Below are 115,343 nucleotides of genomic sequence, written 5' to 3' on the forward strand. Positions count from 1 at the left end.
AGGGCTGACTTGTTTCATTCGTAATCTGCAGATCCAAGTAATTGTATGCACAGGTAGCCCCGCTTCCAAATGGTTGACTGCGATTAGAATCGGGGAATACATCATAACTATGGCGATATCGCTCCGTTACCTTAAGCGGTGTATGCAATGTAATCCAATAGATCAGGTTTGATAATTGGCACAGGCCACCTCCGACTCCTACCGTTACCTTTCCATAGTGTAAAATCATGCCTTCGACGTAACCCTTTCTCTTACTCGTGTTTCCGATTAATCGCCAATATGAGAGCGTTTCTCCAGGTTGAACGATGACACCACTTATTTGCTTAGCTGCAATTTTAAGATTCCTAATCTTGTTATGCTGTAGCCACATTTCTACATCTTGTAATTCGCGGAGTAGAAGCGTTTGATGAGAGGCAATAACCTTTGGCTTTCTATTCTCTACCTTCTCTAAAGCATATTTTTTCTTTCCAGCATACCAATCAACATAACGCTTCATACGAAAATACTTTTTTCCAAAGTAAATGCGTAATTGACTTCTATCTATCGGCTTCAGTGATTCCACTACTTGTCCCTCCTGTTCTGAATTAGACATATAGCTCAATAATAGACCAACTTTTCAGAAATAAGAAGCATTACTTTGATAATATTGACAAAATAGGAGTTAACTCCCTTGTAATAGAGGAGCATAAATTAGACAAGTTATTTGACATAAAAAAACACTACCCATACAGGTAGTGGCTTAGTTCATCTTATTCGTTAATAAATAAATCAAATACATCCTTGAAGTCTTTTTTCAAGTATTTGTCTTTTTGCTCTAGCATCCAATTCGAAGAGAATTGAGTAATTGCTTCGAATGAAGACAATGGAGTAGTATCTTTACTTTCCATTTTGCCGACGGACTGAGCCGCATAGCCTAAGCTGTTTTGAGCAATTTCATATTTCTTTTTGTTGTCTATCGTTTGAATTGAAATGGTATGGATTGCCTTATACAAATCTTTAATTTCTGTCGCAAACTTTTTGTGAATATCAATGCTTAATGGAACATTACCAATCGTGAATTTAATCTCCATATCAAGATCAATGGTGCCTGCAGTTTCGAGCGCTACATCAGTAATCGGATTGTACGCATAGTCATAGCGGCGTAATGTTCTTTTCTTGCTAATAGCATTTTCCCCGTCTACATGAATCAGAGCTTTGTTGGTAAAGCAATATTCATCAGATTTTGTTTTAATGAGAAAATAAACTATCTCACCTGCTTCGTGCATGACAAAGTCATCCGATTCTGTCTTATCAAAATCTGCTTTAGACACAACAACTCCGATATCTGAAATTCCTAAAGCATCTGACGCAAGCTTTTTAAACATATAATTGACCTCCTTAAGTTTCCTTCATCTTATAATATTCCCTATTTCCCGTAAAGAAAAGTGGTAATAATTATTATTTTTTGATAATATTAATTTCTACATAGTATGAAAGGAATGTGATACATGAAAAGAATCACAAAGGCGCTAACTCTATCCCTTCTGGTAGGACTTGCTCTTGCAGGCTGTACTGACAAAGAGGTAAAAGAGGACGCTGATAAAGTAAAAGATGGTTTAATCGATAATATTTCAGATGAGTATTTATCATCAGTTGATGTAAATTATGCCTACGAATTTACTAAAAGCTTAGAAGAATTTAAAACAAATGAAAAGCTTGGATACCGAACTGCTGGTTCTGTGGCTGAACTAAAAACTGGTGAAAAAATTGGACAAGAGATGGAGAAAATAGGTCTTACCGAAGTAACGAAGGATGAGTTTTCTTTAGATACTTGGACATTTGAAAAAGCCGATTTAACGTTCACCGATGAAAACGGGAAGGAACATTTAGCTGTTCTTGGTGGGTATCAGGTTAATTTCAATACAAATGGTATGAAGGAATATGATATTGTTTACGGTGGAAAAGCAACTGCAGAGGATTTAGAAGGCCTCGACATCGAAGGCAAGCTCGTTTTAATAGATATTAATCAGCGTGAGGAATGGTGGATAAATTATCCTGCTTACCAAGCCCATGTAAAAGGTGCTGCAGGTGTTATAGCCGTACAAGAAGCTGGTTATGGCGAAGCATCCCCAGATGCACTTAATGCTCAGGATATTTGTGGACCAGATGATGCCCCTGCATTTTCAATGTCCCAAACTGATGGAAATAATCTTAAAAAAGCATTGGAAGCTAGTGAGACTGGCTCCATTAAAGTAAAATTTGATGCAAAATCTACTGTTGAAATGGATGGTAAATCCTATAACTACTACGGAAAAATAGTAGGAAAGGATCCCGAGTCCTATATTATCCTATCTGCCCATTATGACTCCTACTTCACAGGTTTTCAGGATGACAATGCAGCAATTGGATTGATGATGGGTGTTGCAAAAGGGTTAGTCGACAGTGGCTATCAGCCGGAAAAAACAATTATCTTTAATGCCTTGGCAGCTGAGGAATGGGGAGTTTCTAACTCTCGTTATGACTGGTCAACTGGAGCATACAATCAAATCTTTAAAATCCATCCAGAATGGGTTGGAAAAGCATTTGCCAATATGAATTTTGAATTACCTGCTTATGAGCATACTACACAGGATGAAATTCGAGCTACTTACGAATTGAATAATTATCTTACAGAGTTCTCTAAAGATGTTCCTACTGTAGAAGGAGTTTATAAAGACGGAATTTCTGTTGTATCTCCATTACGTACTTGGTCAGATGATTTTTCCTTTAATATTGCTGGCGTCCCTGCCCTACGTAATGATTTCCAAGATAGCAATTATATGCGTACTCATTACCATTCTCAGTTCGATACAGAGGAGCAGTATAATGAGGATGCATTTAAATTCCACTTAAACTTGTATGGACTTTTAACCATGCATTATGACAAAACTGCTGTTGTACCTTTAGATTTTACAACCCGTCTAAACGCTATGAAAGAAACATTAGATGAAAATATCTTTGAACAAGCTGAGGTATCTTCGGACAAGCTAATAGAAGAAATTGATCATGTACTTAAAGTGGCAAAAGACGTAAATAAGAAGGTGGCAAAGATTAATGAAGATTACTTAAATGCCCTTTCTAAGGATGATCATGCCACTGCTAAAAAGCTTTATAATCAAAGCCGTCAGCTCAACAGTGACTTGCTATCTGCATTTAAGCATACAGAGGACAGCTTCACTCGCCTTACTTGGGAGGATGCAGTTATATTCCCATTTGAGCATCCGCAAAACAACATTAATAACTTAACTCTATCAATTGAAGCATTAAAGGATGGAGATATCGCTACACCATTAGATGAATACCTTTGGAATATTGATAATAATTGGTATGCCTATGACTTCGACCAAGAAGTATTTGATTACTTCACAGCCTACGTCCTAGATGCGCCAGCCGATAAGCTAATGTGGGGAGAGGGACGAATCGTTGGACACGAAAATCTGTACACATTAATCCACTCTCTTAAAGAAAAAAGGGATACAGAAAATCCAGACCTATCAGAAGAAATTGCAGTTCTGGATCGAGTATTAAAATCTCAAAAAGCATTATTGAAAACAACTACTTCTGAGCAAATTGCTGACTTGCGAGAGCTTGGCAGACAGCTTGAACAATTGAAATAAGGTAAGTAAAAGGGGCACAAGACTACAATTAGTCTTGTGCCCCTTCTTTTTTGACCCTGTGAGTCAGCTCAGCACAAATCAGTCGGTTCTACTCCTGGTGTCTCATCTAGCTTTAATTTATTTTACGGATAGCTTCTCCTTTTAGAAAAGCTGCAATGTCCTCAACTGCTTCTTTAAAGTAGGTACTGTAGTTAATCTCACTCACATAGCCTAAATGCGGAGTTGCTAGCACATTATTTAGTGTGCGGTATGAGTGATTTTCTGGTAGTGGCTCTTCATCGAATACATCTAAGCCTGCTCCTGCAATCCACTTTTCACGTAAGGCTTTTATTAACATTTCCTGGTCTACAATAGCAGCGCGAGAAGTATTGATCAGATAGGCGGTACTTTTCATCTGCTGTAATTCCTGTTTTCCTATTAGCCCTCTTGTTCGGTCGCTTAATACTAAATGAACAGAGACAAAATCACTTGTTACTAGAAGCTCTTCCTTTGAATTTGCAAGACGAACACCATATTGGTCGGTTTGCTCCTTCGTTAAGTTTTGGCTCCATGCGATAACATTCATCCCAAATGCCTTTGCAATTATAGCCATACGACTACCGATTTTACCTAATCCAAGCAATCCTAAAGTTCTACCGTGTAGATCTGTTCCTACGGTGCTCTGCCATGCACCATTTTCTCTTAATGCTATATTCTCCTCTGTAACTTTTCTGGCAAGGTTTAAGATTAGAGCCCATGTCAGCTCAGTCGGTGGCTCTGAAGAGCTCGCTGTTCCACATACAGTTACTCCATGTGCAGCTGCAGCTGCTAAATCTATAGAAGCGTTCCTCATTCCTGAGGTTATTAAGAGCTTTAGCTTGGGTAACTTTTCAAAAAGTGATGCTGTAAAGGGGGTCCGCTCTCGCATGATAACAATAATTTCACAATGGTTAATTGCTTTTAATAGTTCCTCTTCCTTTTCAAAATGCTGAGAGAAGGATTGTACATCTACCTGCTCCTTCACAGTTGACCAGTCGGCCATTTCCATAGCTACATGCTGGTAGTCATCTAAAATTGCACAATGTAATTTCATATAACCTCTCCTTTCCTATTATTTTATATAATCAATTACTATTTGCACTATCAACAAAACTGTTACTACCCGTAGAAGTGGCGTTATGTGCTTAGATTTTAATTTGCGCGCTAGCCTTACTCCTAGCTGCGCTCCAATAATTGCTCCTAACATAAGCGCTAGAGTAACTGGCCACAAAATTTTCCCAGTGGATATATACGTAATAGAGGCTCCAAAACAGCTAGCAAATACACCGATTCTAGCTAGCCCTACCGCTCGGATATAGGCAATTTTCTCACTAGCATACAAGTATAATGCCAGTGTACTACTTCCGGGTCCGAACATTCCATCATATATTCCAATCCCCACTAAGGAAGGAATCGTTTTTTTATTCAGCTGGAAGGTTGAAGTTCCATCAAAATTACCTTTTCCCATAAAGGAGTTAATAAATGCAAAGCTTAATAACACAATCGCAAGGATCATCAACGTCTCTCCGCTTAGGAACGACGCAGTGAGTCCCCCTAATATTCCTCCCCCTAAACAAAATATTAATACAGAAAGTGCTTCCTTCGCTGACACTTCCTTTTTAGAAAAAATGACCAGAAAACTTGATAAAGAGCTAACTGTATTTGATACCTTGTTCGCACCGATTGCTGAATGTATCGGTAAGCCCATAAGCAGCATCAATGGCAGACTGATAAGTCCTCCGCCCCCTACTAGCGTTCCTACCGTATTCCCTGCTATTCCAATTATAAAAAAAATTAGAAATTCCATTGTCTAGCCTTCTTTCTTAACTCTTCTGTAAATTCAGCATACCCTCCCTCTTATGATAAGTAAATTCGATAGAATCTATCGATTATCATTTATAAAACTTATTGTCTTAGGCAGGATTATGCTTTTCTTTAATAGAAGTACTAACTGGAGGAGGTTTTTATATGAAAAGACTCATACTATTATCACTTATTTTATTCGGATGCTCTCAGGAGGCAATTGAACCTGAAAAAGAAATTGCAGAAAAAGTTGCGACCAATTTAGATATTCCATGGTCAATCAACCAGCAGGATGGCATCTTTTATATATCTGAGAGAGTTGGTACCATAGCTGTTATTGATGGAGCAACTGTTACTCACGAGGAGGTCTTGCTTTCGGATAAGCTATCCTCCGCTTCCGAGGCAGGGCTACTTGGCTTTGTACTTAAACCAGACTTTCAAGAAACTAAGGAGGCTTTTGCCTACTATACGTACGACCTAAATGGTGAATCTTTTAATCGTGTAGTTACTTTAAAGCGAGAAAACAAGAAATGGAATGAAATAGAAATACACATCGATAAAATAAAGACTGGTAATATCCATCATGGCGGAAGACTAGAAATAGGACCTGATGGAAAACTCTATGTAACTATTGGTGATGCAGGTGACCCTAATAATTCTCAGGATGACACATCAATGAACGGAAAAATTGTACGAATGGAGGACAATGGCTCTTTCAAAATTTTCTCCACTGGTCATCGCAATCCTCAGGGACTTGCATGGCATGAAAATGGTACACTTTTCGAGGCAGAGCATGGCCAATCAGCTAACGATGAGATTAATATAATTGAACAGGGCAAGAATTATGGCTATCCCATTATTGAAGGGAATGAGACAAAGGATGGCTTTGTGACCCCAATCATTACTTCGGGCAGTAGTGAGACATGGGCACCTTCCGGCATCACCTTTCACAAGGGCAAGCTATATGTAGCCTCTCTTCGCGGAGAAGCAGTAAAGGTGATGAATGTAGAAACGGGCAATGTAGAACAGTCCATCACTGGCTTTGGACGTGTACGTGATGTCTTTTCAGATGGTGAAGCACTCTATTTTGTCACTAATAATACAGATGGTCGTGGTAATCCAAGCGAGGACGATGATATTTTATATAAGCTAAAATAGGAAAACAAAGCATATATTTTTAAAACATAAAAAAGCATCTGGTCCAGATGCTTTTCTTCTATTTATATATTTCGTTTATATCTTAAGGAAATGGCTTGATCCTCTGGCTTGCTCTCATAGGATTGCTGCTCATGCTGAAATTTAAATCCTCGTGCCTCATAAAAAGGAATTCCAAGCATATTGTCTTTCGTTACCGACACCCATTGTTCATGTGCACCGTATTTACTTCGCTGAACATCTGTTAGATAGCTCAGCAGCCTTGTTCCAATTCCTTTGTTCCTTTTCTCTGGATCCAAGTAAAGGACATATACCTCTGAAATTCCTTTATCATCTACTCCACCGCCAATTGCACCAACGATTTCATTGTTGAGAAGCGCTACAAAGTATCCATTCCAATCACGATTAGTTTCCCCAATTTCCTTTTGGATTCTCTCTACCGTGTAAAACTTTTGAATAACACCTTCTATGTACTCCTTAGAATATAAATCATTATATGTGTTCCATTGTGCAGCTACACATACATCAACTATCCCCTGCTCATCCCCTTGCTGAGCTTTACGTACTAGTAATTCATTTACCTTAAGACACATAGCTATTTGAAATCCTGAACGCCCTAAGTATCTGCGCCCCTCATCTATAAATCCATTCTTTAAATAGACAGCCTGGGCAGCCTTATTGGCTTCGTTGACCCCGAGCACAATTTGCTTTATATCTGGGAAATGCTCTTTTACAAATGAAGGCAGAAGCTTAATAGAGGCTTTAGCTATTCCTCTCCCTTGATAATTGGGATGAATGGAATATCCTCTTAGTAAAATACTTTCTGGTATATCGGTGTAATGTAGCTTGTCATCTCCTATGTCTAATACAAAAAAGCCCGCTACTTGTTCCCCTTCTAATATAACTATTGGAGTGTAGGTAGGATTTGTTTCACTTTTTTTCAACATTTCTATTGGATGACCTGTGAAGGCTAGGTGTTCCTCAGACAATGTGTAATTGTCCAATGCCTCTCGATAGTTTGGTTCATATTTTGCTAATGCAATCATGTTTCTCCCTCCCCTTTTTATTAGCATAACATAAATTTTCTGCTAGACTAGATGTTATTAAGGAGGATGGTTAACGTGAAAATTTCCATAATTGGTGGCGGTATTGGAGGACTTTGTGCAGCAGTGACTCTCCAAAATCAAGGTCAAGAAGTACAAGTTTTTGAGTCTGCTAAAGCCTTTCAACCGGTTGGAGCAGGAATAGGAATCGGCTCCAATGCTTTGCAGGCTCTAATGGGAATCGGTGTAGGAGAAGAAATTTTCAATAACGGCTACGTGCTGCATACACAAGTTTTTCAAGATGTGCATGGAAAAACGTTAAACACCATCGACTTCTCCGTCCTAAAAAAAATGTATGGACAAGAGAATATCACCATACACCGTGCTGACCTCCACCGAACCTTTTTAGAGGCTCTCAAACCAAATACCATTCAGTATAATAAAAAATGCATTCACATTCGACAAGATGAAAATGGGATTACAGCTTTTTTCGAAGACGGATCTACAGCTGAAGCAGAGCTTCTAATAGCAGCTGATGGTATTAATTCTCCTATCCGCCAACAGCTTTTACCTAATACCACACCCAGATATTCTGGCTATACTTGTTGGAGAGGTATAACAGAGAACAAAGGAAGGGTAGAAGAATACACTTCCAAAGAGCTTTGGTCCACAAGAGGCAGGTTCGGCATGGCACCAATGAGAGGCGGGCTTATTTATTGGTTTGCTTGTATTAACACCACTCCTAGAAATCCTGCTTATCAACAGCTAAAGCCTCAAGAAGTGGCAACTATCTTCACTCATTTTCCTAGCGTAGCATCCGATATTATTGCTACTACTCCTGCGGAAAATCTTCTCCATCATGACATTTACGATATTAAGCCTCTTCAAAATTTTGTGTTTGATCGAGTTGTCTTATTAGGAGATGCTGCCCACGCAACCACACCGAATATGGGACAAGGCGCTGGACAGGCAATCGAAGACTCAATTGTACTAGGAAACGGATTTAAACAATTCAAAGATGTAAATAAAGTATTGGCACATTATGAGAAGAAGCGAGTAGCCCGTACAGCTAAAGTAATTCGCCTCTCTAGACAAATTGGGGAAACTGCTCAAATTTCCTCACGTCCTATCGCCGCTGCTCGAGACTTTCTATTCCCTCTTCTCCCATCTAAAGCATTACTATGGCGTCTCAAGTTTTTATTTGATGTGAGGCTATAAAAAAAAGCGCCTGCATTAAGCAGGCACTTATTATTTATTACTTATTTTTTCTAAAATTTCAATGAGGCGATCGTTTTGTCTCTCTATATTTTTTAATCTCTTTTCAATTGTACTAGAAGAGATTAAAACGATTAATAATAGTGCAATGCCTATAAATAAACCCAAATTATTCCACTCCTAATTAATAAATTTGCAAACCTAATGGATCATCTATTTCTATATGTTTCGGAACCTTTAAGTGAATATATGTGACGCCTCTTACATTTTCATACGAAAACACTTCATTACTATCATCCGGGAGAATCGTTAAACTGTTAGAAAACTTATTAAATTCTACTTTTTGTCCCGTTATCTCCTTCGAAACTAGGTGGTTCCCAGACCAATATATCATATGAAGAGGTATTTTTTCTTCCATAGGTATGCCAAATATAAGGGTGTTAGTTCTATAAACTTTACCTTCTACGACTTGATCGCTAGAGTCCGTCCATTCCACCACAAACCTAGTCGAGTAAGTGTCAATTCCTTCATATCCAATAGATAGATTCGTTCCACTTAATTCCTGTGTCCACTCTTCAATCAGAAATTTTTCAGTAAGACTATTTGTCTCAGAGTTTTTTAAAGCTTCTTCTAATGCTTTATTTTCTGCTTCTAGATCTTGAACCTCTTCCTTTTTTAGAAGATTTGAATGATTACTTGGGATAAGCTCAAAAACAAGCGTTGCCATTAAGAGAATCACAATATAAGTAAAAATAATATACTTCTTAAGCTTAAAGGAGCCATTGAAGGACCTTTTACGCTTTTTAAACAGTTGTATTAAAATTAAAGCTACTACTATTATTAAAACAATTGGGAGAAAGGCTACTAGGAATACAAACATGCTACTCATGCTCTTACCTCCCATCTATTTGCGGCTACAAGTGAAATGATAAAGAAGATTACAGTTACACCAAGTACTTTTAGCATAAAGCTCCACAAGTCTCCATTTACTATAAAGAAATATTGTATAATATTTTGCCCCAAGGAGGTAATCACTAGCCCTACAAAGAGTAAAGGAAGTAATATTATAAATCCCTTATGCTTTTGGACTAATGCTCCAAGCAAGTACCCAAAAGAGGTCAACATCCAAATAAGGATGAACAATAAAAGAAGAGTCATGACTGTTTCCCCTGGCTCGTTCAATATTCCTGGGCTTTTTATAAACTCTACTTTACTAAACACTACTTGGTATAAACGCAACAGGTAGGTCGATAAAAAGGTAGTGACCGCTGCAATTATACTTACAATCATCAGTACAATTATATTGGCTATATTACTGCTTAGTCGAGTAGAGACAAACGAAAAATCATCATAACGATACGCCTTAGTAGTGATTAAATTCCCGACAAATACGGCCCATATTGCTACAAATACAAAGACACCATCAAGTGTAAAAATGTTAAAAGTGATTTCTGTGCCATTAAAGCTGGTTCCGCTCGTTCCAGTACTACTAGTAAGTAGCAGTGCTAACACTTGGATGAATATTAATGAAAGAAAAGATCCAATAAAAGCCTGTAGCTTAAATTTCACCTGTGCTTTCACTACGCTTGCTAAACTGACATTACTTAAAAACATCATCAATACCCTCCTTAGTATCACTAGTCACGTACATGCACACATCGCTTGCCGACAATGACTGAATACTAGCACCTTCTGCACAAGCCTTTTCAATGGTAGAAGTGTTTTTCACTACTACGTATTTTCTCTCACTATCAATCTGCTTTGAGTAATAAATTTCTTCCCCTGCTGTCCATTTATCTAAATCAGCTGTCGTCCATTGAAGTCCCACAGCATAATCTCTTATTTCATCAAGTGATTGATGTAATATTACCTTCCCTTGATGAACCAATAAAATATCCTCTAACAAGTGCTCTATTTCCGCTAAGTGGTGACTAGAGATCAAGATGGAACGTGGATGTGCTATATAATCCTTCAGTAATGCTCGGTAGAAATCAGTCCTCACTGCTTCATCCATCCCATTCATCGGTTCATCCAGCATAGTTAGCTCACAGTGCGTAGAAAGTCCAAAAATCAGATTAAATGTAGCAGATGCCCCTTTGGACAAATTAGAATACTTAAGCTTTGGATTTATTTTAAAATAATTTAGTAAGCGTTTGGCAAGCTCAGCATCCCATTTTTTATAAAAGGTTGGTGCTAGGTTTAAAATTTCTTCTAGATTCAGAGAGTCTGGAAAAGTCATCTGATCATCTACTAATATACTGTTCGCAGATACTAATAAGTCATTATAGGGATTTCTCCCAAAGACACATACTTCCCCTGAGCTAGGCATGATAAAACCAGTTAATATTTTCAATAATGTTGTTTTACCTGCCCCATTGCGACCGATAAGGCCTGTAATTTTCTGATCACTTAGCTCGAAGGTTATATCCTCTAAAGCATTCATATTACTATATTTTTTTTTGACTTCTCGACATTCAATTGTCTTCATCAATTTTCCCCCCCGCATTTATGAATCAGTTGAATTAACTCCTCTTTTGTCACTGACAACCTTTTAGCTTCTAATACCAGATCTGTTACCATTTTTGTAAGTGTCTCATTTCTTCGTTTATCTAGAATCATCGTCTTGGCTTCTGTCGCAACAAACATCCCAAGTCCCCTTTTCTTATATAACGTATTTTCCTCTACTAATATTGTAAGTCCCTTAGCTGCAGTCGCAGGATTAATATTAAATAGTTCTGCCAGCTGATATTGGGAATATACCTTTTCGTCACTTTTAAACCGCTCGGCTATTATTTCATTCTCTAGCCATTCCGCAATTTGTACATAGATGGGCTTTGCACTATCCGTATTTAAAATCATTGCGGTAAATCCCCTCTCAATTGAAGTTAGTACATTAGTGTTGTAATGTAGTATATAATAATTAAACGAAATTGTCTATAAAATTTAGGCAATAAAAAACCACACCTTTAAGATGTGGTTTTTAATTTGATTTGAAAGAATGTATTTCCGAAAAAAACATAAAGGTTATAATGAGTAGAAAAACGACCTTATAAAAAGGTACCCCTGATATTCATTTGTCTACTCTAACTCCAGATCAAAATTTAAATTAACTGGTTCAGCCGGCATACTATCAGGAGTATTTAAGTTTGTTGTAGGAGTTTTATCATCCACTTCTTCAAAAGCAAACTCGTCCATCCATATACTCCCTGAGCCTTGCAATAAAACACCGAAGTAAATCACTCCTGCATTTGGAGGTACATCTAGTACAACGCTATAATGATTCCATCCAGTGGTCCCTTTAATAGGACGATTGCTCATATTATCAAATTGAAGTGTGTCGCCGTCCTTGGCGTCAATCCGCATCCAAAGACCAGCAAACCCATCTATATTCATAGACTTTATAAAACAAGATAGCTTTAATCGTTTACCGCAGTATTTACTTGCCTGAAACTGTTGCATGACAGTGCCGAATTCTTCATCTTTTGTAGCCATTACAGAACGCAAATAGCCTGAAGCATTTCCCTTATGCACCTCTTGAAAATCTCTACCCATTTCATAGCTCTGTGGGTTCGTACCACTTATAAACCAACCTTTCATAACCTCTACCTCCTTTGAATTTTCTAGTAAGGTACGCATGAGCATTCTATACTTCCCTGGCGGCAACCCATGGGCCTTACGAAAGGCTCTCGTAAATGCTTCCTGCGACTCAAATTGGTAAGTAAACGCAATGTCTAGAATACGTTCATTTGTATAAATCAATCGCTGTGCTGCTATCGTAAGTCTTCTGTTACGAACATATTCATGTAACGACATTCCAACCTTTTGCTGAAACAATCGATGAAAATGATAAAAAGAATAGCCAGTAACTTGTACTACTTCCTCGTTACGAACTGGTTCCTCTAATTTATTTTCCAACCAGTTAATTGTTTGTTGAATTATATTCATTCGCTCATGCACCTCCTATTAATTACAGTTTATATGGTAGAAGTTAGGATGTTTTGATATTTTTTGCGGATTTTTCGTTGGAAAGGTAAATTATAGACATAAAATAACGGCAGTTAGGAAGAATCTCTGGATTTATGACCGTTCGTGGAGATTTATGACCGGATAGAAAAATTTATGACCGGATAGAGTCATTTTATAACCGGATAGATTTTTTTCTGACCGGATAAATTATTTTATGACCGTTCAATATTTCCTCTTCTTATCAGTTACTCTATCCTCGTCAAATCCTTTCAATTTGATTTTTTGCAAACATATTATTCCAATTAAATTTATGCCTAAAATAATACTAAATCAGATACGCTTTTACTTAAAGGATTAAATTATTTTCTTTCTGTCATATTTCGTTCCTATTTCCCGGGAAATGTCATTTCAAGGAAATAATCGATAATTTTGTTCGACATAATAAATACCCCTCTTAAAATGATGACGAAAGATGCGCTTATAAAGATTTCATTTAATTTAGCATTGGAGAAACAATAGCATCATGGACATTCCTTCTTTGGAAGAGAAGCTTACTTTCGACTTTACTTCTTTAATAATAACAAACAAAAAAGCCGTCACCGATTTCTCGGTAACGACTTCCTATAGTGCCCAGCGACGTCCTACTCTTGCAGGGGTAACCTCCAACTACCATCGGCTCGGCTGCGAAACCAGATGGACGGCAGATTTCTTCGTCAGCCGCAGTCGATCGGTTCTCGCGTATGCTATACGCTCCGAGCCTCTCTTCCTTGCTTCCTCGAACTCTTTGCCCCTCTGCTTTCTCGCACACTTGCTTAGTTAGAAATGGTTAGGTGCCTTCGGTATTTCTAATTTCTTTATAGAACAAACAAAAAAGCCGTCACCGATTTCTCGGTAACGACTTCCTATAGTGCCCAGCGACGTCCTACTCTTGCAGGGGGAGACCCCCAACTACCATCGGCGCTGAAGAGCTTAACTTCCGTGTTCGGTATGGGAACGGGTGTGACCTCTTCGCCATCATCACTAGACTTGTCGGCTTTCAATCCACTGCGCATTGCGTTGTCAACTTCGCTCGTTCAGTCAGTCACGTACGTAAGTACGTTCCTTCCTTCGCTCACTCGTTTCCTAGCACTACTTGTGTTTTGAAACCCTACTGAGTTGTTCACTCAAAACTGGATAAAAGACATCATTAATGGAAACAAACAATTTGGTTAAGTCCTCGATCGATTAGTATTCGTCAGCTGCACGTGTCGCCACGCTTCCACCCCGAACCTATCTACCTCATCGTCTTTGAGGGATCTTACTTACTTGCGTAATGGGAAATCTCATCTTGAGGGGGGCTTCGTGCTTAGATGCTTTCAGCACTTATCCCGTCCACACATAGCTACCCAGCGATGCCCTTGGCAGAACAACTGGTACACCAGCGGTGTGTCCATCCCGGTCCTCTCGTACTAAGGACAGCTCCTCTCAAATTTCCTACGCCCACGACGGATAGGGACCGAACTGTCTCACGACGTTCTGAACCCAGCTCGCGTACCGCTTTAATGGGCGAACAGCCCAACCCTTGGGACCGACTACAGCCCCAGGATGCGATGAGCCGACATCGAGGTGCCAAACCTCCCCGTCGATGTGGACTCTTGGGGGAGATAAGCCTGTTATCCCCGGGGTAGCTTTTATCCGTTGAGCGATGGCCCTTCCATGCGGAACCACCGGATCACTAAGCCCGTCTTTCGACCCTGCTCGACTTGTAGGTCTCGCAGTCAAGCTCCCTTCTGCCTTTACACTCTTCGAATGATTTCCAACCATTCTGAGGGAACCTTTGGGCGCCTCCGTTACACTTTAGGAGGCGACCGCCCCAGTCAAACTGCCCGCCTGACACTGTCTCCTACCCGGGTTACGGGTATGGGTTAGAATTTCAATACAACCAGGGTAGTATCCCACCGACGCCTCCTCCGAAGCTGGCGCTCCGGGCTCTAAGGCTCCTACCTATCCTGTACAAGTTGCACCAAAATTCAATATCAAGCTACAGTAAAGCTCCACGGGGTCTTTCCGTCCTGTCGCGGGTAACCTGCATCTTCACAGGTACTATAATTTCACCGAGTCTCTCGTTGAGACAGTGCCCAGATCGTTACGCCTTTCGTGCGGGTCGGAACTTACCCGACAAGGAATTTCGCTACCTTAGGACCGTTATAGTTACGGCCGCCGTTTACTGGGGCTTCAATTCGCACCTTCGCTTGCGCTAAGCACTCCTCTTAACCTTCCAGCACCGGGCAGGCGTCAGCCCCTATACTTCACCTTACGGTTTTGCAGAGACCTGTGTTTTTGCTAAACAGTCGCCTGGGCCTATTCACTGCGGCTCTTCTAGGCTATACACCCAAAAGAGCACCCCTTCTCCCGAAGTTACGGGGTCATTTTGCCGAGTTCCTTAACGAGAGTTCTCTCGCTCACCTTAGGATTCTCTCCTCGACTACCTGTGTCGGTTTGCGGTACGGGCACCTCCCACCTCGTTAGAGGCTTTTCTTGGCAGTGTGAAATCAGGAACTTCGGACTAAGTCCTCGCCATCACAGCTCAATGTTACAGAGTGCGGATTTGCCTACACTCACACCTCACTGCTTGGACGTGCATAACCAACAGCACGCTTACCCTATCCTACTGCGTCCCCCCATCACTCAAACGGTGGGGTGGTGGTACAGGAATATCAACCTGTTGTCCATCGTCTACGCCTATCGGCCTCGACTTAGGTCCCGACTAACCCTGAGCGGACGAGCCTTCCTCAGGAAACCTTAGTCATACGGTGGATGGGATTCTCACCCATCTTTCGCTACTCATACCGGCATTCTCACTTCTAAGCGCTCCACCAGTCCTTCCGGTCTGACTTCAACGCCCTTAGAACGCTCTCCTACCACTGATACCAAAGGTATCAATCCACAGCTTCGGTGATTTGTTTAGCCCCGATACATTTTCGGCGCAGCGTCACTCGACCAGTGAGCTATTACGCACTCTTTAAATGATGGCTGCTTCTAAGCCAACATCCTGGTTGTCTAAGCAACGCCACATCCTTTTCCACTTAACAAATACTTTGGGACCTTAGCTGGTGGTCTGGGCTGTTTCCCTCTTGACTACGGATCTTATCACTCGCAGTCTGACTCCCAAACATAAATCATTGGCATTCGGAGTTTGTCTGAATTCGGTAACCCGGGATGGGCCCCTAGTCCAAACAGTGCTCTACCTCCAAGATTCTAACGTTTGAGGCTAGCCCTAAAGCTATTTCGGAGAGAACCAGCTATCTCCAGGTTCGATTGGAATTTCTCCGCTACCCACACCTCATCCCCGCACTTTTCAACGTGCGTGGGTTCGGACCTCCAGTAAGTGTTACCTTACCTTCATCCTGGACATGGGTAGATCACCTGGTTTCGGGTCTACGACCACATACTCATTCGCCCTATTCAGACTCGCTTTCGCTGCGGCTCCGTCTTCTCAACTTAACCTCGCATGTAATCGTAACTCGCCGGTTCATTCTACAAAAGGCACGCCATCACCCGTTAACGGGCTTTGACTATTTGTAGGCACACGGTTTCAGGGTCTATTTCACTCCCCTTCCGGGGTGCTTTTCACCTTTCCCTCACGGTACTGGTTCACTATCGGTCACTAGGTAGTATTTAGCCTTGGGAGATGGTCCTCCCGGATTCCGACGGAATTTCACGTGTTCCGCCGTACTCAGGATACACTCTGGAGGGAATGAATTTTGGACTACGGGGCTTTTACCCTATCCTGCGGACCTTTCCAGGTCGCTTCATCTAACTCATTCTTTTGTAACTCCGTATAGAGTGTCCTACAACCCCAAGAGGCAAGCCTCTTGGTTTGGGCTCTTCCCGTTTCGCTCGCCGCTACTCAGGGAATCGAATTTTCTTTCTCTTCCTCCAGGTACTTAGATGTTTCAGTTCCCTGGGTGTGTCTCAGATGCGCTATGTATTCACGCAAATGTACTGCCCCATTACGGGCAGTGGGTTTCCCCATTCGGAAATCTCCGGATCGAAGCTCACTTACAGCTCCCCGAAGCATATCGGTGTTAGTGCCGTCCTTCGTCGACTCCTAGTGCCAAGGCATCCACCGTGCGCCCTTATTAACTTAACCTAAAAGTTAAAAGTACTACACTTGCAATCACGTAAGTGATCACAATTTGAATATCTTGCGTTTGTTTCTTTTTTGATGTCGTTTTATCCAGTTTTCAAAGAACAATTTAAATGCTCATCATAAAAATGAACACTCAAAACTGAACTGCAAAACGTTAAGATACAGATAAAGATCTGTATTCCGAATATATCCTTAGAAAGGAGGTGATCCAGCCGCACCTTCCGATACGGCTACCTTGTTACGACTTCACCCCAATCATCTGTCCCACCTTCGGCGGCTGGCTCCCAAAAGGGTTACCCCACCGACTTCGGGTGTTACAAACTCTCGTGGTGTGACGGGCGGTGTGTACAAGGCCCGGGAACGTATTCACCGTGGCATGCTGATCCACGATTACTAGCGATTCCGGCTTCATGTAGGCGAGTTGCAGCCTACAATCCGAACTGAGAACGGTTTTATGGGATTAGCTCACCCTCGCGGGGTTGCGACCCTCTGTACCGTCCATTGTAGCACGTGTGTAGCCCAGGTCATAAGGGGCATGATGATTTGACGTCATCCCCACCTTCCTCCGGTTTATCACCGGCAGTCACCTTAGAGTGCCCAACTGAATGCTGGCAACTAAGATCAAGGGTTGCGCTCGTTGCGGGACTTAACCCAACATCTCACGACACGAGCTGACGACAACCATGCACCACCTGTCACCGCTGTCCCCGAAGGGAAAAGCCTATCTCTAGGCCGGTCAGCGGGATGTCAAGACCTGGTAAGGTTCTTCGCGTTGCTTCGAATTAAACCACATGCTCCACCGCTTGTGCGGGCCCCCGTCAATTCCTTTGAGTTTCAGTCTTGCGACCGTACTCCCCAGGCGGAGTGCTTAATGCGTTAGCTGCAGCACTAAGGGGCGGAAACCCCCTAACACTTAGCACTCATCGTTTACGGCGTGGACTACCAGGGTATCTAATCCTGTTTGCTCCCCACGCTTTCGCGCCTCAGCGTCAGTTACAGACCAGAAAGCCGCCTTCGCCACTGGTGTTCCTCCAAATCTCTACGCATTTCACCGCTACACTTGGAATTCCGCTTTCCTCTTCTGCACTCAAGTCCCCCAGTTTCCAATGACCCTCCACGGTTGAGCCGTGGGCTTTCACATCAGACTTAAAGGACCGCCTGCGCGCGCTTTACGCCCAATAATTCCGGACAACGCTTGCCACCTACGTATTACCGCGGCTGCTGGCACGTAGTTAGCCGTGGCTTTCTAATGAGGTACCGTCAAGGTACGAGCAGTTACTCTCGTACTTGTTCTTCCCTCACAACAGAGTTTTACGATCCGAAAACCTTCTTCACTCACGCGGCGTTGCTCCATCAGACTTTCGTCCATTGTGGAAGATTCCCTACTGCTGCCTCCCGTAGGAGTCTGGGCCGTGTCTCAGTCCCAGTGTGGCCGATCACCCTCTCAGGTCGGCTACGCATCGTCGCCTTGGTGAGCCGTTACCTCACCAACTAGCTAATGCGCCGCGGGCCCATCCTGTAGTGACAGCCGAGACCGTCTTTTAACATTTCCTCATGTGAGGTAATGGATTATTCGGTATTAGCCCCGGTTTCCCGGAGTTATCCCAATCTACAGGGCAGGTTGCCCACGTGTTACTCACCCGTCCGCCGCTAAATCAGAAGAAGCAAGCTTCTTCATCATTCGCTCGACTTGCATGTATTAGGCACGCCGCCAGCGTTCGTCCTGAGCCAGGATCAAACTCTCCATAATAGAGAACTTAAAAAGCTCATTTTGTTTTGCTGGCATCATCATTAAATGATGTCAAAAATTGTTTTGCGTCAATACAACTTAAGTTGTTTGATGCTATATGTCTTAACGTTTTGCATGTTCAGTTTTCAATGTTCATGTTTTGCTATAGTTAAATTGGAGCGGGTGAAGAGAATCGAACTCTCATCATCAGCTTGGAAGGCTGAGGTTTTACCACTAAACTACACCCGCATATATAATTTATTAAATAATTGTTTTATTGGCGCGCCCGGCAGGAGTCGAACCCACAACCTTCTGATCCGTAGTCAGACGCTCTATCCAATTGAGCTACGGGCGCTTAGTAAGAGACATTGCTTGGTGCGGCCGAGAGGACTTGAACCTCCACGGGGTTATCCCCCACTAGGCCCTCAACCTAGCGCGTCTGCCGTTCCGCCACGACCGCTTAGTTATAAAATGGGACGAACTCTATTATAACTCACTCGCAAGAGTCTGTCAACAATTATTGTAATAATGATGAGCCATGAAGGACTCGAACCTTCGACCCTCTGATTAAAAGTCAGATGCTCTACCAACTGAGCTAATGGCTCACGAAACTAAATGGCTGGGGTACCTGGATTCGAACCAGGGCATGACGGAATCAAAATCCGTTGCCTTACCGCTTGGCTATACCCCAACATGGCGGTCCCGACCGGGATCGAACCGGCGATCTCCTGCGTGACAGGCAGGCATGTTAACCGCTACACCACGGGACCTATGTATGTTTTATTAAATTTAAATGGTGACCCCTACGGGATTCGAACCCGTGTTACCGCCGTGAAAGGGCGGTGTCTTAACCGCTTGACCAAGGGGCCTATGTAAGTTATATGGCTCCGAAGGTAGGACTCGAACCTACGACCGATCGGTTAACAGCCGATTGCTCTACCACTGAGCTACTTCGGAATAATTTTTGTCGTTTTGTTTTACTCGACTTTTTCTATTATAGAGAGGGTTTGGACAAACGTCAACACTTTTCATCAAATTTCTTATATTTTTTTTGAAGAGCTTAAAACTAAGTCGCCAAAACACTTGCCACACTTGAATTTGTGAGTATTTACTCGAATTTTCCGTCTATATAACAACCCACATTTTGAGCATTTATACATGTAAACTTTAGTACGTGGTTGCCTTTTAGGCTCTACTAAAGTGGAACAAAATCTGGGGGAATCTGTTTGTTTTAGAAGCTGGCGAAAATCTGCATCTCGATGTTTGTAGCCTTTTCCTTCTATATGTAAATGATAATGACATAACTCATGCTTGATCACTCCTATCAATTCTTTCATTCCATGCTTTTCTAGAACAAGAGGGTTTATTTCAATTATATGAGTTCTTAACATATACCTGCCTCCAGTACTGCGGAGTCTTTTATTAAAACAGGCTTTATGTCGAAATTCTTTCCCAAAAATCTCTTTTGAGATTTTACTTACTAATTCACTCAATTGTTCATCTGTCATATTACCTCTCCTAAATAAAAGAGTTTGTCCAATGATTCTCATCATTGGACACTCTTATTATTACACTTGTTGTTCCGGCGGAAGCATAGTTAATGCGATTCTACCTTTGTTAGCATCGAACTGTTCTACCCAAACTGTAACGATATCTCCAAGGGAAACTACATCTAGGGGATGTTTTACAAATCCTTTTTTAAGCTTGGATATATGTACAAGTCCGTCCTGTTTAACACCAATATCTACAAAGGCTCCAAAGTCTACTACGTTACGAACAGTTCCTTGAAGCTCCATTCCAGCCTTTAAATCCTCTAACTTCAAGACATCTTTCTTTAGTATAGGCTGTGGGAAAGCTTCGCGTGGATCACGTGCAGGCTTAATAAGTGCATCTAAAATATCCTTCAAAGTAATTTCGCCGATTCCTAATTCCTTACTAGTTTCTTCTATAGAAATGTTATTTAATGCTTCTTCTGCTACCTTAGAACCTATTTGGCCTTTCTTCAATCCTACAATTTCTAGGACCTGTTCAGCTGCCTTATAGCTTTCTGGGTGAATTCCTGTTGCATCAAAAGGATTTTTTGCATCTGGTACACGCAGGAAACCAATTGCCTGCTCATATGTTTTGGCTCCAAGACGCGGAATTTTTTTAAGCTGAGCTCTTGAAGTAAAGCGCCCTTGTTCATTGCGCATATTCACCACATTTTCAGCAACCGTTTTAGAAAGACCAGAAACATATTGCAGTAAGGAGGCTGACGCTGTGTTTACATTGACCCCTACCTGGTTAACAGCAGTTTCTACTATAAAAGAAAGTGATTCCGAGAGTTTTTTTTGTGAAACATCATGCTGGTATTGCCCTACCCCTACTGCCTTTGGATCTATTTTTACTAACTCCGCTAAAGGATCTTGAAGTCTTCTGGCAATAGAGACTGCACTTCGTTGCTCCACTTGAAGGTCTGGAAACTCATTTCGCGCTGTTTCGGAAGCTGAATAAACAGAAGCACCTGCTTCGTTGACAATAACATATGCTACTTCACCCTCTACTTCTTTCAGGCAATCTACTATAAATTGCTCTGTTTCACGAGAAGCTGTACCATTTCCTATTGCAATTAAAGTAATTGGATATTTTTTAAGATAAGAAAGTACCTTTCTTTTCGAGCCTTCCACATCCATTTTTGGTGCATGTGGATAAATAGCCGATACCTCTAGTAATTTACCTGTATCGTCTACAACTGCTAGTTTGCAACCTGTCCGGTATGCAGGATCCACTCCTAGAACAACTTTCCCCTTTAACGGAGGCTGAAGCAATAAGTTTCGTAGATTCTCAGAGAAAATATGAATAGCTTGTGTTTCTGCTTTTTCAGTCAGCTCTGCTCTGATTTCTCTTTCTACTGAAGGCTGTATTAACCGTTTATAGGAATCCTCGATTGCTTGCTTTACCTGCTCTGTAGCACTGCTAGATATATTATTAGGAATCCATTGAGTTTCCATTACTCTTAAAATCTTTTCAAGTGGTACCTGGAGACCAACTTTTAATACATCCTCTTTTTCTCCACGATTCAATGCAAGAATACGGTGAGGCACAATTTTCTTCACTGGTTCATCATATTCATAGTACATTTCATAGACATTTTTTTCATCAAGCTCTGCTTTCTTTAGCGCAGTAACAATTTTCCCGTCCATACGGGATAGATTTCGAATCTGTTCGCGTATTTTCGCATCATCAGCAAATTGTTCTGCGAGAATGTCACGAGCCCCTTGGAGTGCATCCTCCGTCGTCAATACTTCTAGCTCTTCATTAATATAGGCTTGTGCTAAATCATAGATAGATGCTTTAGGGAAGGTTAATAGTTCATCTGCTAAAGGTTCAAGCCCTTTCTCCTTCGCTATTGTCGCCTTTGTTCTTCGCTTTTGTTTATAAGGTCGATATAAATCCTCTACTCGCTGAAGCACCGTAGCATTTTGTATGGAAGTAGTAAGCTCTTCCGTCAGCTTTCCTTGTTCATCTATTAAACGCAGTACTTCCTCTTTGCGTTGTTCAAGCTGTTGTATATATTGATACCGATCTTCTACTGCTTTTATTTGGACCTCATCTAAAGATCCTGTTTGTTCTTTACGATAACGAGCTATAAAAGGAACGGTGTTTCCTTCTTCTAAAAGCTTTATTACTTGTTCGGCTTGCGTAGTTTTTATGCCAGTTTCTTTAGAAACAAGCTGAAGCATTTTCTTTAGTTCCAACACAAATTCACCCTTTCCATATACCCTTTATTTTAACATATTTAGCGCTTACCCCTAAATGAAGACAGTAAAAAAACTTACCCTTCTATTATGAGAGTAAGCTTCCTACAATAAACGTGGCATCATCACCATGCTCTATTTCCTTATATACAGTTTCGTACAAACATTTTGCAGAGCCAGATTCCTTAATAGTAGATTTCGGGCTATTCATCACTACTCCATCTGAGTGAAGAAGAAATAGGTCATCTTTTGCGCAGGCATACGTTTGGGTATTAATTTTTTGCTTTCTTCCAGATAGGTAGCCCATCACTGGCAAAGGATATATCATCTTTCCTGTTGCTCTCTGGTACATGTAAAATTTGATATTGCCAACACAGCTATATGAGATAGTTTGTGTTTTGTAATCTACTTTCACAAGAGCAACCGCTGCTCCTCGTTTTTGAACCATCAACTCATTGCATTTCAACAATAAATTATCCAGCGTCTCCTCAGGGTATTGTTCTAAAATTGCAGGTATAACATCTGCAGATTCCTTTGCTACAGGACCGTTACCTAGTCCATCAGCAATGGCACAGAGCATAAAGTCCTCATGCTTTGATACATAGTATGTATCTCCAGATTCTGCATTTCCTGATTTTGCTTCCTGAAATACTAGCAACTCAACTTTTTCATCTGAGTAATTTATCAATTTACTAAACCACCTGACGATAATATTGCCTCTTGCAATTTTTTTATTGCCTTACGTTGTATTCTTGATACATGCATTTGAGAGATGCCAAGACGATCTCCAGCTTCCTTCTGACTCAGTTGCTCCATGTATGTAAGTTTAATAATTTCTTTTTCTCTTTCAGATAAAACATTGAAAGCTTCGGCTACAAGTAAGCGCTGGTCTGTTTTTTCAAATTCTCCATCGGTTTGGCCAATCACATCAAATAATGTAATAGTACTTCCATCTGCATCCGATTCTAAAGAATGGTCCATAGATAAGGCTTGATAACTTTTCCCCATCTCCATCGCCTCTAATACATCCTCTACCTCTACATCAAGATAATCCGCGATTTCTGGCACAAGTGGAGATCTTTGAAATTCTGTTGTTAACACTTCAACAGCTGATCTTATACGCGGACCTAATTCTTTAATTCTTCTTGGTACATGTACTGCCCATGTTTTGTCTCTTAGAAACCGCTTAATCTCCCCAATTATAGTTGGGATAGCAAAAGCCTCAAAGTTCTTACCGAATGAAGGATCATATCTTCTAATAGCTCCTAGAAGGCCAAGCATACCTACTTGTACTATATCCTCATGATGAGATTTACCATTAGAATATTTACGGGCAATAGACTCAACCAAACGCTCGTAGTTTAATACTAGATTGGTTTGAGCCTCTTCGCTTTCTGTGCTTTGATATTCTTTTATCCATTCTAGAATCTGTTCTTTTGACTCCTTAGGAAGAGATGTGTTCGACATTTTCATCCACCTGCTTTACTCCGACATGCTTCGTCATAAATACAGTTACACCCTCTTGGTGATGGACCTTCACCTCATCCATTAAAGTTTCAATTAGATATAGGCCAAGGCCACCTTCACGTAAGAACGATCCCTCCTCCAAATCATGGTAAGGTCCCACTTGCGCTTTTGTTTCCTCAAAATTAAAACTTTTCCCATGGTCAGCAATCATAATTTCTATCTTGTCATTATATAAAGCGCAGCCAATTACTACTTCGCCATCCTCATCCTCTGCGTAAGCATGTTGAACTGCGTTAGTAATTGCTTCACTTGTTGCAATTTTTAAATCTTCAATATCATCATAAGAAAAGCCCATACGATTCGCTAATCCAGAAATTGTAAGACGTGCTACACTAACATATTGAGGCTTTGCTGGTAAACGAATCTCAACATAATCAAACGGTTTCATCTATTTTCACCTCTTCGCTCGCTTGGATGTCCATGATATCTCCTAAACCGGTTATGTCGAACAATCGTTTTAGTCGAGATGATAGCCCTGTTAATTCCATGTGAACGTTGGACTCTTTAGCACTTTTATAAAATCCTACGAATACGCCTAAACCAGTACTATCCATGTAAGTTACGTCTGTTAAGTCTAACTCTACACGTAAGTTTTCCTTTAAATTAATTTCTGATAGCTTTTCTCTTAAAAGAGGTGCTGTAAAAGCATCAATTTCACCTTTTATAATTCCTTTGACGCGTTTATCTTCTTCGTATAATTCTACTGATATATTCATTATCAATTATCCCCCGTTTTCGCTATATATAGTGTATCTATACCACGTTTGAGCCAACGCTAAACATGTTCACAGTGATTTTTTGAAAATGACAAGAGTAAAATCATCACGCTGTTCAAATTCCTGCAATTCTTCTAGCTTATGGAATACATACTCAACCATTTCTTGAGCTGGTTTATCCTTAACGCTTTCTATAATACTCAGGATTATTTTTTGGTCGATAAAGCCTTCCTTTGAACGACATTCGGTTACTCCGTCAGTCATCATCACGATAAAGTCATCTTTTTCAAGAACTATTGAATGTTGCTCATATCTTACATTAGGAATAACCCCTAGCAACAGACCTTTTGCCTGAAGTTCTTTAAACTCGCCTGATTTAGCACAATAAAAAAGAGGTGGCTCGTGCCCAGCTGAAGCATAAGTGAATTCACTTAAAGCTGAATCATATGTGCCATAAAACATGGATATAAACATTGAATCACTAACACTTTTCTCAACAATTCGGTTAATAATATCCAATACTACGACGGGATCTGTTTCTGGACCATCTAAACTATCCATCCCATATTTAATCATGGACATGCATAGAGCCGCTGGTATCCCTTTTCCTATAACATCAGCAACAGCTATTCCTATTGCATTCTCGTTGCTCAAAAAGTGAGTGTAATCGCCGTTCATCTCTTTAGCAGGAACAGAAATAATCCCAATGTCTAAGCCATTCATATTTGGAATTTTAGTTTTTAGCAATGTTTGTTGGACATTTGTAGCCAAATCCATTTCCATTTTAAAATTTTGTTGTTTCTCAATTAGGGTTTGGTGCTCTTTTAAAGCTAAGCCATATCTAATCATCACTTCAATTAAAAAATCAAACGAGTGTAAAACTTCCTCCGGTAAGCCTGGTATAATCTCTTCAAGAGAGGCTTTATGTATACTGATAACTTCCTCCGGAGAGATGCTTTTTTGAATAAGCTGTCTACTAACGTTTTGACCTTCATATAAATTATGCTCTGTTTGACTTAATGTATACTGTTTTAAAATTTCCTTATACTGCTTTTTAAACTCTTGAGGCACTTATTTTACCCCCTATCTCAACCACTTTGTGGCAATGATTGTTGTACCATCTCCGACTACAGTCTCAATTTTAAAGTCGTCCATTAGACGCTTTACCCCTGGCAATCCTGCTCCTAGGCCTCCAGATGTAGTATATCCGTCTTCCATTACTTTACGGACATCAGAAATACCTGGCCCTTCGTCAGAAGCTATAACCAAAATGCCTTTGAGATTTCCTTCTACAATCTGTTTTATTTCTATATTACCTTTTCCTGCATATAAATATATATTTCTAGCGAGCTCGCTAATAGCAGTTGTAATTCTAGCTTGGTCTACTGTGCCAAAACCAGCATCTTTTGCTTCGTTTCTTCCAAGCTGCCTAGCAGCAACTATATCCCACTCACTTATTATGTCAACAGAAGACTTCATATTCATAATGGATTAGTCCTCCAATTCTCGTTCAAGTTTTTCCAATCCATTTTCTAAGTCTAAAGCTGTTGCTACATTTTCAAGTCTTATTCCTAGCTCAATTAATGTTATAGCAACAGCTGGCTGTATTCCTGTTATTACTACCTTAGCTCCCATTAAGCCTGACATATTGATAACGTCTCCTAAAACTTTAGCGATAAACGAATCAATAAAGTCTATTGGCGTTAAATCCAAAACTACTCCTCTAGCAGCAGTGGTATGAAGCTTGTCCAATAAATCCTCTTGAAATGCTAATGCTGTCTGATCGTCCAGTTCCCATTGAATAGATACAATTAAACAATCTCTTAACTTTAAGATTGGAATTCTCGTCATCATTATGAGTTCACCTCTACTATCGCTCGATTTGTTAGTGCTAACGCCTGTTCAACTCCACGTTGTAACGTACTAGTTGTCGTAAAGTCATTAAGATTAATGCCAAGTGTAACGATTGTTTGTGCAATTTCTGGACGAATACCTACTAAGAAACATTTAGCTCCAACAAGGCGAACTGCATCAGCTGCTTGAATAATATGATGAGCGACCATTGTATCAACTACAGGAACTCCAGTTATATCTAACAATACAACCTCTGCACGGTGTTTCACTACACCTTGCAGTAAGTTTTCCATTATAAGCTTTGCACGTTCCGTGTCAATTGTTCCGACTAAAGGCATTACAGATATTTTCTCAAAAACAGGGATAAGGGATGCTGAAAGCTCTTGTAAAGCAATTTTTTGTAGATTCACTGTCTTTTCCCATACTTTCGCGTAGGCTTCAACGATCGTATGAGTAACAGGTGTTAACCAGTTATTTAAAATAGTACGGTAAGATTTGTAATTACTTTCATTTAAGTGTCCTGCAATTTCCATATTTTCGTAAATAACCTCTGTAAAGTTATTTAATGCTTTTAACACAAAGGATATGGACCAGCCGTAACGAACAATTTGAACAGAAAAGTCATTTAGCTTTCCAGTATAAGTTTCATGATCCTCTGTAAGACTTGAAATCATTAACTCCCCAAATTCACGAGCAGTATGATCAATTACTTGTTCTGACATTATTTGAAAAAAACGATCGTCTTTTTCATCTTCCATTTTCTCTTTCCATTTTTCTAATATTTCATCGATGTCATCGTGAATGTACGTAGCTATTTGTTTGTTCATTTGGGTATACCCAACTCCTCACAAAATTAATGGTAATTATATTGTAACGAATCTTAAAGAAATTTACATCTTTTATAATTTCCGAAAGATTCTTTTTCACATTTAGTTGATAGAGAAACACTATTATATCTTCAACAATGATTCTACCCGTTATGCAGAATACAGTAACATATATTTTGGGGAAATCCATTTAACATTAAATGGATTAAAATATTTAGATGAAGAATAAATGGAATAAATCTAGAAACAAAAAAACACAATGCGTATTTGTCGGCTACACATTGCGTTTTGTCTATGTATTTAAAATTTTACGATTCCTAAGCTGATGCCTAGTGCATGATCGACTTCTTCCATCACATCTTCATCTAAGTGTGTGATTTTATCCGTAAGCCTTGACTTATCAATAGTTCGTAACTGTTCTAATAATATAACTGAATCACGTTCAAAATCATACTCTTTTGCATCGATTTCTACATGTGTCGGCAATTTCGCTTTTTGTATCTGAGCGGTAATCGCTGCCACAATTACAGTCGGACTAAACCGATTTCCGATATCATTTTGTATCACCAGTACGGGCCTAGTTCCACCTTGTTCAGACCCGACTACTGGTGATAAATCTGCAAAAAAAACGTCCCCACGTTTTACGATCAAGTTTTCATCCTCCACTTACGAGTCGCTCTGTCGTATGTTGGGCTTCATATTCCGCATGTAGACATTCCATACATATGGATAAGTTAATATGAGACATCTCAACATAACCTTTCATCATCGCTTCTCTTATAAGATTTGCCTGGCCTTTCTTCATATATTCATTTGCATGTACACGAGCAACGCTTTCCCTACCAGTTAATGATTTAGAAGTTTGCACTCCCTCACTAACCATTTGCATTGGAATCTCTATAAGCGCTTCTTTTTTCTTTTTATCACTTACCACAGCAAACACCTCCGACAAAACATTTCCCTATCTGACAATATACTTCATCTTACCATTACTAGAGGTGAAATAAAAGACATAATAAGAAATGGTTAGACAAATTATGCATGAAGAACTACGTTTTGTCGACATTTTACTTGTGATAAATTCTAGGTATTCTAGTAGATAGAGTACAGCATACCTCATATGGAATTGTTTGAAGCGTAGTTGCCCATTCTTCAACCTTAATTTCCTCATTTCCTTGTCTTCCCAGTAAAACAACTTTCTCTCCTATATCCACCGGTCCATTTAAACGAATCATACATTGATCCATACAAATTTTCCCTACAATAGGCACCCTTTTTCCTTCTACTAATACTTTTTGTGTGTGGAGTTTTCGAAGCAAGCCATCGGCATACCCGATTGGCAATGTGCCAATCCATTCTTCTGTTTCCGCTGTATAGGCAGCCCCGTAACCAATAGAGTCTCCCTTATTAACCTTTTTGATGTGCACAATTTCTGTATGCAAGGAAAGAGATTTCTCCAAAGAGAAAGGTAGATGATCATTTAAATAGGGAGAAGGGGCTATTCCATACATTGAAATCCCAAAGCGAACGGCATCCCAACTTTGACTTAGATGCTGTAGAGCAGCGGCGCTATTGGAAGTATGAATCATTTTAGGCTTTTCTTTAAATACTTCTAAAAAGCTTTCAAACCTACTCACTTGTTTTTCAAAATACTCCGTATTCACATCATCTGCAGTTGCAAAATGTGTGTAAACTCCCGTTATTTCTAGAGAATTTGGCTCCTCATTTAAAAACTTTAAAGCTGTCAGGAGGTCCTGGGTGCTTGAAAAACCAATCCTCCCCATACCACTATCAATTTTTATATGCACTTTAACTGGTTTTTCGTTTCCCTTAGTGGCAAAAAACCAGTCAAGTGAATATGCTGTTAAAGTAATATTTTGGGCACTTGCTTCAGGTAAAAAGGAAACTGGTACGGCCCCTAAGACGAGAATCTCTTCTTTTATATCAAAATCTCTTAAATGCAAAGCTTCCTCTGGAGTTGCTACAGCTAGCATGGATGCACCTGCTTGAATGGCAGCACGAGCAACCTCAATATCGCCATGTCCATAAGCGTTTGCTTTTACTACTGCAATTACCTCTGTTGAAGAAGGCAGCATCTCTTTGAGTCGAGCAATATTTGTTTGTATTGACTGTAAATTAACTTCTACAAAAGTCGGTCTATATAATTTTTGTGACATTGCTGAACCTCTTCTTCCAATTCTTTATCATAATTATGCTCCTCGGAAGAAGAGGTCGTCAACTAATAATCATTTTAATTCAGAAACTGTCATAGATGCCGCAACCTCGATCATTTCCTCTTTCGTTAAGCTAGATGAAGCAATGAAGAAGGACATACCATCTTGTTCCCAACTGATGGAATGATCAGTTACTGCTCCAATAGCAACACCTAAATCTACTGGATCTCCAGGTGCAAACACAGGGATAGAGGAAGATACATTTGGATCGCTTAATTCTTGAATCACAGTGAAGCCTTTATCTCCACCAAAAGTTAAAACTACACGTTTTTGGTCTTCTAATTTAATCACTTTTTCCTCTACTAGAGGGGTGTTTTCCCATTTAACTACTGGATAATGTGTTTCGAACTCCTTGCTTTCTAACTCAGCAGACGTTTCAACCTTTTCTCCCTCTTCCATTGCAGCTGGTGTTTGTTCAATTTTATAATCTCCAGCAGCACGAGTCTTACCTAGAGAGACTTTGTTAAACTTAATATGAATCTGCTCTTCTTTGTTCTCATTTAATATAGAAACGTCTGTTGGTAACAACGTCTTTTTATCTATATAGATTTTTTGAGAAGGAAGCATATTTTTGTGATTATTAGTTGTTTTTGCTTCAAATACATATTTGTCTCCTTCTTCTTTAAAAGTAGCAGATTTATCTTTTTTAATATCCTCTGCCAACGAACCAATTAGATAAGCTTGGCTATTTTCTGAAGGCCACTTACTTTGGAATTTATAAGTTTTGTTAAGGGCTGGTGTTACGACGAAAACTCCCTCAGCGTTACGAACGATCATTTGAGTATTTTCTGCGTTAGCATCGGAGACCTTTACACGATAAAACTCAGGTTTAGTATGCCAAACTTCTACATCATAAACTCTTGGTTCTGCACCCGTTAGAATACTCATTTCTGCGGTCAGCTCATATCCTTTTGCGTCACTCCATTTGTTACTTAGTTTTTTCACTACGTCTTCCTTCGATTCAGCTCCACATGCAGATAGTACCAGGATCATTGCAAATAAAACTACCAGTTTAGCCACTAGGCTCTTCAATTTTGTCCACCCTTTCTATTATCACTGCCTTCGTTCATTGTATGTAGGTGGACGACCGGTTATGATTGAAGAATTACTTGTGCGGCAGCATAATCTTTTGTGTGAGTGATTGAAACAAAGCCATTTAGAGGCTTTTCCTTAAAATATAGTACAGGTTTACCATTACTTTCTTTTAAAATTTCTATATCCTGAAAGCTACAACTTTTTCCTATTCCAGTGCCTAAAGCCTTGGAAAATGCTTCTTTTGCTGCAAATCTCCCTGCTACAAATTCTAATTGCCTTGAGGATGATAAAGTCTCCATTATTTCTATTTCTTTTTTCGTTAAAACTCGTGGAATAAATTTAGAGGTTTTTAATAAAATGGACTCTATTTTTTTTATTTCTGTTATATCTAACCCTATACCGATAATCATAATTGTTCTTCCTTTCAAATATGGCCTTTTCAAGATATACTATATAGTAAGAAATCCGAGGTGACAGTATGTTTTCAAGAAGAGAAAGTTTTAAAGAATACATAAAATTATATCCTGTTGTATCTACATTATTGGCTATAAATATTATTATTTTCCTGTTAACTATTATACCGGTTTATGGAATATATTTGCGTTATTTTGGAATGGGTGTCAACCTCCTCATTGCAGAAGGAGAGTATTGGAGACTGATCACTCCAATGTTCCTGCATTCAGGTTTTGCTCACCTACTATTTAATATGTTCTCTTTATATATATTTGGCCCGGAATTAGAGCAGCTTTCAGGAAAGGCAAGATTTTTAACAATTTACTTCCTTTCTGGTTTTATCGGAAATGTGGCCACTTATTTGATTCATGACTGGAACTACGCAAGTCTTGGTGCCAGTGGGGCAATCTATGGAATTTTAGGCGCGTTTGCGGCATTAGTCCATTACACGAAGCACTTGTTACCACAGCTTAGACAAATCATTATTCCAATCATCGTTATCGGTGTCATACTCTCGTTCCTACAGCCGAATGTAGGTGTGACCGCACATATTGGTGGATTAATCACTGGTTTTGTCCTAGGAATGGTTTTCTTTCATCCTAAGCGAATTGGCTCTTGGAAGAAGAAAAAGAAAAATCCGTATACAGTAGTATAGTAAATCATAAAAAATCTCATAAGATGAAATGAAAAGAACAGCCCTTATTCGGACTGTTCTTTTTCTATGATTGTTTTAGATTTTCGTGTTGGTTCATACCAGCTTAATAGTTTTTCCGAATCCACTTTTTCTATGTGGGGAATCACTGTTTCTGCCCCTCCAACTCCAGATTTAATGGTCACCACTATAGATGCAACATCTGATTTCTTTTGAAAATATGTTGTTCGAGCAGTCATAGACTGAATTCGTCTCTTTTCCATCCAAACGGTCACTCTACTAAATAATCGATATTGAGCGACTAACTGTGTTTCCTCTATATAAAAGCCGGCAGTTTTCTTTTGCCAAACTCCTAAGCCAAAACTAGCAGGTATTAATAGAAGAGATAATAATCCATATGGATAAAAGAAGTAAATGACTGCAGCGGCTATAGGTATAATCCACAGCAAGTCTAAGCGATAGAAAAACTTTCTAGATTTGTTTGGAACTCTTTGAAAGCTAGGCTGTAGCTGAAATTCCGGAAAAATCTCTTCTAAAATAGGATTTATTTCTGTTTTTTTTATTAATGGAAGCAGACGAATCGTTTCGTCTTTTTCTGCCATTGATCCTCCCGCGCTATCTACAGTTACCGTGGCATATCCAGTGAGCTGACGAAGGGGATTTTCTACTAATCGTATTCCTTGTATGCGCGTTAAAGGAATGGTGATTTTCTTTTTCTCTAGAAGCCCTCTAGTAATAATAATCTCCTCATCCTCTATTCTAATTGTAAAATCATAATAGTTGATGAAAGTTAGCAAGACAGAAACTGCCCATGCAACGAGTAAAACAGAGAAAACAACTAACGCTACCATGAGTACACCAAATTTAATGAAGATCATAATCTCATTATAAATTCTCTCGTAAGGTATCAATTCAGAGAACTGGGATGCAAATACTGCAAGACCAGAAAAGAATACACCTACTCCACCTGAGGTACTTGCTAGAACCAACAGTTCCTTTGTAGACATACGAAAGATTGGCTTTTTTTCTTCCTTCATGGTTTCTGTAATCTCTATTCCCTCTTCTAGAATTGGAGTATCTTGACTTTTAGCCAGCATTATCTCTTTTTTTATTTGTTCTGCAGCTTCCTTACTAATCGCAGTGAGCTCAGCGTCGGCCTCCTTTGTTGGCCCTCCTCCTGCAGTTTCTACTTTTACCTTAACCAATCCAAAAGGTCTATGGAAAATACCTTCTGTATAGTTGAGGCTTTGAATACGGTCAAAAGGGATATAACGCTTTTTCTTTACAAAAAGTCCATATTCTATTCTGAGTTCTCCATCTTCAAACCAATAGCGGAATCTCTTCCACTTGATAATTCCACTCACTAACATGAATAAAAGTACTATTGCATAAATTCCATATGTGAAAAGTCCAGACCAAAAGTTTGAATCGTCTCCAAAACCATTCACCACCAATAAAACGATTAATGGAAGAATCATTTCCTTTAACACTTTTACAAAATTAATCAAGGCTGAAATCGGATGAAGCTTATACTTTTCTTTAGACATCTTCTTCCGCCACCCTTGCAAGCACTGATATTCTTCCGCGCAATTCATCTGCTTCCTCCGTTATTAACGCGGGGATAGTGTGACTTGTTGCTGCTGTAGAAATTGTGATAGAAGCTAAATCATACTTTCGTAAAATTGGTCCTTGCTCAGTATCTACATGTTGCACCCTAACCATTGGTACCAGTGTTCTCTTTACTACAAACAATCCGTGCTGCAGCTCGATTTCCTGATCCCTTACTTCGTATCTCCATCTACTCCATCTTACCTTTGGAAATAAGTAAATTAATAAATATCCGACAAGCAATACTACTGCTCCTGCCACTATGTATAACCATATATAATTTCCGGTAAAGTAGTTGATAACTCCTGTCCCTATCCCTAATAACAAAACAATTAGGGTCTGGATTATGCCATAAATTCTCCAAACTCTTAAACCTTTTACGGAAATTCGGTTAATCGGTTCTCTTCTCATTCTTATGCACCTCTTCTCTTGTCATTGTATACGAAAGTGAAAGGGAAATGTTTCATTTTATCATACATTGAGTTCATAATTTTTCTTTATTTATAAATACAAGATAAAGCATTAATGAATTCTGCTTTTATCAAATGACGCGTTTCGTGGTATTAGGCCGTTGCAATACTGCTTATGTATAAAAAAGGTGAATCCAATAAATTGGATTCACCTTTATATTTTTTAGAATTAGCCTTCGTTACGTGGTGAACGAGTTCTTGTGCTACGTTGAGTAGAACCGTCACGTGGTCCGCTGCTACGACGGCCGCTTGGACGTGAACTGCCACCGGTACGAGAAGATCCGCGATCACTTCCACGACTTGATGAACTACGTCCTCCGCCGCTACGGTTACCTTTGTATCCGCCGCCACCGCTGCGTCCGCCACCACTGCGCTCTCTACGAGCAGGTAATGGGCGTTCTTCAGAAAGTGAGATTGGTGTATCGTCTGGCTCTTTTGTCATTGATTTAATTGCTGCTGCAACTACATCAATAGCTTCGTGCTTTTCAAGCATTTCTGCTGCAAGTGTACGATAGTCACCTAAGTCATTTTTGTTAATAATTTCAGTAAGAGCTTCAATTGCTACACGTTGCTGTCCAACTAATGCTTCATCTGAGCTTGGTGGACGAAGAGCTGTCATACGTTTTTTCGTAGTGTCTTCTACAATGCGCAGGTAGCCCATTTCTCTTGGAGTAACAAATGTTACCGCAATCCCACTTTTACCAGCTCGTCCTGTACGACCGATACGGTGAACATAGCTTTCTGGATCTTGTGGAATATCAAAGTTATAAACGTGAGTAACACCTGAGATATCTAATCCACGAGCAGCCACATCTGTTGCAACAAGAATGTCAATTTTGTTTGATTTGAACTGCTTCAAGACAGACATACGCTTCGCTTGGCTTAAATCTCCGTGAATTCCTTCAGCTAAGTAGCCACGAATACTTAAGGCATTTGCAAGCTCGTCTACACGACGTTTAGTGCGTCCAAAAATAATTGCAAGCTCTGGTTGGTGAACGTTCAAGATTCTTGAAAGGAAATCAAATTTTTCACGCTCTGTAGCTTTTACATAGAACTGCTCAATATTTTCAACAGTCATTTCTTTTGATTTAATCTTTACTTCAACTGGATCTTTCATGAATTTATCAGCAATTTTACGAATTGGTCCCGGCATAGTTGCTGAGAACAATAAAGTTTGACGATTGTCTGGAACACTTTCTAAAATTGTATTGATATCATCAATGAAGCCCATGTTTAACATTTCATCAGCTTCGTCCAAGATTAATGTTTCTACTTGATCAAGCTTTAAAGTACGACGGTTAATATGGTCAAGGATACGACCAGGTGTACCAACGATTACTTGTGGCTTGTTTTTAAGTGCACGGATTTGACGGCCAATTTCTTGTCCTCCGTATACAGAAAGTAAACGAACTTTTTTATCATAGCCCAATTTATATAGCTCTTCAGAAACTTGAATTGCAAGTTCACGTGTTGGAGCAATGATTAAAGATTGGATATTAGGGTTTTTAGGGTCAATTTTTTCAATCATCGGAATACCGAAAGCGGCAGTTTTACCAGTACCTGTTTGTGCTTGGCCAATAATATCGCGGCCTTCCATAGCATGAGTAATAGTACCTTCTTGGATTGGTGTAGCTTCTTCAAATCCCATTCGTTGTACGGATTTTAGTGTAGAAGCGCTAATATTTAATTCTGAAAAATTTGTCAAAATTTTAATCTCCTTTTTGTTCTGTTTTGACAAATGGTTACATTTTCAGATGAAATTGGCAAATTCGAGCCTATACGAGGAACGTTTCCGTTACTTAAAATTCTCTGTGGTTTTAGATCAGAGGGGTCTTATATAAAGGGAAAGCCCGGTCTTTTGCCGAGCGGTTCGTTAATTCTTGCGTAAACAAACCGTTATGTTCAAAAAAAAGTACTCTTCAATAAACGCTGAAGAGTCTTCACACAAAATGTATCCATTGTTCTAAACGTAGTATAGCATGCAATTTTGCTAGTTGCAATGAATTCGAATTTATATCCAGTAGTTAACAAATCTTTTCCTGCACTTCTTCCCTTAAAAATGCAAGAGCTTTTGGAAACCAATTCTGACAATCATCGCTATAGCAAATATGATGCTTTCCGCTATCCGAAAAGATTAGCTGCTTGTTTGTAGATTTAATGTGGTCAAATAAGAAGGGCGCTGCCGTATAAGGAACTATACCATCCTTTTTCCCTTGGACTAGACATACAGGGATAGTAATTTGCTCATAATAGGGTTCTACCATCTTAACCAGGCGTACAAATTCTAAAGCTGCTGGAATAGGGGTTGCACGTAGCTTTTTACTATAGATTTGGAAAAGTGTATTTTCTTCAGACTTACCTTCCACTATTTTTTTTGCTACGTCCCCTATATCATGTAACAGCTGTGCTGGATTTATGTATTTTGCGGCAGCACTTAATAAAACCATTTTATCAATTTTATAGCGCAGAGCTAAATAAATGGCAATAATTCCGCCCATAGAAAAGCCAACTACATACACACGATCTACTTCCTTTTGAAGCATACGCAGTGCCTGTTCGGCAGCCATCATCCACGATTCGGCGGTTAAGCTTTTTAATTCTAAAATTTCTCCATGACCAGGAAGAGTAGGAACTACAATTTGCCAGTCTGTATTTGCTTCCAAGTAGTCCACGAAAGGCTGCACCTCGTATGGACCTCCAGTAAAACCATGTATGCAAAGTATTCCTGTTTTCATGTAAGACCTACTCTCCTATAGCTACTATTTTTGAAAGGGTTCAATAACCTTTTCTAATCTCATTCCCCTTGAACCCTTCACTAAAACAATAGAATCCTTCTTAATGTTTGAATTTAAAAAAGATATAAGCGATTCATAATCATCTTCCACCCATTTTAGCTGTTGTTCACTGAATTTATCTGCCAGCTGGTCATATAACCATTTCATACGTGGACCAAATAAACAAATACCAGAGAATACCTCATTGGAAATCGAATGACTAATTTCTTCATGGAATGATTTTTCATTTGGACCAAGCTCTAGCATATCCCCTAGCACTAACCACTTATCTGGTTTAATAGTCGATTTTTCTAGAAAGTGAATGGCAGCTTTCATAGAAGTTGGCGCCGCATTATAGGCATCGTTTATAAAGATACTGCCATTCTTTGCTTCGATGACCTGCATTCGCATATCTGTTAGTACGATTTGCTTTAATGCCTCACGCATTTGCTGGGCAGACAGTCCAATTTCCTTCCCAATCAGTATAGCTGCCAAGGTGTTTTTCACCTGATGCTCCCCAAGAACAGGTATAGTCATTTCTTCGTTTAGCTCACCACTTACCATAAAACTACTTCCCTGTTCTGTAAAAGTCACCTGTTCAATACGTAAATCATTTAACTCATCAGTGCCAAAGGATTTAGTGTTTAGCTCGGGAACATTTGATATGAATGGTTTCAAAAGCGGTTCATCACCATCATAAACAAGTAGTCCGTCCTTGGCTAAACCAGAAATAATTTCAAATTTTGCTTTTGCAATACCTTCACGAGAACCTAGATCTTGCATATGTGCCTCTCCGATGTTAGTTATAACTGCGTATGTCGGTTTTGCCATATTAGAAAGGAACTCTATTTCTCCGAAAGAGCTCATACCCATCTCAAGTACTGCATACTCGGTATCTTCCTCTAAAGAAAGAATAGTAAGAGGAAGACCTAGCTCATTGTTAAAATTTCCTTCTGTTTTCTTCACTCGGAAGTAAGGGGTAAGCATACCTGCTAGCAAGTCCTTTGTGGAAGTTTTACCGTTAGAGCCCGTGATTCCTATAAATACCGTAGAAAGCTCAGACCGATAAGCTCGAGCCATCTGCTGAAGTGCCTCTTCACTACTTTCTACAAAGAGTAAGGGAACATCCTTCGGAGGATTCGGCTCATCCTTTAACCAAAATGCTGCAGCTGCTCCATTTTCAAATGCAGCCTCTACAAATTTATGACCATTCACATTCTCACCACGAAAGGGAATAAATAAATCTCCTGGTCTTAATGTGCGTGTATTAATAGATACCCCTGTAACTACAGGGTTACTAGTTGGCTGTTCTAATCCTAACCACTTTGCAATTTGTGCTAATGTCTTTTTCAACTTAGTCACTCTCCGTCCTTTGAATGCTCAAGCTGCTGTTTTTCCTCATAGCGTTCGATAGCTAGTGATATTAACTCCTCGATTAGGTCTGAGTATGATAAGCCAGAAGCCATCCAAAGCTTTGGATACATGCTAATTGGTGTGAAGCCAGGCATCGTGTTCACTTCATTGATTAATACCTCTTCTGTATCCGTAACAAAGAAATCTGCGCGAACCAATCCAGAGCAGTCTAACACTTTGAATGCACGAATTGCAGCATCCTCTAATGATTTTTGCAATCTATCCGATACTTTTGCTGGAATAGCATAGTTTGTAGTGCCATCTATATATTTTGCAGAGTAATCATAGAAGTCTTTCGTTGGTAATACTTCTCCAGCAACCGAACATCTTGGCGTGTCATTTCCTAAAACACTCATTTCTATTTCACGAGCTACAATACCTTGTTCTACTAGGATTTTACGATCATATTTAAAAGCAAGGTCGATTGCCTTTATTAGTTCCTCACGATTATTTGCTTTCGTTATCCCAACACTAGAGCCTAGATTAGCTGGCTTGACAAATAATGGCCACTTCAAGCTGCTCTCAATCTTTTCAAGTAATAACGCTTGATTGTTTTTCCACTCTTTACGGATGAAATGTACAAAAGGAACCTGCTTTAAACCTGCTTGTGCAAAAAGTTGCTTCATAACTACTTTATCCATTCCAGCAGCTGAAGCTAATACTCCATTTCCCACATATGGCAAGTTCAATACTTCTAGTAATCCCTGAACGGTACCATCCTCTCCATTTGGGCCGTGAAGCAACGGGAATATCACATCTAATCCTTCATTACCAGTCGATGCATCAAGCTCTTGTGCAGAGTTCTCCGCCGGCAGGAAGCTAGTTATGTCATTCGCTTTCCCTGTATCATCCCCAAATTGAAGTGTTTCTACTGTTTCCACAGGACCTAATAGCTTTTGACCCTTTCTCCATTCTCCTTCCTTTGAGATAAAGACGGGGTATACTTCATATTTATCAAAATCAATTGCTTGAGAAACTGCTCTTGCTGTTAATAAAGAAACCTCATGTTCTGCAGATTTCCCACCATATAATAATCCTAATTTCAATTTCATCACTTGTTACCTCCACGTTTTGGATATTTCTATTTTATCACTTCTAATATTAATACATGAACCATTAGCCAAAAAGTTTAAGACCTACGACTCCAAATATAATACAGCTTAAAAAGAATAATTTCAGACGGCTCTTCTTTTCGTTAAAGAAGTACATACCGACTAACACACTTCCTGCTGCTCCTATTCCAGTCCACACTGCATATCCTGTACCCACAGAAATATCCCTTAAAGCCAACGATAGTAAAAAGAAACTTAAAGAAGCAGAAATAATGGTAAGGGCTGTAAATTTTTTGTTTGTAAAGCCATTGGAGAGCTTCATGCAAATAACAAAGGCCACCTCAAATAATCCCGCAGCAATTAGTGTAATCCATTCCATTATTCCACCTCCTCGGTATCACTTAGCTTCAGACCTATAATGCCGAAGAGTAATATACATAAAAACACAATTTTCCCTATACTAACTGGTTCATTAAACCAAAGAATTCCGACAATCGCCGTGCCGGCAGCTCCTATTCCGGTAAATATAGCATATGCAGTTCCTATTGGAATCGTCTTCATCGCCCTCGCGAATAAAAAAAAGCTTATTATAAGAAATAATATTGTGATGATGGACGGGACTAGCTCTGTGAAGCCATGCGCTTCCTTTAAACCGATCGCCCATATGATTTCAGTTAATCCTGCAATTACTAGTAGAATCCAAGCCAATCTCAATCACCTCATATACATAATAAACGCTTTTGCAACGAAATGTAGCAAAAGCGTTCCCTTATACTTCTATTATGAAATCATATGGTCTTTTTATATGGTGCTTAATATCCTCTAGCACCTCATCCGGGAAAATATTTTCCGGTAAGCAACGTATCTCAATCCCATAATTTGTTTTATCACTTCGGAATAAAGACATAATTACTCCGTCCTCATAAAAGTCTGTATACCTCTCCACTGTGGTAGAGGAAAGCTCTGGCAATATAACGTTATTCTTTTTTCTCCAAAATGCAGTAGATTTTGTTTTATCTTTAATCTGTTGGTTAAACCAGTCAGCAATTAAATAATAAAAATCTTCATGATCTCTAAAATATATTTTAGTAATATGCTGATCCTCATCAGTCATATAAACAAATCGATTTTGAAGATGATGATAGAATGGTGAGCGAAAAGCTTCCTTCTTGTGAGCTATATATAAAAGTTCAGCTTGTTCCTGTGGCGTTAGCATATTTAATTTTCGTTCATCCGAGAAATCTAATAAGCACAGCGAAAAGGACTTTTCAGCCATTTCCTTTAAAAAGTGTGCATATTGATTTTTTCCTATGAACTCCATTTGCGTATGCATATTAAAAGAAGAATCTTCATATCGATGCTTTAACAATAATAGGAAGGGCAAATCAGTAAACTTCAAAAATTGTTGAACTGAAATCCCACTAAATAATGCAAAATGCTCTATCTCATTTGTATGAACATATAGATGAGCTAAATAATCATCTATATCTCTCTCTTTTTTAGCCACTGAATTCACTCCTCATATAAGATATATATTAGCATAATTTCATTTAAACGAAACAACTGTTTTTGTAATATCGTCTATATTACTCACAAGCAAAAAGCGAGTATTTAGGCTATAATAGAAAAAGTGTGTTTCCCTCGATTTAAGAGAGGGAAAATGTAACAAAAATTTGTAATTAGAAAGAAATCTAGGTGATTTTTATGGAAAATAAAAAAGGCTTCGCTGATCGCTTCGATTGGACATTAGCTTTTATAATATTATTATTTTTAATTGTTAGCTTGTTAGCTATTTCTTCAGCTCAGACTACAGGTCAATATGCAAGCTATAACTTTGTATCGAAGCAGCTTTTTTGGTATTTAGTTGGTTGCGTTATTATTGGATTAGTTATGTTTTTTGAGCCTGAGCAATATAAAAAGATGGCTTGGTATATATTCGGAATAGGAGTTTTCCTATTAGCCCTTCTCGCTATACTTCCAGACAGCTTGTCATTAGTAGAACCGCGGAATGGAGCAAAAAGCTGGTTTCATTTACCGATAGGAGACATTCAGCCAGCCGAATTTATGAAGACCTTTTATATTTTAGGATTAGCTCGCCTTATAACCTATCATCATGAACAGTATGCGATGAAAACAATTAAAACAGACTTTATTCTGTTAGGAAAAATAGGAATAACCTTAATAATACCTTTAGCTTTTATCATGCTTCAGCCCGATTTAGGTACATCCTTAGTTTTCTTAGCCATTACCGCTGCGTTAATCGTCGTAGCAGGAATCTCATGGAAAATTATTTTACCTTTATTTTTAGGTGGAGCTAGCATTGGCGGATTTTTGTTGTGGATGGCCTTGTATGCGCAGGATTTCCTTGCCAAGCATTTCAACTTCGAACCTTACCAATTTGCTCGTATCTATTCCTGGATAGATCCATATTCATATGCTTCTAATGAAGGAATGCATCTAATAAGCGCATTGAATGCTATTGGATCAGGAGAAGTTTTCGGTAAAGGATATGGTGGTCGGGTAGTATATGTACCTGAAAATCATACAGACTTTATCTTTGCCGTTATCGGAGAAGAATATGGCTTTGTCGGTGCCAGTGTCGTAATCAGTCTTTACTTTTTACTTATCTATCATCTAACGAAAATTACTTTACAGCTTAAGGATATGTACAGCACGTATGTGTGTGCAGGAATTATTGCGATGATTACTTTCCATGTGTTCGAGAATATCGGCATGACAATTCAACTGCTACCTATAACTGGGATACCTTTACCATTTATAAGCTATGGTGGTAGTTCGCTTATGGGTAATATGCTCGCCATTGGTTTAGTATTTAGTATGAAGTTCCATCATAAAACTTATATGTTCGCTAAAAACGAGGATGAATAAATTACAGAGGAGGCTCGCTGCATACTGCGGTGTTAGCCTCCTCTTTCCACATAAAAAAAGAGACTTGAGCGTTCGTTTTAAACGAATTTACAAGTCTCTCTTTTTTTAGGAGTGCACATGTGGACTTTGTGCTGGTGGTGATAAAGCCTTAAGCATTTCAAGTCTAGATTTTGTCATTGTAACAGTCACACCAAGTTTCGATAGATTACTTACAATTTTCTTTAAATCAACTTCCTTAGCCAATCCACCTCAGTCCCTTCCAATTATTATTACGAATTTATATTTAAAAAGTTTCTTTTATTTTTATTTATTCTTACCTTATCATACCACTTTTTACATAGTCTAAACCTTTCATTTTTATTACATATTTTACGCAATTGTAAACCATCATAACCTTTAAAGGAGTGATATCGATGATTGTACAAGATGTAATGAGCAAGCAAGTGGTTACGTGTAGTCCCCAAGATTACGTGAACGAAGTTGCCGAGCAAATGCGTTCATTGGATATCGGTTGTTTACCTGTAGTAAGCAAAAACAAACTCGTTGGGATGATAACTGACCGCGATATTGTAACCCGAGCTGTTGCTAAAGACGTTAAATGTAAAGTGGAAGAAGTCATGACTAAATCAGTCATTTCTGTTTCACCACAGGATACTACAGTAGATGCTTCTAATGTGATGGGTGAAAATCAGGTTCGTCGACTCCCCGTTGTGGAGGATGGGACTTTAGTAGGCTTTGTATCCCTTGCAGATTTAGCCTTTCCTTTTCCTCATATTCAAGAAGTTTCCGAAGCTATACAAAGTATATCCGAACCAAGAAGTTATTAAACAGGTGGAGCTATCCTTGTAAAAATAGGGTAGCTTTTTTGATAATACCTCATTTTCTCTGCACCATTTCGAGATGAAAAATCCTGAAGAAAGATGTAATATAAAGGATATGGTTTGAGAAAGCAGGTTTTACAATGAAAAAATCTCTCTTTATATTAATGTCAGTCCAATTTTTGGTCTATCTTGGTTTCGGGCTTATTATCCCCGTATTACCTGAGGTTATACTCCAAGAAAACTACAACGAGGTGCATGTAGGAGGATTACTGACAGTCTACGCTTTGGCGTCCTTTTTCACAGCTCCTTTATGGGGAATGCTATCTGACCGAATTGGACGTAAAATGCTCATTTTAATAGGTTTAGTTGGTTTTAGTTTAAGCTTTTGGTTATTTTCCTTATTTTTTGATTCATTGTTCATGCTCTACCTCTCTCGTGTAGTAGGTGGATTATTTTCAGGGGCGCTTTATACAGCAGTAACTGGTTTTATAGCAGATTTATCGGATGAAGAAAATCGTAATAAGTATATGGGATTCATGGGGATGTCTATTGGATTAGGGTTTATCTTTGGACCAGCAATTGGAGGAGTTTTAGGACATATAAGCTTAGAAACTCCGTTTATCGTCTCCGCTATTCTATTGTTAGTTATTTTTGTTTATGCTTTGATAATTTTAAAAGAACCTACACGTACTGGTGAAGCTAACAAACGCGCGTTACTTCCTAAGGGAGCTTTAAGTTTGTGGTCCTATCGCATTAAATACTTATTCCTATTCTCCTTCATGGTTACTTTCCTGCTAGCAGGTTTAGAGGCAACCTTTCAGTTATTTCAAATTGAAAGAGTCTCTATAACACCTTTACAAATTGGCTATCTATTCATGTTCAGTGGATTTGTCGATGCTGCAATTCAAGGAGGAGTCGTTCGACGGATCAAGAATGGAACGGAAACAACCTGGTTGATATATGCACAAATCGTTACGGCTATCGGATTAATCATGACAGTGTTTACAACTAATATTTTTTGGGCAGGGTTTTCCCTTTGCGTATTCACCGCAGGTAACGCCCTTGCAAGAACTACTATTGTATCACTCACCTCTAAGGAATCTGGTGGTCGATATGGAACAGCAGCTGGCATGACTTACTCAATGGATAACTTGGGACGCATAATCGGCCCGCTTTTATTCGCATGGTTATTCACTAAACAGCCGGATAATATTTATGTTTTATCTGGTATTCTTGCGATTCTAGCAATTGGTTTAATTTTTGGTTATCGCAAATCAACTAAAACATTAAAAAGAACAGCATAAGAAAATGCCAAGGAGTTATTTCCCTTGGCATTTTCATTTTAAAAGAAGCTGATTCTATTTATGTGAGAAAACACTACTAATGAAGAGCAAATAATGATTTCCGGCGAGCGATAAGCCATCATCTAAACTTGTGCCCAATTAATAATGGCTTATCTGCCTCAATCATCTCACGGGAATCGCCGCCTGCCGTTCCAATCAACAGAATAACAAATATTCGTGTTTCCCAGCTTCGCACTTTTCCCAAATCTCGGCTGGCAATTTCTTATTCTGGCTGAGGTTCTGGAGAAGCGTCTTCTCTACCTTTCGAAAGCTCAGGATGTGCCAATTTAATGACGGATGGTCTTGCAAGCACTAATACAATCACTATTAGGAGGATGCTTGACACGATTAAGATAAGCTCTGCCGCCAGCACATCATACAGGAACCCAAAGATAACCATCCCAAGCGGCATTAACGCCATGGATCCTGTTTCTAAAATAGAAAATACTCTACCTTTGTAATCATCATCAATCGTTTTTTGCATCATGACCATTATTGGCGTATTGGTGACAATCATAGAAACCCCGAAAGCAAATAGAACTATGATGTAAAATAGAGTGGTCACAAAATATGACATATTAACCAATAGTGGCGTAGCAATGGCCCCTAATAAAATTCCAGTTGCAACTATACTCCACTTCGATACAAGAAATGGATATTTTAACTCCTTTGTGCTGGAGAAGTAAATAGACATTAGCAGCATTCCAATGGCAAAGGCCATTTCTGTATAACCAAAATGGACAGGGTCAAGCTTTAATTTTTCGATTAGAATAAACGAATATCCCACTTGAAATGCTCCAAACAAAAAGTTAACGATCAATGAGATGAAAATCATAATTTTTAATATAGGCTGCTTCATAAGATAAGAAAATCCTTCTTTGATGCTTTGTAACATGGATTCCTTTGGTGCCCCTTCTACTACTTCTTTTCTTGTAGCAAATAATTTAAAGTTCATCGTGGATTCTAAAATCACAGCTATAATAGACGCAGCTAAATAAATTTGTAGAAAAACCGGCATAGACACTGTACCGTATAATATACCTCCTACCGCTGGACTTCCGATTGCTGCAAAGGAAATCGACATTTGGTTTAGAGACATTGCTTTTTGAATTCTTGATTCATCTACTAACCCTGTCATAGAAGAACTAAATGTTACTCCAGAAAACGTGGATGTTATGGATAAAATAACCGTTGTCGTGTAAATTGCAAACAATGATAACTCAGTTGTTAAACTGACGATTAATAATCCACCTATTGCAAGTGATGCAGCGATTTGAGCACCAATTATAATGGCCTTTCTAGAATATTTATCGGCTGCATAGCCTGCAAATGGAGCCAACAGAGTTCTTGGTAAAATACTACAGATTAGATTGGCTGCAAAGCTAGTTGCAGATCCGGTTAACTGCAGAATGTAAAAACTGATAGCAAATGCATATACTTGTGCACCAAAAGTCGATAGGAGCTTGCTAATGGTAAATGTCCACAAATGATACGTCGCTTTTTTTAACTTTAATACCTCTTCCATAACTATTTCCCCTTTGTTTAGCCTTTTCAATTTCACCCTAAATAGTTCTGAAAAAACTAAAAGTTTAATTTTATTAAACAAATAATATCATATTCATTCTTCCATTACAACAAAAAGTTTAATATAATTAAACTAACGATAAATGAGGTGAAGCTATGCAGACGCTTGGAGAGCGAATACGTACATTAAGAAAACAACAAAAGATGACTCTAGAGGCTCTTGCAGGTACTGAGTTAACAAAAGGAATGCTCAGTCTAATTGAAAATAATAAGGCAAAGCCTTCCATGGAAAGCCTACAATACATTGCGAATCAATTGAATGTGGAAGTATCTGAGTTATTAGAAGAAGTAAGTGGTCATGAATTACGAGAAGTTTTAGAGAAGGCTGAAATACTTTTCAATACAAACTATGATGTTCTATCCGATGAATATGAGCAATTAATACATTTAGTCGAGCCTTATTTGCCCAAGCTAGGTCAGGGATATGAATCTGCTCGTTTACTAGAAATGTATAGCCGCTGTAAACACCAAGCACACAAAAAAGACTGGGAAGAACCGTTGAACCAGGCTGCAGAAATATATGAAAAGTTAAATATCACTGCTAGGAGAGCTAAAATTGGAATCGTACGAACGGCAGTTAAATTCCAAGAACATAAATATCAGGAAGCCTTAAACATCCTTCAAGAAGAACGTGCTGATTTAGAGAAAAAAGGAATTTGGATGGACCCCGTCTCTCGACTTGACTTTGACTATGTAGAAACAGCGCTTTACTACGCAATAGGCGACCATGAATCCGCATTAAAGCTTATGGATCAAGCAATTGAGTATTCTAAAGAAAATAAAACATTTTACCACTTAGATGACCTTTATAGAATCGCGGCAGCCCATGCCATGATGAGCAGGGATGAGGAAAAAATAGAATACTATTTAAAAAAAATAGAAGCTTATGGAGTTTTTGCAGACGACATAGATGCAGAACGTTTCTCCTTTTTTGTAAAAACCCATTACCTGAATTCTTATAAGAAGCAATATGAAGAAGCAGACAAATTATTTAAAACGTATAATTTAGAAAAAGACAAGTTGTTTACTCACTACTTTCTATTAGAAAGAGGAAAAACCTTTTACGGTTTAAAACAATTTGAAGAAGCAATCGAACAACTGGAGCAGGTAGTAATACAGGATGTTATTAACCATCCTATTGATTTATCAATTTTTTATGAAAAGGATGCTTATCTAGCCTTATGCTATACAGCAATTGGTCAAACAGAGAAAGCAAAAGCATTTGCCCAAAAAGCACTCGATCTTATAAAAGAAATGCCTGACACTCCTTACAAAACTTTCATACAGGAAACTTACAAACAAATCGTAACAGATTAAAAAATTACTCCTATCCTCCTGTTGTGCTATGCGACAAATAAAGAAAAAGGCCGGCTTTCATAGAGAAGAGCCGGCCTTTTCATTGAACGGTCATAATTTTTTTTATGCAATCATAACTCCACTCTATCCGACAATAAATTTTTCTACCCGGTCATAACTCCGTGCTATCCGGTCATAAATTTTTCTATCCGGTCATAACCCACGCTATCCGGTCATAAATTTTGCTATCCGGTCATAACTCCCCGCTATCCGGTCATACACACCTAAAAGAGTCATATCTGAATAAAACATCTCAATTCAGGCTGCTTTGTTGTTCACTATCATGATATAAACGATAATTAGCAAACCATTTTACAAACTTAGTCCAAGCAAGCTCGAAATCAGGCTGGATACAAGAGATTTGTATAAGTCCCTTTTCCTTTAGATAATCACTTCTGTAGTGCAGGTCGAAGCCGGACATTCTAGCATCCTCGGCAAGGTATGGGAATTCCTTTTCCTGGATAGTGAAAATCATTGGATAGTTATGATTTGTAAAAAGTTCTATGTCGAGCCTTTCTATTTCTTCCTCGATAAACATCCAGCGTTTATGTAATAGCTTATATCTTTGTCCATTATCATAGGCCATTAATGCATTTTCTAGGCTAAGGATGAATTGAGATGGCATTGTAAAAGGAATAGCAGAATTTGTTGTTAAACCTATGTCCAAGTAAGTTGGAATTCGCTCACAGGATACTATTTCTGAGTTAGCAAATACAAATGACAAGCCACTCATAGAACCTATCGCTTTTCCACTAACTCCAGTTGCCAAATATACCCCTTCCATTGAAAACGGTAGAGAACCAAATGAACTCACACAATCTGCACACAGCAACACGTTATAGCGTTTACAGATTACTTGTAGTTCATCTAAATTATTTAGCATTCCTGTGGAAGTTTCACCATGAGCCATGAGTAACCAACTATAATTGCCGGAAGATAGTTTTCTTTCAATTGTTTCTAGATGATAGGTCTGTCCCCATTCATAGCTCAACACATTATATTCTAGTCCCCATCGCATCGCCTGCTTTTCAAGACGCTCTCCAAAAGCTCCGTTCGTCAAAATCAAGCCTTTTTCATCTAATACCTTCAATTGAGCTATCATCGCTTCATTCGCTAATGTACCACTGCCCACTAGTAGATGAGCATGTTTAGTGCCACTCATTTGACAAAGTCTGCTTTTCACACGTTCGAGCATAACTTCAAATTCATGAGAACGGTGAGTAATTGGTTCTTCTTGAAAAGCCATTTGGATTGGTGCAGTTAGATGAACTGGGCCAGGATAAAAGGAATGCCTTTTCTGCTTAAAGCGCGCAGCTACCGAATTATCAAAACGCTCTCTTGTCAACACCATTGGTACATAGAGAGCACCCTCCGCTCCTACTGGGGCAGCAAACGGTTCGAAGCCTAATTGGTTGTAAAGCTTTTGCTCCCTTACCGTACCAGATATAACAGCCGCACCATACCCATTCTCATATGCATAGTCAGATAACGCCCTAGCTAAATAATAAAACACACGCCCATTGCGATGTTTTTTATCTACTGCCAGTAAACGAACCTCACAAAGCATTCCTTGAAGCGCATCTTCCGGCAGAATATTCTCCACCGGTCCTAGCTTCTTGTCTAAAGAAAATGGTCGCTCCGCTCTAAAGGCGACCATTCCAGCAAGCTCTTGATCTTTTAACACAATCACGTAGACATTTTCATGATGAAATGGATCAACTCTCATCCCACTTGGATTTGGTTCATGCTGTGGAATCTCTTCTACAAATGTTTCATAATTTAATCTAGCTATAGCTTCAAATTCTTTTTCAGATCTTGCTATTTTACACCAGTACATACCCATCCTCCTTTTTACTCAATTGAATGGCCACGTTCTGATTTCTTCTCTAAAAGATATATTGCTCCCGATATTAACGTAGCCGCAAATAGTAGCATCATCCATAAGTACGTCGAAACAGCACCTAAGGTTTCCCCATATATGGTAATCCTTTTTAATGCTTCCATTGCATAGTAGATTGGAGAGAGCCATTTCATGGCCAAAAGACCTTCCGATTGTACTATTTCAAGAGGCCAATAAGCACCTCCTATCATGGCAAAGGCAACTGCCAGTAACGAGATAATTACTCCGCTTTGGCTAACTGTTTTGACAAGAGAAATGATTAGCAATGATACAGCTAAAACTAATAATACATAAATACTCGTTATTAAAATTACTTCCAAAAGTGCTCCGTACATATTGGTTCCTACTACAAATCGAAAAACCAAAATAACTAAAAGCATTTGCAGAAGCCCAATTATAAAGCTAAAGGATAAATGGCCAAAATACAATTGGAATCTACTAATAGATGCTAGCTTTAAGCGATTCCATACGCCAGTTCGCTTATCCTCCAATATAAATTGAACATTAGTGGAAATCGTGTAAAACACAAAAAAGAGCATATATCCGAATAGACTTTGAAGTGCTCCGTCATATCGAAAAGCCTGCGCTTCATCCATCGCACTTGTGTTCATCTGAAAGGCTTCTTGATTACTTAGATTCTCTTTTACCTCGAGCCATTTAAGTTCTCCACCCATCTCTATTATTTTTTGCTGGAAGGCATTTTCGCTATATGCAGTTTCGATAGCAAGCGAGATTTCCCTTACAGAGTCTGTCTCAGTACCCGTCAGAACTGTATAGGCTGTTTGAGTCAGATGGACGCCGATTAAGTCTGGATCCTGTTCCACTTTTTCATAAAGAACATCCTTTGTTACCTCTTTTATAGAATACTCCTCAAATGTATTTAACTCGTCTAAAACTTCCTTACTTGTAGATGTATCATCTAAAGCAATTAAGATCGGTGTTTGGCTCCCTACTCCTCCACTAAGAACGTAGGCAAGCACTAAGGTCATGAGTGTCATCATTATAAGTACTAATGGTTTTCTTTTTAAATTCTGAAGCCTTGCAATCCAAATTCCCTTCACGAATTAGCACCTCTTCTCGGAAATAGAATTATGGAAAGTAATACACATATAAAAATTCCAATATAAAGTACATTCAGATGAAGCCATATTCCGCTAAGCTTTTCCCCAGATTGAATAGAGAGTATTGCTTTCATCGTTGCACCATTGGGTGTATAACTCCCTATGTTCGCTAGTGTTTCCGATATATCGCTTATTTTGAAAAAGGAACCGCCTAAGAAGGAGAAAATAGTAATGACCAATCCATTAAATACATTAGCAACTCCTTCTGTTCCAGTCTTAAATTGAAGGGTAGTGAGTAGAGCGGAAAGTCCCCCAATAAACAAACTAAAGCTTAGAACAATAACGGCCATCGATGGCCAGCCAATCCAATCAATACCTAATGCCAAACTGCCATACAGTAAGACTAAAGCTTGCTGTATAAGCGCCACAATTGTTCCAGTGATTAAAATAGATAGTACATATAAGGTGCGAGATACTCCTGCCAAAATAATTCGATCATACACCTTCCACTGTACTTCCTGTAAAGCAAAGCCCGCCAGAAAAGATGGTATATAAAGTGCAAACATCACAAGCATTCCGATTGAATAATATATAGAGGACGGAACTGTTCGCTCGCCCTTTGGCAATACGTGTTCTATTTTTATTACTTGCTCCGTTGCTCCCATAACTTTATTTGGAGGTATTCCAGCTTTCGTAAGGGCTAAGGACTGGCTATATCCTCTTTGCCACTCCTCAATAATTGATTGGACAATGGAGGCTCTGATTTCACTGTTTTGATTTAAAAACAATTCAAATTTCGGTTCTTCACCCGTGTTGAAATAAGCATATTTTATATACTCTAATCGAAAATTTGCAGGAAAAGATAAAATGCCATCGATTTCTTCATCCTTTCGAAGGCTTCCTAGGTCTTCAGCTTTTCCGTTTTCTACCTTTAGATATTTTTCTATTTCTATGGAAGAAAGAATCGAGTTTTGTAAAACAAAAATAGGATCATTTTCTTTCAATGTTTGAAGAAGAGAATCTTGCGCCGATCCTGCTAATCCCTCATTCTCTAAAAATAATTTTATTTCCTCACTTTCCTGCTCCCAGCTGGATGAATCAACTATTACTAAATCTGCTTGAATAGCCACCTCTGCTGTACGGTTCATAACGCCTGCCAGAGCAGAGGATAAAATAGTGATGAGAACAATCGGCATTACCAATAAAATAATAAGTGGTTGCTTATTTCGAACAAGCATTTTTAGCTGCTTACTAATTAGGCTCAATAACATTCCTATCTTCCTCCTAATCTCTCAATGCTCTGCCTGTTAAATGTAAAAAGACATCCTCGAGAGAAGGCACCTTAACTATAGCTGAAGTAATGGTCACCCCATTCTCAGCAGCAATTGCAAAAATACGCGGTAGTGGTTCTTCCTCTTTGGCTAAGGCAAGTAAGAGAGATTCCTCCTCGCGGTATACGGTAGCTGCAGGAAAATGCTTCTGAAGTGACTCTTCAAATAAAACTGGCAATGTATGACCCTTTAGTTCAATTGTTTGGTTTCCGGAGACAAGAGATTTTAGTTCTTCCTTTGTTCCAAATGCAATAATTTCTCCTTCATCCATGATGTAAATTCGATCACAAAGTAACTCAACCTCTTCGATATAGTGACTTGTGTAAAGCAAAGTCATACCTTCCTCTACTAGTCGTTTGACTGTATTTAAGATATAGGCTCTAGATTGAGGATCAATTCCAACGGTAGGTTCATCCATGATTAACAACGATGGGAGGTGTAGCAGAGCAGCCCCGATATTGAGTCTACGTTTCATCCCTCCTGAAAAAGTCTTGACTTGATCCTTCTCCCTCTCCTTCAACCCTATTTTAACTAGAACATCTTCTACTCTGTGCTCTAGAATTTGACCTTTAAGACCATATATCCGTCCAAAAAATTTTAGGTTTTCCCTCGCAGTGAGCTCTGGATATAAAGAAATTTCCTGAGGAACTACTCCTAATGTTTTACGAAGTGCTTCTGGATTATCCTTAATGGAAACATTATTCCACAGTACATCTCCACTAGTTGGTTGAACTAAAGAAGACAACATAGATATAGTTGTAGATTTCCCTGCTCCATTTGGACCTAATAACCCTACTGATTCTCCTGCACCGAGCTCCAAATTTATCTTTTTAACAACTTCCTTTGTTTTAAATTTCTTTTGAAGGTTTCTCGCCTGTAGCATAATCCCATCTCCTTAAGTCAAAATCCCTATTTAATTATATCAAATAATTCAAACTTCTTTTCCTGGAAATTCACTAATATTAATCACTTATGCTTATGGGTTTACTAAATATGTTACATTTCTTCTTTCTTTTAACTAAATCGGATATACTAGAGAAGAAAGACATGTATGATTTGGGGGTGCAATTTTGGCTGCAAGTATTTATGGGTTTATCGTTTCTGGAATACTAATTTTGAATATCTCGCTAGCGATTGCCTTAATATTTTTAGAGAGACGAGATGCTTCCTCCACCTGGGCTTGGATATTAGTTCTCTTCTTTATCCCCATTCTAGGATTTGGAATATATTTATTGTTCGGGAGAAAGCTGCGACGTAAAACACTTTTCCGTTGGGAAGGAAAAAATAAAATCGGCATTGACAAACTAATTGATTTTCAAATGGAAGCCATTGAGGATGAATCATTTGATTTTCGTTTAGATGACGCCAGCCATTACAAGGAATTAATCGTTATGCATCTGCATAACAATCATGCTGTTCTGACACAAGACAACAAATTGGAGATTTACTCGGATGGGCGTGAAAAATTTGATGCACTTTTAGAGGACATGAACAATGCGAAAGATCATATTCATATCCAATATTATATTTTCCGTTTGGATAATTTAGGACGAGAAATATATAATGTTTTATTAGCAAAAGCTAAGCAAGGTGTAAAAGTACGTATACTATATGATGACACTGGATCTCGATCATTAAGAAAGAGGCATTTTAAAGAATTAGTTGAGCTAGGCGGTCGTGTCGAGTCCTTCTTCCCTTCTATTCTTCCTCTGATTAATCCACGAATGAACTATCGTAATCACCGTAAAATCGTTGTAATTGATGGGCGTATTGGGTATATCGGGGGCTTCAATGTGGGAGATGAATATTTAGGAAAGAAAAAGAAATTTGGTTACTGGAGAGACACTCATCTTCGGATAGAAGGAAGCGCAGTACATCCTTTGCAAACTCGCTTTATATTGGACTGGAACCAAGCCTCTGCAGATCATGATATTGAATACTCAGATCATTTTTTCCCTGCTATTCCTATGAAGGGCTCTGTTGGACTTCAAATTGTATCCAGTGGACCAGACTCGGAATGGGAACAAATTAAAAATGGATATCTTAAACTAATAATGATGGCTAAAAAGTATATATATATTCAAACTCCTTATTTCATTCCGGATGCAAGCTTTATGGACACTCTTCGTATTGCCTGTCTATCAGGAATTGACGTACGGATTATGATCCCTAATAAGCCTGACCATATGTTTGTATATTGGGCAACTTATTCATATGTAGGAGAGCTTATCAGAGCTGGCGCTAAGATATACATTTATGAAAATGGCTTCTTGCATACAAAAATGATTGTCATTGATGACGAAGCCTCTACTGTAGGTACCGCCAATATTGATGTTAGAAGTTTTAAGTTAAATTTCGAGGTGAATGCATTTATCTATGATCGAGAAACTTCCCATCAGTTAGCAGAGCTATTCGAAGAAGACATGAAGCTCTCTACCGAATTGACTTGGGAGCTTTATGAACAACGCACATCTCTAATTAAGTTTAAGGAATCACTTTCTCGATTGATTTCTCCTATTTTATAGGAGGAACAAATAGCTACCAACATAAAATACGAGATTCCAATGAATAACTGGAATCTCGTATTTTTATATACCTAAATATTCTTCTAAAGTAGTGTTAGCTTCGTATATTTTTGTTGCATGATCTACACCAACATATCGGAAATGCCATGGCTCAAACATATAGCCAGTAATTTTCTCTTTTCCATTAGGATAACGCATGATAAAACCATATTTGTGAGCATTCGCTGCCAACCATTGGCCTGCTGGTGTCTCTCCAAAACTTTCTCTGGCAAAATGTTGCTCAAAATGTAGTTCACCTATATCAAACGCAAGACCGGTTTGGTGCTCAGAATATCCAGGACGGGCACTATATCGGTCCGCTGCATCTACTCCGTCATTGCTCACATATCTATCATAAAGCTGCTGTTGATAGTCAAATGATCGATATGTACTAAATGCTACTAATTCGTAATCAGACAGTTTTGCTTCTGCTGCCAATGCCTCAAAGGCTTCTCTCGCTTCTTCACTTTCTCCTGGTGCAAAAGTAGAAGGTAAAGGGTACCTCTTACTTGCTATTAATATTCCGTCCACATAAGTAGGCTCTGCCGGTAGAATTTCATTGCCCACGTAGCCTTTTGCGCCCGAACGATCCACTTCTTCTGCAGGTTCCTCAACTACGGGCTCTTCCATTGGTGGTTCTTCCACTTCATCTATTGACTCTGTTGGTTCCTCTACTATTTCTACCTCTTCATCTTCCTTAGTTGGAATTCCTAATGATTCTAAGCTCTTATTTATATTCCAATCATTTATACCAATCCATGCAACGACACTAACAACTATTAAACCCGCGACTATACCCGAAACAATTTTCGGCCATTTTTTCTTTTTCTTTTGCTTCATAAAGCTAAATCTAGATTGCATCCCTTGCTCTTCCTTCTTTCCAATTTACGATACTATTAGTTTAACATTTTTTAATGAACTAATCCCTAATCAATTCAAAATGCATTATAATATATTAGATAAATATACGAAAGCAATGAGGTCGGCTATGAAATCCCAAAAATGGTTATCTATCAACTTCTTTACTTTTTTCTTTACGTGGGGCGTGTTTATGCCGTATTGGACAGGCTATCTAACAAATGCAAAAGGTTTAAGTGTTACCTCTGCAAGTATTGTAATGGGAGCAGGGATGCTAGCAAGAGCCTTCTCCACCTTTGTTTTATTTCCCAAAGCAACGGGTCGTTTTAGCATGCAGAGAGTTCTACGATTGCTTGCACTGTTCTCTTTTGCAGCTATAGTTTTATACATACCTTTTAATTCTTTTTATTCTCTCTTAGCCATTACTGTTACTTTTAGCTTAATATATCCAAATCTTTTACCTGCCATGGAGAGCAGTGCCTCCATACTTATGCAGAAGGACAAAATCCACTACGGGAAGAGTCGTTCCTTTGGATCTGTGGGATTCATGGTCGCCTTATTATTTATAGGTGGAGTAACCGCTATTTGGGACGAGCAAGCGATACTATGGACGATGTTAGGAGCACTTGCCGTCATTATGATAACTTATTCCAAGCCAATGCCTGCTTCTTTGAGCGAATTACCTCACCAGGTAACTAAAGACAACACAGGCAATTGGAAAAACCTATTTACCTCTAAGCAATTTATCGTTATTTTAATCTTAACTATTCTTATTCAAGGCTCACATGCCTCTTATAATAATTATGGATTTATCTATCTGCAGGATATTGGAGTAAACAGCCTTTATATTGGGATTGTTTTAAACGTTGCAGTAATCTTTGAAATTGTATTCTTTCTATTTGCAGACAAGCTATTTTCCAATAAAAAAGTATCCTGGATGCTATTGTTAGCCGGAATTGGCGCAACGGTCAGATGGATTAGTATTTACCTATTTCCTTCCGTCTGGATATTCATCCTAACTCAAGTTCTACATTCCGTTTCATTTGGTATTGCCCATTACGCTTTTATCCAATATATTTCTCGAACGCTGGACAAAAGCCTTATACCTGCAGCCCAAGGAATTTATGCCGCATTATCTATGAGTCTAAGCAGTGCATTCCTAACTTTCGTTGGCGGTTACTTATATGATGTTGAGCCAAGACTTGCATTTTTAGGAATGGCCTTCTGTACAATTCCAGCTATCGTAATACTTCTCCTATCTAGAAAAAAATATGCCTACTAACTACGTATAATTCCATAAAAAAACATTACCTACGAAAGGTAATGTTTTTTAATTTATTATTAAAACTAAGACTAGTACAAAAAGGATGGTGAAAACTATTGCCATCGTTCTCATCCACTTTGCTTCACGGATATGCCCTTTTTCCTTAAAAACAATTGCCCGATAGCCATTACTTAAAATAAAAATAACTGTCATGAATAAAACAGCGAGATTAATGTTCCCTTTAATAATAAATACTAAAGATGCGATACTCGCAGCAACAATCAAAATACCAAATATCCAATTTCGTTTCATTTTATCACCTCATAACTTAGTAAAACGCAAACGCCTATGTCTGCCCCGACTAGCAAATGGAGAAAAGCGAGGAGGCAGTTTCTAGCCAAAAAAAAGAAGCTCTTTTTGCAAAAAGCTTCTCCTTGTTTTATACAGACTTTTCTGCTTTTTCAGGATGATTTGAGTAGAATTTACGTCCTAAATATGTTTGGAATATCAACAAAATCCCACCAACAGCCCAATATAACGGTAGCGCTGCCATAGAACTAAATGAGATAAACATAATCATAATAGGTGAAATATAAACCATCATTTTCATTTGCTGCTGTTGTTGCTCTGGAACTGTCCATAGAGACACTTTTGCTTGTGCAAAGTACACCGCTCCTGCAATAAGTGTCATAGCAATATCAGGAGATCCCAGGTTATACCATAAGAATTCATGAGACTTAATATCTGCAGAATACAATATTGCAAAATAGAGTCCCATAACGATTGGCATTTGAATAATCATTGGCAAGCAACCCATATTTAAAGGATTAACGCCATGTTTACGATATAAGCCCATCATTTCTTGTTGTAGAGCCATTTGCTCTTCTTTTGACTTAGTTTCTTTTAGTTTCTTTTGGATTGAATCCATTTCTGGTTTTAGCTTGTCCATTTTTTCTTTCATACCTTGTTGATTCTTATAATTTTTAAGCATTAAAGGCATGAGAGCTAAACGAATAATAATGGTAATAGCAATAATTGCTAACCCATAGCTACCGTTAAAAATGTCCCCAAAAAATTCTATTAAAAATTCAAAAGGTCGAACAAATATATTGTAAAAAGTTCCTTCTTTGTTTTCTACTCCTGAACAACCACTCAGTAAAACTGCTGCAAAAACAAGAATAGAGAGTAAACTAATTTTCTTCTTCATCGTTTCACCTACAATTTTCAAACTATAAAGAGTATACCCTCTATGAAGCTATTTTTCAAATATTACTTAGATGAAAAATCAATAAGTTTTGGGCTCTTTTGGAAAATTATACTTAAAGTTCGGGTGTTCCTGATGATCCCTAAATTGTTTCGGAGTAAGCCCTGTATACTTTTTAAAGATACGAGTAAAATAGCTTTGATTACAAAAGTGAAAAGAATTCGAAATTTCCGAGATAGCTTTGTTTGTATGGCGCAAAAAGTATTGGCATTCTTCTACTTTACGAATATTTAAATATTCTACTAATGTTACCCCAGTATGTTCTCTAAAAATTCTGGATAGATGGCTAGTGCTAATATTAAATTGCTTTGCAATGTCTTCTACAGTTAAGTTTGTTTCTATTTCGTCATTAATATAGAGAATGACCTTGTTTACCGTTTGGTGACCAAAAGAAGGCTTCTTTCTTTCTGTTATAACCATTACAAAGAACTCAACGAGTTCATCGGCACATTGTAAAAATTGTGCATCACTCATTTTGTTATCAATAATTTCCACACTCGCATTATTAAACGCCATAACTTTATCTAATGGAACCTGGCTTTCATACAACTTTCTAGCCATGACAGCTGATAATTGTATGTAGTAGTATTTTACATTTTGAATCATTTGTTTATTATTAGTCGCTATAATTAAATCAATAATCTCTCTCAGCACTGTTTTTGCTCGTTCAATCTCGAAAGAATACATATCTAAGAATAACTTTTTTTCTAATTCAAAAAATTGATCGAGACCTTTAACTCTATTAGTAATACCCATTTCCTTGGCATAGGCTTTTGTGAAGTAATCTAAGAATATTTTTTCTGTATTATCCATAAGAACCTCATCTTTCTAATCAGTTTTATAGTTCTTTAGTAACCTTATGTTTATAGGGATGTAGAATCATTTTATAACATTTAATTGTAAAAAACTAGCCTTTTTAATTTATTTAGATTTTTTTAGGCAAAAGCATATTTAAATGCTTTGGAAGAACCTGGATATTAAGAGGTGTACAGTCTCCCTGATCGCCATCTACATTGCAAAATAACGTTCGATTCGAGTCAATGTGTAATCTTTCTGTTTTAAAAGTTTCTACACCTTCGTCTTCACCTAATGTGCCTAGCATTACTTTAGCACCCATACGCGCAATTGAAGTAAAGCCTGCCTGTTTAATAATAAAAACATGTAGCTTCCCATCATTAATTTTAGCAGAATTAACCAGATCCTCAAATCCACCTACAGAATTGGTTAGAGCAACTAAAACTAATATAGAAGTCCCCTTCCAAGTACCCTGATCATGCTCTATAGTCATTTCCACTTCTTCATTGGAGAGTAAGGCTTTTGCGCCAGCTACTAAGTAGGCCATAGAACCATATCTGGTTTTTTGCTCAACTGGAGTATCTGCAACCTTACTTGCAATATCTCCTATTGCTACCACGTTCACAAAATATTTATCCCCGATACGCCCTACGTCTACTTGTTCTGTATTAGTCATTTTTAACGCTTCAATTGCTATATCTGGCTCAAGAGGAATACCTAAAGCTCTAGCAAAATCATTTACAGTTCCAAGCGGAACAAAAGAAAACAATGGTCGATTTTCTTGTTCTGCGAGACCGTTCACTACCTCGCTAATAGTCCCGTCCCCGCCCATAGCCAAAAGAAAATCCATCTTTCTTTCACAGGCTAATTTAGCGAAATGGGTAGCATCATCTTGCTTCTGAGTTTCCTTTTCCATAACCTCATATCCTAAATTAGTTAAAACCTCTATTGCTCTATCCTTAAATTGACTAGCTTCTTCTCTTCCGGAAGAAGGATTATAAATTAACATGGCCTTTTTCACTTTTGCATCCTCCTTTAGAATATAATCGTCTCTTTTTCGTACCCTAAATATCCTACCTTGAAACTGCGTAATTATTAAAAAAATGCTAAATCAATAATGTAGACGATATAGAAATGAGATTAGTTTTATTTGAGTAAATAATGGAAATGCCTGCTCCCCTTATTACTCTCTAACTTAACAGGTATTTTTTAGAAATTATACAGTAATATCTATATATGTAAAATAAAAAAGGTGCCCGAAGGCACCTTTTTAGAAAAGTTTATTTTTCTCCCACTTTAGTATCATTGTCGATATCATCTTTTACTTGTTCTTCCTCATTATAATACTGAACGCTTGTCATCGCACCCTCATCCACCATTCTGTTATCTTCTTCATGATATGGATTTGGGTTACCTGTATTTTCATTACTAGTATCTTGCTGCTTTTGAGCTTCCATAAAGGAATTTACTTTATTTTTCGTATTATTAAATGCTTCCATTGCTTTATCACGATTTTCCTTTTTCCTAAAGTAAGCATAAGCCCCTGCTGCAAGCCCTGCTAACAAAAGAGATTTATTTTTTGCCATCTCTATTACCTCCAATATTCTTATTGATAAACTATATATACCCTAATACATACAATATAACCCTTTTTTAATTTGTAGACCTCATCATATACACATGTGGTATACCGTCTTCCTCGAACTCATTCGAGATAGTATGAAATCCTACTGAATAATAGAATTTTTGCAAATGACTCTGTGCACAGATTCTAATGCTTGGAACATTCCAAGTCCTCTCTGCTTTCTCAATAGCTTCTAACATAAGAATACGAGCTAAGCCTCTTCCTCTAGCATGCTCCTTCACAATAACTCTTCCAATAGAGCATTCTTCATATTTATGTCCACCAGGGATAATACGGCAATAAGCAATAATTTCATTGTTCTCTTTATAACTTAGATGAAGGGCATGCTGATCATAGTTATCTAGCTCTGGATATGGACAATTTTGTTCGACGACAAAAACTTCTACACGAAGCTTTAGTATTTCATATAAATAATTAATATCTAATTCACTAAATTTCTTCAAATCCCAGGACATGTTTGCCTCCTATGTAAAAATGTTTATTTTCAATATTTTTCTATTTAATTATAGAAGATTGACAGAAATTTTGTTATGATTACAAAAAGCTGAAGAGGTGATTTCAAATGATAAGGGCGACTACGTTAAAAGATATTACTACTATTCAACAGATCGCTAGGATCAGTTGGAATGATACTTATAAAGATATAATACCAGAAAATGTTCAGGAAATATTTTTGGAAAAAGCTTACTCTCCTATGATGCTAGCCAAACGAATAGAAAAAACAATTTTTTTAGTTGCGGAATATAAAGGTGAAACTATCGGCTTTGCTAACTTCACTTATGTTGATGAAGATGGTGATGCTGAGCTCACCGCAATTTATGTGCTTCCCGAGTTCCAAAAAATGGGATACGGTAGAAAGCTGTTAGAAGCAGGTGTGAATCATATGTCTGTGGGAAAACAATTATTTGTTTATGTAGAGAGCAAAAATGAAAGCGCTCGTATTTTTTATGAACGGTATGGATTTGAATGTCTAGAAGAATTTGATGAGTATTTCGAGGGTCACCCTCTATCTACCGCAAAATATTTATATCCATTAAAAACACCGGCCTATTAGGCCGGTGTTTTTTTAATAAGTTTGTTCAGTTGAATATTCTTCTTCAAATTTAACTGGTGTTTTGCGTACGAAGCACATAATTGCAGCAACATATAAAACGATGGATGTTAATGAGATAATTCCTGCAAAAACTCCCCCTACAATAAACATGATTCCTGCTAATTTTGGCTTTTTGTTTTTCGAAACGAATACAATTCCTAAAATATTAAATACTAAGCTAATAACAAACGTTATAACAGCCGCCCAGCCAAAAACGCCAAACAAGTCTACAAATACTTCCATAAATTCCGTAGCTGCAGCAGCTTCTTCAGCAGTTAGTGCTGGATCGCTATAAATGTCTTCTTCAAAGACTTGTGTGAACCCTTCCTCCTGCATTACCGAACTACCATTAATGACAATCAATGAAACTAGTATAATTGCTATTACATTAAAAACAGCTCCAACTACGCCTAAAACAACTTCTCCTGTACGTGAAATCATTTTTTTACCCCCTATTATTAATTGATATAGCTATTTTACGAAAACATAGCCAAAAGGTTTCATCAATCTCTGATTTCCCTGCAATATTTTTTATAAACCTGTTTGAGTCTACTAATAACAGGGTAATTTAATAGTAAGACCAAAATAGAAAGGAAGATTTACATGGAAAAGAAACTTATCTTTAATCAAACCGACTTCTTATATACACTGGCAGGTGCATCAGCATTAACTGGAATTCTAGTTCTGTTTACTTCTATTTAATCATTAAAACGTAAAAGGCAATCCACTTTATATTAAAGAGGATTGCCTTTTATTATGCCTTTATATCATCATATTCGTTAGATTTAGCAAATGCATCTACTACGTATGAGCAAACTGGCTCCATTTTCAATTCATTTTCTCTTGCATAGGAAGCGGCGCTGTCTAATAACTTTTTCGCAATCCCCTGGCCTCTTAGCTTACTCGAAACATAGGTATGGTCCATAACCATTACATCACCTAGTAATGTCCATGTAATTTCTCCAAGTCTTTCCCCATCTTCTATTACTTGATAGGCAAATACATCATTGCCAAGTTCTTTATATTGAAAATCCATTAACACACACTCCTTTTTTAGAATCTTAACATAACAATCATTTAATTGACAACGGACGGAGCTTCGCTTCAATTTCTTTTCGCTTCGGCTCTAAAAATGGTGGTAGGGCTAACTTTTCACCAAGCTTTGCTAAATCCTCATCTGTATCAAATCCCGGCTCGTCAGTAGAAAGCTCAAACAACACTCCATTTGGTTCTCTAAAATAAATAGCTTTGAAGTAGTGACGATCGACGAGACCAGACGTTGTAAATCCGTTTGCTCTTAACATTTCCTCCCATTTAGGATAATCCTCCATGTTTGGAATACGGAAAGCCACATGATGTACACTACCTCTACCAGGTCTTTCCCTCGGTAAGTCTTTTCGAGTTTCAATATGCACCTCGCCAGCTGGTCCTCCATCCCCAGTTGAATAAACCTTAATATCTGGAGCATCTGTAACAACTGAAGGATAGGAGCCGATAAAAACAAAGCCTAATATATGCTCTAAAACCTGTTCAGTAGCACTTGGATCCTTTAACGTTAAAGTAACAGGACCTAAACCAACGATAGCATTTTCTGCAGAAATCTCTTCTTTTATCCAAGGCTTTCCAAAAGGAATACCCTTACCATCATCTACAACTAACATCATTCTAGACCCTTCAAAGTCTTCAAAATAGAGTGTTTTTCTGCCAAACCTTTCGACTATCTTATCATGAGGAACTCCGAAATCATGCAATCTTCTTTCCCAAAATTGTAGAGCTTCTTCACTCTTCACTCTAAAACCCGTATTACTAATACTCGACACTCCAGGATATGTTCTGCCAGCCATTGGTATGTCAAAGTAGGTCATGTCTGTACCAGGAGTACCTTCTGCATCTGCATAAAATAGATGGTATGTGGATGGGCTATCCTGATTTACACTCTTTTTCACTAACCGCATTCCCAATATTCTCGTAAAGAAATCATGATTCTTATTTATATCTGCAGTAATAGCGGATACATGATGAATTCCTGCTAATTTCATTTGATTTTCCTCCACTCATTTATCTCGAATTCGAGATAAATTATTTTATTTTATCTTATCAAATAATCTTCTCCACTTCAAATAATTTATCCTCGCTATTAACAAAAGAAAATCTACCTGAATTTACAGGTAGATTTATCATTTAACTAAAGATAGATCGAATGGAATCGATTAGATTGTTAAAGAAATCTTTGACACTTTGCCAAAATCCTTCGTTATCTTTTATTTGGTTAAATTTATCTTCGATTGTTTTACTAAAATCATTTAACTGATCAGACCATTTACTAAAATCTATATCTAGTTGACGAATTCGATCCATCAAATCAATCAGTAGTTGACGATCCTTATCGGAAAGTTCAATTTTAAGCTTAGATAGCTGTTCTGAAACAATTTTTTCAACTTCCTCGCGGGATGCTGGGTTTTGCTCAGCAATTTGCTTTTTAATTTCTGTTAAGAGCTCTGTTACCTTTTCTTCATCTACCCCACCTTGTTTAGACAGGATAGTTGCGACAGATAGCTCATCGTTTGCTACATCTGTACGTTCCGGGTCTAGTTCTCCTCCCGTAACCTCATATGCTTTATAAATACCTACCAGGGCGGAGTGTCCTGTTACAGGCTTAGGAGCTGCAATATCTACTACCGCGTCTTCTATTCCAGCAGTAAGCATAGCGTTAGCATACATATCTGCCGTAACTTCAGTAATGTTATCTGGAGTTACGATGTTAATAATTAGACCAGATCCAGCATCTTTTCGGGTAATTTTAGCAGAAGAGAACATTCTAGCCGAAGCGTCTCCATCATTTAGATAGGTTGCTAGGTCCTTACCTGTAACTACAATTTCTTGTACCTCTGATTTATCTGTAACTTTTAAACTCTCTTTTACACTATTTTTTTGATCGTCAGTTAGGTTACCTCCATAAACAACAATAGGCGCCCCAAACTTTTCATTTACAACTTCAGTTTCAGCTTCTCCATTTGTATCAGCTAAAGCTACAATAGGACTTACTAGTACTCCAATGACAAGTAAAAATGCCAAGTACACTTGTACCATTTTTTTCATTCCATTAAAACCCCTTTCTATTGGTTGGTACTATCATTAGTACGTGAAAAGGAGTAAAAAGTTCCGATGGTCATCGATGCTTCTTACTCCTTTTTATCTAATCTTATTGCTTTAACTCAGTCCATCCGTCCTGTTGGTTAATTTTTTTCTCTTTCATCAGCTTCCCTAAAGCACGCTTGAAGGCAGCCTTACTCATCGAAAACATTTCTTGAATTTCCTCAGGTGTAGATTTGTCTGTGAATGGCATTTTCCCACCGACATCATTTAAATAGCGATAAATTGATTCGGCGTCGTCGCCCATACGTTCATGCTTTCTAGGGAGAAGAGAGCCATTGAGAGACCCATCATCCTTCGTATCAATAATACGCACGGTTAAGTCTTGTCCTAATCTAGGTTCCTCAACTCGCTCTGATTCATGAACGAAAATACGATAATTTTCGGGAACGCTAAGCAAGAAGGTTCCTACAGGAAGTAGTCTGTATGGTCTTGCTTGTAAATTTTTGTTTAAAAGTGTGGTTGGCGCATCTATATATAATTCCTCTACACGATCCTCCGTAGCAAGACGGCCAAATAATTCACCCTCACGATCTGTTCGAAGTGTCATATATAAATGGTCCCCTTGAGTTGGCCACAACTCTTTGATCTTTGGCAAATCCTCGGCTTTCACTTGCACTTCTTTAGAAGTACCAATGTCTACAAAGGCTCCTTCTTTATCTGAAACTTTTATAACTCTTGCCCATCCGTAAGTTCCCTTTTGTATGGTAGGGAGCTGTGTAGTAGCAGAAAGATTACCTCTTCTATCTACGAACAAAAATACTTCTAGTGTATCGTCGACTTGTAATTCTTCTGGAGCCTCGGAAGCATTTAAAGATATCTCCATATCCTTGTGCTGAAGAATCCATTTCGATCCTTCCCTCATTTTCACTTGTAATTTTACTATTTCTCCTGATGCTAATTCTGTCAAAGTTACCGCTCTCCTTCTGACCATATATGAAATTGGTCGTTACCTTTTGTTTTAGTATATCTAGTGCACTATCTACTCGTTCTAATAAAAAATATTTGAACTTTTAGGCGTCAATTAGTATACTTTTCGATTCATTGTGCTTCCGAATCATTTGCTACTTCCCTTATAACCGATTCATCCTCATTATAAACAACTAGGCATATCCTTCTTATAGTCATCACTTGTTGGGATATTCTGTACTTTAGAATTTTTTTATTTAATTATAGTTACCATTATTATGCCCATTTTTTTTTGCATACTTGCTTAAAATTTTCGCCAAGTGACCTATGTACAATAGAAGTTTGACTCAGCTAATAATATGTATTTATACATTGGGGAAAAATTTCTGAGAGATTCTTTTCACAATTTCCCTAGTCTCATCCATTTGATTAGTCATAGCATTGTCAACCTTAAGAATATCAACGTATTTCTAGCAACTCCTGCCAAAAACTATATAGCAAGACTTTGCATGACATTCTATTCTATTCCATTCCTACAAATACTTACTCACTTAAGTCTTTTCTTAACTCTAAAAGTTGTGTCTGTATAGAGGCATTATCTTCTAAGAGTAAGACCAAATCTGCAATTCGATCAATGGAGTTCCAGCTAAGATGATGTTCGATTCCTTCCACATCCGCATAGATATTTTCTTCCTCCACTCCTATAAGGCGTAAAAATTCCTCTAACAGTTCGTGTCGTTTCACTAGCTTCTTTCCTAGCTTCATTCCTTTAGTCGTTAAAGTAAGCCCACGATATTTTTCATATATTAAAAAGCCATCCTTATCCAATTTTTGCACCATTTTGGTTACGGAAGATGGCAGTACAGATAATGCTTCTGCAATGTCAGACACACGTGCATAGCCTTTCTGCTCGATTAGTATATAAATTTGTTCGATATGGTCTTCCATGCTTGGTGTTGGCATATTTATCTTCCTTTCATCACTTCTTATATTTTACTACAACAGACCTACCATCTCAATTCATGTTAGTATTGCCCTAGCTTTTACAATAGTTTCACTTTATGAACATTATAATAGCAGCAAAAATTGGATAATAGCATCATGCAAGCGTAGATATAAATTCTAAGTTCTTTTTTAGAATTCTCCGAGCAATAAAGTATAAAAGAACCTTATCGAATGACAAGGCTCCTTTTCTATCTATGAGGATATTTTCCAACGACATGAATGGAATGGATGATTCTTTTATTAATCCACTCTAAATTTTCTAAAGTATTCATACGTTCAAAAACAGCCTTTCTTCCTTTTTCGGTTGTAACATAGTGGGTTGGAAGAGTATTTAAGCTTAGGGCAATTATATCTAATTCACATTGAGGACACTTACAGAAAGTTTGATACTCTGTTCCTCTCATCAGCACTCTCACAAGGCTTTGAACGATTTCTTCCATTACATTTGTTAACAATTCTATCCTTCTTTCATTATTCAAAAATATCAAAAATGTTTAACCCTTAGTATATAGGGGTAACTTTCTAATAATAACACGTATCAACAATTTTAAGAAGAAAGGATGACTAATAATGGGTAAAATTTTATGGGGTATAGTAGTAGTTCTTATCGTACTATGGTTGTTAGGACTACTTCTTGACTTTGGCGGAGGATTAATCCACACGCTATTAATTATTGCAGGTATTATTTTCGTTATTCAACTTGTCACTGGTAGACGAGCTGTCTGACAAAAGGGGTTGCCATTAGGCAACCCCTTTACTTTTGGTTTTAGCATAAATACACGTATCTCTTAAACTCTTACCATCAGCAGACAAAGAATCATGATGGAGAGTCCCCTCTAGAGTATAGCCAAGTCTTTCAGCAACAGATCGACTTCGGACATTCTCACTATCACAGCGAATTTCAACTCGATTAGCTTTTAGCTCCTCAAAGGCAAAGGTTGTAATGCGTTCGACTGCCTCTGTCATCAAGCCTTTACCCTCAAATTTACTATCAATCCAATAGCCAATTTCAAATTTTCGGACATCCCAGTCTATACGATGGAGTCCAGAACATCCTACGAATTCTCCTGTTTCCTTTAAAAATAAATGAAGTCGTAGATCCTTTCGCGTGATGAAATCTGCTACTGCTTGACGAAGATTTCGCACTCTTTGTTCAATGGATTCCTTTTCTTGTGCCCAAGGCATCCAGTCTTTTAAAGCATCTTGAGAAGCAACTACCGCTCTTTGCACTGCTTCTGCATCCTCAACTTTAGGAGCCCGGATGATTAATCGATCCGTATAAAATTCCTCTGGAAAAACTAATTCCTCTTTTACTTTTTCAATTATATGAAAGTCATCATCCCACTTAACCGGGGTTGAGGTACCTTTCATAAAGTCGTCTCTCGTCATTCCATATGTAACAGCATCGTAGTATGAACTTTCTTTTGGAGAAAACCATGCTTGTCGGAGCTGTGCCTCTTTGACAAAGCCTGCACGCTCAAACGTTTTTCGCATTGCAAAATTATCTTGGCGGGTATGACCTTCTAAGCGAATTTTACCCTCCGGTAGATTAAAAACATATTCCGTAATCTTTTTTAGTGCAAGTGGGCCATACCCTCTACCTCGGGCCTCGTCTGCAATACGCAAATCGAAAAGAGGAATATCATCCTGCAGATCATAAATCTTCACAATGCCCACTTTTTCATCTTCGTCATTCTCAACCCAGAAGGTTTTCACTTCATCTGATTGATAACCGCCCTCTTCAATTGTTTTTTCAATCAACTCTCGTACAGGGTGCGAATTTCCGTGATATGGCCATGTATTCGTTGTCATGAAATGGATCAGCTGCTCCTGCTCCTCCATTGTCCATTCTGTAAGCTTCATTGATAACCCTCCGAACCTAATGAATAAATATATTCTGTTCTAAATATTCTCTCCCTGTCCTTTAGTCTGGACAGGGACTTATCAAACAATATGTTGAAAGTGTTATTTCCAAGGGCTGTTATCTTGACTGAATGTAGTTAATAACCGTAAGGAATTTAGAACTACCAGTAATGTAGCACCCATATCAGCAAAGATGGCAATCCATAATGTTAACCATCCCGGAATGATAAGAAGTAGCGCAATAATCTTTAACCCTAATGCAAACATAATATTTTCTTTAATAATATGCAATGCTTTTCTGCTTAAACGTATTGTATATGGTAATTTTTCTAAGTCGTCAGCCATCAAAGCTATGTCAGCAGTCTCTAAAGCTGCATCTGTACCAGCCCCACCCATAGCTATTCCGACATTTGCTGCAGCTAAGGCCGGAGAATCATTGACACCATCTCCTACCATGGCCACTGCTCCGTATTTTTCTTTTAAGCTTTGAATGGCAGTTAGCTTTTGCTCTGGCATTAGACCTGCATTTACATCAGTCATTCCCAATCTACTAGCAATGGCATTAGCTGTTTTTGGGTCATCACCCGTTAGCATAACAGTATGCTTAATCCCATTATTTTTTAAGCTTTGTAACACTTTTTTGCTATTGGATCGTATTGGATCTGCTATGGCAATAAAGCCTCTATAATTCCCTTCTTCTGTTGCAAGAATTACTGTATTTCCTTCCGTTTGTAGCTTTTCAACTGCTTGCAGAACCTCCTCTGAAATAGAACTAATGGTTTTTATCCAGGTAACGCTCCCTACAGACCATTTTATACCATTAATAACTGCTTCGGCACCTTTTCCAGTTATTGATTGAAACTCTTCTACTTCTATCGGATGAATATGCTCCTTAGCCCCATACTGAACAATAGCTTGAGCAAGCGGGTGCTGTGAATAGGCCTCTATAGACATTATATTTCGTATAAAATCTTTCTCAGAAGCTGCCTCTACATAGGTTACTTCTGGATAGCCTTTTGTAAGAGTGCCGGTTTTATCAAATGCAATTGCCCCGATACGACCAATCTCCTCCAAATGAATACCACCCTTTATCAAAACTCCCTGCTTTGCTGCGTTTCCAATAGCTGTCACGATAGCAACTGGAGTAGATACGACCAAAGCACAAGGACATCCTACAACTAAAACAGCTAGCCCCTGGTAAATCCAAGTCTGCCAGTCTGCACCTAAAAGTGGCGGTATAATTGCTACTAAAAAAGCAATACCAATAATGGCTGGTGTGTAATACTTCGCAAACTTGTCTACAAAACGTTGAGAAGGAGCTTTTTCTGCCTGTGCCTCTTCCACTAAATGAATGATTTTAGCAATTGTAGTATCCTCTACACGCTTGGTCACTTGTATTTCCAGGGAGCCCTCTTCGTTTAGCGTCCCGGCGAAAACCTCCTCGCCTTTCTTTTTGACTACGGGTACAGATTCTCCAGTAATGGATGCTTGGTTAACTGTCGAGCTTCCTTTTAAAACAATGCCGTCCATTGCAATTTTTTGTCCCGGCTTCACGACAAGTACGTCTCCAATTTGAATAAACTCCGTATCTAATTCAATCAACTCATTGCTACGTCTTACGGTTGCTGTAGGCGGGGCAATGTCCATCAATTCACTAATAGATTGTCTAGCCTTGTTCATGGAATATGCCTCTAATGCCTCACTCACTGCAAACAAGAATACTACAACTGCTCCTTCTCTCCATTCCCCAATTATAGCCGCACCTATAATAGCAATCGTCATAAGTGTCTTCATATCGAAATAGAAGCGAGAAAGGTTAATAAGACCACCCTTAAACAACTCAAATCCACCAATTAAGATAGATAAAACAAATAAGGAGAGAGCTGCTGGATGAGACTCCTCATAAACAAAGGAAGCAATGATTCCTCCTATTAGAAAAACAAATGAAATCATTGTCACAACGTTTTCATGCCGTTTAAAAAAAGGAGTCTTTTCTATTTTTCTTTGCTTAACGGGCACGACTTTAATTCCATCAAAGGCACCTGCTTTTTCTATGTCACCAACGGATACATCTCCTATGATAGAAACTTTAGAAGCTCCAAAGTTAACAGTCGCTTCCTGCACAGTTGGAAGACTCTTAATATTTTTTTCGAATTTCATAGCACAGTTGGCGCATGATAGGTTTTCTAAGCGGTACTCTTTTTTATCTAAGTTGTTCATTTGAACCCAGCTCCTCTTCATCCGAATGCTCATATGCAATCTTAACTAATTCATTCACGTGATGATCAGCTAAAGAATAATAAACTAATTTTCCCTTGCGACGAGATTTTGCTAGAGATAGATCTCTGAGAAAACGAAGATGATGGGAAGCTGTTGCCACTGATGATCCAATTATTTCACTCACATCACATACACATAGTTCTTCTTCAATTGTTAATGCGTATGCAATCTTAAGCCTTGTTTCGTCAGCTAATGCTTTAAAGAGAGTTACAACCTTTGTTAAATCCGGAAGCTGTTGCTTCACCTCTCCTACTATTTTTTCATTTACTTTTGTTACATCACATATATCCTTTGATTGCATATGGACACCTCATTCAAATGGTCGTTTGATTATTACCCTCATTATATGTTCAGATAATTCGAAAAGCAACTATATTCAAATACAAATTTTAATGTAATCTAACAAATCGGGAAGAAAGTATATTTTATATAAAGCACACTTATAGATGGCTGATTTCCGCTTTAGACGAACGCTTTCCTCGGGGGGAGCGTTAAGCCATCACCGTCGCATTCGCTCCGTTTGTGATGTCTTAGCTGTCTCCCTAATCCCGCCGGAGTCGTCGCCTGCCGCTACAATCATAGGTTGTGTCTGGATGGTATGTTTCATATAAATGCAAGTGCTCTGAATATTTTTCACTAAAAAAGGAACCGAGAGAAAAATTCTCGGTTCCCTAGCTGTCTTTCAATCTTCTAATTAGCTTTTAATATCAATTCAAAACCTTCATCTATATCTCCATCAATTACCGTGGTGTGATAATTACCATCTGCCCAGTCTCTTACCTGGCTGTGATACCAATCAGATTTAACATGACCAACTTGGCCCGGGCCTACAATATGGTACGCCTCTGAAAGGTCAGACAAATCGGCAACAAACCTCCAAGAGGCACCGTGATCTACACTACCATCTTCACCATAGCCTGCAGCTTGAACGGTAATATTAGACCCTCCAATAGGCACCGGCTTAGGATTTAAGAAATAGGCAAGTATTGGAGAGGCACTTGAGATTGGGTGATCGAAGGTTAATTGGTGGAAATCTCCCCATCTCCATTTGTCTTCATTTTCACCAAAATCCTCTTCTATCTCTTTAACAGCAATCACAAATGAATCGTAGACCCATTTATCAATTCCACCATACTCTTCTAACCAAGCACTGGCTTCGTTTTGATAACCCTTTCTTAATAATTGATCAGAAATATTACCCTTGCCCGGTAACATAGCATAGACGTCCTCGGGCATTTGCCCCTCAAATAAAGTTTTTGGAAGCTGTTTCATCCATTTGTGGAAAACTAATGGGGCAGACTGATCTTTATCGTCCACTTGGTCCCAATTCTTTAATATGACTAATACATCCTTGTATTGCTCATTGCTATCTTGTTTTTCCACCGACTCTACCATCGAAGCTAAAAATTCCCTTGCATATAAGTTTTCTTGGTCCATCTGAAGGTCCATCATATCTTCTTTAGTAAGGTCATCCTTGCCCTCAAGCACTTCGGCAATTCTTTCGTAGCGATAGGATTGAGCCCAAAAATCAGTTATATGATATGGATAAGAGTCATTTACTACCTCATTATTCGCTGTTGCGATAAAACCTTTCTCCGGGTTTACAACCGAGGGTAACTCATTGTAAGGCACATATCCAGTCCATCCGAATTCATTTGAATCTCCTGGAACCGGTAGCTGTCCATCCCCTGTTTTACGTAATGGAATTCTACCATTTGCTTTATAAGCAATTGTTCCGTCCTTCGCTGCAAATACAAAGTTTTGTGCAGGGGCATGAAAATCTTCTAGTGCATTCTCAAACTCATCCCAATTAGATGACTTATTCATCTTCAATATTGCCTGTAATTCTAAAGTAGGCTCTAGCGCTGTCCACTGCATAGAGAATAGACCTGATGCTTCCTCCTCTTTGAACAGCACATCAGAGATGATTGGCCCATGCCGAGTCACTACAACCTCAAATGGCACATCCTCTTCTCCCTTTACTTTTATGTTCGTTTTCCGTATATCTGCTTTCTCCCATTTACCTTCATACATAAATTCCGTACGATTGTCAGGGTTCGGTGTTTCTATATATAAGTCCTGTACATCTGGCCCTACATTCGTAACTCCCCATGCAACCTCTTCGTTATGGCCCAATATAATACCAGGGATTCCTGCAAAAATTACTCCGCTCACATTTTGGTCTGGTGATTCTAAATGCATTTGGTACCATATGGATGGTGTGCTAAGCCCTAAATGTGGGTCATCCGCTAATAGCGGCATTCCGCTAGCAGTTTTCTCACCACTTACTACCCAGTTATTACTGCCATTAAATTCATTCGGCAGTACAGTAGTATCAAAACGGCCACTAACAGTAACTGGGTTCTTCAGATTTGCTTCAATAATAGATGGTGAATCCTCAGGATAAGTTATAAAAAGCTCTTCTGCTTTCTCTTGCTCGAACTCATTGATTGCCCAATGCCTGATTGCTAAGCTTGACCAGTTACCACCTAAATCATAAGCCATAAACTTTCCAATTGTTAAGGAATCAACCGGAGACCATTCTCTCGGCTCATAGCCTAGTAATTTAAATTCATAACTAAGCTTGCCCTCTTTTATCGCATAATCAATGAATTCATTTACTCCTTCTGAATACCAATCCAGCACTTGCTTTGCCTCATCACTATAGCCTGCATAGGATTTTTCTGCTGCATCTCGTAGGCTAAAAGTTAAAAAGAATTTATCTGTATCCAACGCGCCTTTGCCCACTACCTCAGCAAGCTGACCACTTGCCTGTCGTCTAGCTAAATCCATTTGAAACAAACGATCTTGCGCCTGAACAAATCCTTGAGCGCGATAAAGATCTGCATCGCTCTGCGCTTTAAGATGAGGAACCCCATCCTGATCCCTTGTTACCTTCACTTCTTCATCCAACACATCTACAGCCAGCTCACCACGAATAATAGGTTTAGTGTTAGACAAAAAAACATTTAAACCAACCACCCCCACAATTACAATAGCTACTAGAATCCCAATTATCCAGACAGCTACCTTCCAACCCTTTTTCAAATAATTACCCCCTTTATCTATCTATGACATAATTCGACGAAATGCATTTAACCCCTGCTCATCCGTTCAATTTCTTATAAAATAATCTAATGTAAGTCTCTAAATGAAAATAAAACAGGTTCTATGAATTATGTATATTCATAGAACCTGTTTTATATTATTTACTGTTCTCACCAACGATTTTAACTTCTAGTTCTAGTTCCACCCCGAAGTTGTCACGCACCGCTTTTTGAACCATTTCGATTGTATTAATATAATCTGTTGCTGTTGCATTGTTTTTGTTGACGATAAAACCTGCATGCTTGGTAGATACTTCTGCTCCACCAAACCCTTTACCCTGCATCCCGCTATCTTGAATTAGCTTACCTGCAAAATATCCTGGTGGTCTTTTGAAGACACTTCCTGCAGAAGGATACTCTAATGGTTGTTTAGATTCGCGTTGAAAGGTTAAATCAGCGATTTTTGCATTTACTTCCTCTGGATTTCCTTGTTTCAGCTCAAATTCCGCCGATAACACATAGTAGCCCTCTTTCGTAATGATGCTTTTACGATACTCTAACTCCAGCTCATCTTTTGAAAGAATAAGTTTTTCTCCGCTAGGTGTAAGAACGGTACATTGCAAGATTATATCCTTGATTTCTCCGCCATAAGCTCCAGCATTCATAGCCATTGCTCCACCAACTGTTCCCGGAATACCGCACGCAAATTCTAATCCTGCTAATGATTCCTTCGCAGCTGCTTTAGAAACATCAATAATAGCAGCACCACTTTCAGCATATACATGATTAGCTTCAATAATGATTTTATTCAGCTTTTCTAAGGAAAGAACAATGCCACGTACTCCCCCATCTCTTACAACCATATTAGAACCATTGCCTAACAATAACAGAGGAATTTTATTTTTATGAGTGTAATCAACTATGAAAGCTGCTTCATCCTCATTTTCAGGTGTAACAAATAAGTCAGCCATGCCACCCATACGTGTCATCGTGTGTACATGAAGTGATTCATCTATTTTTACATTATTTGGGTCTAGCTTTGTAATTAAGTCTTGGTACCATACTTGTTTGTTCAAAAAAGACAATCCTTTCTTCTTTAACCTGTCACCTTACATAGTATGCGTTTTCCTATATAAATTTTCAAGTTTATTATTATAACCAATCCTTGGACCAATTTTCAATCCCAGTTATAACATTTTTAAGGGCCATTCCTTTGTCAGTTAGGTTATATTCTACTCGAACTGGCACCTCAGAAAAAAGAGTTCTCTGAACAATACCTTCTCTCTCAAGCTCTTTTAATCGTTCAGACAACAAACGTCCACTAATAGGAAGAGAAGACTCTATTTCATTAAATCTTTTAGAGCCATCTAATAATTGATAAATAATTAAAGTTGTCCATCTTTTACCTAACAACTCCATAGCCTTGGAAAGTCGCGGACACAATGATAATTCTTTCATATAATTCACCTCTATCACTACGCATTATACGCCTTTTCATATTTTTTGTAAAACCAAAGTAATTAAATTACTTGACGTAATCATATTATTAAATTATAGTTACTTACATAAAGTAACTTGTAGCAAGTTGCTCACGACTCTCAAATATAAAATATTTGAGTCCACATCCATCTTTTAGATGATGGAGCCATAAAAATAGATTTATAGGAGGAAATGAAAATGACAAAATTTAACTTGGACGCAGCACATTCTAGTATCGATTTTTCTGTAAAACACATGATGGTTTCTAAGGTAAAAGGAAGCTTTACTAACTTCACTGCTGATTTAGAAGGAACTGCTGAAGACTTAACAGGTGCAGAAATTAATTTTAATATTGACGTTAATTCCATTAATACTAATCATGAGGATCGTGATAATCATTTACGATCAGAAGATTTCTTCGATGCTGAAAAGTATCCAAATATTAAATTTGTAGCAACAGATATTAAAACTACTGACGTAGGCGAATACGATGTAACAGGTGACATTACGATTAAAGACGTAACTAAGCCAGTTACATTCGAGGTTGAGTATGGTGGTAAAGGCAAAAATCCTTGGGGGCAAGAAGTAGTTGCTTTCTCGGCAGAGACTAAGATAAACCGCAAAGACTTTGGCTTAGTTTGGAACCAAGCACTTGAAACAGGCGGCGTATTAGTTGGAGAAGATATTAAAATTACAGTAGAGTTAGAACTGAATCCTGCTGAATAAAAAAATTTATGAAAAAGGGCATTCCATAAGAAATGGAAATGCCTTTTTTTATATTTCTCAATGAAAACACTTACATAATTTTATTAATAAATTAATTATTCTGAAATATATTATATACTTTATTCCGATAAAGTTTTATGTTAATGTATTGATTATTCTTTATTGTCAGAAAGGACGGAAAATTATGCCGCAAATGCTTGCTTTAGTTATAGTTATTGCTATTTTATTTATTGGAGAATTGGTCTCCACTCGAACAAAGGCCTGGATCCCCTCTGTTTTTGTTTCAGCCGTCCTTTTCATCATTGGCTATTGGACCTTTTTCCCTAAGGAAATCGTATCTATAGCAGGAGTACCACCTGTAGTTGCAACTATGATGATTTACCTGCTAATCACTAATATGGGAACACTTCTTTCTCTTCAACAGCTAAAGGAACAATGGAAAACTATTTTAATATCATTAGCTGGTATTTTAGGTATAATTGTCGCTCTATTCACGATTGGAATTCTATTGTTTGATTTTGAAACTGTTGTGGTAGCTATCCCTCCATTAGTTGGTGGCGTTGTATCTGCATTAATCATGTCAGAAGGTGCGGCAAATGCAGGACTTACAACTTTGTCTGTATTTGCAATCGTTATCTACGTTATGCAGGGATTTGCAGGGTATCCCCTCACCTCAATTGTTCTCAAAAAAGAAGGAAAGGATCTACTTAACAAGTTCCGTCAAGGAAAATTAACTATTGCTGGGCAACTAGAAAATTCAACTGAGGATTCAAAAGAAGAACTTAAAATGTTTAAAAATTTACCTACCAAATACAATTCAGATTACTTCAAGCTATTTAGATTAGCGTTTGTCGGGTTCCTTGCATATGGAGTTTCTACTCTTTTAAATCCTATTGTAGAAATTAGTCCCTTTGTTCTCTGCTTATTATTTGGCATTATTGCTGGAAGTGTCGGATTCTTAGAACGTAACGTACTTCAAAAGGCAAATAGCTTTGGTATTTGTATTCTTGTTTTAATGCTATTTGTTTTCGATGCTTTAAAAAATGCTACACCTTCCATGATCATGGAAATTCTTTATCCTTTGGTGGGGACAATCGTTCTAGGTGTAATTGGAATGTACATATTCTCCTTTATCATCGGGAAAATTTTAAAGGTAAGCAAAAACATGGCATTTGCTGTTTCTTTAACTGCTTTATACGGTTTCCCTGCTGATTACATCATTACAAATGAAGTTATAAAGGCTTTAACAGAGGACGAGAAGGAAAGGGAAGTTTTAACTAGTCACATGCTTCCTCCAATGCTAGTAGGAGGATTCATCAGTGTAACTGTTGTATCTGTTATTCTAGCTGGTATTTTCGTAGGATTTTTATAAGGAGTGATAGAATGATAGCCAATCAGCAAAGAATTGAACAGCATATTAACCTATTAAGTGAATATACAGCAACTCCAGGAGCTGGAGTGACTAGACTTACATATTCAAAGGATGACTTAGATGCTAGAAACTATATTAAAGATAAAATGAAAGAATATAACCTCTCTGTATCGGAGGATGGCTTAGGTAACATATTTGGTAAATTAGTAGGCTCTAACCCTGAAGCCCCCTCTGTTTTAGTTGGCTCTCATTTCGACTCCGTGCCAAACGGAGGGGCTTATGACGGAGCTGCTGGTGTAATAGTAGGATTAGAGGTCGCAGCTCTTTATCAGGAACAGCAAATCCAACCAGTTAACTCGCTTGAGATTATTGCCATGGTTGAGGAGGAAGGAACTCGCTATGGTGGAGGATTAATGGGCTCGAGGGGAATGATGGGATTATTGTCAGAGGAAGATTTTCAAGCCCTCGTTGATAAAGACGGTATTTCTATAAAAGAAGCTATGACTAGTATTGGCTTGGATTGTACAAAGGAAAAATACCGTGACCCAAAATCAATTAAAGCCTTCTTGGAACTACATATTGAGCAAGGCCCTATTCTGGAGGAAAAAAATATATCCATTGGAGTAGTTGATGCAGTCGTGGGGCTGACCCAGCTAGAAGTCACTGTCCAAGGCATGGCCGGCCATGCAGGTACTACCCCTATGGACAGAAGGGCAGATGCATTAGTAATAGCAGCCGAAATAATATCAACATTTCCAAAGCTAGCTGAGGAAATTGGACATGGAACAGTTATTACAACAGGTCAGCTAGAAGTTTTCCCTAACGGTTCCAATGTGATTCCAAACAAAGTGATTTTTTCAGTAGACATTCGTTCTGGAGATGAAAAAAATGTTCAGTACTCGATTAGTAAAGTGAGGCAACTGATTGAATCTAAGACCACCCCAACCATACGAACTACTATAGAGCAGTTGCTTTATACTACTCCAAAAATGATGGACGAAAATATTGGTACTATTTTAACTGAAACCTGCGAGAAACTTGACATTCCCTATTGTCATATCAACAGTGGTGCAGGACATGATGCTATGATTTTCTCCGATTACACAGCTTGTGGAATGATTTTCATCCCTAGCAGAGATGGATTAAGCCATTGCCCAGAGGAATGGTCCGATGTAAACGATCTTGCTAAAGGGGCAACTATTTTATATGAAACAGCATTACGACTAACGGAGGGACAGCATGATAAACAATCAAATTAAAGAATCTATAAAAAACAATAGTAAGGAACTAGTCCAATTACGCAGAACATTGCATAGTGAGCCTGAATTATCTTTTGAAGAGTTTAAAACGACGGAATTTGTTTGTGATTATTTAGAAAAACTAGGAATCTCCTATCGAAAAACCAATCCGACTGGTGTTATAGCAGAGATTAAAGGAAATCCCGCTGGAAAGACAGTGGCTCTTCGAGGTGACATGGATGCATTATCCATCCAGCAGCTAAATGATGTCCCTTACGCTTCTAAGACAGATGGAAAAATGCATGCTTGTGGACACGATGCTCATACGTCCATGCTATTAATCGCTGCCAAGGCTTTATCAGAGGTGAAGGATCAGCTGCCAGGAAATGTTCGGTTATTTTTTCAACCTGCCGAAGAGGTCGCTCAGGGTGCTAAAGCTATGGTAGCACAGGGTGCTATGGAAGGCGTGGACAATGTTTTCGGTATACATATCTGGTCACAAATGCCGACGAACAAAGTATCCTGCACACCTGGCCCTTCGTTTGCAGCAGCAGATCTTTTCACAGTTAAATTTAAAGGACGCGGTGGACATGGGGCGATACCTGAGGCATGTATTGATGCTGCTCTTGTAGCTTCTTCCTTTGTGATGAATGTTCAGACAGTCGTATCGCGGACAATCGACCCGCAAAGCCCGGCAGTACTAACAATTGGAAAGATGGTGGTTGGTACGAGGTTCAATGTAATTGCAGAAAATGCAGAGATTGAGGGAACTGTTCGTACCTTCCATCCCGAAACTCGTGATTTTATTGAAAAATCCCTTACCCAGTATGCTGAAAACGTGGCGGCTATTTACGGAGCGACAGCAGAGGTAGAATACACACGTGGAACTGATGCGGTAGATAACGAGGAAGAAAGCGCAAAACTTGTTCAACAGGTTGCGGCTGAAGCATTTGGCCCTGATTCAGTTTATAACGAAAAGCCTACTATGGGCGGAGAGGATTTCTCAGCATTTTTAACTAAGGCACCTGGAAGCTTTGCCCTTGTAGGAAGTGGAAATCCAGAAAAGGATACAGAATGGGCCCACCACCACGGAAACTTTAATATCGATGAGGATGCACTTGCAACAGGAGCAGAGCTTTATGCTCAATACGCTTGGGCCTACCTAAATAAATAGAAAATCTTGAAAAGCTATTCTAATGGTCGATACACACCTAATAGAATAGCTTTTCCTTTTTTTGAAATTACTTTACTAATTGGAAACTATTTTCTTTATTTTTCGTATATACTAGGGAAAAAGAAATAGGAGGAAATAACATGGAAGACTTTTTTGGACTTTTTATTGGATTCGTTGCTGTAGTGATGGTTTTTTCAATCCCTTTAACCGCAATTTGGACAACCCATTTACGCAAAATGCAATCTATGAAATCTAAAGTAATCAAGGACGAAATTGAATTAGAAAAATTAAGATATGACAATTTCCTATTAGAAACGGAAAAAATGCGATTAGAATTGCAAAACAAACAAGCTAGTCTATTAGAAATGTCTGCAGATCCGCTAGTTGTAGAACTACAAAAGAGACCTAAAGCAGAGACTAAGGCATTATAAGTATCGTGCAACTCACTGTTTGCACGATTTTTTTCTTTAAAAATTTACAAAGAAGAAAGGAGTGTTTAGGATGTCCTCATCCACTAAAAACTTTTTTCAATTACTGAAGAGTTTAAAATGGCCAATCAAAATGGCTATTTTAGCAATAGTCCTTTCCTTATTGAGCACTGTCATTAGTCTAGTTGTACCTTTAGTAACTAAAACCTTGGTTGATTCTTTGACCTCTGCTTCCTTCAACTGGACACTTATTCTCATATTATTGGGTGTATTTATATTGCAGGCGGTATTCGGAGGGTTCTCCTATTATCTCTTAGCTTACATTGGTGAGTTTGTAGTTGCTGATTTAAGAAGGAAACTGTGGAGTAAGGTTCTCCATCTACCCGTCCCCTATTATGATCGCCATGAAAGCGGCGAGACAATGAGTCGTATCACACAGGACACGACCACATTAAAATCATTGGTTACCGACCATTTAGTAAATTTTGTGTCAGGCATAATAACGATAATTGGTTCAGTTATTATTTTATTTTTCATCGATTGGAAAATGACACTGATTATGCTGATTAGCGTACCATTAAGCATGGCAATTATGATTCCTCTTGGCTCCAAGATGCATAAGGTAGCTAAGGCTACTCAAAAAGAAATGGCCTCTTTTTCTGGATTGCTTGGCAGAGTACTTTCTGAGATAAGACTCGTCAAATCATATCGTGCAGAACGTACCGAAACAACTAGTGGCGGAGAAGCCATTCATAGCTTATATCGATTCGGTTTAAAGGAAGCAAAAATCCAGGCATTCATATCCCCTTTAATGACACTTATAATGATGGGAATTTTAGTAGTCATATTAGGCTATGGAGGCTTACAGGTCTCTAATGGCAATCTCTCCGCTGGAGATCTTGTTGCTATTATCTTCTATCTTGTACAAATTATATTTCCTTTTGCTCAAATGGCCACTTTCTTTACCTCCTTTCAGAAGGCGGTTGGAGCAACAGAACGTATTCAAGAGATATTTAAGATGGACAGTGAGCCTATTGAACAAGAGGCAAACAAACCATTGGAGGATGGTGTTATAACATTCCTAGATGTTCATTTTTCGTATGGAGAAGACAAAAAAGTCATTAACGGAGTTTCGTTTGAAGCTAAACCAGGTACAGTTACCGCCTTTGTAGGTCCAAGTGGTGGAGGTAAAACAACTATATTTTCTTTACTTGAAAGGTTTTATGAGCCAAACGATGGTGTTATCTATTTTAACAACTCTCCTATCCAAGAACTTTCTTTAAGAGATTGGCGTTCGAAGATGGCTTACGTATCACAGGAGAGTCCTTTAATGAGTGGAACGATTTTGTCCAATATGACTTATGGAATGACCGATATTCCCTCCATGGAAAAAATTAAAGCTGCAGCAGAATCGGCAAATGCCTCTTCCTTTATCGAAGAGTTACCAGACAAATACGATACATTGGTAGGCGAACGAGGTATGAAGCTTTCAGGAGGACAAAGACAACGAATTGCTATTGCGAGAGCCCTTTTACATGATCCTAAGATACTACTGTTGGATGAGGCTACCTCAAACTTAGATAGTGGATCAGAAACTTTTGTTCAAGAAGCTTTAGAACGGCTGATGAAAGGTCGCACCACTCTAATCATCGCTCACCGTTTAGCTACTATTATCCATGCAGATCAAATATTCTTCTTAGAACAAGGGAAAATTACAGGCAAAGGTACACACGAGGAATTAATAAATCACCATGAATTGTATAGAGAATTCACTCAAGGGCAAGGGTTGTCTTGATAATCATATAAACACATTATTCACCATCAGTAATATTTTTAGTAGATTGTGAATAAGATTACTTAACCCTCAAAATTCACCTAAAAAAACACAATCACAATGTAAATATTTTACTTTGAAGTTTCTAAACTACTATCTTAGTCAATAAACACTGTAGTAAAATTAATTCAATTTAAATCCAATTAATAACAAAATTTAAAAGAAACATAACTATTTTAAGAAAGTGAACGAAGAAAACCTCACTTTTTTGACCTATTTCGCTGTTCACTTTCATAATAATTCAATTCTATACTTTTTTCAGTTTTTTTATGCTATCTTTATTATAGTATCTGATTTTGTTTCCTATTAAGATCCTACTCGAGGGGGGTTGAATTAGGTGAATATAGGGCAGCTAATCAAATTAGAACGCCAAAGACAAAATATGAAGCAGGAGTATTTAGCTTCAGGTATTTGCGTTCCTTCTTACTTAAGTAGAATAGAAAATGGGTTAGTTATCCCTAGTGAGGATATACAGCAACACTTATTAAAACGATTAAACGTGCCTTTAGATGCATTAAATAATGATGGTGATGAAGCAAAATTATCGTACTTCAAAGCCTTTTTCAAAACCGTTATTAACTCTCGAAATAAATTAAAAGCCAATAGTCTGTTTCAAGATATTCGGACATACATAGAGGAACATCCCTTTGAACCCAAAAGGCTAACACTTCTATTAATGGAAACAAGACTAATGCTTATGCTTCCAAACTACTTGAATCAAGTACAAGCTAATGTAATAATACTTGAAGAATTTAAAAAAGAAATGGATACTGAACAGCTTTTTTACTTTTTCTCTATTCAAGGAATAATAGCATATCAAAATAATCAATTTCGAGAAGCGTCGGAACTATTAACACAAATTTTCACGCTTATTAAAAGTTATCGGATGGAAGATTGGGAAATGGCTGAATTATACTATATATCTAGTTTAGCCGTATTATCAGAATCAAGGTATATTTTAGCTATCGATTACGTTAAATCTGCATTATCCTATTTTAATCAAGAAATATTAATTGAACGTTCAATTGAATGTCTGATAATTTTAGGAATTGCTCAAAAACATACAGGTGTTATAAATGAATCGGTTTTAACCTTTGAAAAAGCTAAGGACATTAGCTCTAAAATTGAGTCTTCAAAATTTAAAAGAAAAATAGAACATAATTTGGGAGCTTGTCACTCACTTCTTAAAAATCACGAGCAAGCTTTATTACATTTTCAAAATAGCTTAAGTGAAAATACTAATCCTGAGGAAAATTTATTAACTATCCTAAATATTCTCAAGGAATACCATAAAATTTCTGATATAGAGAATGCCATAGTGTGGCTTAATAGAGGCTTTAAACTATTAAATCTACTTCCAGAAAAAACCAGAACATTTTATTCAAGCCATTTGGAAGTATATCAAGCAATACTTTTAGATAAACATGATTTACTTAGCACTTTCAAAAAAATATTGAAGTATTTCGAATTAAAACAAGAGTATAAGTATTGCTCCGTTTATTCTTATGTTTTAGCTCAAAAGCTAGCAGAAGAGAAACAGTATAAACAAGCGACTATTTATTTCGATTTAGGTTTTAAATATTATTTAAAACAGTTAAATATTACAAGCTGGGAGGAATTATTATGAAAAAATTATTAGTTGGGGTACTTTTTTTAGCCGGATTATTTTTAGCAGTGGATCAAACAATTGAATATGCATATGATGCAAAACCAGAAATCACTTCAATCAAACCTGGATTTAAGGCACTATAATATAACTTAAAGGACCCCAGTTCTCTGAACTGGGGTCCTTTTTTGATAATCTATTCAATATGTTCTATCTAATTGTACTGCTTCGTCTAAAATAATATGGTGGCTGTAGACTTCCGCAAATTCTAATGATTCTTCGATTTTATCAACCATTTCGAAAACATCAAGAATCATCACTAATTTTATTACTGTCTTTTCTCCAAAGGCATTGGTATAAGTGACGTCTTTAAAATGTTCCTTTACTAAACGATCTACATCTTCGAATCGAGGTGCTCGAACGATGTTTATCGTTTCTTCAAATGTTTTATTAGGCATAGATTCAGGCGAGGAAATATGTTCAAATAATAGTTTGACTGAAAACGTTCTCTCCATTTTTTTCACCTCTATTCCTTTTTTTTTCTTATCTTAATTATTGTATATTTTTATGTTAAAAGCCATATCTTTAAGTTGTGAAAGTACCTTCTGAAAATAGCACTTAAACGTGAAAAATTATCACTACTTTCATACTAATATTCTTTTATTTTTTTATATAATTCGACTTATATTTTACTTTACCACCCTAAAGTTGCTAGTACTAAATTACTTTTATTTAAAAAAAGTCCCCTGAGGCCATTGACAATCCCCAGAGAACTTTTCCTTTTATATATTAAATTGACTTTCATATAGCTCAAAATAAAAGCCTTTTTTCAGCAATAATTCCTGGTGAGTCCCTGATTCAATAAGCTCACCTTGATGAATTACTAAGATTCTGTCTGCATATTCAATTGTTTTTAGCCTATGCGCAATGACAAAGCTAGTTCGTCCTTCTGATAATCTATTTAGTCCACGTTGTATTTCAATCTCTGTTTTCGTATCTATACTAGAAGTAGCCTCATCTAATATTAGTATATCGGAATCAGCCAAAATCACTCGAGCGATAGCCAGTAGCTGTCTTTGGCCTTGGCTTAAGCTCGATCCACCTGATGTAATGAGTGTTTCATACTGATCCGGCAAATGCTTGATAAACCCATGTGCTGATGCTAGCTTAGCAGCCTCAACTACTTCGTCATCAGAAGCATCTAATCGCCCATATCGGATATTCTCCATAATCGTACCTGAAAACAAGAATGTATCCTGAAGCACAATTCCGATTTTTTCACGTAGCTTGTTAACTTTATAGTCTTGTATATCAATTCCATCTATCTCAATTTTTCCAGAATCAATATCGTAAAAGCGCATTAGTAAATTTATAATGGTTGTTTTACCAGAACCAGTCGGACCAACTAGCGCAATCTTCTCTCCTGCTTTTGCTTGGAAGCTAATGTTCCTTAAGATAGTTTCTCCCTTTTCATAGGAGAAATTCACATGAGAAAATTCTACAGTACCTTTCAAAGATTCTATTTCTATGGCATTTGTCTTATCCACCATGTCTGGGGATTCATCCATGATCTCAAATACCCTCTCTGCCCCAGCAATTGCGGATTGAAAAGTATTTAGTAAGTTAGATAATTGGTTAATCGGACGGAAGAACTGTCGGGAATAGGTAACAAAAGCTGCAATGATCCCAACGGTAGCCATTTCCTGAACAGTCATAAGCGCACCAACCCCAATAATAAGGGCCAACCCAAGATTATTTATAAAGTTATTAATAGGCCCAAGAAAACCTGATACTGTATCCGCAGCCATTGCTGATCCTCTCAAACGCTCATTCACTAAGGAAAATTTATTAAATGTATTTTCTTCTTGACCAAACAGGGTAATTACCTCATTACCTGAAATTGACTCCTCGATGAAACCATTTAACTCTCCTAAATCACGCTGTCTCTTAATGAAGTTACTACTGCTATATTTTATTATTTTCTTCGTTGTAAATATGATAAGCGGTATGATTAGTAGTGCTACTATAGCTAATAACCAGTTCAAAGCAAACATAGCAATCGTAACGCCGGCTACCATCAGAACAGATGAAAATATTTGAATAACGCTTTGACTCAATGCATTATTAAGACTCTCTATATCATTCGTGACTCGACTCATGAGATCTCCATGTGTCCGTTTATCAAAAAAGCGCAATGATAACGTTTGGAACTTGTTAAACAAATCTTGTCGAAGTGTTTGAATAGTTTTTAGCGATACACGTACCATTAAAAATGTTTGGAGCCATGTGAAAACGGAAGAAGCAATGTATACTATTCCTAAAAATATTAAGAATCGAATAGTGCCATCTAAATCCTTTGGAATAATATAATCATCGATAATTACCCCTATCAAATATGGGGCCAGCAAATTCAGCAAGGTCGAAATAATGACAAGGCCACTGGCTGCTATCAATGCTATTTTTTGCTTTTCCATATAGCGCCATATTCGTTTGATCGTACCCTTGCTATCCTTTGCTTTAACAACTGGTCCTCCGAATCCTCTCGGCCCTCTCGCTCGGCCCATGGCATTTGGTGGTGGAGTAGATGCTTTATTCATCTGATAGAACCCCCTTCCCACTTTGTGTCTCATAAATATCTCTATACACCTGGCTCGTTTGAAGAAGCTCTTCATGCGTACCAGCTGCTTCAATCATTCCATCATCTATCACTAGTATTTGGTCGGCATCCATAATGGAAGATACCTTTGAAGAAATGATAAAAACTGTTGTTTCTCCATAGTGATCTCTTAACGTTTTTTGAATAGCAGCTTCCGATAATGCATCTACAGCTGAAGTTGAATCATCAAAAACAAGTATTTTAGGATGGCGGATGAATGCTCGAGCCATAGAAAGACGCTGTTTTTGCCCACCAGATAGATTGGTTGCACCCTGCATGAGTTCATGATTGAATCCTTTATCCAATCTCTCGATAAACTCATATGCTGCCGCTGAACGAGCAGCTAACTCCATTTCATCTGGATTTGCATTTTCTTTCCCATAGCTTAAATTTTCCTCAATCGTACCAGAGAACAAGGTTGCCTTTTGAGGAACAAAACCTATTAAAGTTCGCAATTCCTCCAACGAGTAATCCTTTAAATCTTTTCCACTTATTCGAATGGTACCCGTGTCTGGATCATATAACCGGGATATAAGTTTTACTAATGTAGACTTACCACTTCCTGTTGAACCAATAATACCGATTGTATCTCCAGCGCCAGCATAGAAGGAAATGTTTTTTAAGACATACTCTCCATTTTTACTATAGCTAAAGTTAACTTGGTCAAATTCTACCGAACCCTTTATGTCGCTAGTATGTATTGGATTTACTGGTTCTTGAATATCTACTACCGTTTCTAACACTTGTTGAATACGATTAGCAGAAGTAAAGGAACGGGTGATTTGCATTAATACATGGCTACTAGATATAAGGCCATTCATAATAATGTTAAGGTAATTGATAAAAGCAAGTATGACCCCAACCTGCATAGTCCCTTCATCGACTTTTATAGCACCCATCCACATACCAAAAACGACCCCAACATTAACTACAAATAACATTACGGGCATAAGGGATAGAATGACTTGTTCCGCCGCCATGTTTCTTTTTGTTAAAGTGTCATTAACATCCTTAAAGGAATCCATTTCATAATTCTTCCGATTGAATGCCTTAATTACTCGAATTCCAGAGAAGGTCTCCTGTAGCTTAGTATTCACCTTATCCATAGCTTTTTGGACCTTTACGAAGAGCTTTCCAGTTTTAGAAGAAAAGAAATAAATGAATGCCATCAAAATAGGAATGGTTACAAGTAAGACCGGGAATAACTCTCTTGCTGTGACCCATACGATAATAACGGAGCCTATGAACAAAAGTGGGCCCCTTACAAATACGCGAAGTGTCATCATTAAAGCTTGTTGGACAGAAGTGACATCATTTGTCACAATCGTGATTAACTTTCCTGCCCCATATGTGTCAGTATTTCTGCTAGAAAACTGCTGTGTTTTTCGAAAAACATCTCTTCGAATATCTGCAGCAAAATTGACTGCAGCCTTAGAGCTATAAACCGTACACCCAGCTCCACCTATTAAACCTACAAATGCAGTGACGAGCATCAATAATCCCATCTGGATAACATAAGCATTGTCACTCTGTGCAATCCCGTTATCAATGATATGCTGCATAATTGTAGGTTGAAGTAAGTCCATTGCCACTTCTATACACATTAGGAGAGGGGCTAATATGGCAAAAAGAGTATATGGCTTTAAATATTGAAGTAGCTTTTGTAGAGACTTCATGTTTCCTCTCCTTTCTTTTGTATTTCTTTTTGTAATTGTTTTGTCGTATCTTGAATAAATTCAATAAGCCTGGAAGTACTATCTTTATCCTTCCTTGAGGCTTTAATCGCCTTTCTTAGTTCATTTTCCCATTGATCGATCACTTCTTTTAGTTGGGTTGCTTCCTCTGAATTTTGCCATTCCCATCTAGCCTTCCAGTCTTCCCAAAAATCACTCTTTTTTTTATTGGAATGTTCGGTTAGGCGAGTTCTGCCTCTGACCCCTAGAGAATATATCTTCTTACCTGTATCAGGTAGTAACTCAATCATTTCCTGCTCCATCAACTCCTGTAATGCAGGATAGACTGTTCCGGCACTTGCCGAATAAAAGCCACCAGAGCGATATTCTAATTCCTTCATTATTTGATATCCATGCTTCGGCTCTTCATCAAGCAAATGAAGGATAGCCAGCTGCACGAAACCTCTTCTCCTTTTCATATCATTCACACCCTTCATGTATATCGATAATTTTAATCGATATACTTTAGGAAGACAATAGGTGAAAATTAAAAAGACAAAAAAAGCCGAGAAAGTATGGTTCCTCTTTCTCGACTTTTAAGCTAGTTTCCGACGCTCTTAGAAACAGCTAATTTAATTTTTCTAATGGTTCAAACGCAGGTCCCTCTAACACTTCACCCTTGTAATTAAAACGGGAACCATGACATGGACAATCCCACGAGCTTTCTGCATTGTTAAAAGCTACATCACATCCCATGTGTGTACATACAGGCTTTACTAAATACACTTTTCCATCCTGGTCCTTGTAGGCTCCTACCTTTTTCCCGTCTACTTTTACAATATCTCCTGTGCCTTCTTTTAAATCCTCTAGCTGAAGATCTACTTTTTCTGTCTTGCCTTTAACAAACTCCTTCGCTACACTAGCGTTGGCTTTTGTAAATTTAGTAATATCTTCTTTTTTCATTTTAGATCTTGTAGGTGAAAAAAATTCTGAGAACCCATTTTCTTTCGATAATACGTTATCTACCATAATTTTAGCGGCGACTATACTATTAGTCATTCCCCATTTGCGATATCCTGTTGCAACTAATACATTTGGCTTGCTTGAAGTCATTGCACCTATATATGGAACCTTGTCTAATGACTCCAAATCCTGTGCAGACCATCGATAATTGTACTGTTCAAAATTAAATTTTTCACGTCCGAAAGCTGCTAATGCCTCATAGTTCGCAGTGGTGTCTCCCTCATTTCTACCGGTTACGTGACCTTCACCTCCTAAAAGAATATATCTTCTACCGTCAGAACCAAGCGTAGAGCGTATCGATCTAGTTGGTTGTTCTACGTTAATGTACATCCCTTTTGGAAACTTTTTATCGGCAGGAGCAGCTACTACGTAGGATCTATTTGATTCTAAACGTGTAAAATACAAACCGTTTTCATCATTAAAAGGAAAGTGACTGCAAACGAGAATTTTTTTCGCCTTAATCTTGTGACCATCAACCGTTTCTACTACATTTTCTAAATTAAGGTCTTTGGCTCGTGTCTCCTCAAAAAAATGGACACCATTCTCGATAGAAAAGTCCACTAATGCCTTTGCAAACTTTACTGGATGAAATTGCCCTTGATTTTCTAGTTTGAGGGCTTCCTTTACTTCATAAGGAAGCTCTGTTTCTTTTGTTAATGAAGCAGGACCAATCCCTATCTTCTGATAGGCATCCATTTCTTTTCTTACAATTTCTACCCCTTTTTCGGTATCCGCATATATGTAAGCAGGTACTTTTTCATAATCACATTTAATATTTAAATCGGAAACAGTTTGTTCTATGAAATTAAGTGCCTCATTTTGTGCAGTATAATATAGTCGTGCTTTCTCAACATCAAAAGTATCAAGAAGCTGTTGATAAACATGTCCATGCTGGGTTGTTACCTTAGCGGTAGTAAAACCTGTTGTACCATTTAAAATTTTACTTCCCTCAATAACAGCTACTGATTTTCCACTCTTGCTTAATAGATATGCTGCTGTTATTCCTGTTAAACCTGCTCCCACAATCAGCACATCAACTTCTATATTTTCATTTAGTTTTGGAAAAAACGAAAGATCATTGGTAGATAGCCAATAGGACTCTGAGTTCCCGGGTAAAATTGTTTTTGTCATCATTTTTCCTCCTTTTTACTAGTTTCTATCTATTCTGCAAACTTTATTCAACTAAAACGAATAAAATGGAAAGAGATGTTTATTTAGTTGTTTTTTATACTGCTTGTAGGTCTTTTACGTTCTCATTTTGGTCAATGCTAGATAAAGGTACATTAATTCTCTTAAACTTTTTGTACCCGCACATACTAGAACAAAACGTGTCGTTAAGCATTTATAGTTGATAAGGAATGTAGAATGTTACTTGCTACTTCCCTAGCTTGTACGATACAAAAAAGCCTGCTTCCCTTAAGGAAAAGCAGGCTTATTCTTTATCTATCTTCCTCTTCCCAGCATTCTGTGTTTTTCAGACCTGGAATTGTTTTTGCATAAAATGTTGGATCCTGTCCTTTTTTTCGTTGCCTTGTAAAGTCATCCAATACTTTAAAGGCTACTTTACCTAAAAGTATAATGACTACTATATTCATTGTGGCCATTAAACCCATAAATAAATCTGCTAGGGTCCAAACAAGCTGAACGTGTGCAAGGGAGCCGAACATTACCATTCCTAATACAAGAAAACGATAGGCAGTAAGCCAGCCCTTGCCAGCATTCATAAATTCTATATTAGTTTCTCCGTAGTAATAGTTCCCCATAACAGAGCTATAGGCAAAGAAAATAATTGCTATGGCCACAAAATAAGGAGCCCATTCACCTACATGAACTGCCAAGGAATTTTGAGTCAGGATGACACCATCATCCTCCCCAGTACTATAGAGCCCAGCTAAAATGATAATAAATGCGGTTGCTGAACAGATAATAATGGTATCAAAGAATACCCCTAAACTTTGAACAAGCCCTTGTTTTGCCGGATGAGATACACTTGCTGTCGCTGCAGCATTTGGTACACTACCCATACCTGCTTCATTCGAAAATAATCCTCGTCTAACCCCTTGCATGATTGCAGCACCGATTGTTCCTCCTACTGCTTCCTCTAGTCCAAACGCATGTGTAATAATTAGTTTGAATACTGCTGGAATTTCAGAAATATTAGTAATAACTACAAAAAGTGTTATAGCCAAATAGAATACTGCCATTACAGGTACCACTATTTGGGTGACACTGACAATTCTATGTACTCCGCCAAAAATTATAATTGCTGTTAGTAACACTAATACTATCCCGATAATGTATGGAGGAATGTTAAATACATCCCCTACTGAAGCAGCTATTGTATTAGACTGCACTGCATTAAATATGAAGCCAAAACACAAGATTAATAGAATACTAAAAACTATTCCAAGTTTACGACTACCTAATGCCTTTTCAATATAATAAGCAGGACCACCTCGGAAGCTATCTCCATCCCTTACCTTATATACTTGCGCTAAAGTACTTTCTATAAAAGCTGTAGCCATTCCTATAATAGCTATGACCCACATCCAAAAAACAGCCCCAGGTCCTCCTATACCAATTGCTAAAGCTACCCCGGTAATATTACCAGTACCTACGCGGGATGCTGTGCTAATTGTAAATGCCTGAAAGGGAGAAACTCCACTTTTATCTTCTTTTTTTTCTGTGATTAAGCGAAACATCTCACCAAATAAACGAAATTGCACAAACCTCGTACTAATTGTAAAATACAACCCTGCTCCAATGAGCAAAGCAATTAATATATAAGTCCATAACACATTGTTTAATCCATCCACAATGTTTTCAATCCAACCCATATTTCTTACCTCCAATTTTTATACTCTATGGTATATACCCTATTCGAACTATAAATAACAATTATCCTTCGATTAATTTATTTTCTTTCTAAAATGATTTGTTACCTAGAAGAAAATAATTATAAAAAAAACTTCCTAGTAAATTTACTAGGAAGTTTTTATATTTTAATTTATTCAGCTAAAGCCTCTGTTAACGCTGGTACTACTTGCTTCTTACGAGATACCACGCCTTTTAAAAGCGCAACATTATTAACAAATGTTACATTAAATGCAGTCTCTGCTTTTAGCGCCATTTTACCTAAAGCTAAAGCAACAGAGTCGTTATTTAATATGTCTGTTACAACGAAGAAGAAGAGGTCTAATTCTTTTTCTTGAATTTCAAGGTTAATTAATTCCTCTAATTGTCCCTGACGTCCCATCACATCATTTACATCGACAGCGTTCACTTGAGCAATGATTACTTTATGCTCTCCCATACTAAATTCTTTTGCATCCAGGGAAAGTAGGTCTTCTAGGCTCTTATCGCTAAGGTCAGCCCCTGCTTTTAGCATAGCTAGTCCATACTCCTCAACGTTTACTCCTGCCATTTTTTCTAGCTCGCGTGCAGCTGTAATATCTTCTTCTGTGCATGTTGGTGATTTAAATAATAATGTGTCCGAAACGATAGCTGATAACATCAATCCTGCAATATTAGATGGAATATCGACACCTTTTTCTTTAAATATTTTATTGATTATCGTAGCTGTACACCCTACTGGCTCTGCACGATAATATAAAGGATCTGCCGTTTCAAAATTAGCAATACGATGATGATCAATAACCTCTGTAATTTGAACTTCTTCTATTCCAATAGCACTTTGCTGTTTTTCATTGTGATCTACTAGAATTACTTTTGTTGCTTCAGTTTCTACATTTTTTATCAATCGTGGAGCTTCAAACCCAAACTTTTCAAGCGCATATTTAGTTTCGTTATTTAATTCACCTAAACGAACTGCCTCTGCCTCTACCCCAATAGCATTCTTTAAATAAGCGTATACAATCGCAGAAGTAATTGTGTCTGTATCTGGATTTTGATGTCCAAAAACTAATACTTTTTCCATAAGTAATCCTCCTAAAAATCTATTTCCGAACTTATTTTATCATATATCTTGTCTATCATTAAAAAGTAAATTTGCTAATACATCCTTGTTATTGAGAAAGTCCGCTAATGTATATTCATCTAGTACCATTAGATACGCCTTCAGGGCTCTATTTAGTGCTCTACGTAACCCGCAAGCTGGAGTAATCACACACCGGTTTGCCTGACAGTCAAAGCATTCTACTAGATGGAAATCATCCTCCGTCTTCCTTACAACTTGTCCTATATTAATATCCTCTGGCCTCATAGCCAAACGGATACCTCCACCTCTGCCACGAATCGTTTCGATATATCCAAGTTTTCCTAAGTCATAGGTCACTTTCATTAAATGGTTTTTAGAAATACCATATGCTTCTGAAATATCTTTAATAGTTGAAAGTTCCCCTTTGTCTTTAGCTCCTAAATAGATCAATACTCTAAGGGAAAAGTCTGTATACATTGTCATTCTCATACTAACACCGCCATTCATTCCATTATACCTACTATGACAAACTCGTGAAAGAAATGTGACTGTTTATTTACAAAAAATAAAAGAAGTATTTTAGATATTGCTTTTAATTTTTAAGAGGAGTATGGTGAACTTATAAAAACAAAGCGCTAATATTTCAATTGATTAAACATTGATAGCGCTAAAAACTAAAAGGATGTGCAAACGCATATGTTATCACAAAAAACTATTGATATAGTCAAATCTACCGTTCCAGTCCTAGAAGTTCACGGAGTAGCAATTACTACTACATTCTATCGAAATCTTTTTGAAGCCCATCCAGAGCTATTAAATATTTTCAACCACGCAAACCAAGAAAAAGGTCGTCAGCAAAATGCTCTAGCTAATACTGTTTATGCTGCTGCTGTTCACATTGATAACTTAGCTGCCATTATCCCAGTAGTTAAACAAATTGGGCAAAAGCATGTCAGCCTAGGGATTAAGCCTGAACACTATCCAATTGTCGGGCAATATTTATTGGAAGCGATTAAAGAAGTTTTAGGTGATGCGGCTACTGATGAAATTATTAACGCATGGGCTGAAGCATATGGAGTTATAGCTGATGCTTTTATAGGAATTGAAGAAGAAATGTACGTAGCAGCCGAAACTCAAGAAGGAGGCTGGAGATTTTTTAAAGACTTTATCATTATAGATAAAGTAAAGGAAAGCAATAACATTACATCATTCTACTTACAGCCTGCAGATGGGTCTGTCTTACCTTCATATGAGCCTGGTCAGTATATTACAGTTCGTGTAAATATCCCAGGCGAACAATATTTGTTAAACAGACAATATAGTCTGTCCCAAGCCGCTGACTTGAAATCATTCCGAATTTCAGTAAAAAAAGATGATGAAAACAATCCCGAAGGTAAAGTATCAGTACATCTGCATCAAAATTTAAATATCGGAGATAAGGTAGAGGTAAGCGCTCCTGCTGGGGAGTTTACACTTAGTAAAGAAAGAACCACTCCAGTTACTTTCATCAGCGGAGGTGTTGGAATCACACCTATGATGAGTATGCTTGAAACAGTTGCGAAAAGTCAGCCAGAACGTGCAGTTTCCTTTATCTATAGTGCTCGTACGAAAAATTTACATCCCTTTGACCAAGATATTCGCTCTTTAATGGAATCTTTGGAAAATGGCACTTATAAAACTCTCTATTCAGAAGAAGGAGATGGATATATAACGAAAGAAATCATTCAAGAGTATGCGCATCTAGATGGAGATGTGTATGTATGTGGTCCTGTCGGTTTTATGGAAGCGATGATTAATCATTTACTCGATATTGGCTTAGCAAAAGATAATATTCACTATGAGTTCTTTGGACCTGCGCTAAATTTAAATTTAAAAGAAGTTTAATAAAACCAATATGAAAAGGTGCTACTCCCTAGTGAAGTAGCACCTTTTTTAGGTATTATTTTACCAATTAACATGCTTTTAGATATATGCTTAGTCAAAAAGGAGTGCTATAATTAGCCTATATTTATTTTAAAAATAGAAATGGGTGATAAATTTATAATGGTTAAACAATTTGAAAGTAAGTATATTCCCCTATCTAACTACTTTAAAAAGTGTATTAAAAAAGAATTTATTCTTACATATGAAGAAATTGAGGCTATCATCGGTCAAGCGCTACCAAATGCAGCTTACTTAAGTAGTAGTTGGTGGAAAAAAACAAAACCCCCTGCTTTACACTATTTTGCATGGATAGATAACGGATATTCTGTTAAGGACGTTGAGCTAGGAAAATCGGTCATTTTTCATTCGAGCAAAGAGATAGACGATGAAGAGGATGACAAAGAACAAGATATATTAGTTATTCGAGAAGCAGAGCTGGAAGATGCTCGACCATTCATCAATCTCCAGGAAGCTATTTTTTCTGAAACAGACTTCATGCTATATGGAGAATCTGACTTTCAAATGACTGTTCAGCAAATACGAAAAAGGATGACCTCTTGGAAAACCTCGTCTAATTCTATTCTTTTTCTGGCCATTATGAATGGACAGATTGCAGGCTTTATATTACTTCAAGGTACGCATGCTCCACGAGCAAGACATCGCGCCTCCTTGGTAGTAGGAGTAAAAAAGCAATTTTCTAGAAAAGGTATTGCCACTTCTCTTATTAATAGGGCGTTTCTGTGGGCAAAGGAAGTAGGAGTTACTAAGCTGGAGCTCTCCGTTATAAAAGAGAATGCTATTGCCCACAAACTCTATCAAAAGGCAGGCTTTGAAAAGGAAGGAACAAGAAAAAACTCCTTACTGATTAACGGCCAATACGTAGATGAATACTATATGGGTAGAATAATAGAATAAGAAAAGCATGTCTCCTAGTGAGTGATCTCCGCTCTAGGCGGACGCGTTCCGCTACAATCAAATATGGAATGATAAAGTAATTTGGCTAAATTAACTTAATCTAAATTATATAGTCTGTCAGAGGTAAGGAAACTCTGAAAAAATTGTAACTAAAAAAGCCGACCACATTTGTGATCGGTCTTTTACTTACTCTTTTTCTAACGCATTTTCGATACATATGGGTTGTCAGTTGCCCAAAAGCGATACGGATAATGTACTGCTTCTCCACTATTATCTATACCAATTCTTGGACCGGTAGAGATAGATATAGCCTTCTCTCCCTCTGTCATATACAAGGGCTTTTTGCTCCAATGATGCCCGTAATATTCCATTGTAATCGCCATTGCCTTCGTTAACTTTCCAGGACCATTCGTCCATTGCTTCATCGGAAGATCACGCCGATTTTCCTTCATCTGTTCTAACCCTTCTACAGGCTCTACAGCGCGTATTAAAATCGCATGAGGGGTGCCTAACGGGGCTGACACCACATTAATCAGCGTATGGGTATGCATTTGATAAGTATAAATATGGCCTGGCTCTCCAAACATTACTTCCGTTCGCTTAGTTCTACGATTACCGAAGCTATGAGCTGCTTGATCCTCTGCCCCCATATACGCTTCGGTTTCAACTATCTTACCAATCAGAAGACCACTTTCATGCTCATGAACTATATACTTTCCTATTAAATCCCTTGCCAATTCTAAAGTAGGTTGATGAAAAAAAGATGGCTCGATTGGCTTCATATTAGATAAACCCCATTTTTTTCGCTTCGAATGTTAGTTCTTCTCGGAATTTAGGGTGAGCAATTGCTATTAATTGCTCTGCTCGCTTAGAAATTGGCTGACCGAACATACTAGCTACACCGTATTCCGTTACAATCATATCGATATCGTTTTTAGAAGTCGTTACTATGGAGCCCGGTGACAGTGAAAGCTTAATACGAGAAATTTCATCATTCTTTGCGGTGGATGTCATACATACAAAGCCTTTTCCCTCTTTGGAAAACCTTACACCTCTTGCAAAATCAGCTTGTCCTCCAGAAGATGAATAATATTTGCCAGCTACAGTTTCAGAGGCACATTGCCCATAAAGGTCAACCTCGGTAGTTGCATTTATAGAGACAATTCGTTCCTCCTTAGCAATTTCCCTTGGATCGTTGACTACACTAACTGGTAGGAATTCTACCGAAGGATTGTTATCTAGGAAGTCGTATAGCTTCTTGGATCCATGAGCAAAGGTCGCCACTATTTTTCCTTTATTCGTGAACTTCTGTGTACCATCAATTGCACCAGCTTCCACTAAATCGACTATACCATCTACAAACATTTCTGTATGAATTCCTAAATGTCGATGATTTTTAAGTAGGCTGACAACTGCATTCGGTATAGAACCAATCCCGATTTGTAAGGTGTCCCCATTACTAATCATTTCTGTAACATACTCAGCAATTTTAATATCCTTTTCTACAATTGGCGGAGCTACATCTTCGAACAAAGGACGATCATTCTCTACATAACCAAGTATTTGACTAATGTGGATTTGATTTTGACCAAATGTTCGAGGCATATGCTTGTTAACCTCTAATATGAAAGGTACCGACCCAATAAATTCGCTCACTATATCCGCCTGGGTCCCGAGTGAAAAATAACCGAATTCGTCCATAGGAGATGCAACAGCCATTATCATGGAAAGATTAGTAGATGTTTTTAAAATCCTCGGCATCTCATGAAAGTTGTTTGGTACTAGGTCTACCAGGCCCTGATGAAAGTTCTTTCTTGTTGCTCCACTCAAAAAGTAGGAAACATGCTTTAACTTATCAGGAAAAGCCCCTTCCATATAGGGACGTTGCTTTAATGACAGTAGCTGATGCACCTTCACGTTTATTAAATCATTTGCATTCTCTTCTAATATATCTAAAAGTTTATGTGGTTCTCCGTTAGTTAAAGGCAGAATAATATCTGCATTTGGAGGAATAAACTCGATTATTTGCCTGTCACTTAATATTTTGTCTTTCATTAGTATGCACCCCTATTATATTTTCATTTGTTGTCCGAGCAGTGTCTAAAAAGGCCTTTACTTCCTTAGGGTTCCTTAAGATACATATGTCTCTTTGAGTGGACGCATCTTCTAAGACATTTAATATTGCAGGTCGCACTTTCTTAGGGAAGCTCCATACAAATCGGAGAAATTCCCAATCTAGCTTTTCATTGCATCCTAAAGCCATATCGTCTCTAGTCTTCCCTCGATGCATCCATACTCGCTTTAATACTCGATACGTACAGAGTGTTCGTTGGAAATCCAAAAATATGATTAAATCAGCATACTCTGTTCTCCACTCAAGCGTAGACTTAAAGTTCCCATCCATTATCCACTGTTCTTCTTCCAGCTTATCTTTTACTATTTCTATAAACTCATCTTTTGGAGTAGGAACCCACCCCTCGTTCCAATAAAGGGAATCTAAATGAATTAATGGCAAATTCCACTTTTTTGCTAACTGTTTAGAAAAAGTCGACTTACCCGCTCCACTAGAACCAATTATTAATACCTTTTTATGTCTAGATCGTTCCATTTATAATTCCCCTTTCCTGAGTCATATTTATTGTACTATGTTTTAACTCGGAGACAAATAAAAAGCTGCTCCCTAGGGAGCAGCTTTACTCTTATTCTAATTCTATTTGTTTTGTCTCAGTACCTAAGAATATAACTGCGATTACTCCAATAACGATAGCGATACAAAAAATACCGAATATCCAGCCAATTTCATAGCCTGCAGTCACTAATGTACCAACTAGCAATGGTCCAAGAATACCTCCTATACGACCGACTGAAGCAGCCATCCCCGATCCAGTTGCTCGAATAACTGTAGGATATTGTTCAGGAGAGTATGCATATAAAGCTCCCCAAGCACCTAAGTTAAAGAAGGATAGCAGCATTCCTGATGCGATTAAGATAGCTGTCGACTCTGCTGAACCAAAAACAAATGCACTTGCTGCAGTACCTAATAAGTAAGTAACCAATACAAATTTACGTCCTGCTTTTTCAATGAGCCACGCGGCAGAAAAATAACCAGGCAATTGAGCCAAAGTCATAATGAGTACATATTCAAAGCTTTGGATAAGTGAAAAACCCTTCATGACCATTACACTTGGAAGCCACAAAAACATACCATAGTAGGAGAACACCACCGTAAACCATACAATCCATAGCATTAAAGTTGCCTTAGCAAACTTCTTTGACCAGACATCTTTCATATTTTGGATTATTGATCTAGTCTCCGTATTCTTTGATGTAAATTGTGGTGAATCAGGTAACTTCAAACGCAGATAAATTGCATAAAAGGCTGGTAAAGCAGTTATCAATAGTGCAACTCTCCAGCCATATTCAGGAATTATAAAATAGGCAATTACTGCTGAAACAATCCAACCTGCTGCCCAGAAGCTTTCAAGAAGAACAACTACACGTCCTCTCTCCTTTGCTGCTACACTTTCTGATACTAGAGTAGATGCTACAGGTAGTTCTCCACCAAGCCCCATACCTACAAGAAAACGTAATGCCATAAATGCAAATAACGTGGTAGTTAAAGCAGATAGCCCACTAGCTACTGAGAACAAAATTAATGTAATCATAAATATTTTCTTACGGCCTACCTTGTCAGCAAATACTCCAAATACAAGAGCACCTACAGCCATCCCAATGGAGTTTACACTACCTATCCATCCCATCTCGTTTGGTGTTAATGCCCATTCACTTGCCAATGCAGCAATAACGAATGAGAGAATTCCCACATCCATTGCATCAAACATCCACGCAAGTCCTGCTATACCAAGCAATTTATTTTTAGATAATGGTTTTTCTACCTTCTTTGTATTTTTTTCTAGAACTGCTGTCATAATTATCCCCTGTCTTTACACCTGTAATGTTTTTTGTTTACATCAATAGTATACTTATAGAACTGTAAACTTACAACAGAAATTTTCACTTGTATTTTTCGATTATTTAGAGTAAAATGTCCTTTATATAAATACAGTTGTTTATCTAAGGAGAACAGAAGGGCGGAAATCACATGGCTTGGCAAGGACTAATTGAACAATATAAAGAATTCTTACCTGTAACTGAAAACACACCAAAACTTACATTATTAGAGGGCAATACCCCTCTCATTAAATTAGAAAACCTGTCCAATGAACTAGGCATTGAATTATATGCGAAAATTGAAGGAGCAAATCCAACAGGATCCTTCAAAGATAGAGGAATGGTCTTTGCGGTAGCTAAAGCGAAGGAGGAAGGAAGTAAGGCAGTTATATGTGCTTCTACAGGAAACACTTCTGCTGCAGCTGCAGCTTATGCAGCCCGAGCTGGGATGCGTGCAGTAATTGTAATTCCTGAGGGCAAGGTAGCTGCGGGGAAGCTTGCTCAAGCTTATATGTATGGAGCAGAGGTCATTCAAATAGAAGGCAACTTCGATGTAGCGTTAGAAATGGTTCGTGCTATTAGCGAATCCTCACCTATTACTCTCGTAAACTCTGTAAATCCTTATAGAATAGAAGGACAAAAAACAGCATCATTTGAAATTTGTGATGTACTAGGCTCTGCCCCAGATTACTTAGCCATTCCAGTTGGGAACGCTGGCAATATCACAGCATATTGGAAAGGCTTCAAAGAATATAATGAGAAAAAACAAACTGGTCTACCTAAAATATATGGATTCGAAGCAGAAGGGGCAGCGGCTATCGTTCAAGGTAAGCCGATTGAATTCCCTGAAACAATTGCTACAGCCATCCGAATCGGTAATCCAGCTAGCTGGGATTACGCAGTAGCTGCCCGTGATGAGTCACAAGGACTGATTGAAGCTGTATCAGACGATGAAATGCTTGATGCATATAAACTAATCGCTAGTAGAGAGGGCATTTTTGCAGAGCCAGCATCCTGTGCTTCTATCGCCGGCGTTATAAGATCAGTCAAAGAAGGCAAGATAATACCCGGTAGCAAGGTCGTTGCAGTTCTAACTGGAAATGGATTAAAAGATCCACAGACTGCAATAGATGTAAAAGTGGCACCACCACATAAAATTGAAAGTAATGCCCCTGCACTAAGCGCATTTATAGAGGGGGTGCTTGCATAATGACATGGTCTATTTCCATACCTTCAAGCACTGCAAACTTAGGTCCAGGTTTTGACTCGATAGGTATTGCATTAGACAAATATCTAGAACTAGAGGTGGAGCTTGCCTCCCAACTTTCAATCGAAAACTTGACTGAAAATCTGCCTTTTGTCCCTAATCCGGCTGATCATTTAATTGTACAGTCCGCGGTAAAAACGGCGGCTATGCATGGACTAGAATTACCTGCTTGTACATTGAAGTTAAAAAGTGAGATTCCTCTGGCCCGCGGTATGGGTAGTAGTGCATCGGCTATCGTTGCAGGTATAGAGCTAGCCAATCAATTGCTTGAACTCAAACTGACTGCTCACGATAAGCTAAAAATTGCTACGATGATGGAGGGTCATCCCGATAATGCCGCTGCCTCTATTTTTGGAGGATTTACTATCTCTTCTAGTACAGATAACGGTGAAATCCACGTATTTCATTCGTATCACATAGAAGCTAGCTTTGTTTTATCTATTCCTCAATTTGAATTGAAGACAGAAAAAGCTAGAAATGTCTTGCCTGATCATTACACACGATCAATCGCAGCTCAGGCTAGCGCATCCGCCAATTTATTGGTAGCCGCATTTCTATCACAGTCTTTTGAACAGGCAGGTATCTATATGGAAGAGGATTTGTTTCATGAGCCATATCGCTTAGGTCTTATCCCACAAAGCAAGGAGCTAAAGATTGCAGCTAAAAAAGCTGGAGCATTTGGTACTTGTATTAGTGGGGCTGGTCCAACTCTATTATCACTTGTCCAAAAGGGCAAGGAACAGGAGTTTATCTCCCAAATGAAAGATAAATTCCCAAGCTTTGATCTTGTTCCAGTTTCTATCAACAAGACAGGAATCATTGCAACTAAAAACAGGATAAACCCGAGCTCCTCCTATTCCTACCCCGACACACAAATAAGGAAAAGCGAGATATCAGATTCACAGCTATCTCCCATTTGATCTCTAAAGCTTCGGGAATGACTTGTTTCTATCATATAGGAAGAATTTAAGAGAGGATGGTCAGTGACCCAAGTCACGACCATCCTCCTTTTGCGTTAATAATAAGTTTTTTGCCAATCCGTGATTAACCTTACAGCTTCCACATTAATGATTGGAGCAGCAAGACGGCGACTCCTGCGGGAGGAAGGAGACAGATAAGACATCGCATCCGACGCGTTAGCGGCGACGATGGCTTATCACTCCCGCGCGGAAAGCGCCCGACTAGAGCGGAAATCAACCATTAATTGTTCATGTTATTCCTGTGAATTTTTTTGAGTTAATTTATCCCTACTAGTGTGCCGTGTTTGATTGAAGCGACAGGCGGCGACTCCTGCGGGAGGAAGGGAGACAGATAAGACATCGCATCCGACGCGTTAGCGACGGTGATGGCTTATCGCTCCCCCCGCGGAAAGCGTCCGACTAGAGCGGAAATCAACCTATAATTCATACATTCCCTGTTAAGGATATATTCATCTAACCATACAATTTATACTTTCTCGCATTTCTAAGTAACCGACAAGTAAAAGAGCTCAAAAAAGCATGCACTCCCCTCTTATTAAGGAGAATTGCACTGCCTTCTCTTTATGCCATTAACACTAAACTTAAAGCCATCACAAGCATCCCAGCCACTACTCCATACATAGAAGAATGAGTCTCATCGTATTTCTTAGCTGCTGGCAGTAGTTCATCCAATGATATAAACACCATGATACCTGCTACTGCTGCAAAAATTACTCCGAACATAATTCCATTTAAAAATGGCATCAATATTAAAAAGGCAACTAAAGCGCCTACTGGTTCTGCAAGCCCTGATAAAAACGACAATTTAAATGCTTTCATTCTACTGCCCGTAGCATAAAATATAGGAACAGCTACCGCAATCCCCTCTGGAATATTATGAATAGCTACCGCAATAGCAATTGCTATACCAAGATTAGGATCCTGTAATGCTGAAGCAAAAGTGGCAATCCCCTCTGGAAAATTATGAATACCAATAGCAAGTGCAGTGAACATACCCATTTTCATTAAACGAGCATCTTCTGCATTAGCTGGCTTGAGTTTCATATCCTCAACACTTTTTACTTCATGCGGATTTTCATGTGAAGGAATCAATCGGTCTATTAAGGCTATGAAAATCATTCCTCCAAAAAAACCAGCTAATGTAGCCCAATAGCCATTAGTAGATCCTAGTTCTTCTACTAAGGAGTCTTTTGCCTTAACGAAAATCTCCACGAGCGAAACATAGATCATTACTCCCGCTGAAAATCCAAGAGCTACAGATAAGAATTTTTTGTTTGTTCTACTAGTAAGTAAAGACAACAAACTCCCTATCCCAGTAGCAAGGCCAGCAAACAAAGTAAGTAATAATGCAAAAACTACATTTCCATCCATTGACCCATCTTCTTTCTCTCTAATATAAACTTATTATACTTAAAAAGTTTCCTTCAAGCAACTTTATTCAACACAAGAAGATATCATAATATTTGGCTTTTAATATATTCACCGATTTTTATCCAATCTTCTTCTAAAAAATCTCGATTAGATGGACGATAGAATACTGAAGCAGGATGATAGGTTGGGATAATGGTATAGGTTTCAGTGGACCACACAAATTCTGATGAGTTTAGCGACTGTAGAAATTGAACAGGCTTTTGTAGTAATTGCCCATGTAATTTAGAAACCGTTGCTTCTCTTCCTAGTAATCGCTGTAATCCTACATTTCCTAAAGTAACAATTAGTAAGGGTGAAATATTTGTTATTTCGTAGTCCAAAATAGGGGCATGTGCAATAATTTCTTTTTGAGTAGGCGGTCGATTATATTTTTTTCTTACTGCTTCTCCGTTTCTTTCCTTTTTCTCTCTCCAAACGAAGGGACGACTTCTTACGGCACTTGTCATATATACGTCTTCCCTTGTTAAACCTATACTGGCTAGGGATTTTTTCAATTCCTCACCTGCTCTTCCGATAAAAGGAATGCCCTGAATGGCTTCATTTTCTCCAGGCGCCTCTCCAATTAGCATAAGAGTAGGCTTTCTTGGCCCTTTCCCTTTTACAAAACCCTCAACCGGATAACCCTCTATTCTTTTTATGCATAAATCCATTAAATGGTTCGGTATCTCAAACAAAAAATTTCCTCCTTACAAAAAATCCCCTCCGTTAATTGGAAAGGATTTATAATTTATTCTTTTTACTTTTTCTGTTACGTTTTCTAAGCTCGTACCAAATAGCAACTAGTATAAACCATGTATACCCTGCCATCCACCCAGCAAACACATCTGATGCATAGTGACGTGATTCAGCTATTCGGGAAAGACCTATCATAATGGTCATTAATATGGCTCCTGACCAAATAGTTAGCGAAATTTTTTTGTTTGTCTGATGCTCAGTAGCTAAATAAGCAATTGTAAATAAATAGAGCAAGCCAACCATCGCATGTCCAGAGGGAAAGCTAAACGTTTCTAATTGATTGGATACATCAGGACGTTCCCGCTGAATCACTTTTTTTAGTAGTTGGTTCAAAGCATTCCCTACCCCAACTGTAAACAAAACAAATAACATGCCACGATAATTATGAGAACGAATCCACAACAATAATATGATTAATAGTGCAATAAGCAATATAAATTTTGTATCTCCAAAATAGTGAAATGCTGTGATGAATTGACTGCCACCAAGTAGGTTAGCAATTTTGTGGTCTAATGACACCACTTCATCTTTTGTAATGTTTAAATACAGCATTGCAAACCCTAGTAATGTAACAAGTCCAAGTGGATAGAACCATTTCTTCACAGTATCCCTCCTATTAGTTATAAAAATTATAAGCTAGATAACTTATAAGTACAAAGAATTAGAGAATTACAGTTTATAAAAATACGTAGTGAGCAATATAAAAGGACTTTTCTAGTCCCTTCATTCAATACCTAATGAAATAGGTAAATTATTATCTAACCTTGGAACAGACTATTCTATGTGATAAAACTTTATGAAGGATGGTCATGACTCATTTCAAGGCCATCCTTCATAAAGTTATATATGCTTTAAAATATTTAGAAACGCTCTTCTGTTAAATCTGTGTTAATAGATACTGCTGCTTTATTTCCATCTGCAGCCGCAATCATTAGTGATGAGGGAATAGGCTTTCTTGTTTCTCCAGCCACATAAACATTTTTTTGAGATGCACGACATCGAGGATCTGTCATTACCCTTCCCTTTTCATCTATTTCGCACCCTAATTTTTCTGCAAAATAATTTGGACGATAATATGTGGGCGCAACAAATCCCTGAGTTCTATTTATAATTTCTCCAGATTCTAACTTTACTCCCTTTAGATAACCCGCTTCTCCTATAAGCTCATCTATTTTCTCAATCTTTATTTCAATATTATGTTTAGCCAACTCTTGCATACCTTCGTGAGATAATTCTTTTCCATTGGTTAGAACCATCAAGTCATTTGACCAATTATAAATTAGCTTAACCATATGAAGAACGTGTTCTTCTTTCTCCGCTAAAATTAAAAGAGGCTTATCGCGCAATTCCCATCCATCACAATACGGACAGCTAAATAGACTTTTTCCATAAAAGCTTCGAATACTTTCAATTGTAAACATTTCTTGGATGCCAGTAGCTAGTAAGAGCTTCTCTGAAACGTATTCTTCATTATCTCTTGTTCTAACGATAAAATTACCTTCGTTTCCTTCTCTTCCAATTTCAATAATCGTTTTATTGAAATAAGAGACATTCGGATAGTTCTCTAGCTCTTTAAGTCCTATACCTTTGAATTCATGAGGTTTTATCCCATCCCGAGTGATAAATCCATGCGATTCATGGGTCACTCTGTTTCGATTTGTTCCATCGTCAAACAAGGCAACTTTTCTTCTTGCTCTTCCTAACGTTAAACCTGCACCCAGCCCCGCTGGACCGCCTCCAATAATAATACAATCATACATGCTTAGTGCCTCCTTACATTAGACCAGCAACCATCCAATTTGCTTTAAGTAATTTTCTTCATTAGTGTTCCCTATTTTTTTCTTTTACTAACATTACTTTTCTAAGTAAGTAATTAAAATATTCAAGCATACATGCAATATAATCTTTTTTTACAAAAAAACACGAGGAATTTCTCCTCGCGCTCAGTAGTTAAGTCTAACTGTTCTATACCTAATACAGTTAACAGATATGCTTCTGGAACAGGTAAACGATTTTTTTGCATTCTTTATCGCATTTAACTTGTGCACCAAAGTAGTTCTCTATTTCTTTATAAATTTATTACTAAACAAAAAGTCTGCATGTAATTGTCATATACCTAACAATTACATGCAGACTTGAAAAATTTAAATTAGATTAGATAGCTACAGCATTATCAATAACTTCTTGTGGAATCTCGATTTTATCGACTCCATTAAAGTTAGAGAAATCTGTCTTTAAATCTTGTTTCATATTAATAGACTCGCCTTCTGCTTCCATGTCCATATCTACAATTACATCGTATTTAGTAGTTTGGAAGCTTTCTTTATCAATATGAATTAAATAGTTAATTGAGTTAATTTTAACGTCTAGTTGAACATCTTCTCCAGCCTGTGCCATGCTTTGCATTGTTTCATCTATTTGTGCTTGTACTAAGTCGTTAAATTTGTCCCCTGATGCATCAAGTGTCAAAATATAATTTTTATCATCTTGCTCAAATTTAAAGTCTTTTAAATATTCTTCAATTTCAGCTAGTGAATTAGCAGGATTTGCAGAATTTGTTTGTGCCATGACGTCACCCATTGCTTCTTGTGGTAACTTCATCCACTGCTGCGTTGTTCCTTCATACATATACAAATCAGTATCATTGAAGTATATTTCTGTATCCATTGTTTCGTTCATAGAACCATCTTCAGACTTCATAGAAGTAGTTCCTTTTTGATAAATCTGCATAGGTTCTATTATTAAATTCATGTCCATAGCAGTGCTAATATCTACATTCATCTCTTCGCTCGGTATATGCATCTTTTGTGCTAAGTCTACTTTAGCAGAGACACTTTTCAATTCCTCAGACACTGCCATTGATTTGTTATACACTTCTTCTAAAGTCATCTCACTAGTTTCTTTTACGTTCTTGTTTGCTGGTGTGGCAGTTTCATTACACGCGGCTAAACCAAAAGTAAGTGTAGTAACTGCTAAAAGCGTTTTCCATTTTTTCACTTTATTCCCATCCCTTCTTTGTTTCACAACATAACTTACGAACAAATTAACGAAAGGTTTCACTTTTTAAGAAAAATTAACGAATACCGCGCATGTATTTTTGGATTAGTGGTGTCATTACATATAGGATTAACCCCAATCCTATCGCTATTGCACCAATTACTCCAAAGTACATAATCTCCGTTTCAGGCTTATACAATTTAACAACCTGAGCATTGATTGCTTGTGCCGAAGCATTTGTCATAAACCATAAGCTCATTGTTTGAGCAGCAAAGGCTGCCGGTGCTAGCTTTGTAGTTGCAGACAAACCAACAGGTGAAAGAAGTAATTCACCAAGTACTACTAAGAAGAAGCTTAGAACTAGCCACATCGGGTTAGCTAACGTATCAGTACCATTAAAGTAAGCAGGGAAAATCATCACAACAAAAGACAAACCTGCAAAGAATAATCCATATGCAAACTTACGAGGAGTAGACGGCTGTCTATTTCCAAGTTTCACCCATAGCCAAGCAAAGAGTGGAGCGAGTGCAATGATGAATAATGGATTCAACGATTGGAACCAGGCTGGTGAAATTTCAAAAGAGCCAAGTGTTAAATCTACTCGCTCATCAGCATATTGGGCTAAAATATTGGAACCCTGTTCTTGAATTGCCCAGAACATCATAGCTGCTACGAAAAGTGGAATATAAGCAAGTAAACGAGACTTTTCGTCTGCTGTTGACTTATCACTTCTATACATAACTATGAAGTATAGGGTTGGTATAAGAATACCCAATATGGAAATAGTCATTGTGAAAACATCAATCGTCATAATACCAGCTTGGATTAAATAGAAACCAAGGGCGGCAATAATCACAACACCTATTGCTAATCTAGTAAAGAATTTTTTCTTTCCTTCACTAGAAAGTGGGTTTGGTACATAAGAGCCTGCCAAACCTAAATATTTTTTCTTCGTAGTTAAAAAGACTACTAAACCTATTGCCATACCTACTGCCGCAAGTCCAAATCCTAAATGGAAATTGTACTCTAAACCAATTGTTCCTACGATTAATGGTGCAACGAACGCTCCCATGTTAATACCCATGTAGAACAAGCTGAATCCTGAGTCTCTACGAGCATCATCCGCTGAATACAAATCACCAACTATAGTAGAAATATTAGTTTTCAATAGACCTGTACCAATGATGATAAACGCCATCGATAAAAATAAGGTAGTTAATCCTCCAGGAAATGCCAGTATTATATGACCAATCATGATTAATACTCCGCCATAGAACACTGTTCTAGTAGTACCGAATAACCTATCAGCTATCCAACCACCGATAATCCCAGACATATATACTAATGAACCATAAACGGCCATAATAGAGTTAGCTGTTGATCGTTCTAGCCCTAAACCGCCTTGGGTCACTTCGTAGTACATATAATAGATTAAAATTGCTCTCATACCGTAGTATGAAAAACGCTCCCAAAACTCCGTGAAAAATAAGGATAGAAGACCCTTAGGTTGGCCAAAAAACCCTGTTTGAGGTACAGATTTTACTATTTCTTCTTTCGATAACATCTTATTACGCCTCGTTTCTACAAAAAATATAATTAAATATTCCCTAATTTTTCAAAAAAGAAACATTATAATATTTCGACAACTGAAATTATTAGTTATAATAGTCGTTATGACAATGAAAAGGGAGTTACGAGATGCTTAAAAAATTTTTTTCATTTTACAAACCACATAAACGATTATTTATTATTGATTTCAGCAGTGCCGTTTTTGTTGCAATTTTAGAACTAGCATTCCCAGTAGCTGTGCAATGGTTTATAGACGATCTTCTTCCTACCGGTAATTGGGCTACAATTGTTCGAGTTAGTATTGTGCTCTTATTCGTTTACATTATTAGTACCGTTCTCCAATATGTCGTGAGTTATTTGGGGCATAAGCTAGGTATTAATATTGAGACTGATATGAGACAAAAACTGTTTAACCACGTGCAACGACAATCATTTCGATTTTTTGATAACACCAAAACGGGCCACATTATGAGTAGAATCACAAATGACCTATTTGATATAGGAGAACTAGCACATCACGGACCAGAAGACCTATTTATCGCTATTATGACGATTATAGGGGCCTTCACTATTATGTTCAACATAAATCCTGAGCTGGCTGTTATCGCTATTATTATGGTTCCTTTTTTATCCATCGTTGCAACCTATGGAAATATAATGATGAATAAAGCATGGAAGAATATGTACGGCAAAATCGCTGACGTAAATGCAAGAGTGGAAGACAGCGTTTCCGGAGCCCGTGTGGTCCAATCCTTTACAAATGAAAATTTTGAAATTTCAAGATTCAAAGAGGACAATTCACAATTCCGATTAGCAAAGCTAGCAGCTTACAAAGTCATGGCAGGTACTCATTCTAGCATTTATATGATGACAAGGCTAGTAACTTTAGTTGTACTAGTAGTAGGAGCCTGGTTCTCTTACCAAGATTACATAACCTCTGGAGAGCTAGTAAGTTTTATTTTATATGTAAATGTACTAATTAAGCCAGTGGATAAAATTACCGCTTTATTGGAATTATATCCAAAAGGAATGGCTGGTTTTAAACGCTTCCTAGAATTAATAGAGCAAGAGCCAGAAATTGTAGACAAGCCAAATGCCCTTCAAGTTCAGCATTTAAAAGGAGATATTTCCTTTGACCATGTTAGCTTCCGATATGATGATCACCAATCTGTTTTAAAAGATATTAATCTATCTATTCAAGCTGGTGAAACAGTTGCGTTTGTAGGACCTTCTGGAGCAGGGAAAACAACCATTTGTTCCTTAATACCTAGATTTTATGATGTAAATGAAGGAGCAATTTCCATTGATGGACTAAATATTCAAGATTTGGCACTTCACTCCCTTCGTTCCCAAATTGGAATTGTACAGCAGGATGTCTTTTTGTTCACTGGCACCATTCGTGAAAATATCGCTTACGGCAAAAGAGACGCTACCGATGAGGAAATTCATAGTGCTGCTAAAAAAGCTCATTTAGAAAGCTTAATAGCTTCACTCCCTGATGGATATGACACGCAAATTGGTGAACGAGGTCTGAAGCTATCTGGGGGACAGAAGCAAAGACTTGCAATTGCTCGTATGTTTTTAAAGAATCCACCTATTCTCATTTTGGATGAAGCAACATCCGCTCTCGACACAGAAACAGAGAAAATTATACAACAATCCTTAATGGAACTCGCAGAAAATCGAACTACACTTATAATTGCCCACCGTTTGGCAACAATTCGTGATGCAGATCGGGTAATTGTAGTGACAGAAGAAGGAATTGCCGAGGATGGCTCATATAATGAGCTTGTGGCTAAAGATGGAATATTCGCTAGACTTCATAATATACAATTTCAACAAATTTAGTTTATTTGAGCAGAACATAACTTAATGTTATGTTCTGCTTTTTTATGGATTGACTTGATAATAAACACATATAACTGTTAGTATATTTTTTCTCAAAAGTAATGAATGTCTACTTTAAACAGCTTTAAATCTAAAAACAAATGCATGTTGGAGCGACGGTGACTCCAGCGGGAGGAGGGAGACAGATCAGCCATCACAAACGACGCGCTAGCGACGGTGATGGCTAATCGCTCCCCCCGAGGAATGCGTCCGTCTAGAGCGGAAATCACTTAGTAATTGTTTACTCTTTTATGTAAAATTAAATTAATATATTTTCTTCCCTTTCAAAAAAGCTGCCAATCATGGCAGCTTTTCCTTTTTATAATTGATATACATATTCTTCAAAGCGATTATAATCTGATTTTTTGAGCTCTACATGCACTAAGGTCCCTTCTTCCTCATAGGAGGTAGATTTGACCGAAGCATTCTCATTTAGATAGGAGACAATATCTCCACGGTCAAAGGGTATTAACAAGTTACATTGAACGTAGTCTGAGAAAATAAATTTCTTAATAATCTCTAGCAGCTCATCTAGACCTTTTCCCTCTTTAGCAGATATCCAAATATTATCTCCCGATATATATGGATACTTCAACTCTGCCAAGTCTGATTTGTTATAAACATAGATAGTTGGTACGTCCTCCACCCCGACATCCAGCAAGGTATGATTTGTGACATCCATCATATATCGGTGTTCCTCGTTCGATACATCCACTACATGAAGCAATAGATTTGCATCTCTTGCCTCCTCCAAAGTTGAACGGAAGGCTTTTACTAGATGATGGGGTAATTTGCTGACAAACCCAACTGTGTCAGTGAGTAAAAATTCTTTTTGATCCGATAATTTTATTTGTCTCACGGATGTTTCCAAAGTAGCAAACAGCATATCTTTTTCAAAAACTTGTTTAGATTGCTCTTGCCCAATTTTATTTAATAGCTGATTCATGATAGTCGACTTTCCAGCATTAGTATAACCGACTAAAGAGACTACTGGAATATTGTTTTTCTTACGTTGCTTTCTTTGTGTTTCCCGCTGGTCCTTAATTAGTTCTAATTCTTTTTTTAGCTTAGATATTTGGTCTTCAATTTTACGACGATCCAGTTCTAGCTTGGTTTCACCAGCACCACGGTTCTTGAATCCTCCACCAGTTCCTCCACCTTGACGACCAAGAGACGCCCTAAGTCCAACTAATCGCGGAAGCATATATTGAAGCTGTGCAAGCTCTACCTGCATTTGTGCTTCATTGGACTTTGCACGTCGAGCAAAAATATCCAAAATCAGCATGGTACGATCTATTACCTTGCATTCTAAATCCCGTTCTAAATTTCTAATTTGAGATGGAGAAAGCTCATCATTAAAAATGACTAAGTTTGCATCCATTGCGTCAAAAAGATTTTTAATCTCCTCTACCTTTCCTGTTCCTACGTAATGGGAGGATGTAACTCGTTCTAGATTTTGCGTCATTTCACCGACTACTTCCACATTTAAAGCTTCGGCTAAGTTATAAAGCTCCTCTAGTTCATAATCGAAATGCTCGTCCTTTTGTAGCTTTACTGCCACTACTATGGCTTTTTCCACTAACTCTTCCATTCAAAATCCTCCTCATAATTTAAAACGATATTCTCCTTGTTCGTAAATAATAGCTTCTTGTCTGGAGTCGCCTTTGATTTGCACACGTATTAGCCTTTCTTTTGTTCCATCTTCAAGCTGTTTAAATACTAATTTCGTATTTGGTAGCAATAGTGTTTGATCATCATATTGCTCTACATTCAAGTATTTTTCCCATTTTTTTATTATTTCCCTAGGTTTTTTAACATGAAACTCACAACTTTCAATGGACAGCTGAAGATTGCTTTCCACAATTGTTCCATCTTTTTTTAGCAACTCATACCTATCCTCATCTGTTTCCTGCCATTCAATGAAAAAAGGCATTGGTAATTGGTCGCTTACTTCCTCTCGGATAAACAGCATCTTCCATTTACGTACAAATCCACTGGTTGTCTTTCTCTCAGCATATAAGACTCCGGAGGTTTCTATACCTTTCTCTTCAAGTTCTTGTTTCAATACGTCAATTTTAGATGTCCGAATACAAATAGTCCCAAATCCCGGACTTTTCTTTAAATCATGTAACATCAAACTGATTAAAGGATGATCTGTATTTTGAGCAATATGCTCATCTTCAATTGACAGCCATTCTATATAACTATTTTTTGTATAAAGAAGCGCATTATACGTTCCCCAGTTTATATGTTGCCCTCCAACTACAGCATGAAGCCCTTGCTGTTGCCAATCCTCAGCTATTTCTAATGGATTTTTTTCTACAAAATGAACTATATGGTCTAGATACATGCTTTCACCTCTTATCCTAAAATTATGTTCCATTTCCTTCATTTTAGTATACAGTAAAATAGAAAAAAGCACCGATTGTAATCTCGGTGCTTAAAGAGTAAACAATCTCTTAATATAAGGATGCTCTATGTCGCTTTTGTTAAGCTTTATACTTTTTTGTCGATTTCCCAGGAAATAAACCTTTTATACCTCCACTCTCTTTTTCGACATTTCTCTGAGCAGAAACTTTTGAATTTTCCCAGAAGCGGTCATTGGGTATGCATCAATGAATTCAATGTACTTCGGTATTTTATGATAAGATATTTTCCCCTTACAATATTCTCTTAAAGCCTCCGGAGTAAGATTTTCACCAGACTTTAAAATAACCCATGCCATAAGTTCCTCACCATATTTTTGGTCTGGGACTCCTACTACCTGTACATCTTGTATAGATGGGTGCTGATAAAGAAATTCCTCTACTTCTTTAGGATAGATATTTTCACCACCTCGAATTACCATATCTTTAATTCTACCCGTTATGTCGATATAACCCTCATCATCCATTACCGCAATGTCACCAGTGTGCAGCCACCCATTGTCATCAATTGTCGAATTTGTAGCCTCTTCATTTTTGTAATAGCCCTGCATGACTAAATATCCTCTTGTGCAGAGCTCGCCAGGCACTCCTGCGGGGATATCTTCTCCAGTTGCTGGGTCAATAATTTTCACTTCTACTCCCGGATGAGCCTTACCAACAGAAGATACGCGTTTTTCAATTGCATCGTCTGTTTTAGTTTGCGTAATAACTGGAGATGTTTCGGTTTGTCCGTAAGCAATGGTTATTTCGGAAGCACCCATGTCTTCTATCACTTTTTTCATGACCTCAATTGGACAAATCGAGCCAGCCATGATTCCAGTACGTAAGGAAGACAGATCAAATTGTTTAAAATCTGGGTGGTTTAACTCCGCTATGAACATCGTAGGTACTCCGTGCAAAGCAGTGCATTTCTCATCCTGTACCATTTTCAATACTTTCCCTGCATCAAACTGTTCAATTATAACCATCGTTGTGCCATGCGTTACCGAAGCAATCGTACCCATTACACATCCAAAGCAATGAAAGAAAGGAACAGGAATACATAGACGATCATGTTCTGTAAGATGTATGTAGTCACCAACGAGTTGACCGTTATTAACAATGTTTTTATGGGATAGCATTACTCCCTTTGGAAATCCAGTAGTACCGGATGTATATTGAATATTAATCACTTCATCATTGTGAAGCGCTTCCAAAGACTTCTCTAAAGTCTCATCAGACACTTTATTTGCAAATGCAACAAACTCTGACCATTTATATATCCCTGGATAGTCATTTTCACTCATTACGATTACTCTCTTAAAATGAGGAAGCTTTTCAGATTGGATGTTTCCTTTTTCAGACGTAATAATTTCTGGACAAATTGCTCGAATAATATCGAGATAAGAAGTAGATTTAAAGGATTCACATAAAATAAGGGTAGTAGAATCAGATTGCTGCAAGAGATATTCAAGTTCTTTCTCCTGATAGTTCGTATTGACGGTTACTAAAACGGCTCCCATTTTGCCAGTGGCAAATTGGCTTAGTAGCCATTCTCTTTTATTGTCTGACCAAATGGCTATATGTTCCCCTTTTTGAATACCCATTCCAATGAAGGCTTTTGCCAGCTCATCTGTTTCAGCATCAAACTCTTTATACGTTTTTCGAATTCCATGCTCTGGATACACATAGGCCTCTCTATTAGGAAACAAACTCGCTGCTTCCTTAACAATTTCTCCAATCGTTTTTTCATTTAACAAACCAATCTCCCCTTTCGATTGACTACTTATCTTTTATATTATCATAAAATTCTGATAGCATAAAAGAGTATTAAGTGTTTTCTCTCGTCTCATAAAGGAACTTCTTTACCTACGTAATATCTCGTTGTGATACACTATTTTCAAGTATCTTACGAAAAAGAAGGCGATATTAATGGAATTCCTAGAAATGAAAGAAAAGGTATTAGACCAAATTTTATCTAAACAGCTTATTCAGGCGACTGTTAGTCAACCAAGGGCTAAATCAAATGAAATTAAACGTGTAAAATTAAAACCTATTGAGATAAAAAATATGTATCATATCCAATTAGAATACCAGTACGAACGTATTTTAAAGCACGAAAATATTCTATTAGAAGAGTTTCCTGCTATATGGGAGAAGTTACTGGAGGATTTCCGTCAATTCCATGCTGATTTTCTTGAGGAAAAGCTTCAAATACAACTCTCTAAGAAAAATAAAGTTATGTTTAAAGCTGAAAAAACAGCTTCTGTTAAACAAGTGAATTTGTCTCATAACCGCAAAAAAAATTATTTGTTAGACGAGCACACACCTTATCCTTTTTTAATTCGTTTAGGGGTACAAACTGCTGAAGGAAAAGTGAAAAAACAAAAGTATGATAAATTTAAACAAATTAATCGCTTTATTGAATTCATTGATGATACTCTTGTTTACTTACCAAAGGATAAAACGGTTAGAATCCTCGATTTTGGCTCTGGTAAATCCTATTTAACGTTTGCGCTATACCACTACTTAAAAATTGAAAAGGGCTTAGACATTCGCGTCACCGGGCTTGACTTGAAGAAGGAAGTCATTGAGGAATGTTCGCAAATAGCTAAAGACTTAAACTATGATCAGCTTGAATTTTTAGTAGGAGATATCAATGATTACAACGAAGAAACTGCCGTAGATATGGTTGTCACCTTACATGCCTGTGATGTAGCGACAGATATGGCACTAGCGCGTGCAGTCAAATGGAATGCGAGTGTCATATTAAGTGTTCCTTGTTGTCAGCACGAATTGAACAAACAGCTCGAAGCACCTAATTTAGATATCATGTTGAAGCATGGTCTCATTAAAGAACGCTTTTCAGCACTAGCAACAGATTCTATTCGAGCGGAAATCTTAAATATGGTAGGATATGAAGCTCAATTAGTGGAATTTATAGATTTAGAAAACACACCAAAGAATATTTTAATACGTGCTTATAGAACAGGACATAAGCCAACCTCTAAACAAATGGAAGCCTATCAACAATTTAAACAGATGCTAAATGCTCAGCCATTTT

At 37.9% G+C, this 115,343-nt stretch carries 108 protein-coding genes, 8 tRNA genes and 3 rRNA genes (2 of these 119 running past the window's edge); 26 read left to right on the forward strand and 93 right to left on the reverse strand.

The window, feature by feature from the left end:
- Both MKY94_RS18095 and MKY94_RS18100 read right to left on the reverse strand, forming a co-directional pair.
- Positions 1 to 592, reverse strand: the 5' portion of a protein-coding gene (locus tag MKY94_RS18095) for a VanW family protein (RefSeq protein ID WP_144541674.1). It extends 257 nt beyond the left edge of the window; the window shows 592 of its 849 coding nt (coding positions 1-592); it begins with the start codon at positions 590 to 592; its stop codon lies off the left edge, out of view.
- Positions 593 to 749: 157 nt separating this feature from the next.
- On the reverse strand, positions 750 to 1,364 hold the full coding sequence (locus MKY94_RS18100) for a PH domain-containing protein (protein WP_144541672.1): 615 nt from the start codon (positions 1,362 to 1,364) through the stop codon (positions 750 to 752).
- Between the two features lie 123 nt (positions 1,365 to 1,487).
- Here MKY94_RS18100 and MKY94_RS18105 point away from each other — a divergent pair, with 123 nt between their 5' ends.
- Complete coding sequence (locus tag MKY94_RS18105; protein WP_342577554.1) at positions 1,488 to 3,635, forward strand: M28 family peptidase; 2,148 nt, start codon at positions 1,488 to 1,490, stop codon at positions 3,633 to 3,635.
- A gap of 112 nt (positions 3,636 to 3,747) precedes the next feature.
- On the opposite strand, the gene MKY94_RS18110 is transcribed toward MKY94_RS18105, so the two are convergent.
- The gene (locus tag MKY94_RS18110; RefSeq protein WP_154312221.1) at positions 3,748 to 4,707 is read right to left on the reverse strand and encodes a D-2-hydroxyacid dehydrogenase family protein; all 960 of its coding nucleotides are present in this window, start codon (positions 4,705 to 4,707) and stop codon (positions 3,748 to 3,750) included.
- A gap of 18 nt (positions 4,708 to 4,725) precedes the next feature.
- Positions 4,726 to 5,460, reverse strand: coding sequence for a sulfite exporter TauE/SafE family protein (locus MKY94_RS18115; protein WP_342577555.1), 735 nt, complete (start codon positions 5,458 to 5,460; stop codon positions 4,726 to 4,728).
- Positions 5,461 to 5,621: 161 nt separating this feature from the next.
- On the opposite strand from MKY94_RS18115, the gene MKY94_RS18120 reads away from it, so the two are divergent.
- Positions 5,622 to 6,614 (forward strand): PQQ-dependent sugar dehydrogenase, encoded by a 993-nt coding sequence (locus MKY94_RS18120; protein WP_144541664.1) that lies wholly within the window; start codon positions 5,622 to 5,624, stop codon positions 6,612 to 6,614.
- A gap of 62 nt (positions 6,615 to 6,676) precedes the next feature.
- Here MKY94_RS18120 and MKY94_RS18125 read toward each other — a convergent pair whose 3' ends face one another.
- A complete protein-coding gene (locus tag MKY94_RS18125; RefSeq protein ID WP_225216184.1) occupies positions 6,677 to 7,657 on the reverse strand; it encodes a GNAT family N-acetyltransferase in 981 nt (326 codons plus the stop codon).
- Positions 7,658 to 7,732: 75 nt separating this feature from the next.
- Between MKY94_RS18125 and MKY94_RS18130 the strand changes: the two genes are divergently transcribed.
- Positions 7,733 to 8,872 (forward strand): FAD-dependent monooxygenase, encoded by a 1,140-nt coding sequence (locus MKY94_RS18130; protein ID WP_340844940.1) that lies wholly within the window; start codon positions 7,733 to 7,735, stop codon positions 8,870 to 8,872.
- 30 nt (positions 8,873 to 8,902) lie between these two features.
- Here MKY94_RS18130 and MKY94_RS18135 read toward each other — a convergent pair whose 3' ends face one another.
- The 32 genes from MKY94_RS18135 to acpS form a co-directional block, all read right to left on the reverse strand.
- Positions 8,903 to 9,037, reverse strand: a complete 135-nt coding sequence (locus MKY94_RS18135) for a hypothetical protein (protein ID WP_255475362.1) — start codon at positions 9,035 to 9,037, stop codon at positions 8,903 to 8,905.
- Positions 9,038 to 9,053: 16 nt separating this feature from the next.
- Positions 9,054 to 9,758, reverse strand: coding sequence for a hypothetical protein (locus MKY94_RS18140; RefSeq protein ID WP_151112513.1), 705 nt, complete (start codon positions 9,756 to 9,758; stop codon positions 9,054 to 9,056).
- On the reverse strand, positions 9,755 to 10,486 hold the full coding sequence (locus MKY94_RS18145; RefSeq protein WP_151112510.1) for a hypothetical protein: 732 nt from the start codon (positions 10,484 to 10,486) through the stop codon (positions 9,755 to 9,757). The genes MKY94_RS18140 and MKY94_RS18145 overlap by 4 nt, the downstream gene beginning before the upstream one ends.
- Complete coding sequence (locus tag MKY94_RS18150) at positions 10,470 to 11,357, reverse strand: ABC transporter ATP-binding protein (protein ID WP_151112508.1); 888 nt, start codon at positions 11,355 to 11,357, stop codon at positions 10,470 to 10,472. The genes MKY94_RS18145 and MKY94_RS18150 overlap by 17 nt, the downstream gene beginning before the upstream one ends.
- Positions 11,357 to 11,728, reverse strand: a complete 372-nt coding sequence (locus MKY94_RS18155) for a GntR family transcriptional regulator (RefSeq protein ID WP_144541653.1) — start codon at positions 11,726 to 11,728, stop codon at positions 11,357 to 11,359. Before MKY94_RS18155 ends, MKY94_RS18150 begins: the two co-directional genes overlap by 1 nt.
- 219 nt (positions 11,729 to 11,947) lie before the next feature.
- Complete coding sequence (locus MKY94_RS18160; protein WP_151112506.1) at positions 11,948 to 12,814, reverse strand: AraC family transcriptional regulator; 867 nt, start codon at positions 12,812 to 12,814, stop codon at positions 11,948 to 11,950.
- Between the two features lie 930 nt (positions 12,815 to 13,744).
- Positions 13,745 to 13,860, reverse strand: a 5S ribosomal RNA gene (rrf, locus tag MKY94_RS18165).
- Between the two features lie 179 nt (positions 13,861 to 14,039).
- Positions 14,040 to 16,967, reverse strand: a 23S ribosomal RNA gene (locus tag MKY94_RS18170).
- Between the two features lie 196 nt (positions 16,968 to 17,163).
- Positions 17,164 to 18,717 (reverse strand): 16S ribosomal RNA (locus MKY94_RS18175).
- Together the 16S, 23S and 5S rRNA genes with 8 tRNA genes alongside form the textbook arrangement of a ribosomal RNA operon.
- 154 nt (positions 18,718 to 18,871) lie before the next feature.
- Positions 18,872 to 18,945, reverse strand: a tRNA-Gly gene (locus MKY94_RS18180).
- Positions 18,946 to 18,974: 29 nt separating this feature from the next.
- A tRNA-Arg gene (locus tag MKY94_RS18185) sits at positions 18,975 to 19,051 on the reverse strand.
- 18 nt (positions 19,052 to 19,069) lie between these two features.
- Positions 19,070 to 19,156: transfer RNA gene (locus MKY94_RS18190), tRNA-Leu, on the reverse strand.
- A 72-nt stretch (positions 19,157 to 19,228) separates the two neighbouring features.
- Positions 19,229 to 19,301 (reverse strand) — tRNA-Lys (locus MKY94_RS18195).
- 11 nt (positions 19,302 to 19,312) lie between these two features.
- A tRNA-Gln gene (locus MKY94_RS18200) sits at positions 19,313 to 19,387 on the reverse strand.
- A gap of 3 nt (positions 19,388 to 19,390) precedes the next feature.
- Positions 19,391 to 19,466, reverse strand: a tRNA-Asp gene (locus tag MKY94_RS18205).
- Between the two features lie 24 nt (positions 19,467 to 19,490).
- Positions 19,491 to 19,565: transfer RNA gene (locus MKY94_RS18210), tRNA-Glu, on the reverse strand.
- Positions 19,566 to 19,578: 13 nt separating this feature from the next.
- Positions 19,579 to 19,653, reverse strand: a tRNA-Asn gene (locus tag MKY94_RS18215).
- A gap of 83 nt (positions 19,654 to 19,736) precedes the next feature.
- The gene (locus tag MKY94_RS18220; protein WP_144539632.1) at positions 19,737 to 20,204 is read right to left on the reverse strand and encodes a SprT family protein; all 468 of its coding nucleotides are present in this window, start codon (positions 20,202 to 20,204) and stop codon (positions 19,737 to 19,739) included.
- Between the two features lie 60 nt (positions 20,205 to 20,264).
- Positions 20,265 to 22,433, reverse strand: a complete 2,169-nt coding sequence (locus tag MKY94_RS18225; protein ID WP_342577558.1) for a Tex family protein — start codon at positions 22,431 to 22,433, stop codon at positions 20,265 to 20,267.
- Positions 22,434 to 22,521: 88 nt separating this feature from the next.
- Complete coding sequence (locus tag MKY94_RS18230) at positions 22,522 to 23,121, reverse strand: PP2C family serine/threonine-protein phosphatase (protein ID WP_225216166.1); 600 nt, start codon at positions 23,119 to 23,121, stop codon at positions 22,522 to 22,524.
- Positions 23,118 to 23,900 carry an RNA polymerase sigma factor SigB gene (gene sigB / locus MKY94_RS18235; protein ID WP_144539628.1) on the reverse strand — a complete coding sequence of 261 codons (783 nt, stop codon included), beginning with the start codon at positions 23,898 to 23,900 and terminating at the stop codon, positions 23,118 to 23,120. Before sigB ends, MKY94_RS18230 begins: the two co-directional genes overlap by 4 nt.
- Positions 23,878 to 24,348, reverse strand: a complete 471-nt coding sequence (rsbW, locus tag MKY94_RS18240; RefSeq protein WP_342577559.1) for an anti-sigma B factor RsbW — start codon at positions 24,346 to 24,348, stop codon at positions 23,878 to 23,880. Before rsbW ends, sigB begins: the two co-directional genes overlap by 23 nt.
- Positions 24,335 to 24,676, reverse strand: a complete 342-nt coding sequence (locus MKY94_RS18245; protein ID WP_144539624.1) for an STAS domain-containing protein — start codon at positions 24,674 to 24,676, stop codon at positions 24,335 to 24,337. Before MKY94_RS18245 ends, rsbW begins: the two co-directional genes overlap by 14 nt.
- 69 nt (positions 24,677 to 24,745) lie before the next feature.
- Entirely contained in the window at positions 24,746 to 25,747 is a 1,002-nt protein-coding gene (locus tag MKY94_RS18250) for a PP2C family protein-serine/threonine phosphatase (RefSeq protein ID WP_144539622.1), read from the reverse strand.
- A gap of 12 nt (positions 25,748 to 25,759) precedes the next feature.
- Positions 25,760 to 26,161 (reverse strand): anti-sigma regulatory factor, encoded by a 402-nt coding sequence (locus tag MKY94_RS18255; RefSeq protein WP_144539620.1) that lies wholly within the window; start codon positions 26,159 to 26,161, stop codon positions 25,760 to 25,762.
- Positions 26,162 to 26,167: 6 nt separating this feature from the next.
- Positions 26,168 to 26,530, reverse strand: a complete 363-nt coding sequence (locus MKY94_RS18260; protein WP_144539618.1) for an STAS domain-containing protein — start codon at positions 26,528 to 26,530, stop codon at positions 26,168 to 26,170.
- Complete coding sequence (locus tag MKY94_RS18265) at positions 26,530 to 27,357, reverse strand: STAS domain-containing protein (protein WP_151112498.1); 828 nt, start codon at positions 27,355 to 27,357, stop codon at positions 26,530 to 26,532. The genes MKY94_RS18260 and MKY94_RS18265 overlap by 1 nt, the downstream gene beginning before the upstream one ends.
- 300 nt (positions 27,358 to 27,657) lie before the next feature.
- Positions 27,658 to 28,008: a type II toxin-antitoxin system PemK/MazF family toxin gene (locus MKY94_RS18270; protein WP_151112496.1), complete on the reverse strand. Its 351-nt coding sequence runs from the start codon at positions 28,006 to 28,008 to the stop codon at positions 27,658 to 27,660.
- Between the two features lie 4 nt (positions 28,009 to 28,012).
- Complete coding sequence (locus tag MKY94_RS18275) at positions 28,013 to 28,291, reverse strand: transcriptional regulator (protein WP_225321630.1); 279 nt, start codon at positions 28,289 to 28,291, stop codon at positions 28,013 to 28,015.
- 133 nt (positions 28,292 to 28,424) lie between these two features.
- Positions 28,425 to 29,534, reverse strand: coding sequence for an alanine racemase (alr, locus tag MKY94_RS18280; RefSeq protein ID WP_342577560.1), 1,110 nt, complete (start codon positions 29,532 to 29,534; stop codon positions 28,425 to 28,427).
- Between the two features lie 69 nt (positions 29,535 to 29,603).
- Positions 29,604 to 30,623 (reverse strand): outer-membrane lipoprotein carrier protein LolA, encoded by a 1,020-nt coding sequence (locus MKY94_RS18285; protein WP_144539607.1) that lies wholly within the window; start codon positions 30,621 to 30,623, stop codon positions 29,604 to 29,606.
- A 59-nt stretch (positions 30,624 to 30,682) separates the two neighbouring features.
- Positions 30,683 to 31,036 (reverse strand): holo-ACP synthase, encoded by a 354-nt coding sequence (gene acpS / locus MKY94_RS18290; RefSeq protein ID WP_144539605.1) that lies wholly within the window; start codon positions 31,034 to 31,036, stop codon positions 30,683 to 30,685.
- Between the two features lie 68 nt (positions 31,037 to 31,104).
- Here acpS and MKY94_RS18295 point away from each other — a divergent pair, with 68 nt between their 5' ends.
- Positions 31,105 to 31,734 carry a rhomboid family intramembrane serine protease gene (locus MKY94_RS18295; protein WP_144539603.1) on the forward strand — a complete coding sequence of 210 codons (630 nt, stop codon included), beginning with the start codon at positions 31,105 to 31,107 and terminating at the stop codon, positions 31,732 to 31,734.
- Positions 31,735 to 31,778: 44 nt separating this feature from the next.
- Here the strand turns inward: MKY94_RS18295 and MKY94_RS18300 are convergent, their stop codons facing one another.
- The 9 genes from MKY94_RS18300 to MKY94_RS18340 all read right to left on the reverse strand — a co-directional run bounded on the left by MKY94_RS18300 (position 31,779) and on the right by MKY94_RS18340 (position 40,555).
- On the reverse strand, positions 31,779 to 33,278 hold the full coding sequence (locus MKY94_RS18300; RefSeq protein ID WP_191697907.1) for a PH domain-containing protein: 1,500 nt from the start codon (positions 33,276 to 33,278) through the stop codon (positions 31,779 to 31,781).
- The gene (locus MKY94_RS18305) at positions 33,271 to 33,750 is read right to left on the reverse strand and encodes a PH domain-containing protein (RefSeq protein ID WP_144539599.1); all 480 of its coding nucleotides are present in this window, start codon (positions 33,748 to 33,750) and stop codon (positions 33,271 to 33,273) included. The genes MKY94_RS18300 and MKY94_RS18305 overlap by 8 nt, the downstream gene beginning before the upstream one ends.
- Positions 33,751 to 33,978: 228 nt before the next feature.
- Positions 33,979 to 35,514, reverse strand: coding sequence for a DEAD/DEAH box helicase (locus tag MKY94_RS18310; RefSeq protein ID WP_144539597.1), 1,536 nt, complete (start codon positions 35,512 to 35,514; stop codon positions 33,979 to 33,981).
- Positions 35,515 to 35,833: 319 nt separating this feature from the next.
- On the reverse strand, positions 35,834 to 36,544 hold the full coding sequence (locus MKY94_RS18315; protein ID WP_342577561.1) for an alpha/beta fold hydrolase: 711 nt from the start codon (positions 36,542 to 36,544) through the stop codon (positions 35,834 to 35,836).
- A gap of 24 nt (positions 36,545 to 36,568) precedes the next feature.
- A complete protein-coding gene (murF, locus tag MKY94_RS18320) occupies positions 36,569 to 37,936 on the reverse strand; it encodes a UDP-N-acetylmuramoyl-tripeptide--D-alanyl-D-alanine ligase (protein ID WP_144539593.1) in 1,368 nt (455 codons plus the stop codon).
- Positions 37,937 to 37,941: 5 nt separating this feature from the next.
- The gene (locus MKY94_RS18325) at positions 37,942 to 39,048 is read right to left on the reverse strand and encodes a D-alanine--D-alanine ligase (RefSeq protein WP_144539591.1); all 1,107 of its coding nucleotides are present in this window, start codon (positions 39,046 to 39,048) and stop codon (positions 37,942 to 37,944) included.
- 64 nt (positions 39,049 to 39,112) lie between these two features.
- Positions 39,113 to 39,427, reverse strand: a complete 315-nt coding sequence (locus MKY94_RS18330; RefSeq protein ID WP_144539589.1) for a multidrug efflux SMR transporter — start codon at positions 39,425 to 39,427, stop codon at positions 39,113 to 39,115.
- Complete coding sequence (gene sugE, locus MKY94_RS18335; protein WP_144539587.1) at positions 39,427 to 39,756, reverse strand: quaternary ammonium compound efflux SMR transporter SugE; 330 nt, start codon at positions 39,754 to 39,756, stop codon at positions 39,427 to 39,429. The genes MKY94_RS18330 and sugE overlap by 1 nt, the downstream gene beginning before the upstream one ends.
- A 61-nt stretch (positions 39,757 to 39,817) precedes the next feature.
- Complete coding sequence (locus tag MKY94_RS18340; RefSeq protein ID WP_144539585.1) at positions 39,818 to 40,555, reverse strand: hypothetical protein; 738 nt, start codon at positions 40,553 to 40,555, stop codon at positions 39,818 to 39,820.
- 197 nt (positions 40,556 to 40,752) lie between these two features.
- On the opposite strand from MKY94_RS18340, the gene MKY94_RS18345 reads away from it, so the two are divergent.
- On the forward strand, positions 40,753 to 41,937 hold the full coding sequence (locus MKY94_RS18345; protein WP_144539583.1) for an FtsW/RodA/SpoVE family cell cycle protein: 1,185 nt from the start codon (positions 40,753 to 40,755) through the stop codon (positions 41,935 to 41,937).
- Positions 41,938 to 42,042: 105 nt separating this feature from the next.
- Here the strand turns inward: MKY94_RS18345 and MKY94_RS18350 are convergent, their stop codons facing one another.
- Positions 42,043 to 42,180, reverse strand: a complete 138-nt coding sequence (locus MKY94_RS18350; RefSeq protein ID WP_186318209.1) for an Lmo0850 family protein — start codon at positions 42,178 to 42,180, stop codon at positions 42,043 to 42,045.
- Positions 42,181 to 42,350: 170 nt separating this feature from the next.
- Between MKY94_RS18350 and MKY94_RS18355 the strand changes: the two genes are divergently transcribed.
- Together MKY94_RS18355 and MKY94_RS18360 are read left to right on the forward strand one after the other, a co-directional pair.
- Entirely contained in the window at positions 42,351 to 42,764 is a 414-nt protein-coding gene (locus tag MKY94_RS18355) for a CBS domain-containing protein (RefSeq protein ID WP_144539581.1), read from the forward strand.
- 134 nt (positions 42,765 to 42,898) lie between these two features.
- Positions 42,899 to 44,062 (forward strand): MFS transporter, encoded by a 1,164-nt coding sequence (locus MKY94_RS18360; RefSeq protein WP_144539579.1) that lies wholly within the window; start codon positions 42,899 to 42,901, stop codon positions 44,060 to 44,062.
- Between the two features lie 262 nt (positions 44,063 to 44,324).
- Here the strand turns inward: MKY94_RS18360 and MKY94_RS18365 are convergent, their stop codons facing one another.
- Positions 44,325 to 45,626 carry an MFS transporter gene (locus MKY94_RS18365; RefSeq protein ID WP_191697902.1) on the reverse strand — a complete coding sequence of 434 codons (1,302 nt, stop codon included), beginning with the start codon at positions 45,624 to 45,626 and terminating at the stop codon, positions 44,325 to 44,327.
- A 155-nt stretch (positions 45,627 to 45,781) separates the two neighbouring features.
- Here MKY94_RS18365 and MKY94_RS18370 point away from each other — a divergent pair, with 155 nt between their 5' ends.
- A complete protein-coding gene (locus MKY94_RS18370; RefSeq protein WP_151112484.1) occupies positions 45,782 to 47,002 on the forward strand; it encodes a helix-turn-helix transcriptional regulator in 1,221 nt (406 codons plus the stop codon).
- A gap of 292 nt (positions 47,003 to 47,294) precedes the next feature.
- On the opposite strand, the gene MKY94_RS18375 is transcribed toward MKY94_RS18370, so the two are convergent.
- Genes MKY94_RS18375 through MKY94_RS18390 form a run of 4 tightly spaced genes read right to left on the reverse strand, consistent with a single transcriptional unit; the run spans position 47,295 to position 52,216 of the window.
- Positions 47,295 to 48,878, reverse strand: a complete 1,584-nt coding sequence (locus tag MKY94_RS18375; protein ID WP_342577562.1) for an aminotransferase class V-fold PLP-dependent enzyme — start codon at positions 48,876 to 48,878, stop codon at positions 47,295 to 47,297.
- Positions 48,879 to 48,892: 14 nt separating this feature from the next.
- Positions 48,893 to 50,002, reverse strand: a complete 1,110-nt coding sequence (locus MKY94_RS18380) for an ABC transporter permease (RefSeq protein ID WP_342577563.1) — start codon at positions 50,000 to 50,002, stop codon at positions 48,893 to 48,895.
- Complete coding sequence (locus MKY94_RS18385) at positions 49,999 to 51,273, reverse strand: ABC transporter permease (protein WP_342577564.1); 1,275 nt, start codon at positions 51,271 to 51,273, stop codon at positions 49,999 to 50,001. Before MKY94_RS18385 ends, MKY94_RS18380 begins: the two co-directional genes overlap by 4 nt.
- 13 nt (positions 51,274 to 51,286) lie before the next feature.
- Complete coding sequence (locus MKY94_RS18390) at positions 51,287 to 52,216, reverse strand: ABC transporter ATP-binding protein (protein WP_151112476.1); 930 nt, start codon at positions 52,214 to 52,216, stop codon at positions 51,287 to 51,289.
- Between the two features lie 187 nt (positions 52,217 to 52,403).
- Here MKY94_RS18390 and cls point away from each other — a divergent pair, with 187 nt between their 5' ends.
- Positions 52,404 to 53,858, forward strand: coding sequence for a cardiolipin synthase (gene cls / locus MKY94_RS18395; protein WP_144539566.1), 1,455 nt, complete (start codon positions 52,404 to 52,406; stop codon positions 53,856 to 53,858).
- Between the two features lie 63 nt (positions 53,859 to 53,921).
- Here cls and MKY94_RS18400 read toward each other — a convergent pair whose 3' ends face one another.
- Positions 53,922 to 54,758 carry a M15 family metallopeptidase gene (locus MKY94_RS18400; RefSeq protein ID WP_154312206.1) on the reverse strand — a complete coding sequence of 279 codons (837 nt, stop codon included), beginning with the start codon at positions 54,756 to 54,758 and terminating at the stop codon, positions 53,922 to 53,924.
- Between the two features lie 127 nt (positions 54,759 to 54,885).
- Between MKY94_RS18400 and MKY94_RS18405 the strand changes: the two genes are divergently transcribed.
- Positions 54,886 to 56,037, forward strand: a complete 1,152-nt coding sequence (locus MKY94_RS18405) for an MFS transporter (RefSeq protein ID WP_144539563.1) — start codon at positions 54,886 to 54,888, stop codon at positions 56,035 to 56,037.
- 48 nt (positions 56,038 to 56,085) lie between these two features.
- Here MKY94_RS18405 and MKY94_RS18410 read toward each other — a convergent pair whose 3' ends face one another.
- The 6 genes from MKY94_RS18410 to MKY94_RS18435 all read right to left on the reverse strand — a co-directional run bounded on the left by MKY94_RS18410 (position 56,086) and on the right by MKY94_RS18435 (position 60,178).
- Positions 56,086 to 56,331, reverse strand: a complete 246-nt coding sequence (locus MKY94_RS18410) for a hypothetical protein (protein WP_144539561.1) — start codon at positions 56,329 to 56,331, stop codon at positions 56,086 to 56,088.
- 127 nt (positions 56,332 to 56,458) lie between these two features.
- Positions 56,459 to 57,226 carry a membrane protein insertase YidC gene (gene yidC / locus MKY94_RS18415; RefSeq protein ID WP_144539559.1) on the reverse strand — a complete coding sequence of 256 codons (768 nt, stop codon included), beginning with the start codon at positions 57,224 to 57,226 and terminating at the stop codon, positions 56,459 to 56,461.
- 78 nt (positions 57,227 to 57,304) lie between these two features.
- Positions 57,305 to 58,096 carry an AraC family transcriptional regulator gene (locus MKY94_RS18420; protein ID WP_191697899.1) on the reverse strand — a complete coding sequence of 264 codons (792 nt, stop codon included), beginning with the start codon at positions 58,094 to 58,096 and terminating at the stop codon, positions 57,305 to 57,307.
- 112 nt (positions 58,097 to 58,208) lie between these two features.
- Complete coding sequence (locus MKY94_RS18425; protein WP_144539555.1) at positions 58,209 to 59,099, reverse strand: diacylglycerol kinase family protein; 891 nt, start codon at positions 59,097 to 59,099, stop codon at positions 58,209 to 58,211.
- A 259-nt stretch (positions 59,100 to 59,358) separates the two neighbouring features.
- Positions 59,359 to 59,664 (reverse strand): hypothetical protein, encoded by a 306-nt coding sequence (locus tag MKY94_RS18430; RefSeq protein WP_144539553.1) that lies wholly within the window; start codon positions 59,662 to 59,664, stop codon positions 59,359 to 59,361.
- Positions 59,665 to 59,731: 67 nt separating this feature from the next.
- Complete coding sequence (locus MKY94_RS18435; RefSeq protein ID WP_154312203.1) at positions 59,732 to 60,178, reverse strand: GNAT family N-acetyltransferase; 447 nt, start codon at positions 60,176 to 60,178, stop codon at positions 59,732 to 59,734.
- A gap of 107 nt (positions 60,179 to 60,285) precedes the next feature.
- On the opposite strand from MKY94_RS18435, the gene MKY94_RS18440 reads away from it, so the two are divergent.
- Positions 60,286 to 60,777, forward strand: a complete 492-nt coding sequence (locus MKY94_RS18440; protein WP_144539549.1) for a GNAT family N-acetyltransferase — start codon at positions 60,286 to 60,288, stop codon at positions 60,775 to 60,777.
- A gap of 12 nt (positions 60,778 to 60,789) precedes the next feature.
- Here MKY94_RS18440 and MKY94_RS18445 read toward each other — a convergent pair whose 3' ends face one another.
- The 7 genes from MKY94_RS18445 to MKY94_RS18475 form a co-directional block, all read right to left on the reverse strand.
- A complete protein-coding gene (locus MKY94_RS18445) occupies positions 60,790 to 61,257 on the reverse strand; it encodes a DUF4064 domain-containing protein (RefSeq protein ID WP_225216164.1) in 468 nt (155 codons plus the stop codon).
- A 313-nt stretch (positions 61,258 to 61,570) separates the two neighbouring features.
- Positions 61,571 to 61,852, reverse strand: coding sequence for a GNAT family N-acetyltransferase (locus MKY94_RS18450; RefSeq protein ID WP_144539547.1), 282 nt, complete (start codon positions 61,850 to 61,852; stop codon positions 61,571 to 61,573).
- A 37-nt stretch (positions 61,853 to 61,889) separates the two neighbouring features.
- Positions 61,890 to 62,855, reverse strand: a complete 966-nt coding sequence (locus MKY94_RS18455; protein WP_191697897.1) for a ring-cleaving dioxygenase — start codon at positions 62,853 to 62,855, stop codon at positions 61,890 to 61,892.
- Positions 62,856 to 62,997: 142 nt separating this feature from the next.
- Positions 62,998 to 63,915, reverse strand: a complete 918-nt coding sequence (locus tag MKY94_RS18460; protein ID WP_191697896.1) for a DUF1002 domain-containing protein — start codon at positions 63,913 to 63,915, stop codon at positions 62,998 to 63,000.
- Between the two features lie 103 nt (positions 63,916 to 64,018).
- Positions 64,019 to 64,879, reverse strand: coding sequence for a S1-like domain-containing RNA-binding protein (locus MKY94_RS18465; protein ID WP_151112459.1), 861 nt, complete (start codon positions 64,877 to 64,879; stop codon positions 64,019 to 64,021).
- 542 nt (positions 64,880 to 65,421) lie between these two features.
- Positions 65,422 to 65,841 (reverse strand): transcriptional regulator MntR, encoded by a 420-nt coding sequence (gene mntR, locus MKY94_RS18470; RefSeq protein WP_144539541.1) that lies wholly within the window; start codon positions 65,839 to 65,841, stop codon positions 65,422 to 65,424.
- Between the two features lie 230 nt (positions 65,842 to 66,071).
- Complete coding sequence (locus tag MKY94_RS18475) at positions 66,072 to 66,323, reverse strand: late competence development ComFB family protein (protein WP_144539655.1); 252 nt, start codon at positions 66,321 to 66,323, stop codon at positions 66,072 to 66,074.
- Positions 66,324 to 66,453: 130 nt separating this feature from the next.
- Here MKY94_RS18475 and MKY94_RS18480 point away from each other — a divergent pair, with 130 nt between their 5' ends.
- Entirely contained in the window at positions 66,454 to 66,609 is a 156-nt protein-coding gene (locus MKY94_RS18480; protein ID WP_144539539.1) for a lmo0937 family membrane protein, read from the forward strand.
- Between the two features lie 15 nt (positions 66,610 to 66,624).
- On the opposite strand, the gene MKY94_RS18485 is transcribed toward MKY94_RS18480, so the two are convergent.
- From MKY94_RS18485 to MKY94_RS18510, 6 genes are all read right to left on the reverse strand, one after another.
- Entirely contained in the window at positions 66,625 to 67,746 is a 1,122-nt protein-coding gene (locus MKY94_RS18485; protein ID WP_340844948.1) for a GNAT family N-acetyltransferase, read from the reverse strand.
- Positions 67,747 to 67,848: 102 nt separating this feature from the next.
- Positions 67,849 to 69,966: a heavy metal translocating P-type ATPase gene (locus tag MKY94_RS18490; protein ID WP_342577565.1), complete on the reverse strand. Its 2,118-nt coding sequence runs from the start codon at positions 69,964 to 69,966 to the stop codon at positions 67,849 to 67,851.
- Positions 69,950 to 70,327 carry a metalloregulator ArsR/SmtB family transcription factor gene (locus MKY94_RS18495; RefSeq protein ID WP_342577566.1) on the reverse strand — a complete coding sequence of 126 codons (378 nt, stop codon included), beginning with the start codon at positions 70,325 to 70,327 and terminating at the stop codon, positions 69,950 to 69,952. Before MKY94_RS18495 ends, MKY94_RS18490 begins: the two co-directional genes overlap by 17 nt.
- Positions 70,328 to 70,716: 389 nt before the next feature.
- Positions 70,717 to 73,074, reverse strand: a complete 2,358-nt coding sequence (locus tag MKY94_RS18500; protein WP_342577567.1) for a penicillin acylase family protein — start codon at positions 73,072 to 73,074, stop codon at positions 70,717 to 70,719.
- 157 nt (positions 73,075 to 73,231) lie between these two features.
- The gene (gene murB, locus MKY94_RS18505; RefSeq protein WP_151112449.1) at positions 73,232 to 74,149 is read right to left on the reverse strand and encodes a UDP-N-acetylmuramate dehydrogenase; all 918 of its coding nucleotides are present in this window, start codon (positions 74,147 to 74,149) and stop codon (positions 73,232 to 73,234) included.
- Positions 74,150 to 74,225: 76 nt separating this feature from the next.
- The gene (locus MKY94_RS18510) at positions 74,226 to 74,531 is read right to left on the reverse strand and encodes a helix-turn-helix domain-containing protein (protein ID WP_144539527.1); all 306 of its coding nucleotides are present in this window, start codon (positions 74,529 to 74,531) and stop codon (positions 74,226 to 74,228) included.
- Positions 74,532 to 74,750: 219 nt separating this feature from the next.
- Between MKY94_RS18510 and MKY94_RS18515 the strand changes: the two genes are divergently transcribed.
- From MKY94_RS18515 to MKY94_RS18550, 8 genes are all read left to right on the forward strand, one after another.
- Entirely contained in the window at positions 74,751 to 75,278 is a 528-nt protein-coding gene (locus tag MKY94_RS18515) for a YceI family protein (RefSeq protein WP_151112447.1), read from the forward strand.
- A 184-nt stretch (positions 75,279 to 75,462) separates the two neighbouring features.
- Positions 75,463 to 76,650: a hypothetical protein gene (locus MKY94_RS18520; RefSeq protein WP_151112445.1), complete on the forward strand. Its 1,188-nt coding sequence runs from the start codon at positions 75,463 to 75,465 to the stop codon at positions 76,648 to 76,650.
- A gap of 11 nt (positions 76,651 to 76,661) precedes the next feature.
- Positions 76,662 to 77,909, forward strand: coding sequence for a Zn-dependent hydrolase (locus MKY94_RS18525; RefSeq protein ID WP_151112444.1), 1,248 nt, complete (start codon positions 76,662 to 76,664; stop codon positions 77,907 to 77,909).
- A complete protein-coding gene (locus MKY94_RS18530; protein ID WP_154312193.1) occupies positions 77,890 to 79,062 on the forward strand; it encodes an amidohydrolase in 1,173 nt (390 codons plus the stop codon). Before MKY94_RS18525 ends, MKY94_RS18530 begins: the two co-directional genes overlap by 20 nt.
- Before the next feature lie 140 nt (positions 79,063 to 79,202).
- A complete protein-coding gene (locus tag MKY94_RS18535) occupies positions 79,203 to 79,493 on the forward strand; it encodes a hypothetical protein (protein ID WP_151112440.1) in 291 nt (96 codons plus the stop codon).
- A 70-nt stretch (positions 79,494 to 79,563) separates the two neighbouring features.
- Complete coding sequence (locus tag MKY94_RS18540) at positions 79,564 to 81,285, forward strand: ABC transporter ATP-binding protein (RefSeq protein WP_154312192.1); 1,722 nt, start codon at positions 79,564 to 79,566, stop codon at positions 81,283 to 81,285.
- Positions 81,286 to 81,661: 376 nt separating this feature from the next.
- Positions 81,662 to 82,951 carry a helix-turn-helix domain-containing protein gene (locus tag MKY94_RS18545; RefSeq protein ID WP_154312191.1) on the forward strand — a complete coding sequence of 430 codons (1,290 nt, stop codon included), beginning with the start codon at positions 81,662 to 81,664 and terminating at the stop codon, positions 82,949 to 82,951.
- Complete coding sequence (locus MKY94_RS18550) at positions 82,948 to 83,076, forward strand: hypothetical protein (protein WP_267873933.1); 129 nt, start codon at positions 82,948 to 82,950, stop codon at positions 83,074 to 83,076. Before MKY94_RS18545 ends, MKY94_RS18550 begins: the two co-directional genes overlap by 4 nt.
- A gap of 54 nt (positions 83,077 to 83,130) precedes the next feature.
- On the opposite strand, the gene MKY94_RS18555 is transcribed toward MKY94_RS18550, so the two are convergent.
- The 8 genes from MKY94_RS18555 to MKY94_RS18590 form a co-directional block, all read right to left on the reverse strand.
- Positions 83,131 to 83,445 carry a DUF4288 domain-containing protein gene (locus tag MKY94_RS18555; RefSeq protein WP_144539510.1) on the reverse strand — a complete coding sequence of 105 codons (315 nt, stop codon included), beginning with the start codon at positions 83,443 to 83,445 and terminating at the stop codon, positions 83,131 to 83,133.
- Between the two features lie 267 nt (positions 83,446 to 83,712).
- Positions 83,713 to 85,494, reverse strand: a complete 1,782-nt coding sequence (locus MKY94_RS18560; protein ID WP_342578702.1) for an ABC transporter ATP-binding protein — start codon at positions 85,492 to 85,494, stop codon at positions 83,713 to 83,715.
- 25 nt (positions 85,495 to 85,519) lie between these two features.
- Entirely contained in the window at positions 85,520 to 87,262 is a 1,743-nt protein-coding gene (locus tag MKY94_RS18565; protein ID WP_191697887.1) for an ABC transporter ATP-binding protein, read from the reverse strand.
- Positions 87,259 to 87,738 (reverse strand): PadR family transcriptional regulator, encoded by a 480-nt coding sequence (locus MKY94_RS18570; protein ID WP_340863841.1) that lies wholly within the window; start codon positions 87,736 to 87,738, stop codon positions 87,259 to 87,261. Before MKY94_RS18570 ends, MKY94_RS18565 begins: the two co-directional genes overlap by 4 nt.
- A 148-nt stretch (positions 87,739 to 87,886) precedes the next feature.
- Positions 87,887 to 89,413, reverse strand: coding sequence for an FAD-dependent oxidoreductase (locus tag MKY94_RS18575; RefSeq protein WP_342577568.1), 1,527 nt, complete (start codon positions 89,411 to 89,413; stop codon positions 87,887 to 87,889).
- A 308-nt stretch (positions 89,414 to 89,721) separates the two neighbouring features.
- Positions 89,722 to 91,119: an alanine/glycine:cation symporter family protein gene (locus MKY94_RS18580; protein ID WP_144539500.1), complete on the reverse strand. Its 1,398-nt coding sequence runs from the start codon at positions 91,117 to 91,119 to the stop codon at positions 89,722 to 89,724.
- A 170-nt stretch (positions 91,120 to 91,289) separates the two neighbouring features.
- The gene (locus MKY94_RS18585; protein ID WP_144539498.1) at positions 91,290 to 92,219 is read right to left on the reverse strand and encodes a manganese-dependent inorganic pyrophosphatase; all 930 of its coding nucleotides are present in this window, start codon (positions 92,217 to 92,219) and stop codon (positions 91,290 to 91,292) included.
- Positions 92,220 to 92,258: 39 nt separating this feature from the next.
- Positions 92,259 to 92,708, reverse strand: coding sequence for an Rrf2 family transcriptional regulator (locus MKY94_RS18590; RefSeq protein WP_144539496.1), 450 nt, complete (start codon positions 92,706 to 92,708; stop codon positions 92,259 to 92,261).
- A gap of 207 nt (positions 92,709 to 92,915) precedes the next feature.
- Here MKY94_RS18590 and hmpA point away from each other — a divergent pair, with 207 nt between their 5' ends.
- Positions 92,916 to 94,103 carry an NO-inducible flavohemoprotein gene (gene hmpA / locus MKY94_RS18595; protein WP_342577569.1) on the forward strand — a complete coding sequence of 396 codons (1,188 nt, stop codon included), beginning with the start codon at positions 92,916 to 92,918 and terminating at the stop codon, positions 94,101 to 94,103.
- A 159-nt stretch (positions 94,104 to 94,262) separates the two neighbouring features.
- A complete protein-coding gene (locus MKY94_RS18600) occupies positions 94,263 to 95,057 on the forward strand; it encodes a GNAT family N-acetyltransferase (protein ID WP_144539653.1) in 795 nt (264 codons plus the stop codon).
- Between the two features lie 197 nt (positions 95,058 to 95,254).
- Here the strand turns inward: MKY94_RS18600 and MKY94_RS18605 are convergent, their stop codons facing one another.
- The 4 genes from MKY94_RS18605 to MKY94_RS18620 all read right to left on the reverse strand — a co-directional run bounded on the left by MKY94_RS18605 (position 95,255) and on the right by MKY94_RS18620 (position 98,986).
- A complete protein-coding gene (locus MKY94_RS18605; protein ID WP_154312184.1) occupies positions 95,255 to 95,839 on the reverse strand; it encodes a DNA-3-methyladenine glycosylase in 585 nt (194 codons plus the stop codon).
- A gap of 1 nt (position 95,840) precedes the next feature.
- On the reverse strand, positions 95,841 to 97,112 hold the full coding sequence (locus MKY94_RS18610) for an acetyl-CoA hydrolase/transferase C-terminal domain-containing protein (protein ID WP_144539489.1): 1,272 nt from the start codon (positions 97,110 to 97,112) through the stop codon (positions 95,841 to 95,843).
- Positions 97,090 to 97,665, reverse strand: a complete 576-nt coding sequence (locus MKY94_RS18615; RefSeq protein WP_151112411.1) for a DNA topology modulation protein — start codon at positions 97,663 to 97,665, stop codon at positions 97,090 to 97,092. The genes MKY94_RS18610 and MKY94_RS18615 overlap by 23 nt, the downstream gene beginning before the upstream one ends.
- 91 nt (positions 97,666 to 97,756) lie before the next feature.
- Positions 97,757 to 98,986 (reverse strand): MFS transporter, encoded by a 1,230-nt coding sequence (locus tag MKY94_RS18620; protein WP_144539485.1) that lies wholly within the window; start codon positions 98,984 to 98,986, stop codon positions 97,757 to 97,759.
- Between the two features lie 173 nt (positions 98,987 to 99,159).
- Here MKY94_RS18620 and thrC point away from each other — a divergent pair, with 173 nt between their 5' ends.
- Positions 99,160 to 100,218, forward strand: coding sequence for a threonine synthase (gene thrC, locus MKY94_RS18625; protein ID WP_151112409.1), 1,059 nt, complete (start codon positions 99,160 to 99,162; stop codon positions 100,216 to 100,218).
- On the forward strand, positions 100,218 to 101,195 hold the full coding sequence (gene thrB / locus MKY94_RS18630) for a homoserine kinase (RefSeq protein WP_151112407.1): 978 nt from the start codon (positions 100,218 to 100,220) through the stop codon (positions 101,193 to 101,195). Before thrC ends, thrB begins: the two co-directional genes overlap by 1 nt.
- 621 nt (positions 101,196 to 101,816) lie before the next feature.
- Here thrB and zupT read toward each other — a convergent pair.
- From zupT to MKY94_RS18660, 6 genes are all read right to left on the reverse strand, one after another.
- On the reverse strand, positions 101,817 to 102,626 hold the full coding sequence (gene zupT, locus MKY94_RS18635) for a zinc transporter ZupT (protein ID WP_144539479.1): 810 nt from the start codon (positions 102,624 to 102,626) through the stop codon (positions 101,817 to 101,819).
- An 83-nt stretch (positions 102,627 to 102,709) separates the two neighbouring features.
- Positions 102,710 to 103,336 (reverse strand): uracil-DNA glycosylase, encoded by a 627-nt coding sequence (locus tag MKY94_RS18640; RefSeq protein WP_151113835.1) that lies wholly within the window; start codon positions 103,334 to 103,336, stop codon positions 102,710 to 102,712.
- A gap of 70 nt (positions 103,337 to 103,406) precedes the next feature.
- The gene (locus MKY94_RS18645; RefSeq protein ID WP_342577570.1) at positions 103,407 to 104,024 is read right to left on the reverse strand and encodes a phosphatase PAP2 family protein; all 618 of its coding nucleotides are present in this window, start codon (positions 104,022 to 104,024) and stop codon (positions 103,407 to 103,409) included.
- 257 nt (positions 104,025 to 104,281) lie between these two features.
- Positions 104,282 to 105,181, reverse strand: a complete 900-nt coding sequence (locus MKY94_RS18650) for an NAD(P)/FAD-dependent oxidoreductase (RefSeq protein WP_191697878.1) — start codon at positions 105,179 to 105,181, stop codon at positions 104,282 to 104,284.
- A gap of 394 nt (positions 105,182 to 105,575) precedes the next feature.
- Positions 105,576 to 106,418, reverse strand: coding sequence for a DUF6612 family protein (locus MKY94_RS18655; RefSeq protein ID WP_154312180.1), 843 nt, complete (start codon positions 106,416 to 106,418; stop codon positions 105,576 to 105,578).
- A 76-nt stretch (positions 106,419 to 106,494) separates the two neighbouring features.
- Positions 106,495 to 107,982: a peptide MFS transporter gene (locus MKY94_RS18660; RefSeq protein WP_144539471.1), complete on the reverse strand. Its 1,488-nt coding sequence runs from the start codon at positions 107,980 to 107,982 to the stop codon at positions 106,495 to 106,497.
- 134 nt (positions 107,983 to 108,116) lie between these two features.
- On the opposite strand from MKY94_RS18660, the gene MKY94_RS18665 reads away from it, so the two are divergent.
- A complete protein-coding gene (locus tag MKY94_RS18665; protein WP_151112403.1) occupies positions 108,117 to 109,835 on the forward strand; it encodes an ABC transporter ATP-binding protein in 1,719 nt (572 codons plus the stop codon).
- A 358-nt stretch (positions 109,836 to 110,193) separates the two neighbouring features.
- Here MKY94_RS18665 and hflX read toward each other — a convergent pair whose 3' ends face one another.
- From hflX to MKY94_RS18680, 3 genes are all read right to left on the reverse strand, one after another.
- Entirely contained in the window at positions 110,194 to 111,465 is a 1,272-nt protein-coding gene (gene hflX, locus MKY94_RS18670; RefSeq protein ID WP_342577571.1) for a GTPase HflX, read from the reverse strand.
- 12 nt (positions 111,466 to 111,477) lie between these two features.
- Positions 111,478 to 112,224 (reverse strand): VOC family protein, encoded by a 747-nt coding sequence (locus MKY94_RS18675; RefSeq protein ID WP_154312178.1) that lies wholly within the window; start codon positions 112,222 to 112,224, stop codon positions 111,478 to 111,480.
- Between the two features lie 183 nt (positions 112,225 to 112,407).
- The gene (locus tag MKY94_RS18680; protein WP_144539464.1) at positions 112,408 to 114,045 is read right to left on the reverse strand and encodes an AMP-binding protein; all 1,638 of its coding nucleotides are present in this window, start codon (positions 114,043 to 114,045) and stop codon (positions 112,408 to 112,410) included.
- Positions 114,046 to 114,211: 166 nt separating this feature from the next.
- On the opposite strand from MKY94_RS18680, the gene MKY94_RS18685 reads away from it, so the two are divergent.
- Positions 114,212 to 115,343, forward strand: the 5' portion of a protein-coding gene (locus tag MKY94_RS18685; RefSeq protein ID WP_342577572.1) for an SAM-dependent methyltransferase. The gene runs 38 nt beyond the window's last position; only the first 1,132 of its 1,170 coding nucleotides appear in the window; the start codon lies at positions 114,212 to 114,214; its stop codon lies off the right edge, out of view.

Origin of the sequence: Psychrobacillus sp. FSL K6-2843, assembly GCF_038626375.1 — a bacterium.
GTDB lineage: Bacteria > Bacillota > Bacilli > Bacillales_A > Planococcaceae > Psychrobacillus > Psychrobacillus faecigallinarum.

Bases quoted from the DNA above. Each gene is read 5' to 3' on its own strand.
- MKY94_RS18100 (WP_144541672.1), bottom strand. From the start codon at position 1,364: ATGTTTAAAAAGCTTGCGTCAGATGCTTTAGGAATTTCAGATATCGGA.
- MKY94_RS18640 (WP_151113835.1), bottom strand. From the start codon at position 103,336: ATGGATTTATGCATAAAAAGAATAGAGGGTTATCCGGTTGAGGGTTTT.
- MKY94_RS18675 (WP_154312178.1), bottom strand. From the start codon at position 112,224: ATGTATCTAGACCATATAGTTCATTTTGTAGAAAAAAATCCATTAGAA.
- MKY94_RS18110 (WP_154312221.1), bottom strand. From the start codon at position 4,707: ATGAAATTACATTGTGCAATTTTAGATGACTACCAGCATGTAGCTATG.
- MKY94_RS18430 (WP_144539553.1), bottom strand. From the start codon at position 59,664: ATGGCAAAAAATAAATCTCTTTTGTTAGCAGGGCTTGCAGCAGGGGCT.
- MKY94_RS18385 (WP_342577564.1), bottom strand. From the start codon at position 51,273: ATGTTATTGAGCCTAATTAGTAAGCAGCTAAAAATGCTTGTTCGAAAT.
- yidC (WP_144539559.1), bottom strand. From the start codon at position 57,226: ATGAAGAAGAAAATTAGTTTACTCTCTATTCTTGTTTTTGCAGCAGTT.
- MKY94_RS18515 (WP_151112447.1), top strand. From the start codon at position 74,751: ATGACAAAATTTAACTTGGACGCAGCACATTCTAGTATCGATTTTTCT.
- thrC (WP_151112409.1), top strand. From the start codon at position 99,160: ATGGCTTGGCAAGGACTAATTGAACAATATAAAGAATTCTTACCTGTA.
- MKY94_RS18330 (WP_144539589.1), bottom strand. From the start codon at position 39,427: ATGGAATGGATTACACTAATTGCTGCGGGATTATTTGAGGTGGCCTTT.
- MKY94_RS18295 (WP_144539603.1), top strand. From the start codon at position 31,105: ATGTTTTCAAGAAGAGAAAGTTTTAAAGAATACATAAAATTATATCCT.
- MKY94_RS18365 (WP_191697902.1), bottom strand. From the start codon at position 45,626: ATGGAAGAGGTATTAAAGTTAAAAAAAGCGACGTATCATTTGTGGACA.
- MKY94_RS18440 (WP_144539549.1), top strand. From the start codon at position 60,286: ATGATAAGGGCGACTACGTTAAAAGATATTACTACTATTCAACAGATC.
- MKY94_RS18345 (WP_144539583.1), top strand. From the start codon at position 40,753: ATGGAAAATAAAAAAGGCTTCGCTGATCGCTTCGATTGGACATTAGCT.
- MKY94_RS18390 (WP_151112476.1), bottom strand. From the start codon at position 52,216: ATGCTACAGGCGAGAAACCTTCAAAAGAAATTTAAAACAAAGGAAGTT.
- MKY94_RS18585 (WP_144539498.1), bottom strand. From the start codon at position 92,219: ATGGAAAAAGTATTAGTTTTTGGACATCAAAATCCAGATACAGACACA.
- MKY94_RS18155 (WP_144541653.1), bottom strand. From the start codon at position 11,728: ATGATTTTAAATACGGATAGTGCAAAGCCCATCTATGTACAAATTGCG.
- MKY94_RS18120 (WP_144541664.1), top strand. From the start codon at position 5,622: ATGAAAAGACTCATACTATTATCACTTATTTTATTCGGATGCTCTCAG.
- MKY94_RS18315 (WP_342577561.1), bottom strand. From the start codon at position 36,544: ATGAAAACAGGAATACTTTGCATACATGGTTTTACTGGAGGTCCATAC.
- MKY94_RS18420 (WP_191697899.1), bottom strand. From the start codon at position 58,096: ATGGATAATACAGAAAAAATATTCTTAGATTACTTCACAAAAGCCTAT.
- MKY94_RS18405 (WP_144539563.1), top strand. From the start codon at position 54,886: ATGAAATCCCAAAAATGGTTATCTATCAACTTCTTTACTTTTTTCTTT.
- MKY94_RS18260 (WP_144539618.1), bottom strand. From the start codon at position 26,530: ATGATGACGAGAATTCCAATCTTAAAGTTAAGAGATTGTTTAATTGTA.
- hmpA (WP_342577569.1), top strand. From the start codon at position 92,916: ATGTTATCACAAAAAACTATTGATATAGTCAAATCTACCGTTCCAGTC.
- MKY94_RS18480 (WP_144539539.1), top strand. From the start codon at position 66,454: ATGGGTAAAATTTTATGGGGTATAGTAGTAGTTCTTATCGTACTATGG.
- hflX (WP_342577571.1), bottom strand. From the start codon at position 111,465: ATGGAAGAGTTAGTGGAAAAAGCCATAGTAGTGGCAGTAAAGCTACAA.
- MKY94_RS18355 (WP_144539581.1), top strand. From the start codon at position 42,351: ATGATTGTACAAGATGTAATGAGCAAGCAAGTGGTTACGTGTAGTCCC.
- zupT (WP_144539479.1), bottom strand. From the start codon at position 102,626: ATGGATGGAAATGTAGTTTTTGCATTATTACTTACTTTGTTTGCTGGC.
- MKY94_RS18615 (WP_151112411.1), bottom strand. From the start codon at position 97,665: ATGGAACGATCTAGACATAAAAAGGTATTAATAATTGGTTCTAGTGGA.
- MKY94_RS18525 (WP_151112444.1), top strand. From the start codon at position 76,662: ATGATAGCCAATCAGCAAAGAATTGAACAGCATATTAACCTATTAAGT.
- MKY94_RS18520 (WP_151112445.1), top strand. From the start codon at position 75,463: ATGCCGCAAATGCTTGCTTTAGTTATAGTTATTGCTATTTTATTTATT.
- MKY94_RS18605 (WP_154312184.1), bottom strand. From the start codon at position 95,839: ATGAAGCCAATCGAGCCATCTTTTTTTCATCAACCTACTTTAGAATTG.
- MKY94_RS18575 (WP_342577568.1), bottom strand. From the start codon at position 89,413: ATGACAAAAACAATTTTACCCGGGAACTCAGAGTCCTATTGGCTATCT.
- MKY94_RS18495 (WP_342577566.1), bottom strand. From the start codon at position 70,327: ATGCAATCAAAGGATATATGTGATGTAACAAAAGTAAATGAAAAAATA.
- MKY94_RS18435 (WP_154312203.1), bottom strand. From the start codon at position 60,178: ATGTCCTGGGATTTGAAGAAATTTAGTGAATTAGATATTAATTATTTA.
- sigB (WP_144539628.1), bottom strand. From the start codon at position 23,900: ATGTCGAACACATCTCTTCCTAAGGAGTCAAAAGAACAGATTCTAGAA.
- MKY94_RS18370 (WP_151112484.1), top strand. From the start codon at position 45,782: ATGCAGACGCTTGGAGAGCGAATACGTACATTAAGAAAACAACAAAAG.
- MKY94_RS18530 (WP_154312193.1), top strand. From the start codon at position 77,890: ATGATAAACAATCAAATTAAAGAATCTATAAAAAACAATAGTAAGGAA.
- alr (WP_342577560.1), bottom strand. From the start codon at position 29,534: ATGTCACAAAAATTATATAGACCGACTTTTGTAGAAGTTAATTTACAG.
- MKY94_RS18220 (WP_144539632.1), bottom strand. From the start codon at position 20,204: ATGACAGATGAACAATTGAGTGAATTAGTAAGTAAAATCTCAAAAGAG.
- MKY94_RS18455 (WP_191697897.1), bottom strand. From the start codon at position 62,855: ATGAAATTAGCAGGAATTCATCATGTATCCGCTATTACTGCAGATATA.
- MKY94_RS18140 (WP_151112513.1), bottom strand. From the start codon at position 9,758: ATGAGTAGCATGTTTGTATTCCTAGTAGCCTTTCTCCCAATTGTTTTA.
- MKY94_RS18410 (WP_144539561.1), bottom strand. From the start codon at position 56,331: ATGAAACGAAATTGGATATTTGGTATTTTGATTGTTGCTGCGAGTATC.
- MKY94_RS18555 (WP_144539510.1), bottom strand. From the start codon at position 83,445: ATGGAGAGAACGTTTTCAGTCAAACTATTATTTGAACATATTTCCTCG.
- MKY94_RS18475 (WP_144539655.1), bottom strand. From the start codon at position 66,323: ATGGAAGAAATCGTTCAAAGCCTTGTGAGAGTGCTGATGAGAGGAACA.
- MKY94_RS18535 (WP_151112440.1), top strand. From the start codon at position 79,203: ATGGAAGACTTTTTTGGACTTTTTATTGGATTCGTTGCTGTAGTGATG.
- MKY94_RS18540 (WP_154312192.1), top strand. From the start codon at position 79,564: ATGTCCTCATCCACTAAAAACTTTTTTCAATTACTGAAGAGTTTAAAA.
- MKY94_RS18360 (WP_144539579.1), top strand. From the start codon at position 42,899: ATGAAAAAATCTCTCTTTATATTAATGTCAGTCCAATTTTTGGTCTAT.
- MKY94_RS18610 (WP_144539489.1), bottom strand. From the start codon at position 97,112: ATGAAAGACAAAATATTAAGTGACAGGCAAATAATCGAGTTTATTCCT.
- rsbW (WP_342577559.1), bottom strand. From the start codon at position 24,348: ATGAAACCGTTTGATTATGTTGAGATTCGTTTACCAGCAAAGCCTCAA.
- mntR (WP_144539541.1), bottom strand. From the start codon at position 65,841: ATGCCAACACCAAGCATGGAAGACCATATCGAACAAATTTATATACTA.
- MKY94_RS18600 (WP_144539653.1), top strand. From the start codon at position 94,263: ATGGTTAAACAATTTGAAAGTAAGTATATTCCCCTATCTAACTACTTT.
- MKY94_RS18510 (WP_144539527.1), bottom strand. From the start codon at position 74,531: ATGAAAGAATTATCATTGTGTCCGCGACTTTCCAAGGCTATGGAGTTG.
- MKY94_RS18400 (WP_154312206.1), bottom strand. From the start codon at position 54,758: ATGCAATCTAGATTTAGCTTTATGAAGCAAAAGAAAAAGAAAAAATGG.
- MKY94_RS18450 (WP_144539547.1), bottom strand. From the start codon at position 61,852: ATGGATTTTCAATATAAAGAACTTGGCAATGATGTATTTGCCTATCAA.
- MKY94_RS18325 (WP_144539591.1), bottom strand. From the start codon at position 39,048: ATGAAATTGAAATTAGGATTATTATATGGTGGGAAATCTGCAGAACAT.
- MKY94_RS18580 (WP_144539500.1), bottom strand. From the start codon at position 91,119: ATGGGTTGGATTGAAAACATTGTGGATGGATTAAACAATGTGTTATGG.
- MKY94_RS18485 (WP_340844948.1), bottom strand. From the start codon at position 67,746: ATGAAGCTTACAGAATGGACAATGGAGGAGCAGGAGCAGCTGATCCAT.
- MKY94_RS18375 (WP_342577562.1), bottom strand. From the start codon at position 48,878: ATGTACTGGTGTAAAATAGCAAGATCTGAAAAAGAATTTGAAGCTATA.
- MKY94_RS18560 (WP_342578702.1), bottom strand. From the start codon at position 85,494: ATGGGCCGAGCGAGAGGGCCGAGAGGATTCGGAGGACCAGTTGTTAAA.
- MKY94_RS18570 (WP_340863841.1), bottom strand. From the start codon at position 87,738: ATGAAAAGGAGAAGAGGTTTCGTGCAGCTGGCTATCCTTCATTTGCTT.
- MKY94_RS18660 (WP_144539471.1), bottom strand. From the start codon at position 107,982: ATGTTATCGAAAGAAGAAATAGTAAAATCTGTACCTCAAACAGGGTTT.
- MKY94_RS18665 (WP_151112403.1), top strand. From the start codon at position 108,117: ATGCTTAAAAAATTTTTTTCATTTTACAAACCACATAAACGATTATTT.
- MKY94_RS18105 (WP_342577554.1), top strand. From the start codon at position 1,488: ATGAAAAGAATCACAAAGGCGCTAACTCTATCCCTTCTGGTAGGACTT.
- MKY94_RS18490 (WP_342577565.1), bottom strand. From the start codon at position 69,966: ATGAACAACTTAGATAAAAAAGAGTACCGCTTAGAAAACCTATCATGC.
- MKY94_RS18300 (WP_191697907.1), bottom strand. From the start codon at position 33,278: ATGTCTAAAGAAAAGTATAAGCTTCATCCGATTTCAGCCTTGATTAAT.
- MKY94_RS18125 (WP_225216184.1), bottom strand. From the start codon at position 7,657: ATGATTGCATTAGCAAAATATGAACCAAACTATCGAGAGGCATTGGAC.
- MKY94_RS18565 (WP_191697887.1), bottom strand. From the start codon at position 87,262: ATGAAGTCTCTACAAAAGCTACTTCAATATTTAAAGCCATATACTCTT.
- MKY94_RS18460 (WP_191697896.1), bottom strand. From the start codon at position 63,915: ATGAAAAAAATGGTACAAGTGTACTTGGCATTTTTACTTGTCATTGGA.
- thrB (WP_151112407.1), top strand. From the start codon at position 100,218: ATGACATGGTCTATTTCCATACCTTCAAGCACTGCAAACTTAGGTCCA.
- MKY94_RS18150 (WP_151112508.1), bottom strand. From the start codon at position 11,357: ATGAAGACAATTGAATGTCGAGAAGTCAAAAAAAAATATAGTAATATG.
- MKY94_RS18115 (WP_342577555.1), bottom strand. From the start codon at position 5,460: ATGGAATTTCTAATTTTTTTTATAATTGGAATAGCAGGGAATACGGTA.
- MKY94_RS18445 (WP_225216164.1), bottom strand. From the start codon at position 61,257: ATGATTTCACGTACAGGAGAAGTTGTTTTAGGCGTAGTTGGAGCTGTT.
- MKY94_RS18160 (WP_151112506.1), bottom strand. From the start codon at position 12,814: ATGAATATAATTCAACAAACAATTAACTGGTTGGAAAATAAATTAGAG.
- MKY94_RS18265 (WP_151112498.1), bottom strand. From the start codon at position 27,357: ATGAACAAACAAATAGCTACGTACATTCACGATGACATCGATGAAATA.
- MKY94_RS18305 (WP_144539599.1), bottom strand. From the start codon at position 33,750: ATGAGAAGAGAACCGATTAACCGAATTTCCGTAAAAGGTTTAAGAGTT.
- MKY94_RS18145 (WP_151112510.1), bottom strand. From the start codon at position 10,486: ATGATGTTTTTAAGTAATGTCAGTTTAGCAAGCGTAGTGAAAGCACAG.
- acpS (WP_144539605.1), bottom strand. From the start codon at position 31,036: ATGATTATCGGTATAGGGTTAGATATAACAGAAATAAAAAAAATAGAG.
- MKY94_RS18590 (WP_144539496.1), bottom strand. From the start codon at position 92,708: ATGAGAATGACAATGTATACAGACTTTTCCCTTAGAGTATTGATCTAT.
- MKY94_RS18255 (WP_144539620.1), bottom strand. From the start codon at position 26,161: ATGAATATGAAGTCTTCTGTTGACATAATAAGTGAGTGGGATATAGTT.
- MKY94_RS18620 (WP_144539485.1), bottom strand. From the start codon at position 98,986: ATGACAGCAGTTCTAGAAAAAAATACAAAGAAGGTAGAAAAACCATTA.
- MKY94_RS18650 (WP_191697878.1), bottom strand. From the start codon at position 105,181: ATGTATGATTGTATTATTATTGGAGGCGGTCCAGCGGGGCTGGGTGCA.
- MKY94_RS18245 (WP_144539624.1), bottom strand. From the start codon at position 24,676: ATGAATATATCAGTAGAATTATACGAAGAAGATAAACGCGTCAAAGGA.
- MKY94_RS18550 (WP_267873933.1), top strand. From the start codon at position 82,948: ATGAAAAAATTATTAGTTGGGGTACTTTTTTTAGCCGGATTATTTTTA.